This is a genomic window from Pantoea sp. BJ2, assembly GCF_040255075.1.
Taxonomy (GTDB): domain Bacteria; phylum Pseudomonadota; class Gammaproteobacteria; order Enterobacterales; family Enterobacteriaceae; genus Pantoea; species Pantoea leporis.
The window spans coordinates 57,672-173,014 of the sequence record NZ_CP158294.1 but is presented as its reverse complement, the minus strand read 5'-3'; the positions used below and the strand labels follow the sequence as shown (position 1 = coordinate 173,014).

Below are 115,343 nucleotides of genomic sequence, written 5' to 3'. Positions count from 1 at the left end.
TGGGCTGTGAAATGCAGGGCCATAAGTGCTGCGGGTGCTAAGTGAGGAACTGTCCACTCCGAGCTTACCTTTATGCGCAGATCACTTCTGTTTACAAGACGCGGCAATTTTGCCAGCGAGCGTTCAAGCGGTATGGTGACAGGCGTGCGCCATTTGTTTCCGAGTGGATCAAAAATAAAAGTAGGGACCAGCTCCGAGAGTGAAGGGTTTGTTAATTCAGAATGATGAATACGAATATTATTTACGGCACTCAACGCGGTCACGAAGGCATGAGATGACGTCCTGCTTTCTACAATTGAGGTGCCATGCTTAACGGTCCAGAGTGAGCGGAATAACTCGCTTAACTGTGTTTTGTCGATCAGAAGACTGTGCAGGGGACCTGTGAAAGCATGGGTTACAGGATAAAGCAGGGTACGAAAAGCGCGCAGGTCGGTTCCGAACTGACGTTCAAGATTTGCCAGAGCATGCAGCAGAGGGAGCGATGTCAGTTTTGCCGGCCAGATTAGGCAGAGTATCACAGATGGCGCATTGGCTGCTGACAGCAGGGTATCAACCAGTTCTGTTGCCCAGGGCTGAAGACTGACGCGCGCAGTGCTGTCACGCGCCTGAAGTGTTAAACCCGCGTTGCCAGCGCTGAAGTCCGTTACCGAATGCCCCTGGAAATAGTGAAAAGAAAAATGCCTGAGTCATCTCATCCAAAAGGCGGCTGAAATTGACCAAATCATCAGATTGCTAAACGCGCTCAGTTGTTCTATACAATTCTGTCATGATAAGAACAGCTTTTTTGAAAGAGCTTCATCTTTTGAGATTATGGTTCCCTGCTGGCCACGGATTGTGTAAAGCGACAATCTGCGGGCGCCTGAAGCTGCGAAGGTAGTGACAGTCTTTTGCGAAAACCGAAGAATTAATCTGAACCCAGTCCGCAGAATTTAGCTGAGCTTTTGTTAAGAGGGAAATATTCCCAACTCCCTCGCCGCATGGCGCAAACGCAACTGTATAAATAAGGGAAACAAAGAAATAACTTACTGATAAATAATAGACTTATTTTTGCTCCAGACATCCGGGAGTTTTTGTCGTTCACCAGAACACAGCTACCCCAGACAGTGACAAATGATGGGAACCATGTGCAATCGATTATGGACGTTTGTGCCCTGATTTCTGGCATTAACTTTCTTAAAATACATAAAAACACGATCACGTGCATCTTCACCATCAGAAACTTTGAGGTGAAAACATAAAAGAGCGGTAGTGTTATAACCGAACTAACCAACACTATTGTTAAGTAAAACGAAACCCTCTCATAAGACGCCTCTCTCATATTTATCTAAAAGTTCTGAAAATCAATATGTTAAGTAGGTTAATTTGTTGTTTTTATCTGGGTTGAGCAGTTTATATAAAAAATCAATATGATTTAATGCCGTCAGTTCTGATCATAAAAGCCAAAAACTGATGAGGATGTTAACAGTCTTGAACGGTATTTTCTGAAAGAGAAATAGTTGCGGCCTCCACCCATTTGATACCCCTTCAGTCATGATTAAACTGTCCTAAACGACCAGTTGTTAACAAATGGTTAACTTTTATCGCAGCTTATCTAAAGGAGTAAAGATGTTGGATGCAACGTATTACTATGTTTGTCCGTGGGCCAACGGGGGAGGAATGCTTCATGCCAAAGGATGTCCCGTTTTGGACGAAAAGAGGGAACGGATATTCATCGGTACGCTTTATACGCATCTGCAGGCAATGGCCGTAGCAAAGCTTTATTTGAAAGATACGACACGCTGTCCATTCTGCACCAGCCAGTTAAGCGATGCGCATGACAATCGCGCAGTGCGTCATTGAGCGGAAAAACTGGATTGACCTGCTCCCCGTTGATTAATACACCGCGATGTTAGTAATGTCTTCATAAGCCACATGAGGACATCCCCATGAAGAAGCGATTTTCCGACGAACAGATCATCAGTATTCTCCGCGAGGCAGAAGCCGGGGTTTCGGCCCGGGAACTCTGTCGCAAGCATGCTATTTCAGACGCTACCTTCTACACCTGGCGCAAGAAGTTTGGCGGCATGGAAGTCCCCGAAGTGAAGCGGCTCAAGTCACTTGAAGAAGAGAACGCCCGCCTCAAGAAGCTGCTCGCTGAAGCCATGCTGGATAAGGAGGCGCTTCAGGTGGCTCTGGGCCGAAAGTTCTGACGACAGACCAGAAGCGGGAAGCCGTGGAAGTCATGTGCGAGACAGTAGGTCTGTCGCAACGCCGTGCCTGCAGGCTGGCTGGTCTGTCCCTTTCAACCTGCCGTTATTCGGCTCAGCGTCCGGCTACTGACGCGCAGCTATCTCTGCGTATCACAGAGCTGGCACTTGAACGTCGCCGGTTTGGTTACCGGCGCATCTGGCAGTTATTGCGTCGGGAGGGCCTTCACGTCAACCACAAGCGGGTTTACCGCATCTATCACCTTAACGGTCTGGGTGTAAAACGCAGGCGACGCCGTAAGGGTCTGGCGACTGAGCGGCTTCCGCTTCTCCGCCCGGATGCGCCGAACCTGACATGGTCGATGGATTTTGTCATGGATGCACTTGCCAGCGGCCGCCGGATTAAGTGCCTGACCTGCGTGGATGATTTCACGAAGGAGTGTCTGACGATCACCGCCGCTTTCGGTATTTCAGGCGTCCAGGTCGCGCGTATTTTGGACGGCATCGCGCTGTTTCGTGGCTATCCGGCAACGATAAGAACCGATCAGGGCCCGGAATTTACCTGCCGTGCGCTCGATCAGTGGGCTTTTGAGCATTGCGTGGAGCTGCGGCTTATTCAGCCCGGTAAACCGACACAGAACGGATTTATTGAGAGTTTTAACGGACGCTTTCGGGATGAATGCCTGAATGAGCACTGGTTCAGCGATATTCTCCATGCCCGGAGAATCATTAATGACTGGCGGCAGGACTATAACGAGTCCAGACCTCATTCATCGCTGAATTACCAGACGCCGTTTGAATTTGCAGCATGCTGGCGAAACGGGAAACATGAAGAAAAACCAACCGACATTACTAACTGAAGGGTGTATCTAATATTGGGGGCAGGTCATAAGTAAGCTCACGGGCTTGCGACCGGGCCGGGCGATACAGCTTAGCAGCTCCTTATGATCTGACCGACTTCGCCGGGAGGAGGCGTTAATTTATCGTGCAAGATATATGCAGGGAACTACTAACACATTAGAATGTGACGAAGCGAGAGCGGTATCTGCGTTATAACATTATAAAAAGGATTCTGGGTATTAATAATGACCGCAAGTGTTGTTTTGTGGAATACTCAAACAGGATGGCTATGGCATTGTTCCATGATATAGCACATAGTTTGCCATGCTGGAAGTACTAAGGCCATGGATGTTAGTTCCTGACATTGCAATAAATACTTTTCCATCGATCCGGTGTTGAATAGCAGGCGCTTTATTTGCAACTACCTGGCTGTTTTTTATCCTGAATGTGTGTGATCTTTCGGATAACAAATTTTGAATCGATTCCGTTAAACTTATAGCAAGTAGCATTCGCATGTTTACAGTTATTGCTGCATAAAACCTAAGTTATGTGGGGAGCCATTGCATCAACATCTTAACACCAAAAAAACATTACAGTCGACCCCCTTACACTTTTATGTACTACAAAAATGACAAATATGATGGTTTTCAGAATAATGATATAGCGTGATGAATCTATTGGATAAGATTGAAACAACTTATTGCTAACACGATAAGACATTCACCAATGACTAAAACTGATTTTTTAAAGAAGTTTCGCAGGTGTTCAAGCTATGAGATTCTGGAAAAGGTCGCTAAGCATAAGAGAGAGTGCGTCCCGGTTGACTTTCGTTCTTCTTTTGAAGGCGCCTTCGATCATCGTAAGGCTGAGATCCGAATGCAAAGGTCTTATGACAGGATCCCTCCAGAGGTCTGGAGATTTATTAATTAATAATTATCGAGAAGAATAAATTAACTGATTTATGGGTGTGTATTTTCCTGCTGAATTTCATCATCAGTCAATTACTTTGATTGAATTGATATTATACGAAGGAGGCTTGATAAAGGTGGGTTTCCCTCCGGGATTTGTATATGCTCTGTTCGGGATCTGTCGGTTGAGCTACTCAATAAATTGATTTACTGGATGAGCATTAATAAAAGTGAATTTTGAAAATTTTCAAACGTAATTCTCTTGAGTTAATTAATTTACTTGATTCGGGCTCTAAGCTATTTGAGGCATATTTTTGTTTATGATGGAGAAAAATCGTTACCCTAAAAGCGATTAATGGGTTTTAGTGTAGTAACAATCGGCCTTAACAATTAAGAACCTTTGATATGTCTACTTTTGACAAGTTGATCGATAGGCTGATAAAGTTGTTGTAAATGGTCACAGTAAATTCCAACGGTATGATTTTAGCATTCAGTACATCACATTAACATTACGGTTAATAATATGATAAGTAGAAATTTTAATTCTGTCTAAAATACCTTAATATAAACTTTTTACTATCTTTTTAAAAGTAAATAAATCATGGCTCTAAGTTTTTTGAGAAAGCCGATATTTGCGCACTGCACTGCTAATTCTTTTTGATGACACCCCAATAATGGCCGTGATAGCAAGGTAAGTTTTACCTGCTTTCCTAAGTGCAATAATGTCATCTTCGATGCCCGGAATCGAACCTATAAACTCATATTCCCTCTGAAAAGTTTTCATGCACTCACCACAACGATAACGTCGTTTAGTCTTACGACGGTTAAAACCAAACGTTCTAATAACAGAAGATGCACAATGGGGGCACAATATTTCGCTATTGAGTTTGATGATTGACCTCATTATTCGGAAGTTAAGGGGGAGCTTTACATCCGGATAATATAGTGTTCTGAAAATATATAGTCAATATTTAGGGAAAGATTTACCGTAAAAGATTCTTATTAATGAATGACAGAGGCGAGTGATGAACCAAAGCCACGTGGAAATCATCATGTGATTCCGATATGATTACATTAAAACGTAAGCGATTATTCAATTAAAGGTTTGGATAACAGCATGTTGCTTTAATCTTTTCCTTTCCCAGGAGCTTTTGTATCCTACAATTTTCCTAAAAAAATAGCTTGAGAAGCGCGAATCTGGCCATTTTGAGAGCAAGATTTTTTACGGACCTAGTAAGTATTAAAAATTGGTTACTTATGGATTGATGTCGGATTGTATATGTATCTTCTGGCAATTGAGAGCGTTACATATTAATTTATTGATCATTGAATCAAGAAAAATCATCGATAAACCTACCAGGTTAACGTGTTAAATGCTAATTCATCTGGCTTGCCCCGTCCGATTAGTCTGTTAAACAAAGTTCACACGAACAGTAAAAATGCTATAAAATTACAATTATATGATATGGTTAAAATTTCTTTCGCGAAGATTATCCTTAAGGCTGATATCACATTATTTTCAAGTCGTGAATATCAGAGTATGCAACTGAGTAACTTTAAAAATAAATTAACGAAGATTAAGACGGCGCTCTAATGGCTGGTCAAAAAGTTCTTGCATGCGATAACCGAATTATATACTGCTATGCAGGAATTAAATGTTATCGAGATTCAGCGTTATGCATCTGATGCCATTGTAATATTTTCATTGGGTGCAGTGACTATCACTGATAACATCAAAAGATCGTACGCTCCTTCTTTTTCTCTGACCGGGAATTCTCGACAACGTTTAGACAGGCAGATAACAATCCTATACTGTTCTCGTTTTTTGATGAAAATGCATACAAGTTACAAGATAGTAGACGAATATTGTTCGTGGGACTTGTAAGAACCTCAGTACCCCGTTTACTCACAACAGCAGAATCAGAAAACACCGTTAAAAATTCAGCTGAAGAGCTGCTGGACCTCGGGGCTGATATACGGATTTTTTTATTCTTCTCAAAGGTTTGAATCAGGCAAGCAACGAAGAATCTAAATTGTAATTATTCATCTCTTTTCGGATCTATACAATTAAACTTTCGTATACAGAGCAATGAAAGAAATTTTCTGTGATTAGGTGTTTGCTAAAAATCAACATATGCTCAATCGGAAAGATTAAATTAATAAAAACTAGCTAACATTTTGAGTGTAGTGAAAAATATGCGTTTGCAATGTTTGTGTATCTGAAGATATAAATTCTTAAATCCTCTTTTATTGTGCGTTCTATTGATTTTTAGACCCAACATCATGCATAGGAAAGTGACAGCATGGTAATGAAGATTCTGAATACTTGTGTATTAGAGGATCGCCTGAACGAGAAACCGTTTTAATCTCGCGGCGATCAAGTAACAACCTGCAAAGACCATGATGTCCGGAAACACAACGGTAGGGGAGCTGTACGCCTGCTCGACTAGCTGCATTCATAATGGTTTCATTAGGAACAATAGTGAATATAGATCCTGCTTCGAGAAATTTACAGTAAGGCATAAGTCAAACCTTTCCTTTTTAAACAGTTCCGAGTTCTCATTAAAGACAGTTGATCAAACGTTTTTTGAGGATGGAATGTCTCCGGGCTGCTACGAATGTTATGGTTCTTTTGGATAGTAATGCTCTACCCACTTTCTTACTCAATAAAAAACTCAGGAGAGAAATCAGCGTATTCTTACATTGAATGACTATGCTTCTGACTTGCATGAATGCCAAATTGTAATGTCAGGACTTTAATTTTTTATAACCAATGAAGATCATCGGTCATGAACTAACGATATGAATTTGCCTTGGAACATAAATGTCATTCAAACACTGTGATTCTTCAGCAGATGCTCAACGATAGATCTTCCCGTTGGTGTAAGTTCCTGCATGTTAGCAAGCGTTTTTAGGCATTCACTCAGTAATGCTTTTAAAAATAAGCAGCGAACATGTTCTGTATCAGTTGCGGTCTTCAGGCTTGTTTTCTTTTGAAGATACATAAGCAGGGTAGCGGCAAAATGTGCTGCAAAAAAACGCCTCGGCCCTCTGAATCTGAGGGATCACAAGCCAGTTTATACCGGCTATTACACGGTATAATTTGAATATCATCCCCCTCAAATAGAAGACCTAGCCAGACGTGAGACATCTCATGCATGATAATTTCTTCCAGGCCGGATTCACTGCGAAATGCCGGTTCTCCAAAAAAAAATAACCAGTGGGATCAGATTGTTTGTCAGGCTGGTAATCTTTGGAGCGCCTTCGAAGTGGGCTAACGTTTAACTGAAAATAGTTTACCCATTATGGCATTGTCTTGAGCACTTTATCTTTAGTGCGACTCAACAGTGCGGATCGCTGTGCATCCAGATTACCATAATTAGGATAGCTAACTTCTGCTCTGGAATTAATTGCACGAAAGTCCATAAATATGACCTCAGGGTTGAGGTATTCAACTTGTGGTCTACGGAAGCCAAAACGGCTTTGGCGAAAATCAGTAATCAACCTTAAAAGAGCTGCGGATCGGAAAATGTCAGAAATAAAAGGAATGCCAATTATTTCTGAAATTAACGTAAAAGTTTTATCAGGCATATTTGTCTTCTTTCAATCATGGCTGCACAATGATAAAGGTAACAATATTGTTAATTAGCCAGAAATAACATTTGATATACTTCATCAAGAAAAATAACGTAAGCTTGCATCAGCAAAATATATATTACAAAACCATCACCTGGTGTACCGCCATATAAAGCTTTTTGGCCGTTAAAATAAATTACATGTAATTCCAGTTCTACATGAATGCAAGTTGCCCGAAGATAATGTTGACCCTCTCAATGTATATAGTTGTGTTTAGAGTCTAAGTTACAGTTATAATATTTAAATCACGCAAATTTATTTATATTTGCGCTTGCATTTTGAATGTTCTACGCAAAACACATGATTTGATTTTTCAATAACCCTGTATTAAGCAAATAATAACGTAATAAATGTATGGCGTGAACTTAATATGAACAGCGCTCAGGTGTTAAATTTTATAACGTGGAAAATTAAGTTTAAATCAGTTCCATTATTGATGAAACATCGATATAATATTTTCTTTGTCTTTCTTAATGTGATTTAATTCAATGACCTGTCGATATCGATACATCCTGACATCATCACGAGAAAATAGTAATGCTTCACTAAATTCATTACCGTAGTACATAGATTTCATGTCTTGAGCTGATATTAACGTGAAGCTGTATGAGTCGAGGCAGAAAAAATATTCAATAATATTCCCCGAGGAGCGTAAGGCAGAAGGAAAAGAAGAATATCGATTAGGAAAAGGGAATAATGTGATAATGATCTTGAAGTTAGGAACATGGTCAGGTTCTAAAAGGAATTTGTGTAAATCACTTCGCAACTCTTCAGGGATCTCAGAAGGAACTATACCTGGCCACTCAAATGTGCTACGCCAAAAAATGGAAGTGGCAAAATGTAATAACTTCTTCCGTTGATGCTTATCAAGTATATCAGAAGTAAGTGTCATATTACGAACATGGCCCAATCTTTTTGCTAATTCCTTCATCAAAAAGGGGGGTTCCCAATCACCAGGATAACAAACTTTATTAACACTTAAAGCATTCTCTTCGAAATAAACAACACCATTGTGGTTAAAATCGTCTTCACAATTAGAACACAAAAGAAACCGATTAAGGTCTTTTGAAAGAGCAATTTGTGATTGTCCTGTTAAAATGGTTAACTCATGTGCTCTATCAGGTGGTGATGACATTTTATTATGTATTCTTGTCGGTAAGAAATGCCCTCGAACTAAAGGGTCTTTGCTATTACACAGCGCGCAATTATTAAATGGCATAGATTTCTCATGATTAGTGGTTAAGGTTCCATTAAATATAATCACCAAAATTGAGCTAATCAATGCAGGATTTATTAAATTATAACTAAATAACATTAGTCAGCGTCATTAACATGTTGTGTGTGTTATGGTTTGTCATTCAGTAATGAGTGCGTGTTACAAGGAATGCAATCTGGTTTTGATAATTATGAAAAAAAACTGCGATCTAGTCAGTGTTAAGGGGGGCGGTGCTTTCATCTTCTGATTTATAACAGTTATTAGGTTTAAATGACAAGACATTCATTGGTGCGAATGAGATACTTATGTGGTCTGGAGACGTGAGTTGTAGTGTTTGCATTGTAGTTATGCGCTTTAAAACCATCTAGTTGTCGATTTGTCCGTTTAGGGTAATCCTTTCCATTATCGTCTGGAAAGGATTACCCCTTTTTTTATAATCTAACTCATCTAGTGAGAACTTGATAAAATAAAATTTTGTCAAACAAAACCTAAAGCGGAATAAACATAATAGAATTGAAATCCTATTACTTGTAAAGATAGTGCGTATTATTAAATTTTTAGCCAGTCCTCGCATCATTAATAATACCCCCCTATGTATTATCTGTATCTAAAATATTAAATTCCTACATTCATTAAAGGTCAATTCATTACTAATGATTGCTGACAATTGGAAGGCCTTGATTAAAATATACATTTACTAGAAAACCGTAAATATGCTTTTACGAGTAATAACGTGTGATGTTTAGGCCTCTTTACTACGTTGTAGAATAAAAATGTTGAGTTTTTAAAAAATGTAAAGTCCAATGCATAAAATGCAAGTTTAAAAATGAAGTTATAGGTTACTATCTTCACAGGAATGGACAACTAAATTTGATTTATATATGACAGTGAAAAACACCTCAGAAAAAATGGATCTTTTGGAACTTTCATTTAGTGAAGTAACTCAGAGCGATTGGTTTGAGTCTCTGAGCTTAGAATCAATTAGATTGAAGCAATTAAGAGAAGAGATTGGAAGAGCGCTGAGAGATAAACTGCAGGAAGATCACACCCCAGATTCATTCAAGTAGAAGATTACCGGGGGTGAAAGTAAAATCCAAAATCAACCCCCTAGCAATGATTCTCAAATCATTATCTTGTTTTAGCTAATTCTTTAACTATAACGTGATTTTTATGCTCTAAGTTGATCATGCAAAAATTGTCCAGTTGCTTATCATAAGTCGCAAAAACCCAGCATCGGAAGGTTCTACATGTAATATTTTGGATGGTATAGTTCAGAAGTGAATCCCAAGCCTGTCGCCGATGAGCCATCTCAGATTGTCGTGCTGCACTGCGGATATAAGAAATAACTATAACCTTATGAGCGAATTGATTGATTTTCATTATTATCATTCCGTTATTTAGATGAATGTATAGTGCCAAGGGCATAAATTAATATACCGCACGTTTTGTATAAGGAAAGATAATCACCTGTGATAAGTGAAAAATAACGCTTGAGATAAGATTAGTTTTCTTGCCAATATTTACAGACATTGTTATGTTTTTATTTTCTTCACAATTTCTGAACCTAATGTTATTGAAAGAACATAGATGTCGCCTGCCTTATTAACGCATCAATGATGTGCTATTCCAAATAAAATTCCGGTTTTTTTTTAAAAAAGAGTGGCTTAGTTGTTTTTTTAACGCTTGTGATAATGTTCAGTTTGAATGATTTTAATGTTTTAGCATGGCCATCGGATACCTTTGGGGGCGTTAATGCGATTCAAAATGAACATCCTTGCTGCACTTACTTGTTTGTCTTATCAGGCGCACGCTGCTGTTGTAGCAACTGGTGATACTAATATTGAATCTTATGAGAATTCGGGCCCGGTTAAAGGGGCATCATTGACTGTTGTAGGTGGATCTGTCCAGGGTACACCTGAAATGCCGTCGGCCACCGTTTCAATGGATGGAGGCACACATTACACAATCAGTAGCAGAACTTCTACTATAGGTGATCTTACATTGGGTAGTGCTTCTGGCACCTATGGCATATTGAATATTTCGGGTCCGAACACGATACTCGATTTTGAATTTAACTCAGGTACCAGGACACCTGGTGGTCTCTATCTTGGTTTAAATGGGAATGGCACGTTAAATATATCAAATGGTGCACATGTTGATGCGCCCTCTTTGAAAATAACTACTAACGGGTTTAGCCTTCAAAACAGAAGCGTTTTGAACATCACAGGTAAAGATTCAGTGCTGAATGTTCGAACATCCGTTTTGGATCGGGGCGGGCAGTTTACAGTTTTAAATGGCAGTACTGTAAATGTAGATGATGGAGCCCTGTTAGCCATTGACAGAAATTTTGATTTGCAGGCTGGGGCTAAACTGCTCATCCAAAATGGAGCTACTGTTAATGATTCAATCACGTCAGCCTCTGGCTCAATGCTAAATGGAGATGTCATAGTCTCTACAGGTGGTAGTCTGAATGGGCCACATTTCACTTTTACTCGCAGTATTACTATTGGCGCTCCCGGTTCTGATCTGCCAGTTGCACCGGGTTACATAAATAATGACATAGTCCTTGTAAATGGCTCGTTATCTTTTAATCACAACGCAAAGGATTATGTTTTTAATAATGCTATTAGCGCGCCTGAGACTTCAGATCGTAATTTGGTAAATGTAGTTTCCGGTACGACGATCTTGAACGCAGTCAATAATTTCAAGGGGAGTACCCTTGTTAATGGCGGTGAATTAATTGCCGGTGTGGATGGTGCCTTTAGTCCACAGTCGACTTATAACGTAAATGATAATGCAATTTTGTCACTAAATGGTACCCGACAGACACTGTCATCGTTAAGTAATCGAGGTACAGTTATAATAGGTGGCGCCACCCCGGGTGGAGTCTTAAATTTAACGGGGGATTATGAAGGTAATAATGGCCTTCTTATATTTAGTACCAAATTAAGTGATGATAACTCAGTCACTGATAAAATGAACGTTCAGGGCAATACTTCTGGTACCTCACGCGTTAAGGTAGAAAACATTGGTGGGGCGGGAAATGAGACAATTAATGGCATTGAACTGATATCTGTAGGCGGGGTATCAGCAGGCCAATTTCTCCAGGAAGGCCGTATTGTTGCAGGTGCCTATGATTACTCTTTAGTGCGCGGAAAGGATGGAAAAAATCAAAATTGGTATTTAACCAGTGAAGCTAGTGTGATAGACCCAGGACCAGATCCGGAAAACCCGGATCCAGGCAATCCAGATCCAGGCAATCCTGACCCGGAAAATCCGGATCCGGGTAACCCAGATCCAGGCACTCCACCTGGAATAAGACCTGTAAAAGTCATTCGTCCTGAGGCAGGGGCCTATCTCTCGAATTTACGGACGGCTCGTACAATGTTCGATGCGCCACTAAATGTACGTTCAGGTGAGACTCATTATGTCGATTCTTTCACAGGTGAAAAGAAAGTTTCCAGTCTCTGGTTAATTCAGCGTGGGGGGCATAACAGGAGTTCCAGTGGTTCAGGTCAGCTTAAAACACAATCGAACAGATATACAGCATTGATTGGCGGAAACATTGCCAGTGGGCTTACTGGTAGCGATGGCAAATGGCAAGCAGGTATACTTGCAGGTTACGGTAATAGCCAGGGTAATACCGTATCTGAATTTACTGAATTTAATGCAAAACATAACGTTGAAGGTTATACAGCTGGTCTTTATGGAACATGGTTTGCTGAAGGTTCAAGTGAGAAGGGGTTCTATTCTGATGTTTTACTTCAATATGGATGGTTCAAAAATCGCGTGCAGGGAAAAAGTCTTAATGATGAAAAATACCGATCATCAGGTTTCATTTCAACCTTTGAAAATGGCTATGTTTATCCAATTATAATAAGCGACAAATCTACCTGGTTTATCCAACCCAAGACTGAAATATCCTGGAATGGAATCACTGCTGATGAACATGTGGAAAAAAACGATACAAAAGTAACAGTTGTCAATAGCAATCTTATGACATTTAAAGCTGGTATAAAAGCATACTATAAAACGCATAATTCTATTGATGATGGTAAATCGCGGGATTTCAAACCCTTTGTTGAGACAAACTGGTTGCACAATACTAAGTCAAATTCGATTAAGATGAATGATGAAAAGATAGGTGAGCCGGGGAGTAAAAATATTGGTGAGCTTAAGGTGGGCCTTGAGGGGCGTATTAATAATAATGCCACGGTATCAGGTTACTTTTCTCAACAGTTAGGTAAGGATGGATATTCTGATAGTGCAGCATCGATGGGGGTTACATGGTCATTCTAAAGTGATGACTTCGTCAATCCACCCATGGTGTTCATAATGACAAGTTAAGCTAATTTGGTGGGTTAGTTTCATAATTTCTAAATATGAGTGACCGTAATTTTTCTGTGTGCATAGAATAGTAGTACCTTTTACCATGTTAAAAACGGAGTTTGAACGCATGTGCCTTGTATGTTCTATCGTTTTCATTTTATTTATGATCGACCTAATCAATGATAGCCGAAGTAATAACCTTTAACGGTAAATAAAATGATTATTAAGCATGAAAGGCATACCCATAGTCCACTTAAAACGAATTTCACCCTTATGTCCTTTTTATAAATTTGGCTGGCGATCATTCCGAAATGCATACTATTTTAGTATAAAGTATAACCGACTTTCATTAATTATGAATTTTCCCCTGATATATGATCGATAAGAACACTATAAAAAATTTGATTAAAAGCTTCTTTAAAGTTTCTACTATGAAAATTTTATGAAGTAAGATTTATAACGTTATAAAAAGCGGCAGGATGTGAGTAATGTTACTTCCCACTTATTAATGAGTAATTTACAATAATATGATTAACAGTTTCCACTGTAATTTTCACCAATGTAAAATTTTGCCATTTCTTGTCAAAATGTTTAGTGTAGGTAGTTATAGATGACGATTTAAAGGAGTTATTCAAAATTTAATGCTAAGTCTTGTTTTCAGTACATAAATAAATCTTAACATCACCACTATTTTAATATAATTTTTTACTACGATGTTTGAGTCCTAAATTTTACAATTGGAAGGGATCACAACAGTTATTGATTTTTACTTTGGGAAGGCACCATTTTTTGATGGATGTAGAGAATATTGCCTGAATGAAACGAGGCAAAAGGTCGAAATAAATATCAACATTTCGCATGCGAAATCATCGGAAACCCTCTCTCATCGACATTTGATGCTCATGGGGATGTAAAATGTAGTCATATGCTGATTTGTTAATTAATCAGAAATAAATGGCGAAATATTTTAGTTGGGTATATATTGGTGAGGCTTACAGGTAGGTATTGAGTCTTACAATCCTGAGTTTTATTCTCTATGAGTATTGAATGAACCTCATATTTAACGACATGAACTCTGTAACATGTTCAGTACAGTTTAATTAATATAAAACGTTACTTATTACAACTGTAATATGATTAACCGATTTTGGATGACTATCTTATAATATTGCCCTAATAGTTTGAGTCCAGAGGTAGTTCTCTGATTACATTTATGGTCAGATGCCGTAGCCTAATACGTTTACTGAGGTGATCATTAATTTTTTCGCTTTTAAGCGAATTCAAAGAATGTTCACATGTGATAAAATCCCCATCTTTAGGCTGAAGGTCGATCAAATGGTTTTCGATTGCCACTTATTCATCACTCACTATCAATGTCACGACAGCTCTAAATTTGTCACTTGGGCTGGACGTTCTTCTTATCACAAGTAATGGTGTTTTAAATAATTTGCCGCTGAATCGTTTTCTTTCGTCAAAATTATTTATTTTCCTTGCAGAGGCAATCTTGGCATGTATATAGGGATATTCATGATCTGTTAATAGTGCCCTATAAGATACAATAGAACCAACTCAAACATTGAAATAGCGACTATATTTTTGTTAATTTGATTGTAAATCTACTCGGAACGTAATAATTCCTCTTTAAAGTAATTAAGAGGATTAATATAAAATTGTTTATATTGCTTTTTCTTGAATGAATAACCATTCATCAAAACATCATAAATGATGCCAATTTTGCTGTATAACCTTAGTTTTCTGAGAGCGAAACCAGCTTTTAGGTGTACATGAAAAGTTTCAAAAAAGCCACTACCAATCTGTCTGGATTTGAGGTATTACGCTTTAACCTGGCTTGGTCAACAGGGACTAAACATGGTCAGGTTATCAAGGCTGCAAATTCGTGTGCTCAGGAAATATCATTCTGCGCTAATGGCAGGATGTTGTGAAGAGTTAGCGATTTTCAGGCAACTGCTGGCTGGTGATATCCGCTGGTTATAAATGGAAAGCTGCACAGCATGCTAGCTCGCATATGTGAAAGGTTACAAGGCCTCCCTGGATCTGCACAGTCTAATTCGCGAATATGGCGCAAAGAGGCATGAAATCACACCAGCCGGGAGGTGATCTTGTACAGATGAAGACTATTGGGCAGAACACCTGATGTCTGTCGGATGGGGCCAAGATTGAACACAGTAGTCTTCGCGACGCAGGGTAGTACTACTTAGGATAACACCATTAACAGTAAGCTGCTGGAACAAATATGCGCCCTGCAGTTCGAGCACATGGGCATTGCACTTTAACAGCAGGGCCACCCTGTAATCGCTGAGCTTCGAATAACGGCTACGACTGTATACGCTGCCCCTTGGGTTGATTACCGGGCAGATAGGGGACTGAGCCGTCCGTTGTAGTCGTAGCGGCTAACGGTAGGGTATGTGCAAAGATATGAGAGCGTGTTAATAAGGATTTGGCAGACGTATGTTGCCTGCGCACTGACAGGTGTGTCATCACAGCATAAGCAGGTGACTATTACCGACTAACACGTCTGTTTTATGTTCTCAACGTGGGGCACGGAGACGGCAGCTATCAGCAATAGCTGCTGTAGCTGTCAAAAAGAGGAATTGCTTATCCTTAACGACTGGAAGCCTGAGACGTTAAAAACCCAGCAGGAATGGGATCTTTTGAATGAGACGCAAGCTCCGTATCAGAGGGGAAGCACGGTGATCATCAGCCTGTTGAAGGTGAGTAAGAGGTACAATCGGAGTAGTGAAAACGCCGGCGCGGGAAGCTGGTCATAATTGCCGTAATCACTGGCCGGAATCAACAGAATATGCATCATTAAATAACGGATAACATAGCATTTCAAACATTGGCTCTGTAAATACATTCTCCCAATCATTGGAGCAGATGCGATTTTTCGTTCCTAAAGGGAAGCCTAAACCGTGGGTGAGGGTAGTTACAACATACGTTTTTGATTGGGTTAGATCAACACTTTAAGAACGAGCTAATACCTTGCTCAACAAACAAAAAATATCTCCTATACAAGTAACATCTGATTTTTGACAGATTAGTACTAAAAATGACGAGGCAGTTACCTGATTTGTGTGACTATATTAGGTAGAAACTTCTTTACTATGGTGATGTATGACACACAAACCACTTCCCCATTTTCTAAAAAAAAGAATGAAAGAACATTATCAGGACCGATTCTTTAATGAGTGGGGAGGTGTGCACTTATTAAAGATTCAATCCCAATTATCTAAAGGCCTGCTTCTGACGAGTAATGACTACCTTTGTCTCAGGAGCGATAAGTCTCTGAAATTAAAACCCGATGATATATCCGCAGATGACATGCTGATGTCATCTGTATTTCTTAATGAGAACAGCCTTCAGTCCAAAGTAGAAAGGGAATTTTCAGCTTTTTTTAATGTTAATGATACTATTCTTTGCCAGTCTGGCTGGGCTGCGAATACGGGATTAATTCAGACGTTAGCAGATGAAACAATTCCAGTTTATATTGATGTATTAGCTCATATGTCATTTCATGCTGGAGTACGTCTGGCTAACGCCAAATCCTATGTATTTGCACATAATAATGCCAGAAGTGCGCGAAAAAAAATAATGCAATATGGGCAGGGCATTATTGTTGTCGACTCAGTTTACAGTACTAACGGAAGCCTATGCCCATTAAATGATTTTGCGGCATTAGCGAATGAATTAGACTGTATTTTAGTGGTTGACGAGTCTCACTCAGCAGGGACGCACGGTCCTGAAGGACGAGGCGTGATTAATGGATTAAAGCTCAATCAAAATATTGATTTCATCACTGTTAGCCTGGCTAAGGGGTTTGCGGGCAGAGCAGGATTGATAACCTGCACGTCTGAATTTAAAGAATACTTTCTTCACGAGTCTTACCCGTCTATATTTAGCTCCGCATTAATGAGCCACGATTTGGCATGGCTCATTAATGCAGTTCCCGCAGTGATAGATGCCGACATGAAAAGAAAACGTCTACACGAAAATGCCAGACAATTAAGAGAGAGATTAAGTCATTTAGGTTACCATGTGTCCAGCGGAACAGAACAAATTATCGCTGTTGAAGTGGGTAGCGAACCCGAAGTACAAAAACTTCAAAATAAGCTGCAGTTAAAAGGTGTACATGGTTCCGTTTTTTGTTATCCAGCCACAACAAAAAACAAAGCGTTAATCAGGCTAACTATTAACTCAAATCTTACTGACCCTGACATATCCAAAATAGCTGAAGCTTTCAAAACAAGTCTCAGCAGCGTTTGAAATGGCTAATCCGAAATGTTTAAAGTAAGCACTCTTGCCATGGTTGAAATATTAAAATTTTCTTGAGATCATAAGCTTATCAATTCTTAAACTGTTAAAACGAACACATGCACTGCATAGCCATGAAGTATTACATTGTACTAAACCTGGTATATATCTTTACGAGAATGCATAATAGGATCTGATATCCTTCTATAATATTGAGAAAGCACATTAATTTCAAAATCCATTCCAGCGACATTTCATGCTTTTATTGAGCTTGATTATATTGCCAGAGCATAAAGCTTTGCCAGCAAATTTATTTAATTAAGTTGCGAGGAGTCGTTGAGTGTGTATGTGATGGCGATAAGCAGCGCCCCTTCTAAGAATATCTGTCGTAACTTTGTAAAGGGTAGAAGGGCTCCAGGTATGAGTTAAGTCCTCAATAATCTTTATGAAAAGGGTAGTGGAATGGGTTTAAAACAAATAGTCGTTTTAGGTTAAATTGCCAGTTCGTTACTGATAACAAGTATTGCAAACTCTGCGGAGTTTCTGATTATTCCAATGTTACAAGCAAATATAAGCAAGATTCGGGAAAAGATATATAGAAAACTCTCCATAAGAAAGAGGGTTCTTTTATGCAATGCAGTATACCGTTCATTAACGGTAATTTAGGTTATATTGGCTTGCAATCGAGAGGAAAAGACACCGGGTTGGCTATATTTTCAGTATTTGGTAGTGGCGTAAAACCAATTGCTCCACACTGTATGGGATCTGCGGATGGTAGTTCTGCTGAATGTTCGTTAGCATGAGGTCGGCTCAGATGCAGGACTAGCTGAAGCGGCTTTAATAAAACCGTCCCACCAGGGGTATGAGTGCACCTAACTGTGAAGCAGAATCTTCCGGAGCTATAAGCACCTTTTGCAGTGCAGCCCCGATTGTAAGAGGAGTAAACGGACCTTACGAAATGGCATTTCCTACGAGTTGATTAATCAACATGTTGTCTTCAATGTTAAATGTCAGGTCTAACGCCGCCTGTCCGTTCTGCTGCGGAGAGGCATCCGGTCCAGGGGGAACCCGTGAAACGTAACTGGCGCGATTTAAAACCTGCCAAGGACTTTGTGTTGCAAAATTCTCTCCTCATAGCGCAATCGTATTAGGGTCATCACTGTTCTGTAACTACACAGGGTCGATGACCTGCGACAGGAGTATGCTGCCGTTTTGCGTATCGGGAGGAAGACAGAAAGAACTGAACCGATAACCTAAAACTTTGCTTGGCGCGAGAGACAATGAATAGCCGTCATTGGTATCTCCTCCAGTGTAGGAGAGAATGAAAGGTTCTCTTAGTACTTCGGCTGTCATACCTAATACTTGCCCCGAGATTTCACTTCGGCTTACGCTAACCTTTGCTCCTCCGCCAAATAAAGTGTCTAGGCCGCCATACACTCCACCTAAGAATGTGAACTCATCTTCTGCGTGAACGCCACCCATAAACCTCCACTTGCCCGCTCCGGTAAATTTACGACCAAAGGTGGGCTGTGACTGTGCTTCATTCTTTACCAGACCGACCCGGGCATCCCAAACATAGTCATTAACGAGCCCACGTTTCGCCGTCTGTGTAGTGGGGGCGAAAAACTGCTGTGACGCTGCAGGCGAAATATCGGCGTTAAACGTTTGTCCTGCGGACTCGCTGAACTGATCATAATAAGCCTGAGGTGCGGCTTGTTCACTGATGATATTTATTCTTAGCATTCCTGCTTTTTCAGGTTTGTAATAGCTTCCGCGCTCGAAGTCCGCATTTGGATAAGAAGGATTATTAGCACACCCATTTTTTCCATCAAGCGATCCGTTTTTGACATATCCCGGAATGAGTCGGAACGTCAGGACATTTCGCTGTGGCCGCTGTGAAAGATCTGGTAGAGCAATTTTCCAATCATTGCACCGGTTGAGGGCATGGTGAGAGCATAAAGGTCAGCAACCAATGATTCAACGATAGCGACCCCGTCATTAACAGGCTGATAACGCCGACCTATCTGAGGATTAATTTAGTTTAAGCCGCAGCGGCAGCCCCTGCTCACGGTAGAGCCGGTAGACACGCTTGTTATTGTCGCGCCAGCCTTCCCGTTTCAGCATGACGTGAACCCTGCGGTAGCCATAGTGCACGCGGGTTTCGGTTACCTCCCTGATGCGCAGTCGCAGCGCGCTGTCGTCTGCCGCAACGGAGCGGTAGCGGAACGAACTGCGGCTGACCTGCAGCGCAAAGCAGACCTGTCTTTCACTGGCACCGTAGCGGGTCTGTAAGTCCCTGACCCATTCGCGCAGGCCTGCCAGCGTCAGCTCTTTTTTGCCAGCACGTCCTGCAGCATGGCCTTGTCGAGGCTCAGCTCGGCAACCAGCTTCTTCAGGCGAAGGTTTTCCTCTTCGAGCTGCCGCATATGCTTCAGTTCTGAAGGAGAAATCCCGCCGTATTTTTTGCGCCAGGTAATGGGATGGACTACCTCTTCCCTCTGCGCTTAACTGAACATAATTCATCCAGCAGGAGTGTGACTATGAACATCGCATTTATGGGCATCGACCTGGCAAAAAATGTTTTCCAACTTTGCGGACTGAATCAGGCAGGCAAGCCGGTTTATACCCGGCGTGTTGAGCGAAAAATTTTACTTCAGACGCTGGTCAATATACCCGCCTGCCTGATTGGTATTGAAGCATGTACGGGAGCATTTTACTGGCAAAGGGAATTTGAAAAACTGGGTCATAAAGTGAAAATCATCAGTCCCCAGTATGTTAAGCCTTTTATTCGCGGACAAAAAAACGATGGCAATGATGCACAGGCAATCGCGGTGGCACTGATGCAACCAACAATGCAATTTGTCCCCCCGAAAAGCCCGGAACAGCAGGATATACAGGCGTTACATCGGGCCAGACAACGTATAGTTAATCACCGTACTGCAACAATCTGCCAGATACGAGGGCTTTTACTTGATCGCGGCATCTCAATTGGTACGGCGATGTCCAGAGCCCGCCGTGCTGTTCCATTAATACTTGAAGATGGTGAAAATGGATTAAGCATAAGAATGCGAAAGACAATTGCTGAACTTTATGAGCTTTTCATAGATCTTGAGAAACGGATCAATTTTTTTGATAAGGAGATCGAAACTGTGTTCAGGCAATCAGCAGAATGTCAGCGCATAGCCAAAGTTAAAGGGATCGGCCCGAAAACGGCTACAGCTGTTGTTGCTGCGATCGGTAATGGTCAGGAATTTAAAAACGGCCGTCATTTTGCGGCATGGCTTGGACTTGTCCCGCGGCAGCATTCGAGCGGAGACAGACAGGTGCTGATGAACATCACTAAGAAAGGCGATAAACATTTAAGAACACTTTTAATTCACGGAGCCCGCGCAGTTGTCCGGGTAGCAACAAATAACAATGATGGTTCTCTAAACCAATGGGTTAATCAGTTAAAAGAACGACGGGGTTTCAATAAGACTACTGTCGCGGTGGCAAACAAAAACGCCCGGATTATCTGGTCGATCCTACGGCATGAAACTGAATATCAACCCGCATTGAATTAAGGCTTACCTGATGAAAGTTGCAGCGTACTGAAAATGGTAACAGGTTGCACCTGCACAGTCGGAACCTGATTTTTATACTGGTCCCTGAGACCGTCCAAGTGTTGAGGCGACTGTGTGCGGATTTCCCATTTGGGCACAGGCATATTCCTGATGCCGGATAGATGTTAGCAACAACCTAAACCTGACCCAGTGCTTGCAAAACAGAGGTAGTCCATAGATATAAAACGTGGCGTCGGAGATGCCCAGTTTGCGGCAGACTTCCGGCACGGACGTACCCCGCTCAGCCTGCTTCAGGGCAAAGACAATCTGCTCTTCGGTGAATCGTGACTTTTCCATCGGCACAACCTCCGCTCAGGGGAGTTATCATCATGCCGGAATTCTGTTTCTGAATGGAGCAGGATTTCGGGTCAGGGTCACCTCCACTGAAATAGAGATATGCACGACTCATGGCGGCGCCAATTGATGAAGAGCTCTGTCCCTGAAGCAACCGTCCAAATTCAGCCACTGCAGGTGTGCCACTTAAGGCATCGTGGAAAGCCATTACAGGGCCACCATAAATATTTCGTATGGCTGGGCCTTCATTAGACACTGGGGCATCAGACAGTATGAATTGAGGATTGCTGGCACTTCCGTTATTTCCACTGCCAGTCAAATCGGCAGTGTATCGTTCACAGGCCAGTAAGCGGCTAAATCTGTTTCGCTGCCACTTAATGGGTGGAACATGGATTGCACAAGTTGCTGCTGGGTTCGTTTTGCTGACCAGAGACGCAGTTCCTGTAATTGTCCCGTGAGTGCACCAAAACTGTCAGCAGCTCCGCCTATGGTACAACCCTGAGCAATATCCGGAGCACGACCAAATAACGTACTGGGTAAAAGGATACCGTTAGCATAGATGCTAAGTACGGAGGTAAGCAGGAAAGTGCACCAGAGATCACTGTACGTAACTAATACGTCGAGATCACCTGAGGAGTTAATGACATTTTTCCCCAAGGTTTCATCAAACCACCATGAGGATAGTAACGCACCTTGAGTGAATGCCCGGCCCTCTGACTAAGCAGAAGAGATTTGTGCTGAATCCAGACATTCAGACATTCAGACATTCAGACCAGATTCTTACGGCTGCAAGCATGCCAGAAAAGGGGGCTTGTATTTCAAGTTCTGGTGAGTCCAGCGCTGCGTTACCAACCGTAAGAGGAGTCTGAGACTGTACCAGTGCTATTAAATAAGCTGCCGGCGAAGTGATGGAGGACGTAATCGGGCTGCCATCAACATATAGACTGACCTGTAATACAAGTTTAGTGTTGTCACTTTATGACTGCGCAGTCTGCCAGGTCGCGGCGATGTGATTAGGGTTACCATCAAAGAGATTTTATCATCAGTCACACAAAGCGGGGTACATTATTATCGAGGTTAACATTGAGACACAGAGACACAGAGACACAGAGACACAGAGACGCAAAGCCCTCAGCGTTTACAACAACTTGAAAAATCTGATCACTACTGTCTGCACCCCAGCAGGCCAGGAGAGTCTGATTTGTCGCTGAAGGATTTGCAAGCATCCCGAGATCATTACTGCTGGCTTCATTGTCAAACGTAAATGGCGAGGTCAGCTGGCCATAATCGGTATAATCTGAAACTCCTGCAGAGTTAAGAGATTAAGTAGTCCCGGATGAGAAGACTAAAGCGACGTGGTTCTAAGCAATGGTACGCAGAAATGCATCGCACTTAAATATCGGCATTCCGTCTACGGAAGTTTGAACATCCATGAAAGTACAGTCATCAATAAACGTCACCTGCTGATCGGGATTATCCTGATTACTGAGAGCCCCATTGCCAATAAGCTGAGCAGCAAGACAAATATATGATTCATCATAATAAATTGTCATGGCGCCGCTACCTTAAGTACTAGCAGTCTTTCAGGACGATTTGCTATTTTATGGTTAATTGCAGCATGATAATTGCGGGGTGCGTCACTCCTAACGGATTGAAAATAAGGAACAATTATAATCAGGGATTTTGGGGTTTTCATCATGTTCTAATCTTGCTTATAAGATAGGATTGTTGGATCATTTTCAAAGTTATTTTTTACATGATAAATATTAATCAATCTAATTCAGTACAATTTACAATACCCTATAGCTTACATGAATCAAGTCATCATGGCTCAATGGGGCAGAAGTTAATCTTCGCCCGACAGGATTCGAGTCAACCACCACCGCTTCCACTTTCAGCGCCTCCAAAACTCGATAACAATGTTGATTATAAAAATTATGGTTTGATTTTAGCAAAATCTCATATCGAAAAAGGGCTGGTATTGTCACCCTCAACTAGGGATGCCATTTATAGATATAGTTTGCATTACGAAAAAACAAACAATTCCCTCCGAAAGGGTGAAGAACTTTCCCTTCCACTTGAGCAGTCACGCTTGGATATTGACCGTTTCTTTAAAGACAACATTCACTTAAAGGAGCTAAAAATAACATATAGGGGATTAAAAGGTTTCAATCCTTATGAAAATAAAAAAGAAGGAGAAATTGTTTCTGATAAAGCATACCTCTCAACCTCTGCATCAGAAGAAATTGCTCAGGGATTTACATCCCCAAAAGTGTGCTCCACATTAGTTATCGTTAAAGGTTGGTCAGGAATTGATATTTCTAGTTTTTCTAATAAAAAACATGAGAAAGAAGTATTATATCCTAGAAATACAAAATTCAAAATAAATTATAATTCGCCCAACCGTGTGTCGATTGAAGAGGTTTCTGATATAAAAGATAAAAAATCCGATATTCGGATGGTAGCTTTATCGAAATGTACATTGTAGAGGAGCATTAGGTTATGGGGCTTTGAGGCAGCTATAGCCACTATAGTGGAAGGGATTTAAGCTTGATGTGTTGCCGACGCTGTGCCGTATAATGGTGTGGCAGATTACTGGTCAGCATACCGCCCTCTTATTATCAGCTCCCTTGACTGCGCGCGATAACATCGTAAATGCATCATATGCCGCGTCAAAATCTGGCCATTGGCACGCCACATAACTTTCCAGCAGCAGCTACTCACGTTTAGAGAGTTCACGGATGACCCGCCTCTTAAACATATCCAAAATGATAAAGCCCGGCTTGAGGCAGCCCGCGGACTTTTCCTGCAGGCTGTCAAGAATGAGCAGGCTATCTTGGTCATCAATGTCAACGGCGCCCAGTAGTAGGATGAGTTTATAAATATAATTTCTGCGTGAGTAGCGCCTGACCATCTACTGAATGACAGAGTGGAATTTCTCTGCCACGAGATCAATAAAGCTTTAAGCCAGCAAATCGTTATCATCCGGCAGAGTAAGGTGGCTTACAAAAAATTGTATTCATTCAGGCTGAAGTCTATCCGCACGGTGTGGGGAGTGACCCGCTGGTCCTGTATCGTCTGTGGCGCGCTCAACGCGCGTCTTGCCTGGCGGCTGTTGTCAAAGATAAGTTTGATGCTCATATTACGCAGCGCACGTCCCAACTGTGGTGGGCGTGCCCATGCTTTTACCCGGGACAACAGCATGTTTATTGCTGCAAAATGCGATTTATTTTACATATGAAGGTATGGATTCACTTCTAGCATCGTCAGATAATGTGATGGATAGGGAAGCGAAAATTATGGATATGGTTATCCGTTATTTCTTCATTAATAGTCGCATCAGTAAATATGGGGCCATTTGCTTTTTCGGTTATTGCTGGTTGTTTGAAGCGGGTCATAAAATCCCTGGCTCTTTTGTATTCTGGCTTATCATCATTTTTATATATTGTTGCGTCCTTTAATAGTGGTGTCTGAAATTGTTCAAGCAGCCCCATGGAGTGTTCAAAAATATCAACCTTACCATTTTCCAGATTCAGTACTACTCCATAGTTATGCTCTGTACAGGGAGAAAATGACCATTGATCCCATGAGGGCTTAATGTGATTTTTTACAAGCGAGTTTTTTACAGGATCTCCTATACTATCACCTCCCATAAACCAGACCCCACCAGAAAGAGTTGATGTTATTGTTCCTTCACTATTTTTTTTCAACTCACAAATCGCAGTATTAACAGCCTCATCAATAAGATGTGATATATTATGATCAAAATGAATAACAGCACCAGTGCGATTGTTATGATTGTATAAAGTTGCGATTACGCAAGTCTGTGCATTTAACGAATAAAGATAGTTATCATCTTTATTGCTGTTATAGGAAGATATAACCCCTTCACCTTGCAAAGCTCCCCGGAGATAACATGGTGACTCTTTCCCAGGAAATGCATCCTGTATGTAATGGATTACACCAAGAAATTCATTTTTAGGTGACTGGGTTTCTTTTTCAGAGAAAAAAGATGTTAGGTATTGTGTGACGTTAGTGATTGGCATTTTATCCTCTCAATTTAATGAATGTGTAAACTATGCTGATTCGCTTCCTCTTCTCATGTTGATGTACATTGCAAGAGGTTTTCCGTATTTCAGTATATAGCGACGCGCGGCTTTAAATATTGATGGCAGAATGAATTGGCTGATTGTTTTTAGCGGCCAGGACAAAAAAAGCGCACAGGTCACTGAATAAATGCATTTCTGAAAAAAATCTTCTTACCCGATATTCACCATGAGGGTAGCGTGCATTTTGGTAGATAGTGTAGGGATTCAATCAGGCGTCAGCGCAGCGAGCCGAGAAGCGATCTCGCCTCACCGGTGCCCAATGAAAATCGGCTCCCGAGCGGGCGGGTTACATGCAAAGCGAATACTCGTGTATGCTTTTTTTTAGGCTTAGTATCCTGGCGGCCCATCAGCGTCTGAAGCACTTTCACCGGTAACTGGCGCTGCATGAGGTAAATCGCAAAAGACTTCATGAACCTTTCTGTGTCATGGGCAAGCGAAGGAAGTGACACTGTCACGTACTGTTGCCGCCTTGTTTATCCAGCTGCGAGCTGTGTCGTCATAGCTGATTCAAACGTTACCATGGAAATAAAATATTATTTGACTGGAATTTCCGTTCTTAGGGCTACCGTAGTTTCAATGCGATAATGCGTGAAAATAATACGTATACCATCGATAAAATCTTACTCAGGTTGATGACTCAAAAGCAACTCGCTGTTAAATCAGCTGGAGCGCGTCGTTACAGGGCTTACTGCGTAGAGTACATATATGTACCTGATTATCTTTTCGCCAGAAATTTTGGACCTCGCAGATCACTCGCAGATCAAATGAAAAGAAGCTAATTGATATTAGGACCTATATGTGTGACAGGAAAAAATGAGCATCCAGGACCGTCACTGGACGGGCCCTAGTGTAGTGCCGGATTACTTCCGTTATGAGCGCCTCCGTTGGAGCCCTACGCGGAACTATTAAGAACGAGTAACTTCTTTAAAAATCAGAAACGATAATGCAAAAAAAAGAAAGTAAAATTCTAGGAGGCTTTTAAACTTTTATTATATTCACTTAAACGGGACGTCGACATGCCAGATATTCATTCTGCTGAAATACAGTCTGCTTATAACGAAGTCAGAGATGTCAGCAATGATGTGACTGTTTGCAGTATCAATTTGTTAAGAGGCAATGAATATACAGACCCTCTGTTTTTCAGAGGGGATAATGCGTTCAGGGAATTCAGAGCGAGCATCAAAGATGATGAGATAACCTATGCATATGCCAAAATAATTTTAAATTCTGAGCCGGAGATCAGCCGGAATGTATTTGTTCTAATTATATGGATTGGTAAGTCTGTCAGCGTACTCCGTAAAGCAAAAGTGTCTATACAGGCCGGTGACGTTAGAGCAGTTTTCAATAATTATCATTTAGTGCTAACACCTAACTCTCTGGAGGAGATAACCACAGAGGCCATTCAAAAATTTACTTTAAAAAAATGATAGTAAATATTCATAAACCCTGACAGCCAGAACTTATGCTGCCACTTGCCGCGCCATCAGCCTAAGTGCTTAAACCCTGGTTCATAGAGATTCACCAAGTATAACATCCGCTGGATATTCACTCGAAAGCAAACAAATGTTTCAGCCCGAATGAAAGAGCCCAAGCTGTTCGCACGCTTTGTAACCTGCGCGGAACATTAATGTCATTAAGCAAATAGTGCATCTTATCATACTGAACTTGAGCAATTTTTCGTCACGTCTCGACTCTCGCCATGTAAATATCAAATCTAGTCTATAGCTTGCATCAAGCGCCTGGTGAACGTTGGAATCATGCCGGGATCTTCCGTAATACGCTGGTAACAGTCTGCCATGAACCCAGCGGCTAATACGTTAGCTGCTTCAGGCGTGCTCAGAGTCCAACATAGATTATCCAGTTACGGACTCTCTTAACGGAAACCGGGTTGCAGTGCCGTTCAAGAAGCTTCTTTGTGGCCAGAGTCGGACCAAAATCCTCATAGTGTGGCCTGATCAGTTGCAAACCAGCGCAGCGTAAATCTTCGGAAATGCGGTTTTGCCGGGACGCCCGCAGCGGGCTGAAACAACCGACGCCGCACCGTATTCACGGTAACGCCGTAAAACACTTTGCATCTGACAAACTATAAGTTCAAGAAGGCTGGCAGCTTCACGCTGCAGCAAAATTTGGTCGTTAACGCGTTAAATGATGCCGAGCCGGTATAAATCTTTATCTGTCATAGTTACCAATATAAAGTCTGCATCCTAAACTGAGCTTGTAGAGATTTAAGGCTAGTTCAGAGACGACATCTGTGAGTAGTTGCGTACGATATTAGCGTTTTGGAGTAACATTGGAGTAATAATCCATGACTTTCCCTGTTGATAATATCACCCCGATTTCCCATTTATTAATGTCACTTTCTGCCGTTTTCAGATGAAGACGAAAGGGCAGAGAGCTCATTTTTTCAGACTGGATCTGAAAAGTGACGGATCAGCCAGCACCGGATTGATTGCCCTAAATTGTTCCTGAATCTGCGCCCGTCTTTTAGGCATATGACGGCTGCGTTTCCTTTTTCCTGCAGCTTCCAGTTCATCCTGCTTTTCCTGCGCCAACTTCAGAACTGCGCCGAGCCTTTTATTGTCAACGATGCGCCCCTGACTGACGCACTCCAGCTTGTCGAACATCTGATATTCCAGAATTCTGCTGCCGTAGCGGAAAGCGAGCGTGCCGTCCGGGTAATCAAATGCAAGGATTTGCTCGCCGGCAATGCGTGAGTTTTCTTACGTAGGCTTAGCCAGATATAAAATCTTATCGTACTGGAAATACAGTGATTTTGAGAGCGTGCGTAGCGTCTGTCAAACGAAGATATCATCCAACTCCGGGCCGCTTTCCGAGACGATGCGGTACAGATTTTTGGGTATTTGGCCGGTCTGGCATAGCGGCGGTTGAATTCGCTGATGAATGTCTCAAGCCAGACATTAGTGTTATCAATGCCGAAGATGTCCTCCAGCCGCATTTCTTTAACCAACTGATCCTGCAGAGTCAGATTGGCGCGTTCAACGCGTCCTATGTAAATCTTCTAAATGCTAATCTTGAGCCCGCAGAATATGGCCTTTCGTAAGCGTCAAATGAGCCATGAGCAGCGCTATCATAAAGCCGAATCTTTCATCGAGACCTTATGTAGCTGGTGGGATAGCTAGGAACCTGACGCAATTGTCGGTGATCGGCTGAACGGGATTTATGCCAATGCAAGAAAAATCCATTTCACCCACAATAGTAACGAATGGTTTAACGTACAGGATCCACTGAACCTTCCACGCTCACCACAAGGCCTATTCAGACGGGTGGAGCCGGGGCATTTACCGAACTTGCTGCACAACATGCTGACGCAATCTTTGCCTCTGAAAAGCCGAGCCTGGCGGCTGCTCAGGCATATTATGCGCATATCAAGGACCGTGTAGTTGCGCATGGGCGCGCAACTGAGTCTTGAAAGTGCTACCCGGTCTGAAACCGGTGCTTGGTGCATCACAAAAAGAAGCAGATGGGTTGCTGGCAGTTGCATCATCCGCTGGCAACCCTGACTCATCTATCCAATACCATGGATTATGACTGGTCTCAGCATGCGCTTGATGAAGCCGTGCCAGATATCCTCGATCATCTAAGGCGGCGCGAACGTTTCGCCCCGATGCTCGAACATGCGCGTCAGCAGGGCATGACGCTGCGGCAGTTCACCAAATGTATAGGAGGAACAGCCATTACTTTCTCATCCGTGATTCACAACATCCCCATCTACTGAGAAGCGAAATTCCCAAGAGATAGCGGAGAGGCGAATACAGGAAAAGGAGACATACCGTTATGCAGCAAATCCCATTTACGTGAGCCATGGCGATCAGCTTACTCAAGAAACGAAACGTGAAGTTCTTTCACAAAATGTAAAGGGAACTACGTGGTGCCACTGGGGTAAAAGGTCACATTAAATCACGTTGTCACAGCGGCATCTCGACACCACTTAAAGGCGACGTTTACCTAGTGTTTAAAAGGGTTTTACCACTTTTGTGGTTGCATAATACAGTCGTATTGCGTAGATTTGCTATACAGTTGACGGATGCGTCAACCCATTATCTAGACCTACGAAGCATACTCGTAGCCTCTAAATCCCCAGATTGGGGGTCGCCGAAATTGCTGCATAGCACTCGGCTAAGGTGGAAACATGCATGACGCACTGAACTCAAAACGTTCAATTCAGACAATCCGTGATCATACGAGCGTTATCGCGACACATACTATGAAGCAACACATGCTTGAGGTGCGTACTCTCGATAATGAAGGGATCACTGCGCCTGAAGATCTTCACTTCATCGTAACTTTCAAGGACGATGTTGAGAATGCTGACGCAACTGTAAAACCGTTAGCAGAAGCAATTCTTTTGGATGGTCGCGTTCGCTTCCTTGTTAAACCTGCTAAGCAGTACCCTGAGCTAGCCAAAGATATGGAGATGTTCGCAGAGGTCATTGAACATTCTATTCGTCGTTTCTTTGACATCAATGGTAGAATTCATAGCAATGATAAAGCTACTGATTCTACTGAGAAATGGCTCCTACACTAATATTAAGATATTCAAAAGATCTAAGCGAGTGGCCTCATCCGGGAGACACTCGCTTTATTCGTTGTGGCTATCTTCTAGCGTCTCGTTTCCTCTTCAAAATCTCTGAGCATGAAATCCTTCCGCCTTTCGAAGACGAGATCCGTCGCTATATCGTTATCGAAAAAGTTGGCTCAAGAGTAAGCGAAGCCAGATTAAGTACAGAAATTCTCGATCTCGAAGATGATGGTAAAAATGAGCAGGAAATCATTCAAACCCTACTTAAGTCCACTCTGATTGACTACTCAAAAAATACTGTTGCGGCCAGAATAGGGCTTAGAGATTATAGCTTTGTCGATACTGGCAGCCGTATTGAGTGCTATCAAGTTGCTGGTGCCTTCACCATGCCTAGCGCACACAGGAAAGGGATAATAAGCAGAACCTATCTCTTCTTACTCAATTGGTACGATCATCTTGTCTGTGATGATATGCAAACAATACCTGGCGCAAAGATTTGGGCAGGTCCATTGATTCGCGGTGGTGAGGTTCGGATCTATAACGAGAACGGTGAAGTATTTGAAGATGTTCTTGGGGAGAAGGGAATAGGGCGGCATACAGGGTTTCTACCTTGGAACCGAGGGCGAGTTAGTGATGTGTCAGGGTGGCGTCCCAATGAGCTTCAAACTACCATCCAGAAGTTTATCGTGCTGATCATCTCCAGAGGCACAAGTTTAAAGATTGGATTCGTGCCTTAACTTCAAACTCAAACATCTAAACCCACTCCGGCAGTTTTTTCAATGATTTCATAACATTGCCTACAAATGGGTCTTTAAAACCGTTGTTGTCCCGCATTGGGCTAATAGGCATTTAAGAAAACAACTTGTTTTTACATAATTTTGATGATCTACATCGGCATCTTCGACTACTGCGGCGCACCTACTGTGACCATGGAACGGTTGCTGCCTACCTTAAAACAATATCAATCATTTCCAATTCGAGTTTGTGCTCCAGCTCATACAACCCTTCAGTGCCCGCCGGATATCATTGCGGTTCACCGACCGCCGTAATATCCGGCGCAATGGATCCTGCTTGAAGCAATATGGCATGCTCACATATAGCGTCACATCGTTTGAATCGCTGCGCGCATTGTGCAAGAACAATGCCCTAAGCCTTTCGCCTTAAAAGCCGCTGTTTAACCTATGATCGGACAGGGGGATGTTTAGACAGGTCGACTGAGACGTTTAAGCGTGACTGTAAATAAAGCGTGGCCAAGCCTTACTATTTATGGACTCACACTCTATTTGCGTGCATTATTATTCTCCTGTTCGAGCATAAAATCACTCACAATGTGTAAATCCTAGCGGATTGGTAATCCAAGCACTGTCCTGGATAGTGTGCTGGGTAGCGATGGAATAAATCTTCCGGCGAAGCATATTCGCCCCCTTACGCTGAGGGATGGAAGTAAAGAGGTACACCGATGGCAACTAACTTAAATATGGCGGACGCATCACTGCGCGCTGAGTCACGGCTCACCGAACGCAGCCAGACCACGATCCCGGCAGCAATACGCGATGCCCTGCATCTGAAGCCAGGTGAGTATATCCACTATACACTCCTGGCTGGCGGAAAAGTCATCATGTCCCGGCAAGAAGAAGAGCAGGACGATGCTGTAATCTCACAGTTTCTCACTTTTCTCGAAAACGACATGATAAAAAATCCGCAGAATATTCATCAGGTGCCGAAAGCGTTCTGGGCAGGTATTAAAGCGCTGACTGCCGGAGTTGAAGTCGATTTAGATGCGCCGCTTACAGACGACTAAAGTGTAAGTGAGGTTGCATGGATGTTTTAGAGATTAACGGCTGGAAAATATGCTTTCACAACTGCTTTCTAGAGCAAATTGGTCAGCTTGCGCAAACTGTGACCGAGCTAAAGGCACCCAAACCGGATGAGTATCAGCGGAAGAAAGAAACAAAGCTCCTGAAAGCTATCGAGCAAGTCATTGAAGAGCGTATCGCTGCCGATCCTCTTCACGCGCAGTTCCGTCAGGGGAGTACGCTTGGCAATGAGTATAAACACTGGTTCCGTGCAAAATTTTTGCAGCAATTTCGCCTGTTTTATCGTTGCAGTGCTGAACACAAAACCATTGTGATTGGCTGGGTGAATGGCTTTGACACGCTACGTGCCTATGGTTCTAAAACGGGTGCTTATAAGGTGTTTACCGGGATGCTGAACGCGGGCCATGCTCCGGATGATTGGGATAAACTTCTCCGTCAGGCAAAATCTGCAACTGAAGGATCGTCAATTACTGGCTTTCTCGTAGACAATGTATTCACGCGTGGCCGTCATATAATCAAACGCAGACTCAGAGTCACAAAAGCGAAGGTGCATCAGGCGGCCAGTGACATCGTCAATGTACACGAGCAGGCAGCACTTCGGCGCGCGATCCTCAAACCAGGCATGATGTGAGCCGTCCAGCTGAATAAGTTCGCCGAGGCAGTCGCGACGGTGTCGCGGCTGATAGATGTGAACCTGACGCCGTGAATGTTGCCGCCAGAGTCCGTCAGAGATCATCCAGTTACGAACTGTCTCAACGGAAACCGGGATGCCGTGTCGTTCAAGAAGCTTCTCTGTGGCCAGCGTCGGACCAAAATCCGCATAGTGTTGCCGGATCAGCTGCAAAGCAGCGCAGCGTAAATCTTCGGGAATGCGGTTATTGCCGGGACGACCGCGGCGGGCAGAAACAACCGACGTCGCGCCGTGTTCACGATAACGCTGTAAAACACGTTGCACCTGACGAACGGTAAGTTCAAGAAGGCGAGCAGCTTCACGCTGCAACAGAGTGTGGTCGTGAACGCGCTGAATGATGCCGAGCCGGTAAAGATCTTTATCTGTCATAGTCACCAACATAAAGTCTGCATCCTGAGCTGAGCCTGTGGAGATTTAAGGCTAGTTCAGAGACGACATCTGTGAGTTGTTGCGTACGACATTAGCGTTTTGGAGTAACAACTAATGTCTATCCCTGTTGATAATGTCACCCTGATTTCCCGGTTTTAAATGTCACTTTCTGCTGACTTCTGATGAAGAGAAAAGGGCAGTGAACTCACTTTTTCAGGCTGGATTTGAAAAGTGACGGGTCAGCCAGAACCGGATTGATTGCCCTGAGTTGTTCCTGAACCTGCGCCCGTCTTTTAGGCATATGACGGCTGCGTTTTCTTTTTCCTGCTGCTTCCAGTTCATCCTGCTTTTCCTGCGCCAGCTTCAGCACTGCGCCGAGCCTTTTATTGTCAACGATGCGCCCCTGACTGATACACTCCAGCTTATCGAACATCTGATATTCCAGGATTCTGCTGCCGTGGCGGAATGCGAGCGTACCGTCCGGGTAATCAAAAGCAAGGATTTTCTCCCCGGCAATGCGCGAGTTTTCCTCCGTAGGTTCAACAAGATATAAAATTTTATCGTACTGAAAAGTCAGTGATTTTGAGAGCGTACGCAGCGTCTGCCAGGCGAAGATATCGTCCAGCTCCGGACCGCTCTCCGAGACGGTCCGGTGCAGGTTTTTCGGATATGTTGCCGGCCTGCCGAAGCGGCGGTTGAAGTCACTGATGAATGTCTCAAGCCAGGCATTCGCGTTATCAATGCCGGAAATGTTCTCGAGCCGCATCTCCTTAACAAGCCGATCCTGAAGCGTAAGATTGGCGCGTTCGACGCGGCCTTTAGCCTGCGAGCTGTTGGCACAGATAAGGTCGATGTTCAGGTCGTGCAAAGCGCGTCCGAACTGTGTCATCCCGGTACGGCGTGTTTCTGCCTGGCTGACGCGAAATACTGCGTGCTTATCACTGTAAAACGCCACCGGCTTGCCGTGCTTGTCGATGTAATCGCGCGTGGCCATCATGTAATCAAAGGCCGATTCACTCTGGCAGAAGCGCAGGTGCATCAGACGACCGGTCGCGTCATCGATGTAAACCAGCAGACAGCATTTTGGTGCGCGGCCTTCGAACCAGTCATGGTGAGAGCCGTCGATCTGGATAAGTTCGCCAAGACAATCCCGCCGTTGGCGTGGCTGATAAATCCGGGGCTGACGGCGAGCGTGCGGGATCCAGAGTCCGTCAGCAGTCATCCAGCATCGCAGCGTCTCAACGGAGACAGCGATCCCGTGACGCTCCTGGAGCTTTTCTGCGGCAAGTGTGGGCCCGAAACCGACGTAATTTTCACGTAGCAGCGTCAGTATCTGGCATCGCAGCGCATCATCAATCCGGTGAGTGCCGGGTTTACCACGGCGCGCGTTCGTAAGCCCGGCAGCGCCGGACTCGCGATAGCGGTTCATCAACCGCTGAACCTGACGTTCAGTGAGCTGCAACTGTGAAGCAGCATCGCGACGGCGCAGACGTTTTTCGATAACAGCCTGAATGACGGGAAGGCGGTGAAGTTCTTTGTTCGACATGGTCACCAGCATCAGCAGAGATCTCCCAGAAAAGGTGGCAAAAGCGCCATATCTGGGTGACATTATGAACTAGCTAAAAAGTGACATTATCAAATAGCACTCACAACTAAAGTGCGCATAACGTGAATTATGTTAAATTGCATATGTGAAGGCGCCCCACAGACTAAGCTGACCTCTCTCCTTCACATAAAAATTTCACCTTCATCATCGAATGCGCGCCGCCCCTGATCTGGTTCTAAGTTCGTTGGGAACGGCGGCACCATCTAAAGTTCAAGGCTCCGGCCACATCATTTCTTTTTACTCTTAGCTTTCTCTTTGCTAAACACCTTTTCCGCCGGCAGCGGTTCGCTGGCAACGAATTCTGCTATGAATAGTAGGTAATTATCTGATTATCAGGTGTCTAAGTTTGGTTAACCTTCTTGCAATTTTATAAATCAGATCATTAAAAATTAAGAAGATTTAGTTATCAAAGGTTTTTGAAGTGATATTCGATGAACAAGGATATTACTTTATTATGAAAATCGTTAATATCTGTTAATCTAATCTCTTTACTTTTACTTTGATTGTTATCGACTTCATTCTCAAATGAATCGCAAATCGTTTCCATTCTTGTAACGAAATCTTCGTTTTTGGGGAAAGAATTCATCAGAGATGATGCATCCCTCAACTGGTTTAGTGCAGGAATTAAATCTCTTCCATAGGCTATGGCAAAATCAGGCAAGTTCAAATCTAAGCTTTGTTTGAATGTATTTATTACTGAGAAAGTGATTTCATTTAATTTTGGGAATATAACTTCCCTCAACCAAAAACCTTCATTAACAGATGATTTTCTTTGTCGCCAAAATTGATAGCCAGGGATGCCAATGGATGCCAATAAAGCTAACATTGAGATTATTATTGACACCCATTCGGGGCCACCATCAGGAACTTTGACTATGTTATAAATAGAATTTACATCATTAACTTTATCGGTAGTTTTTTTGTTGCAATCATTATAAGCCAGTACGGAAACTTCAGACCTTTTAGAAAGAAGAAATACTGGGTCGAAACGATCTGTTGAGTTAGAGCAGTTCGAAATATCAATATTCTCTTTTTGATTAATTCTACTAATTAACGGATTAAGCTCGTAGGAGTAAACATTATTTGTGGATGAAAACATAAAGATAACGCCCAGTAAATGGTGCGTTATCTTATTAAATTTAATAGGTGAACATACTGCTTTAAAAGAAAGGCTCATTCTTATGCAGACCCCTTCTTACTGCCCGGTCTAATTCGGTCAGCATGCCTTCGTGGTAATCTTTGCCGTCCATGCTGGTAATAGCGTAAAAATCTTTAGGTGAACGAAATTTGGGCAAAACTTTTTCAAGCATACCTAAAAAATATGAGCTAGAAACAACAACTCCCTCAGGGATTGATAGGTTTAGCCTATCGTTACTCTCATGGCTAAAGCTCGATATGTTAAAATATTTGTACGCTTCTTGACCATTAGCTCTACCAGCGAAAAGTCTTTTGCTCTGATCTTTAGCTATTCTATTGAAATCAATATTAATTTTTGACATTTTCATCTTCACCTCTCACCTCAAATACTGACTGTCTTTTGAAGAGGGAAACGGATATTTATCATCACGCCTGGGAATCTAGCCCCGCTCATCGTTCTAAGATAGGCTCTATCGGGTTCTTTTTCAAGGCCTTCCATGTTAAACGGGTATGTATAAAACTCACTATCCCCATCATTTACTAATCGTTTATTTAATGGATATCTACCATCGAATGATAGATGACATTTCCCTGATATTAGTGACATTTTGGGTGGTTTCTTACCACGTCCTCGCATCCTTTCAATCTCATCAATCATATCTTGGAAGAACTTAAGAAGCTCAATTGTACCCGTTCCGCAACTGTCAGTTTCCAGAATATTCTTGCAGCTCACTCTACCCTGTAAGGCTGCGACTGTAACCAGACCTTCTTCAAACATGCCTGGTTTAGATAGGTGCCTTGCAACATAAGGTTTTACTTGTTTTGTAAGCGAATAGTGATCTTTAGGTAGTTCGTTAAATGTTTCAGCGATAGTCTTCCCAAAGTTGAATACAGATAATTCGCACATTGGATTCTTATCACTATTGTTGACATACCCTCTTACGTACCATCGAGATCGCTGAGTCAGCCCACAATGTCTTTCTGCATTATCTAACAATTCACCCATGCAGGATGTTAGAAAATCATTAGCCTCCTCTTTTAACTCAAGTCGGTGGTCTAAGAGACATTGGTTGATATATTTGCTGAAACTTTCAGCTGTTGAGTTCTTTTTATCTTTAGCGAAAGCGGATGGATCTTCTTTACCAATGCTTTCCTCCCTAAATATCCTTCTTTTCTGTTTTTTCTTATCGTCTCGAGTGAAATCTTGAATAGTATGAGAGTTATCATCAGACATATCTTTCACTACTCCAACCTCTCGGATAATTTCAAGGTGCTGAGAGTTTTTGGGGTAGACTCCATGAATCTGAGGTACACTTCCATTATTCTGCGAGCTAAGTAAACGAGCTTCTTTTACGGCTAAGCCTAACAAGCATTCAGCGCCTAAACAATAAGATCTCGTGTTTGAGTAATCGATTGTATATGATTTCTTTTTTCCAACAGCTAAGACCTTTGCAACTGAGCAAATAAAATTGAGAGCCACTTCAGGCTGCTCATATAGACTAAAGGTTTTAGGTATAATTATCTTTTCATCACGAATACATCTTTTGGATAATTCTTTGTTGGATGAGATTGACTTAACAAAATTCAATACAGGGTTGTCAATAGGCTCATATTCTTCTTCAAAAGATACTTCTCGACCAAGATAAGTTTTATTTTTTCTTAGTAATTCTTTTTGATGTTTTTTTAAACCGAATAGGAAAGTTTTTCGGCCATCACCCAATGGTTTTCTCACTAGAGCCTCCCTTTTGCACGCGATCCATATAGTATAAGATTTATCCTAATATGTAAAATTGTTTCAATCAAAACTTATCTTTTTCTAAGCGAGTCGCATGCCTCAATTCACCTAACAACCCTGGCACGAGTTTACATTTATAATAGATTATCTGTGTATTTTTTATGCTTTATAAGAGATCTATATGGTGGGGGTGTCTATTTTTCATTTTAATTTAATATGCTTGTTACCCCAGCCTGAACACATCGTTCATTTTCGTGAGGATAACCCTTCTATATAATCTTACTCATGGGAATGGACTCCAAATGGATCATTTACAAGACCCATCAAAATGACCCAAATCTATATAATAAGTATCTTATCAGCCCATCCCAAGCCATCACTGCCCTGTAACCAATTGAATAAGCTCAATATCCTAATTTATATTAGACTTGTAGGAACTCTGACTACCTCTCACTTATTTCTAGAATAAGCGATGATTAAAAATATAAACTTTTCTAATTAACTCTTTATCAATCTTGATCTTGATCATCAGCACTCTACTATTGCAAGATCATCACATACAATCCTAACTTCATATAATTATCTTTTTATATAAGGCTAGACAAACGGCAAAAACCCCCTGTATCGTGCGCTGAGCTTTATGGCCATTTATACGAAACGGCGAGACCTGAGCGCTGCGCTGATGACCGGGCCGGGCGCGGATGGTTAATACTCCGGCAGCGCTACGTAAAATCTGTCGGCCATCACCCCTGCTCTTCCCGCAGAATTAACGTAGCGCTGCCGTCTGATAAGCGGGCAAATATTGAGCATACATGAACGATATCACCGGTTTTACCGGCGTGGCCTTCAGCGGCAGCGCCGGTGACAATCTCAACGCGAAGCTGGCCGCGTTCGTCCGGCACCGCGAGGCCTTCTCGCTTAACACGTGGCGCCAGTTGCTGAGCGTGATGCGGATCTGCTGGCGCTGGTCGCAGGACAAACGCCGTTCATTTCTGCCGATGTCGCCGGAGGATATGCAGGATTATCTGTTCCACCTGCAGGCGATTGGCCGATCAACCTCAACCATATCAGTGCACGCTGCGCTTATATCAATGTTACACCGTAACGCCGGACTGGTGCCTCCTACTATATCGCCCGACGTGGTGCGCTCCAAAAAGAAAATTAACCGTACCGCCATCGTATCAGGCGAGCGCACCGGGCAGGCGGTGCCCTTTTGCCGGCCGGAGCCGAATCGTCTCGATGCTGCCTGGAAGCATTCTTACCGGCTTCAGCACCTGAGGGATCTTGCCTTCATGCACGTGGCATATGATACGTTGCTGCGTATGAGTGAGTTATCCCGCCTGCGGGTGCGGGACATTTCACGGGCGGCCGATGGCCGCATTATCCTTGACGTGGGCTGGACCAAAACCATCCTTCAGTCTGGTGGTATCGTTAAGGCGTTCAGCACCCGCTCTTCTGAACAGCTGATGGAATGGATTAACGCGGCTGGCCTGGCGGGCGAACCCGATGCGGTACTGTTCTGCCCTGTACACCGGTCAAACAAAATCACGTCAGTCACTGAAGTGCCTATGAGTGCCCCGTGCCTGGAAGACATCTGGCGCCGCGCAAGACAACAGGCGGGTGCTAAAACTCCCCTTAATACTAACAAGGGACGCTATTCCAGCTGAAGTGGCCACAGCGCGCGCGTCGGGGCCGCGCAGGATATGGCCAGAGAAGGAATCTCAATCGCTCAAATTATGCAGGAGGGCACCTGGACTCAGACCCAGATTGTCATGCGGTACATACGTATGGTTGAAGCACACAAAGGTGCCATGGTCGGACTGATGGAGGCGGACGATTGGCCTGATTAAAGGTGGCACCTTATTAATCATCTGCCCGGCCCGCTCCGAATGTCATTAACGTGCGTGTATTCAGATTAATGCTGCCAGAGGCCGTAACCGGGAGACGGTTTCCGGAAGCTGCTGCCGCAGCAGGCAGTCAAGATACTCATCGGGCGTGAAAGGCGGAGACAAAAGACTGGCGCGCTGGCGCCGGGCCGCGTCGATCACCACGGTGATGTTCAGGTCGGTAAGATCAGTGATGAAGCTGTCAGGGTGAATAGCACGCAGGTTCCACACCGACAGCACCTCGTCAGGAAAATCCCTGAGGTTAAACGTAACAATGCCTTCTGCCTGAGCAACAATCGCAGCGGCAACGACGTGACGGTCGTCTTCGTCAGGCAATCCCCTGATGGATTCAATCAGGGACTGATATCCAGTAACCAGTGCATCCGGTACGTGGCGATCCATTAATGCACGGACACGTTCAAGCTGAGCCCTGTTAAGCTCGGTGCGATTGAGTAACACGTTACGGATCCACTCTTCATGGATGTCTTCACTCCATCGCGCACGAAACTGCCCGCCGGCAGCAAGGTACATCATGAAGCTACGCAGAGGTGCAGGGTAGAGAACGCAGGCGTCAAATACTATGGTATAACCAGAACTCATTCGTAACCCAGCCCAAGTTCCTGATCGAGCGCGCCCAGCTCACCAAGCGCATCATGCCTCTGGTTCAACAGTTTGTTGCGGTATGCAAGCGCGTCCACATAGCGGATTTTACGACGGTTACCCGTACGATGGTAAGGCAGTTCACCATTGTCCAGTAGACGAATCAACGTTGGACGCGAAATGTTGAGCAGATCGGCCACTTCCTGCGTTGTCATCTCTGCCCCGACTGGAACAAGGCGCACGGCATTTCCTTCACCCAGCTCCGTGAGTACATCAACCAGCATGCGCAGCGCACTGACTGGAATGCTGACATTGTGGGTCTGGCCACGTTTGTCAGTGAGTGAAACCTGTTGTGACTCTGCGCGTGTTTCGAGCACGGCGGAGAGCTCCCGGCTGCACAGGCGCGCAAGTTCCGCTTCCTGCAGGGAAGGAAGCTTATTATGAAGTTGTGTCATGAATACCTCCTTTATCAATTATTCGAAATTTTCGCAAATGATGGTGTTTTATGCAACCGAATTATGGTGTGACGTGTAGCTTAACGCTGCAGGTAGGGACTTCTGGCAGAATATGTGCCAGCAGCGCGGGGTAAAGTTGTACTGTCTCGCACTCTTCACCTGCACGGGGTTTACAGATCGGGTGAACTGTCCAGGCCTATCCTTCATAATGTAAACATGTTCTTTGATGAAGCTGAGTAAAATGGCTGTTGATGAACTGGTTTTATCTCCGTCCCTGATGGAAACAATTTGCAGCCTCAGTTCAGCAATGTGATTAGCGCTGTTGCTAAAGCTCTTGTCATTTCTCAGGCAGATAACATACACAGTATCTATGTTTACGGGAGCGTGGCTCAGGGAACTGCCGTAGCTACGGTGTCTGATCTGGACATTACGGTTATCTTCAGCCGTGAAAGCATCAGGGTTGGATCCCCTGCAATGACTGAGGTCATCACGTCGCTCGAAGAGGCGCATCCGATAATCAGTAAAATTGACCTGGACACCGGCACCCTCTCCACTGTAATGGATCCTCAGCAGCTCAATCGATGGGGATACTGGCTTAAGCACCATTGTGTCTGCGTATACGGCGAGGATCTACGCGAACGTTTTGCAGCCTTCAGGCCTTCGAAGGAGATCGCCATAGCCGTTAACGGTGATTTTTTTACTGTGCTTAATGATTACGCTGCACAGATGAAACCATCTTCAGAACCCGCACAACGACAGAGGCTGCAAAGGGCTGCGGCCCGTAAAGCCATCCGGTCAACGGGTATTCTGAGGGCTGAAAAGGACCGGGACTGGCCGGCCACGCTCGAGGAACAATGCGAGTGGTTTAATGAACGGTACCCGGCACTGGCTGAGGAGATGGAATACTGGCTGGCCATGAGTTATCGCCCGCGTGGCGACATAATGGCATTCGCTGGCAGGATAACGACATTCGCCTACTGGCTGAATGCAGAATTTCATACGCGTCAGCGGTGATGCAGAGACCGGTCACGGATCAAGGTAGCTATACTTGTTCTGAATGACCAGGACACGACGGGCACTGTTTGATGAAGTTCTGACTGAAACGTCAACCTGCTAAGTTTCAGTCAGGTTATATGTGGAGCGTAAAAAGCGGCAAAGTGTAACCGGAGCTTCCCCCTTATCCTTCCTGAGGACAGGTCATTAAATGATACAGCAGAGGATATGGTGTTCTTGCCTGACGTTGCCATCCCGCACGCTCCAGCAGCGCATTCATGGCAGGAAGATCGGCGGTGATGCGTACAGCGAGAGGGTTAATCTGACGCCCATCGTCATCAAATCCGTTTTCCAGATCGCTTTTTCTCATAAACACCCCCGGCTCTTTAGGACTCAGTTTTACAGTATGGCGTCCTTCCCATTCAGATTCCGTGAGAACGCCGTAATTAATACCCGTAAGGGTAACTGCGTGCATCACGTGCTGGAGGCGGAATAAAACATTCTGCGCCAGCAAATCGCCGCTGCTCGCCCGCCAGAGATATTCCAGCTTCCCTGGAAGATCCGCCCGAAGCCCTTTCTCCCGCCCTTCTTTGAGCAACCAGCGAATGTCATTAGCCAGTTCACGCCGGAACAGACGCTTCTTCTCTGCCGCCGCCAGCCATCTGCATAAAAAGAGATTTTCCTGCGCAGCGGAACTGGCGGTTCCGGCCTGACGCGCCATGTTCAGTGCGATAAGTCCGCACCAGGCAAGGTGATCGACGTAGAGGTTTGGGGTATCCATATTTTGATTGTTTTTTGTTGATATGCAGGTTTAAGAACCGATCCTAACCTGCGTAGATTTTAATCTCATCCCTGTTTATCAGGGAGCCTCTTTGCCCTTCAGGTGGCATGAGGCTGACAGCGTAAGTGGAGGCGCGCTGGTTATAGATAACTCCTATGACCAGTAACAAAAGGTAAATGGCTTTTCGCCTGATGCATTACGCCATAGCAGCTATGCAGCGACATCTTGATGCGGGAAATAAAAAGCTGCCGCTTGTAATTCCGGTTCTGTTTTATACAGGTCGACGCAGTCTTTATCCTTATAATAGGCGGGCTAGATATTGTGTTGGAACTGCATGGAAGTGGCATGTCTCTGTAATCTGTCAAAGAGATGATTGGACTGTCAGAAGACGAAGTAGCAAAAACCGCCACAGACAGCTCATTACTTTTGCCTGGAGGTGATTAACTGCCGCTACTCCTCTGTCCACTGGCGATAAGACGGTGCAGGTATGAACTGTCATCATCAGGCTCACGCTTCCATCCTGCTCGTGACAGCAGCGTATCCACTGCTGAAAGGTCGGCAGTGATGCGCACGGAGAGAGGTGTTATCTGGCCCCCGTGTTCATTAAAACCAGCGTTAAGATCTGCCCTTCTGAGAAACAGTCCCGGCACTTTCGGACTTAATTTGGTGGCATGGCGACCTTCCCATTCGATTTCACTGAACACCCCATAGTTAATCCCTGTCAGAGTTATGGCGTGCATGAGTGCTGCAGCCTGAAAAGGCACATTTTGTGCGAGCAGGTCGCCGCTACTGGCATGCCAGAGATACTCCAGCTTGCCACGCAAACCGCCCGCAGCCCCTTTTCCCTCCCTTCTTTCAGCAACCAAAGGATATCGTTAGCCAATTCACGGCCAAACAGCCGCTTCTTTTCAGCGGTTGCCAGCCACCTGCAAAGAAAAAGATTTTCTGCGTGGTAAATGATGGGCTCATATTAAGCGCGATTAATGCTTATTCGGTAAGGTGAACACCGTAATTGTCAGAGCTGACCATCAGTATTGCAGTGGTTCTTTCCTATGTTAATCCGGTCGGCCCTGACCGATCCACTGTTTGGTTACACGAATTGAAAGGCGATAACGGGCGCAGTTATTGGTATTCAGAACGCGTAGTTCCTGCTGCAAAAGCTGCCTGAATCTTTCAGCGTCTTCAGGGGGCAGGCTTATTCTTTGTAATGCTTTCTCAAGGCTCTCACCTTCGGCCACAATAAAACGGATGGTGGTATTTAAGTTTTCTCTGTTACGAAGCCGAAACGGATCCGGTACCCCCATCGCTTCCAGGGTAACAGCATAGCGTTTTATCGAACGACGATAGAGATGCTCAAACAGGTCAATCGCCAGTGTGACGTCGCGCTTTTCATAAACACCCATCATCGCGTAGGCGTAACCTTCAGCATCTGCATCCAGAAATGAGAGAGGGGCGCTGTTATGGATCATCAGAGGTATATTGGCCGCCAGCCTGCTGGTTCTTTTATTTCCGTCCTCGAAAGGTTGCAGATAGGCAATGTTCACCCACAGGAAAAAGGCTGATTCTACGGGGTTATGAATCAGTCTCGCTTTCTCCAGAATAGAGTCGAACATATCCTGCAACATCATGGGAGCCTGCAAAGGTGTATAGGTCGAGCCGGTGATGTTGACTATCTTGCGTCGGATTGCGCCCAGACTGTCTGGATCTAAGAGGAGATCGTGCATCAGTAAAGCATGGATATTGCTGATAACCGCACCGGTCAGCCCTGATTCGGGTACTGCGTCAACCATGAACTCTATGGCTTGCTTGTGGTTCAGCAGCATGACCGCATCCAGGTCGCCCGTGGCCGCACCATTTTTGAAAAGTTCTGCCGTGTCCAGTAAGGAAAACCGGTTACCTTCCAGATGAGATGAAGACCATGACAAATCGATCAGTAACTGTTTAAGGACTTTTCGGGCATAGGTGCCGGCAGGCTGCTGTCCTATCATTTTGCCTTCCTCCATCAGATCGGATGCCAGCTCTTGTGGCAGAAGGAAAGTTTTATTAGGAATATAGTTCCCGACAAAGTCCCGATCATAACCGGAGATCTCCCTTACCGTTAGAGGTGAGTTGAGATAATCGAGAAGTGTTTTTGCAGAGTGGACTGGTTGTGTCTTGATCGCAGAAAATTCTTCTGCCGCCGGCACCTTAGGCTGGATGCCAGATTTAACATTGTCCTGTGCCGTATAGCGGGTGGCTCTCCCTGTGCCGTGCCTGATGACCTTGTCTTCGGCCATTAACACTTCGATATGGCGCTTTACAGTCGCGCGGCTAATATTGAGCAGATCCGCCAAATCACCGGAACTGACCGGAGATTCCGCATTCACAATAGTGATGAGGATGCTGTGCCGAATGTCCTGCGGGGAGATCATTTTTTCATTATCCTGCGCTTCATAAAATAACGGGCTTAAAACTCTCAAACCGACTCATCTGACCGGACGCATTCTTGAACATAGGAGATAATCATCCGACTTTAACATATTTGCGGCTCACTTCACCAAACTTACGGCTCACCTCTCCAAATTTACGGCTCACCTCATAACTTTATGGCTCAGACTGAGCTTTTTCGGCTCACGCAATCTAATTTACGGCTCACTATGCCTTATCGATTATGCAGCGACCTCTTAATGATGATCATATACATTTACCACTTAACATTAAGGTCCTTTTTACATCGAACGACATAGCCCCTGTTGTGACGCCAAAGACTCGTGGTCAGGGATGCTCACCAACGCATGGCCATTACTGCAGTTGAAGCTATATTCGGTTATGGTGTAAACCATTGGAGGGTATTTCAGGAAAGTATGTAGGGCAATATGGCCATTGATAATCACGGGCTGATAACGGTACCGGTTTTGAAGACATTTCAGGCTGCTTTCAGACCGTTAGTGAAAAAGGCACTGGAGATGCTTCGCGCAGATGAACTCATCCACAGTGTTTATGTCTATGGAAGCGTTCAGGCAGGCACTGCCAGGGAAGAGATATCCGATCTTGATATGACGGTTGTACTTAATCGACATCCCTTATCTGAGGATCAGGAAAGACTTTCCGCTATAAAGGAGGCTCTTGAGCAACAATATCCGGTGATTTCTGGCGTCGATTTTGATACCGGTGCCCTTGAAGATGTTCTGGATCCCGAAAACCAGCTCAGCTGGGGTTACTGGCTTAAGCATCATTGTGTATGTGTATACGGTGAAGACCTGCGTGATCATTTTCACGCGTTCAGGCCATCCCGGGAAATTTCGATTTCCGTTAACGGTGATTTTATGTCTGCACTTGATGGCTATATTCAGCAACTGACCCCTGACCTGAGTCTTCCCCAGCGGTTGCGTCAGCAGAGGGCAGCAGCGCGCAAAGCCATCCGTGCTACCAGCATACTGCGTGGTAGGGAAGATACAGACTGGCCGATGACGCTCGAAGAGCATGCGCTGAAGTTTAATGAACGTTACCCTGCCCTCGCGGAAGAAATGGATTACCTGCTCGGTATCAGTCACCGCCCGCGCGGTGACATCATGACTTTTGCCAGCAGAGTATATACATTCTCATACTGGCTGAATGCCGAGTTCAGCACGCGTAGCCGATAATCGCGATTGAGCCGGCAGAGGCTTCAGCAGACACCTTTCTTTCAGCAGCGGAAGACATTCCGGATGAAGAGCGCCAGCATATGAGTCAGAAAACCTAAGCGACATTGCATGAAGGTACGTTTACGGCGTTCATTCCAGGCTCACACATAAGATCCTAACACTACCAACTGCGGTAACACGCCTGCAGATTATTGGCGAATGTGCATATTAGTCTGCGGGCGGCTTCGCGCCCCATTGCGTACAATGTCGGTGCCATCAACTTTGTCCAAAGGAAAAGCGTCTTACATCACAAACTAAATAACTTCGGATGATACTCACTACGTGTATTGTCAGGCCGCAAATTGTCTCCATTGTGATTACCATTATTGAACTTCTCGCTACTTTCAATCAACGCATGTACCCCTTTCTTTCTGGCGGGTAACACCCTGGACAAGTGAAGTGAGTCCGCAGTTTCTGATGCAAGTCTGAAGTGTTCTTCTGAATTATCAGTCGTAGGATTGACTTGGAAAATGGTATTTTTGATTTCCCAGAACTTTTTAAAACTTTGTTTGTTTTAAGCCGGAAAATCATTGTTTTTGTGTGCTGCCAAAGTACTGGAATAAATGCCCTCTTCATTTTCCCATTTTGAAAAAATCACTGGACCCTAAGTAAGTATTTGATTTTTTTTCAATGGCCATAGCCTCGGGAAGAGAACTCCCTGGTTTAATGTCAACGTCATTCCAAATTCCGTCCTGAGATACTAAGATCTCTGTTTTTAATGATATCATCGCCAGAAGCCAAGTGAGGCCTTGACCCATAATGTTATGCATTAAACAGCTCAAATCTTTCAGATGAGCAAAACTCCTGATACCAAACTTCTTTTTCCATATCTATAACATGAACGTTTGTAAGGCACTGGAGAAAAATGGATATGTCCTCTTTTTAGAAATCAGCACATGCAATTGAACGTCATACATAGGGTTCATCTTTTCTACGTGCTTTAACAAATTAATCGGCTCACCCTACCTATAGTACATCGTAATTTTCAATTCCACTTATTATCAGGATCATTAACAACGTTGTTTATGTCAGATAATAATTTATCAAGCGCTACGGCAAAATCAACTACTCCACAACCTAATTGCACTTTGCTGGATGCCATTAGTAAAGAAGCACTCGATTTCAGCACTTCTTTAATGATATACCGAGGTGTTTTGGGTGAAATAGCTTGTAGTAGACAGGCGATCCCACCGGCAACTAATGGTGTTGAAAAAGAGGTACCGAAATTATTATGACCAACATTTATTTTAGGATAGTTTTGAGACCCAAATACGAATGAAGCTTTAGCTGAAACATCAGGTTTAGGAACTCCTGACGAATTGGGACCATAAGAGCTGCTCTTAAAAACATGCTCAAGGCAATCAACCCCTCCAATAGTGAACACTCCTTCATTATCTGCTGGAGTACCAATATAATGCCAATCATCTTCACCATCATTACCGGCTCCATTAACGACGATGATACCTTTATCAGAGGCAATCTGTGCTCCTCTGGCTATGAACGAAGTCTTACCATCCATTTGTTCATATGTATAGCTGTAACGGTCATCTTCAAATATATTATAAACTAATGATGAGTTGATTATGTCTACACCGAACATATCCGCTCTTTCTGCTGCAGCAATCCAATATATTTCTGCCTCTGGAACATCTGAATCATCATCGGTTAGATAAAGATAATAATCGGCATCATAAGCAGACCCCCTCAAACTTTGATTTAATGACTTACCATCATAGTACCCTCCACAGATACTTAATACCCTAGCGCCATGATTACTAGGCAGTTCTTTTGAATATACATCACGATTATCCTCAATAAAGTTAAATGTGTCTTTAATTTTATTTTCTTCCCAAAGCCTTCTAAAAATCTTACTTCCATAACGTTCGGCAGATTTAAACCAACCATCAATTATTGCAATAGATATTCCTTTACCAGTTAAGCCCATGGCATGAAGCTTATTCAGATTTAGCTGCTCAAGCTGTTGCCTGTAATCAAATTTATCATTATGGGCTGATGAAATGCATGGCATCTCTTCACTAGTACTTAAATTCACTGAATACTTGTTTTTACGAAGCATGTTAAAGCCCTTGTTTTTCTTAACAAAGCTTTCTACATGTTCAACAAAAGATACTTTATTTAACTCCTCAATTTGATGAGTCGATGCGTAGACTGCAACACCGTTTAACCACTTGGAGGAGGCTAAGACATCAAAATTCATACTTTTAATAATTGCGATATACTCTTTTGATACAGGCACATCATCATCAGATAGCGGTATGCCTAGTAAATTTCGTCTTTTGAGCGTTTTCAGACTAAGAAAATTATTGGGGTTTTTGTAGAAAACATCAAGATCGCCCGCGAATTTATCCTTGAAAAAAATAAAAACGAGCTCTGCATTATTTATTTTTTCCTCACCACTCATTTTGCGCCTCTTTTTTAAGCAGTCATGCAACAGGAATTTTTAGCGGCATTCATAATTTCAATTAAATTAAATCCGTGCGACTAGTCAATCGTTAACTGCCCCTCAAAATACTGAATGCAAAATAATGCATGTTATTTTAAATACGGATTTGACATTAATCTGTCAATCTAAATGATGCTTATACTATTTATAAAATTTTAGTTCACTATCTTCACTGTCTCGCACTAAAATTTAGAAGAAACCTTCTAAATTTTAGTGGCATTGAACCATTATATCCAGACTGTATTAGTTGCAGGCCCTGTTATGCAGCCACCCACAACTGGTGGGATGTCACGCCTTTACGCTGACGCTCCCTTTAAAATAAAGGCAAGTCAAAGTCTTCCAGCGCAGGCGGGCTAAGCGCCGTACTTACCCTCAGGCGGTGGGGGGGGTCATTCGACTTCGATCAAGATTACTGGAAAATCATACGTTTCTAATAAAAGTATGTAGCATTCCCTTAGCTCTTTCTACGTCACTTTTCTGGAAAAGTGGGGGAATATCTCGAATAATATCTTCTCAAAATTGACCCTGACCCGAAATCGTTCGCTATTCAAAAACAGAATTCCGGCATGATGATAACTCCCCTGAGCGGAGGTTGTGCCGATGAAAAAGTCACGATTCACCGAAGAGCAGATTGTCTTTGCCCTGAAGCAGGCTGAGCGTGGTACGTCCGTGCCGGAAGTCTGCCACAAGCTGGGTATCTCCGACGCCACATTTTATATCTATGGACTACCTCTGTTTTGCAAGCACTGGGTCAGGTTTAGGTTGTTGCTAACATCTATCCGGCATCAGGAATATGCCTGTGCCCAAATGGGAAATCCGCACACAGTCGCCTCAACACTTGGACGGTCTCAGGGACCAGTATAAAAATCAGGTTCCGACTGTGCAGGTGCAACCTGTTACCATTTTCAGTACGCTGCAACTTTCATCAGGTAAGCCTTAATTCAATGCGGGTTGATATTCAGTTTCATGCCGTAGGATCGACCAGATAATCCGGGCGTTTTTGTTTGCCACCGCGACAGTAGTCTTATTGAAACCCCGTCGTTCTTTTAACTGATTAACCCATTGGTTTAGAGAACCATCATTGTTATTTGTTGCTACCCGGACAACTGCGCGGGCTCCGTGAATTAAAAGTGTTCTTAAATGTTTATCGCCTTTCTTAGTGATGTTCATCAGCACCTGTCTGTCTCCGCTCGAATGCTGCCGCGGGACAAGTCCAAGCCATGCCGCAAAATGACGGCCGTTTTTAAATTCCTGACCATTACCGATCGCAGCAACAACAGCTGTAGCCGTTTTCGGGCCGATCCCTTTAACTTTGGCTATGCGCTGACATTCTGCTGATTGCCTGAACACAGTTTCGATCTCCTTATCAAAAAAATTGATCCGTTTCTCAAGATCTATGAAAAGCTCATAAAGTTCAGCAATTGTCTTTCGCATTCTTATGCTTAATCCATTTTCACCATCTTCAAGTATTAATGGAACAGCACGGCGGGCTCTGGACATCGCCGTACCAATTGAGATGCCGCGATCAAGTAAAAGCCCTCGTATCTGGCAGATTGTTGCAGTACGGTGATTAACTATACGTTGTCTGGCCCGATGTAACGCCTGTATATCCTGCTGTTCCGGGCTTTTCGGGGGGACAAATTGCATTGTTGGTTGCATCAGTGCCACCGCGATTGCCTGTGCATCATTGCCATCGTTTTTTTGTCCGCGAATAAAAGGCTTAACATACTGGGGACTGATGATTTTCACTTTATGACCCAGTTTTTCAAATTCCCTTTGCCAGTAAAATGCTCCCGTACATGCTTCAATACCAATCAGGCAGGCGGGTATATTGACCAGCGTCTGAAGTAAAATTTTTCGCTCAACACGCCGGGTATAAACCGGCTTGCCTGCCTGATTCAGTCCGCAAAGTTGGAAAACATTTTTTGCCAGGTCGATGCCCATAAATGCGATGTTCATAGTCACACTCCTGCTGGATGAATTATGTTCAGTTAAGCGCAGAGGGAAGAGGTAGTCCATCCCATTACCTGGCGCAAAAAATACGGCGGGATTTCTCCTTCAGAACTGAAGCATATGCGGCAGCTCGAAGAGGAAAACCTTCGCCTGAAGAAGCTGGTTGCCGAGCTGAGCCTCGACAAGGCCATGCTGCAGGACGTGCTGGCAAAAAAGAGCTGACGCTGGCAGGCCTGCGCGAATGGGTCAGGGACTTACAGACCCGCTACGGTGCCAGTGAAAGACAGGTCTGCTTTGCGCTGCAGGTCAGCCGCAGTTCGTTCCGCTACCGCTCCGTTGCGGCAGACGACAGCGCGCTGCGACTGCGCATCAGGGAGATAACCGAAACCCGCGTGCACTATGGCTACCGCAGGGTCCACATCATGCTGAAACGGGAAGGCTGGCGCGATAATCACAAGCGTGTTTACCGGCTCTACCGTGAGCAGGGGCTACCGCTGCGGCTTAAACTAAATCTGCCCTGAAACGTCAGCCACAGCCGCAGGGGCTGTATCCCGGTCACGTAAGGGGGATGGATTTTGTCTCCGATGCGTTGTTTGACGGTCGCCGGCTCTGCCTGCTGACGGTAATCGATCTCTATACGCGTGAGTGTCCGGGGATCTGCGTAGGCCAGAACCTGCGCTCTTCAGAAGTGGCTGAAATGCTGAATAAATGGGTGCACGAACGTGATATTCGGATTGACTTCTCACGGCCTGGCACGGCCACGGATAATACCCTGGTAGAGTCGTTCAACGGCAGGAGTGCCTGAACGAGAACGGGTTCATGTCTCTGGAGGATGCGCGATGCAAAATCGAGGCTGGCGCATACACTATAACCAGAGTCGCCCTCATTCTGCGCTGGGCTGGATGACTCGATCCGAATTCGCCGAAACTCTGCTGGTTGCAAGAATAAACAACCCACCTGAAGCCGGTTATTCCTGATTATGCCTGGATCATATTCGGGGTCAGGGTCAAAGCCGTGTTAAACATGCGTTAAACCCCTGTCTCGATTATTTTAATAAATAAACGGGCTGTACTTCTCCGAAATATGGATATAAAACCTATGCAAGGGCTTCTGCCCGTATTTCGGGTTAATCTGCCCTGCGTAGGGGGTATGATCTGGCAGCTCTAAATTCTGTCAATCTGATAAAGTTGTCCCATCACCGTTGAATGCCGTTAATTACCGATTCAGACAGTCGAAGAGGAAGAAAAATCAAAAGATGCCGTATTATCACCTAATCAAGGACTGGGTATTAAGGTATCGCCTTTATCGATGATTTTTTTGCTGCAAGATTAAGTTGCTCTTCGACAAACGCTTTAAAGGGTTTGTTTGACAGCTATAAGCCTCCTGAGTTGGTTAGGGCTACACTGCCACAACATAGCGAGCATAGCTAATATTTCGGCAATAACCAATACTGGCGAAAAAATTAATAGTTGTCATCCAGCCCCCTTAATTTAGTTACCAGAATAAAGAAGCCAGATATTAAAAATCAGAAGCTCAATTAAAAAAATCCTGCTAAAATTAACTTCAAACCTCTTCCTGGAGACATTCATGACTGTTTACGATGGTATGCGAACATTCAAAGTAGCTCTGATTGGCGATGGCGGCGTAGGCAAGACAACTTTCATCAAACGTTTTCTAAACGCAGAACTTGAAAAATCTTATCATTCAATTACCAGCTCAGAGATACACCCTGTAACATTTAATACGAATTCGGGAGAAATAAATTTTGAAGTTTGGGACACCTCTGGTCAAGAAAAATATGGACGTCTCAAGGATAGTTATTACATCAATACTCATTGCGCTATTATTATGTGGGATTTACTCAGTGAACGTTCTTCTAAAAATGTTGAATATTGGCACCGGGATTTAGTTAGGATTTGTGAAAACATTCCGATTGTTGCTGTTGGAAATAAACTATGCCTTTTAAATGATTCATCTTCGTCCCTTGGTCTGAGTTTTTTAAAAAAGAAAAATATCAAGTACTATGATGTTTGCGCAAAATCAAACTACAACGTTGAAAAACCATTTCTTTGGCTGGCACAACGCCTTTTAAGCAATCCCAACTTAGAATTCATCGAAAAATATATCTTAGCGCCCTCTGAAACAACTATTGATCCAACTTTTAAAAGTGAAAGAGAGCGTAGACTAATTGAGTGGGAAGGCCAGAGCCAAAATTTAGATGAGATCTATGACGTAGATGAATGAAGCGCCACAGTACTTCAGAAGATTGAACGATTAGTTTGTTCATCAGATTGTTGATAATACCGGTGGTTAAATTAATAGCCTTTAGAACGTTATTCAGTCGACCGATGAGTAAGGGGTAGCTGACGTTGCAACGCAATGAAAACTACCCCTTTGCTCAACAGTTGACTGACCTGCCAGCTTTTTGTGTTCAAAATTCCGAAATAAATTTGGGTTAATGTTCCTGACTATCAGCCACCAGCTGGTGCCATAGCGGACTTTCAGTATCTGATATACGTTTCCACCCGGCACGGGATAGCAGATCATCCACCGCAGAGAGTTCTGCCGTTATACGGACATCAATAGAGCTTATCTGACATCCATCAGCATTAAAGCCAGTTTGCAGATTACTTTTTCTTATAAATACACCCGGCACTTTAGAACTCAGTTCTACAGCGTACCGCCCTTCCCATTCGGACTCCGTGAGAATGCCGTAATTAATACCCGTTAGCGTAATAGCATGCATTACGTGCTGAAGGCGGAACAGATCACTCTGCGCCAGCAAATCTCCTCTGCTTGCCCGCCATAGATACTCCAGTTTTCCAGGAAGATCAGCCCTAAGCCCCTTATCTCTGCCTTCTTTAAGCAACCAGCGTATGTCGCTAGCCAGTTCACGCCTGAATAGCTTCCTCTTTTCTGCCGTCGCCAGCCATCGGCACAAAAAGAGGTTTTCCTGCGCGGGAGAATTGACCGTGCCAGCCTGACGGGCCAGGTTCAGAGCCACAAGACCGCACCAGGCAAGATGATCGACATAAAGGTTTGGGGTATTCATTTTCTAATCATTCTTCGTCATCAAGTAGATGCCGTTCCGTCCGAATAGGGTATATGAAGCTCAACAAGAAGTTGATCGTAACCTTTGCTGAGCACAATTACATCCCTATTTATAAGACAGTTTAAGCTTTTAAGATATCTTATACCGTGAACCATCGCTTTCAATCGATGCTATTTATTTAGCTATAAATCACCGGCGTGATAGCCGTGTGGCCCAGATTACGCCTGAGTGCGCTTATAGATGTCTTCATCGGACACAACGTTCCCACTTCTTTTAACCGGCAATCAGTCTGATGCCACTTTTCCACCGATAGCGGATGTTCCTTATCGATCGTTTGCAGGCGCCGCAGGTCATCCAGGCTCTGACCCTGGAAATAGATGTGTAGGAAACGCTCGCCGCTCTTAGTATTCCGCCAGCGCTCAAAGACCAGGCTGCTCCCCGGCGGAATGTTACCCCGCATATAGCCTGAAAGGGTCCTGGTAAAGTTCATCAGAGTACCATGGCGATGTTGATATCGTGGGCTACCGTATGCTTTACGACTTTGATGGCGAAAATATTGGAATTTTGATGTTTGTCAGCATCAAACCCTGCTCTTAAGTATGTTATTTCGGGAATTAGGGATAAACCGGTAAACTCTGATAGGTATACTTCCTCTGACGGAAAGCTACAAGCAGATTCCGGGAAAATCGTAACGTACGTTGAATTCTGAATGTCCGGCTTAGAACCCTAATTTGTACTCTCTTTCCGAACTCATTTTTATGGGACCGCTGTTTAATCTGTTGTTACGCGGTCAGATATGGTGCTTGCCTGATTGAGAGGGGCAAAGGGGATAAGTTCGGCTCCGGCGATGTTAATAAGAGCCCATTAGAATGTTGTAACTAATTCTCTTTGATGCGAAGTAGCCGGAGAAAGCTATTGCATGCAGGATAGGGGGGCATCGACGTCAAGCTCGTCCGCGACTTCATGCCCTACTGACTCGCCCCATTCATGCCTGGCAGATTGCGTTTACCCAAAAAACTGTTGATAGCGTTATCAACAGTTATGGTTGAAACCGGGCGAACATTTACTTCATGAATCCAGAGGTAACAGAGCAGGTTCAGCTAAAGGTTTTCAGCAGCCAGGCAAGCAGCATCATCACGTCAACGATTTGTAAAAGCCAGCAAGTAATAAAACCATATGGATTACTCCATCGTTTTTTGGGGTTCATGAACAATATCAGGTTCAGAAGCGATGTGTTCATGGCGCACCAAGTTGACATCACCGTTTCTTGTTACAGAATCGCCCCGTTCAAGTGACTGGTCGATGTCACGGTCATTAAATGCCTCCTGTTTACGCAGTTCCTCCCGTTCCTCCTCATACACAGCCTCCCTTTCTCTGACTTTTTCATCCGGAGCACTCCGTACCTCATAAGGTGAGGCGTACTCAGGCTCTTTCTCTTCCTGACCATACACGGCACGAATGGCTTTCTCGAGCGCCTCGGCTTCGCGCAGTTCCAGTTCCTCGCCAGCCGGATCTGTCGTTGATGGCGTGACTGTACTACCTGAACATTCACAGTGGTCAGCAGGGAGCACTACCTGTTTGTCCGGATTGTCCTTAATCAGTTGTAGGGCCACCATGATATTTGTGGCTTCCAGCACCTTTCCGTACTTTTCACCGCATTGAATAACTATGCGTTCACCGTCTGCGGCCCCTTCATAGTGGGCGGCGGAAAAATCCACCTCCCCGCTGGAGGGTGACACAGGAACGTGCCAGTTGCCTCGCTGCCGTCCATGCTCGTTAATGACCGGCCACAGCATTTCTGGCGTCTTTCCGGCCATAAAGCGCGCATCCGCCGTCAGGTCCCGATCGACCCGGTCTGCCAGGCGCGTGCCGGATACCGGCAGGCTTTTGTCCCACGCCTGTATCTCCCGGTCCGCCCTCACGTCCTCCGCCCGCATCAGCACGTCGTGCACCGTCTGGCGCCGCCCGCTTTTACCCTCCACCTGCGTCGCCCAGCCGGACAGGTTGTCAAAGTAGGTCTGAACGTGCTCCTTTGCCCTTGAGAGCTGTACGTAGGTGCTGTCCAGCGCCGCCATCCGCCCTCTGGCACCCTCTTCGCCGAACAGGCCGATGAGATACTTCACCGATGCGCCCTGCGAGCTGTAGGTGGTCACGGCGTAGCCGTAGTCCATGTGGCGGTCGGCATAGCGTGCTGCCGGATCGAAAGACAGATGCCGGTCGCCGGTATCGAGCAGAATTTTTCCCTCCTGCGTAATGCCTGACACCACGGCCATGTCGCTGGCGCGCACGTTGCGGTCGCGGTCCGTCGTCGTCAGGCGGATTTTCTCACCCGGGCTGATGTTCCGCGTAACCTCCTCAAACACCGCCACGTCTTCATTACGCAGTTCAGCGGGTCTGATCCAGCGGTCCGGCGCGCCGTCGAGACCACTCATGCGCACCACGCCGCTGTCCGTATCGGTTTCCTCAACCCGGTAATACTGCTCGCCCCGGCGCACTACGTTGCCCTCCTGCGCTTCCCAGAACTTTTGTCGGCCCAGATCGGCATTGCTGTTGTTCACGCGTGCCAGCAGCGGCACCGTGACACCGTCACCCAGCGCCCCCTGCGCCTGCAGCCGGTCATGTACCGCACGGTTTATGGCTTCACGATCGGCGTTAAGCTCTGTCACGATAAGCGTACTGTCGCGCGCCTCCGGGGTCCGCCCGGCAAAGTCGTCGGCAATCATGCCGGTGAGGTCGGGTTTTTCAGCCTCACCGCCTGCCCCTGCCGGCCCTTCCGCCACCGGTGCCAGCGTGCTGCCGTCCACTGCGCTGCTTTCCGGCACAAACGCATCCGGCTGGCGCGGCACGCTCTGCGGGCTGGTGTCCGTTGTGATCCGCACCGCCTCGCGCACGTTCCCGGCGATAACCGCCTCCACGGCGGGTTTCAGCGCCGGGATCTGACGCACGATTTCCTTCATTACCGCCACGTCGGCGGCGCTGCGCTCAAGGGCCAGCGCAAACGGCGCGCCGGACTCCAGCGACTTCAGCTGATCCTGATCCCCGCTCAGCACCGCGCGACCGCCGCCTTCGGCGACAGCGTTCATCAGGGAGGCCATCTGGGCGTTGCCGTTCATGGAGGATTCGTCAATAACGAATACGGTATTGCGGAAGTCGCGCGCCTGTCCGGCAGCCTGCCACTGGCTGCTTTCGCTGAGAAAGCTCGCAATCGTCTGCGCCGGGATACCCGCACCGGACAGCTCGCTGACCGCGCGGTGCGTGGGTGCCAGCCCGCGAATGTCCGGAGCGTTATCTGCGGCGGCGAGTGCAGCCGCCACGGTGCGAAACTGCGTGGTTTTACCCACGCCGGCATAGCCCTGAATGGCGGTAAAGCGATCGCGCGTGGTCAGGATGAGGTTGCCCGCCTCGCGCTGCCCGTCGGTAAGACCGGCGGCCTTCTCACTACTCAGCCCCCCGGCCAGCAGCGGCTCAACGCCGTTTTTCCCTTCAGCAACGTGGCGCAGGATGGCAACCTCGTTTTCAAAGTTCTCGCGCGAGATGTATCTGCCGGCTGCGCCCTGCTCCGCGCTGAGCTCAAAAATCTCGCCGCGCTGAACCAGACGCGACAGCTCTTCTTCTGCGCGCGCCGGCGTCATCACGCGATCGGTTGCCACAACGGATGCGAGCGCCCTGACGCCCGTGAACGTCACGTCGGTGCCGGTGGCTTTCTCGATGGCCAGCCGCATGGCGCGCTCCGGCTGCGACATCTTCCGCGACTCCAGCTCGCGCAGCGCGTCCGCAAGGTCGCTTTCGCCCGCAAGCGATCGGATGCCCTGCGTTACGCTGACCACCGGGCGGTTTTCCTCCAGCCGGCGGCCGATGGTGGCCTCGTCCAGCGGGGTGAATGCAATCACGTCCGAGCCGCTGCGGCGCAGCATGTTTACGGTCGCGTCGTTCACCTCCTTGCCCGCCAGCACCGCCACCACGCTCCCCTCCGTGCGGCGCGTGGCGCCAAAGGACTCGGCGTAGGCGTAGTCCGCATAGAGCGGTGCGTTGCGGTCAAGCTTCAGGCGCTCGCCCTTTGCATTTTCCATCGTGATGACGTCCTTAAACAGCCAGCGCCCCTCCTTCACGCCGGTGACGGTCAGCCGCTCCCCGCTGCCGGCGCGGCTGCCGAGCCTGGCCGTGGCGCGCAGCTGCTCACCGTCCCGCAGCTCCAGCTTTTTCTCGCGGTAAAGCCGGTAATGGCTGTCGATACTGCTGATGCTCACCCCCTGCGTCTGTCCTTTTTCGTCTTTCAGCGTCAGCAGGTTGTGGCGCTCGCTGACGCCGGCGATGGTAAATACCGCTTTCTGGCCCTCAGCCTCGTGATGCTCCAGCACCATGCCCTGGCGGTACACGCTGCGGTCGTTGCGGTTGCTGGCGTCCAGCCACACCGGCACCCGCACAGTGGCCTCACCCAGTACCCGCCCGAGCTGCCCCTCGTCGGTAAGGATCTCCCGGGTGCGGGCCGTGAGCTGGTCGCGCGTGCGCGCGTTGCCCGCCTGCAGCGACACCGGCCGCCCCTGCGCCTTTTCCTGCGCGTAGTAGCGCGCCGCCACGCTGAGCCGGTCTTCAACCGTGTCCTTCTGCACCATCGTCACGCGCACGTTCTCGGTCTTCGGCGAGGCGGTAAACTGCTTCACGCCTGCCGCGCTCAGCACTTCTGATGCAAAACCTGCCGTGCGCCGGGCGTGAGTATCGGTCACAAGCGTGACACCGTCGTGCTGTGCCGCCGTCTTCAGCACGTCGTGCATCCCCGAGGTGTTGAAACGTTCGGCCTCCGCAACCAGCACCAGCGGTCGCGCCGGCAGCTCAGCGCTGTTCATCTCCTCCGCCGTCATAAGCTGTACGCCGGGCTTGTCCCCGAAGGTCGCGAGCTGGCGTTTGCGCGCGGCGCCGTCGGCGGCAACCACGATCAGCGGACGTTTGCTCTCACTGGCCATTGTCATGATGCTGCGGTTGAGATCGCTTATGAACTGTGTACCCCCGCGCACGTCAATCAGCGACACGGCCCGGTCGGCGTCGGCCACCTGCGCCAGCACGCCACGCTCGCCCGCCGGCGCCCTGAGTCCACCCTGCTTTTCCGCGAGCCCGCCGGCCAGCTGCGCGAGGCGCGCCTCGTCGCGGACGTGGGCGGCGGTGGTGAACAGCGTCTGATTTTTGTCCACGGCGATAAGCTGGCCGTGACCGATGGCATTATCAATGGCCTTACGCGCCTGCCCGTAGACCCCTTCTGCAATCGGTACATGATTGAGCACGCTGGTCATGACGTCGTCGTACGTCACGCGTACGTTTTTCGACGACAGGCGCCCGATGGCCTCACGCACCGCGCCGTCGAGTACGGACGGCGTGGCCACCTGTTTCTCTTCACCGGCGCTTTCAGCTTCACGCTGCTGGCGGCGGTCTTCGAGCGCTTCCCTGAACGTCTTTACGTCAAAACCGGTATCCTTTAATACCGACTGCCAGTGCTCGCGCAGCGTTTCCGGATCTTCAAAGTGCTTGGCCTGGCGGGAATCAAGCGCAGCCATGCTCTTTTGCTTTGCCGTGGCGTTTTCGCCGACCAGATCGAGAATATCCTGGCGGCGCGAGGAAAACGGCTTAACCGGCACGCCGGTGATGTCCCACTCGCCGCGCGGGCCGGTGTCTTCAGTCTGGTAGCCCGCGGGCTCGATAAGGGAGCGGTAATGCCCGCGATACAGCGCGCCGATGCTGACCTGCTCATTCCAGACCACGTCAGTAAAGCCCTGCTTCCCGTTGATGTCGGTGGAAAGCGTTTTCCAGCCGTTCTCTGACAGCGTGGCATTGGCCACAACCGCGTGTGTGTGCATCGCCGGGTCCAGGTTACGGCTGGTATCGTGCATGAAGGTCGCGATCACCAGGTTGCCGGTTTTCTCCATTTCCGTGATGCCGTCTGTCATGGTGCGCGTTGTGGCGAGCTTCTCCACCTCATCCAGCGTGCGGCGCACCGCCTCCTTGTGCGCGTCCACCAGGAAGGTGTCGCCGGTCACGAGGGCAAGCACGGAGGCGCTCTTGGGGGCAGAAAAAGTCAGGTCATAGCCCGGACGGTGTTTGTTGACGCCGCCCTCCATGCGGCGCATGTCGGTGCCATCCGGCAGCTGGCCTTCCAGCACCGACACGAACGTATCGCGGTTAACCGGCCCCTCAAGGCCCAGATTTTCCGCGCCGGTGCCGTACCACTCCGTGGACTGCTCGCCGAGGAAGTAATAGTTGTCTTCGTTGGTGTAGTAGGCGCCGGCCTTACCGGCGCTTTTGACTGCAGAGACTGACAGCATAATTCCCCTCAGTTGCGGTCCAGGCCAAAATCCGCGCTGTTATGTTTAACCACGTCCAGAACCTGCAGCCGCTGTTCAGCCTCTTGCTGTGAGGCCGGCGCAGGCGCGGTGGTTTCGGAGGCAGGTGGCGGTGTTGATTCAGCAGCAGGTGGCGACAGCGCCACAACGCGCCCGCCGGCATCTGCTGTCGCCGCCGTATCGGCAGGCGCGGTAACGTTTTCAGCGGGGGCCGCAGCGTTTTGCGTACCTGCAGCAGCGCCGGGGTTGCCGGCACGCTGTTCGTCTTCAGGTTTTCCAGCCGCTGCAGCGGCATCACCAAACAGCCGCCCGACAATGTGACCGGCCTGGTTGTCGGCGGTTTCGCCTGCAAGCGTTGCCTCAATGTCCGGGTCGAACACATCTTCGACGTCGCGCGGAATGCGCCCTTCGGCAATTTCGCGGTAAGGTTTCCAGGGCAGCTTCATGCGCACCACCGGCCACTCACCCGGCAGGGTGATGTAGCACTCCAGGTCGTTGAGGCTCTGCACGTCGGAGTAGCTGACCAGGAACTCGTTGATCTCGTCTTTGGAGAACTGCACGCCGTCACGGATGATGTCGATGCCGTAGCTGTACTGGTCTTTAAACTTCTTGTGCCGCTTCTCGCCGATTTCCTTCTGCACCCAGTCGGCAATCGAGCCGCTGGGTGCGCGGTAAAAGACGCGCGTGTTGAGCAGGTCCCAGATGGATTTGGCTGAGTTGGTGCCGTACGTCTCTTCCAGCTGCGGGAAGTTCTGCAGGCCGGCGACGGTGCAGCCGCCAAACTTACGGCCCTCTGCGCAGAACTCCGGCAGAATGGGCAGCTTGTGCAGGGACGGCAGCTCGTCCAGAAAAATCCAGATGCGACGGTTGCGGTCGGCCTTCAGGCCGAGGATGCCGGACATGGTCATGTAGAGCCACGCACTCAGCAGCGGCTTCAGCGCGTTATGGTTCTGGCCGTCGCTGGAGATGAAAATCCACGGGTTGTCGCCGCTCGCGTCTTCGGTATGCAGCCAGTCGCGGATGTTGAAGGGGCGGCGGCCGCCCTGATCGAGTCCCTGCAAATAGCGCAGCGAGCGAACGTAGGTGGTGAGAATGGTGCGGATGGTCATCGCGGTTTTCTCGATGCTGCCGTCCACCAGGTTCGCCGCGTCCGTGCCCTCCAGGAACAGGCGCAGGTCCGCCAGACTGATGGACATCAGCTTTTTCAGCAGCTCGCCGATGCTGCGGTTCTTTTCGCGGGCCATACGCCGCGCGGTGGCCACAAACAGCGAGCGCGCCGACAGCACCCAGAACGGATCGCTGCTGCCGCTGCTGTCAGGAAGCAGCGAGGTTGCGAAGTTCTCAAAGTCGCCCACCGTCTGGCACTCTTCCCACAGGTCCCAGAACGGGCAGCGCAGGTCGAAAGGATTGAGGATTTTGTCTTTATCCTGACGGTAAAACGTGGGAATGAAGTTGTTTCCTTTGTCATACACGATGACGCGGTCGCCGCGCGCGCGAAGCTGGCGCAGCAGGTCGTTCAGCGCGGTACTTTTTCCCGACCCGACGGTGCCGTGCAGGCCAAAGTTCTGCATCTCAGAGTCTTTCAGGATGTGCAGTCCGCAGATGCTGAGCGGCGACATTACGCCGGCCTTCCTGAGCAGGCGATTCACGACGGCAGGGCTTGTGGCCAGAATACGGCCGCCGGTGAGCTCGCTCTCGCGCTGCTTCGCGCCTTTACTGCCCAGAAACCAGGTAACACCGAGGATGGATGCCACAAAGCAAAACGTTGAGATGCCCCAGCCGTAAAACGCAGCGTCTTTTACGCTCTCTCCCATCTGAATAAAGTACGGATCGTTCATCACCTGACGGGCGGTGTGTTTGAACGCCACTACTTCACCGTTCGGTCGCTCAAAGTGAAAGGTCCAGCCGCTCTTTGAATTGCCGCCGGTAAACTTCGACAGAGGCATGACAAACCATTTGACCATCCAGTAGGCGCTGCCGTGAATGAATTCCTGCAGGGTAAGCCGCAGGAGCATCCAGCTGAAAAACACCAGTGCGGAAAGCAGCACGACCCAGTAGGAGGCGATATTCATGATCTGCACAAACATGCCGATCATGTATTTCATCACCTGACCGCCCTGGGTAAAGTCGCGGGCATTGAGGCTCATTGAAAAGTCCTTTACGTGGAAACAGAGACAGGCGCGCAGGGCTGCGGGCAGGCGAAAGCCAGGCAGGTTGCTGCGCGGGGTTTACTTACAGTGCGAACGTGCCCGGATGGGCTGACGTGATGTTCCGCCTCCTCCGCCAGACGCAGGGTGCGTCAGGCCGTGCGGCGGGCGGTCTCAGCTCACTGAAACGCGAAACAGGGGCTGATTGATCTGGTATTCGACAAACCGCTTTTCAGCGTCGCTCAGCGCGCGGAAATGGGTGGAGAAGCGGCGGATGCTGTTCATCAGGTTGGTGGTATTGGTAAAAAATACCGGACAAACCGCACGAACCTCCTGCAGCACGGGCTGGATTATCGCGGTGAATGCATCGCGCTTTCCTTCTTCTGTCAGGTCGCTTTCGATAAGCTCCTCATGCTCCGTGATGGGACACACCGTCACGCCCGGGTAGGCATAAAGCACGCGCAGCGTATCCGGATACTCCCGTACCGTGCAGTCGAACGCGTCCTCCGGTGCCGGCAGTCGATCATAATCACGCCAGGGTGTAGTCAGTCGTTCAGACTCAACGGTGGCTGCTGTGTAGTATTCCGTCTGCTGACGAATAATCCCGGCCGGATCTGCGAGCCTCCATATAGCTTGCTCGCGCTCAGACGGCCTGTCGCCGGCACAAACGCTCAGACGCGGCTGACATGACGCCGGGACCCAGTTTTTAGTCAGACCCGGTGCTTTATCCCCGAAGGGGGTATTGAAAACGCCGCTCCAGAGATGAATCACATCGGTTGCCGCATCGTCGGCGCCCATAATGTGCATGTGAACCCGGTGCGTGGAAACGTCACCCTGCACGGCCCAGCGCGTAATGACGGTAATGTCCGTTACGTGCTTATCCGTATTCAGCAGAATACCGTACACGGCTTTGCGTCCTTTTTTACGGCAGACGTAATGCAGCCGTTTATTGGGCGCAGGGAACCGGACAGTTATATCTTTCTCATTTTTCAGATGCAGGCCTAACTCAGGGATTTGCACGTCTATTAAGTTAACAGAGACATCAGAGTAATCGAGAAAAAAAGATGGAGTTAAATGAATTAACATTTTCAACCTCAATAAAAAAGCAAACAACTCAGCCCGATTTAGAGCCGCGTCATCGCTTGATGGTAAAATTAATTCTTGAAATTTACTTTTATTGCAGATGCCGTACCCAGCAAGCCAGCCAGTTGATAACGCGATGCGTCTATATTAAATATAAATAATCCAAATATAGTTATTAGGAAATTACCTATAACCAGCGCACCTATACTCAATTCGCTTGATAAAGAGATCACCCCTAACACGCCTATGGCTAGGAACCATGCTATACCATAACTTATAAGCTTTCTCTTAAAGATTTTCACTAGCTTTAAGTTTTTTATCTTTTGGGAAGATATCATGCTAAACAAATAATCATAACCAAAGATAAAGCCCATCAAAAAAAACCAATTCAGAGCACCAAAAACTAATATACCAAACCAAACAAGTTTATCTTCGCTTGCAGGCGATAAAAAGTATGATAAAAATGAAAAAAAAGAATAGAGAATAAGGTGATATTTAATTCGCTTTATAGGTGAAAAGAATGAAGGGATTTCTCTGTTAGTTGAAGAAATCTCTACCGCTATCACTTCTGAATCTCTTTTGATTTCATCGTAAGTTATTTTCATGAACTAACCTCAATTGTCACCTTTATTATTTTTACTCAGGTTTTTCTCAAAATCTTTGTAGCTCTTCGAATCAGCGATATTTAGTGAAGTCTCTTTTTGATGAGCATCTGCCGCTTCCTTATGTCTTAAATACTCATCAGAGCTCACCGTATACTCACCCTTCCGGGATGCCATTGCACTGTCCGTTTCACTCTGTCCTTTATAGAGCTCCTGCTGCGCGGTGTTCGCTCTATTGTTAACCACACCCTGCTGGGCTTCAACTTCTCCGTTAACATCAGTACGAATGTTGTTCCTGGTAACACCTGCCTCAATGCTCTCATTCGCGCTGTTATATGCGCCGCCGAACTGAGCGCCTGCAGTGTTTGCCGGAGCACCCATACCTTCCCCCGTGTTTCCAGCGTTGCGCTCATAGTTGCCGTCAATGCGTCCCTGCAGCTTATCTGCGAAGAACTCCTGAACCAGCCCGTCTCGCTGTTTCTGTACGCCTTCATCAGAGGTGTTGGTAAGGATGGTTTCGGCATTGCCCGAGGAGCGCTGCATCGCCCACTGCACAAACTGCTGCGTGTAGTTATCACGCGCGCCCGCGCTGAGCGTTTCAGTTTCAGAGGCCATCTTCTGCATTTCATGCGTGTGCGACTGGCTGGCCGTGTACTGCGCGTATTTGCTGTCAGACGTGGTGATACCGGAGGAAATCTGATTCATCAGGCCGGACGCGTTGTTATCAACGTGCTGGCCGTTATAGGTTGTGCTGTAGTTGCGCAGCACGTCCATGCCCTGACTGAAGTCCTGCGATTCGCGCGCTGAAATCGTCTGAGAGTTGTCATTCCCGCTCTGACCGCCTTCTGTTATTTGTGACGTTGAGCCGACACGTCCTGTTTTTTCAATTCCACCGTGTACGTCAGCTTTACCTGAAATGCCCGTGGCATAGGATCCCACTTTACCCCACAGTGATTTATTACTGTCAAAGCCGGCCTGTACGCGTGTGCCGCCGTTAACTGCCAGATCGCGCGATTTATTCTCCAGCTCTGAATACGCCTCATTCAGGCTGATGTGATTGCGGTTCGCGTAATCCATCGCTACGTTCTGCATTTTGTTCACGCGCTCTGCGTCGGTGATGCTCATACCGGTTGAGGCCGACAGCGTTTTCGAGTCGCTGTTGCCATACTGCTCATGGAACTGTTTGAGCTGCGAGCCGGTTTCCTGGACCGAGTGGTTGTAGCCCTGCGCCGCCATTTCGGTCTGCGCCATGCTGTCGCGCACCGATCGCTGCGCCGCGCTCGCCAGGTTGCGGTCAAGGTGCAGATCGACCGGCAGACGGCTGGTTGCGCCGGAGGCGTCATACACCGTCTGCCCGTCCTGCGTCATGGTCCGCATGGCACCGTTGCCCAGCTGCATGGTGGTCATGCCCTCGCGATATGAGCGGTTCAGGTCCGTTTTGTGCCCGTTGATATTATCCATTTGCACGTTACCCACACTCATGTTGCCCGACGCCACCGCGCCGGAGTCCGCCGCCGACGCGCTGCTGAGCGCGCTGCCGAGGCTTGAGCTGAGGCTCGCGAAGCTCTGGCCGAGACCGGTGAACAGGCGAAACGCCAGGAAAGGAATGGACAGCATCAGCCAGCCGGCGATGCCTGCCGTGGTGGTGCTGGTTTCCATCAGCCGGTTCATGTTGGAGAGCGTCGGCCCCGTGGTGTGAAAGCTGTTCTGGGTGCTGTAGTTCACCGCAAAGTTAAAGATGGCGAACATCACCGGCCACAGCATCAGGCTGCCCATAAAGTTCAGGTAGCTTTTGATAACCGCCCAGGCGATTTCACGTACGTACAGCGCCAGCACCATGACCGGGAAGATGCAGATGCAGAACAGCAGCAGCACCGTGTGCAGCTGCGGCAGCACCTCGGTCGCAATGGTATAGCTCACCGCGTGCGACAGGCGCAGCTTCATCAGTGACTGCTCAGACGCGATGTCCACCATCGAGGCGGTGTCGTTCATGCCCTTCACGTAGCTGTTAAGCCCGCGACGCAGGCCCGCCACGGCGATGTTCTGCATCATGATCGCCTGCGCCGACTTGCTGCTGCCGAGGAAGTATTCATAGGACCCGGCCAGCTGCTCGGCGTACACCGTCTGCGGCGCGTTATTGCCCGGCAACATGCGAACGGCGTGCGCCATAAACGTACTGCCGGTGTTGTTACTCTCCGCCGTCAGCAGGGTTTTCAGGCGCGGCGCCGCGTCCCGGCAGACCATAAACGTGGTGCCGGTCGCGTCCCGCCAGTAGATGGCGCGCAGCGGGCTCGGATTGCCGAAGATCTGCGCCTGCACGTCCCCGGACTCCATCACGTCCTGCATGCTGTACTTGTGGTTCAGCATGATGTCCGGCACCACGCAGTTCTTCGCGTACTCACCCATGTTGTAGGCCAGCACCGGGTTGCGGCTGTCAATGCTGAAGCTGTCCTGCATCAGCTTGCTCGCGAACAGCATGCCGGTTTTGGTGTAGGACCGCTCGTCGGGAAAGTGAAAGATGTCCTCATAGGTTGTCGTCAGCGTGTAACCGACGCCGGTGGCCAGATACAGCGGCAGGGCCAGCCCCGCCGGCACGTTATCCACCCGCCCGATGGTGTCGGGCGCGGTCAGGTCGTTAACCACCACCGTGACCTTTGGCGTCAGCAGCAGCGCGGTGACCATCACGAACGTCATTCCCCAGCCGAACATCGCGCTCAGGCTGTGCGTGCGCAGGTAGGTCATCACGCAGAAGGCGATGCCCAGCATCTCCGCCACCCAGATCGTACTCTTCCAGCCGCCGTTTTCCATCACGGTCGCAACCGCGTTAAGGCCCATCGTGATCATGCCGCCGGAGCTGACCACCCAGATATCAAGTGCCATGCTTACCCCCCGAACTGATAGTTAGACAGCACGCTGTCGGAGACGGACGAAGAGAGCTGCTGGCGCGTTTCGGACAGGCTGCGGTCGTACTCAGCCAGCCCGTTCTGCTGCACCTGAATGCGCGCGACGCGCTGGCTCAGCTCGTTGCGCACCTGCCGCAGGTTCTCACGAAAGTGCTTGTTCTCTTCTTCGGTATCGAGCGTGCCCGCCGCCCCACTCGCGGCCACGTCGATCAGGCCGTTGATGTAGGACATCACCATGTCGGCCGCGATGTACTCCGCGAGGCTGCTGACCACGCTCTGATCCATGCCCACCGACGCGGAGTCGATGGTGTAGCGCAGGATGCGCACGCGGGTGCTGCTGATCAGCGCCTTTTCATTTTCATTCAGCGCCGTATCGCTGCGGCTCTTGTCGAAAATGTCGTTAAGCATGTCGCGCACCCGGCCGGTCATGCCCTCATCTTCACTCAGGGTCAGGTTTGCAATGGTGGGCGACAGGCAGGTGCTGTTGTCGTTACAGCGGTAAATTTTCTCGGTGCCGCCGTTTAAGAGCGTGTTGAACATCGACTCGCTGCCCCCGCGCGGCTGCAGGAACGTCGGATTGCCGTTCGCGTCATAAATCACCGTACCGACCATCGACATGATGAATTCCTTCAGCGCGCGATCGTTGCTGAAAAACTGGTTGAGCTTCGTGAACGTATCCCACGTCAGGTTGCGGTTGCGCGGGATGCGCTTCTTCTCCTCCTCGGTTGCCTTACTGAACACGCTGTTCGTCTCCCCGCCTACGCCACAGCCCTGACGGGACGCCGCCCAGTCGGAGAACACGTCGTGCTTGGTGCCGAGGTCCTGGCAAATCTGCGAGCTGGCCGCCTGGGTTTTAGGCCACAGGCCGCCGACGATGGACTGCGCGGCCTGACAGGTCGAGATGTTCATGTTGTTGGTGTCCGCCGCGAGCTTCTGCAGGTAGTCCTTCACCGCCTTGCACTGCGGGCAGATGGTTTCAAGCCCGAGGTCAAAGGCGTAGCCGGCGGCGTTGCTCAGGATCTGCTTGCCCATGATTTTGATGCTGTCGCTGTTGATGAAGCTGAACGAACCCAGATAGGCGTCGATGCCGCCGCAGCCCGATTTAATGTCCGGCAGCGTCACCGAAATCAGCTGGATATTGCGCACCGGCGTGCGAATAAACAGGTTGCCGCCGGTCAGGTAGCCCGCCGACTGCCCCTGCCACGCGGCCGCCTGCGTGTAGTTACCGCCGCCGCCCATGTCGTTAAAGAACTTGTTGATGTCGTTCTGCACGTCCGCGCTCGCGGCAGATGAAAATAACAGACCTGTTGCGATACCGGCACTTAACGCAAATTTACTCATCACAGCACCCCCAGGCGCACGGCCAGCGCAAAGGATTCATCCAGGCGCTGCTTCAGCGCCTCCTCACTCATTTCCCCCTGCGACAGCGGGATAGTCACCAGCGACTGCGTGTTAATAATGAAGTCGGTGGGCGTTGCCTGCGGCAGCTCCGCGAAGAAGTCTTTCAGGATGCCGTCGTTAACCGGCATGACCTTCGGAAAAACCGCGTCGCCCTTTCCGTCAAAGCTGTATACAAAGATGCCGATGCCCGTCTGTTCAGAGACTGACTTCAGGGTCGGGTTAAAGCGGTGGCAGTACGGGCAGTCGGAGCGGACAAAGTGCACGATCTGCCAGTGGCCGACGTCCACGCGACGCCCGTCGCTCAGGTGATACCAGACCGGTTTAGCTGCCGGTGCCTGCAGCTGTGCAGCGGGCGTATCAGCGGTCGGCGCGCTTTTTTCCGGCGTGCTTTCCGGCTGTGCCGGCGCATCCGCGCCCACCTTTGCCTGCTCCAGGCGGGCTATGTCGTCAATCGTGCTGGCCGTGGCCAGCACCGGCGCGAGCATCAGCAGTACAGCAAAGAGTCTTGAAATCATGGTTAATCCTCGGGCTGGAAGTCGGTAACGATGTTGAGCATGCGTCTGGCCAGGTCGTCCTGGGTGATAAAGCCGTAGGCCAGTGGCTGGTATTTCTTCGTGCGCGGCTCAACCAGGTAGATGGCCGGAAAGTGTTCGATTTTCATCTTCTGCGCCTGACCGGCGTTCTTCCGGGTGTCCGGCAGGTCGGGGCTTGCCCGCCCGTCCACGGTGACGGGGATAACGGTGAGGCCGTACTGCTCGCTGAACTCTTTCACCACGCCGCCGAGCCGGTTATCCAGAGGCTCGTTGCCGCGATAAAAGAAGAAAACGCCGTAACGCTGGTTCACGTACCGGATAGCCGCCTGCTGCTTCTGGCGCTGTTCGGTGTACTGGATATTGGCGGTGCCATTGTAGAACGGGTGCTTCAGGCTGTAGTCGAGCTCGGGATTCTCCAGCAGCACCTTCTCCCAGCGTGAAGCGAACATGCTCGCCTGATTCACCATCCAGTCCTGCACGATTTTGTAGCGCCGGATGTTCTCAGAGGAGGGGTGCAGCATCGCCTCGTTCATCAGGTTGTCGCGAAACGCCTGCAGGCGCTTCATCTTCTGCGTGGGCGTCTCCTGCGGCGGCGCGGCGGGTTGCGCCGGCTGCTCCTCTTCTTCCTTTTTGACCGGCTCGTTGTACCAGTACCAGCCGACCGCCGGATCGTAGTTGTAGCCGTCGGGCTTTTTTTCCTCTGCCGCGTGCAGCGGTAATACCGCCAGCAGCAGCGCGAGGCCGATGAGTTTTCTCACGGTTGATCTCCTGACTTAAGGCTGTTCTGGATGTCGGACTGAATGCGCTGCGTCAGCGCGTCTTCGTCGGGCAGCTTCACGTTAGTGTTGAGGTCGTCATAGAAGTCGCTGAAGTCGATACGATCGAATTTGATGCCCTGCAGCTCGCTGATTTTTATTCCCCGGCAGTCGGGGCTACTGGCGGAACTGAAGCTGATATGCAGCTGATCGCGGCGGCCCTGCTCCTGCACGATGCGCGCGAGCTTGCTGTCAAATACGCAGTAGCCTTCTTTCTTCTGCAGGCACACGCCGAGCACCTTGCGCGAACAGTAAGAGCCGACCTTCACGACCAGCTTTTTCTCCTTGCCGGTGCCGATTTCCTTTTCCTCGGTGTTGCACTGCGCAAGCCCTGCATCCTGCCCCCAGCCGCCGCTCTTGCAGCAGTTGCTGAAGCCCGCCGCGCTCTGCCTGCAGGACATCCCCTTACCGGTAAAAGCGGTGACAGAGTTGGGGTCGATGCCGTTGACGTCCTCTCCGTAGGCGGCAAGCGCGGCCAGCTGCGAGACGGCCTGCTCAAAGTTCTGGTTTTCACCCGCCTGCATCGCGCTGCAGCTGCCGTCCGAGCAGTAGAACTCCGAGCCGCAGATATAGCCGGTGCTTTTCACGGTGTGTGCGCACTGCCAGGTCAGCTTGCTGTAGACGCAGAAGTTGCCGATTTTCTGCGTGCAGGTGCGGGTGCCTTCGCTGCAGTTCGGGTTGTCGATGTATGCCTGGCAGGTGTTGGTGTCGTCTTCATAGAGATTCCACTGCGTGGTGTAGCCCCAGCAGTCGCTGTAGAGGCTGTAGGCCTGCCCGCCAACGGTAACTGACCGGGTGCCGCCCGGGTCGCTGCAGACCTCGCTCATTTTCACCGCGTCCCCCATGTCGGCAGGGCAGCTGCTGGTCCACTCGATGTCGGCTTTAACGGTGTCGCGTACCGCCTGCATAGGAAACGTCATGCGAAAAACGTTTGTACCGCTGGCAATATTGCGCATGATCCCGTCTCGTGCACTTTCGTAGTGACCGTCCGTGTCGTAATGCAGCTGCAGGGTTATCACCTGCCCTTTGGTGACCTGCTGAGGTGAGATACTCATCGTGCCGCTGTTATTAATTTTCAGTTTGAACTGCTGGCCGAATGCCCGGATGGAATAGCCCAGGCGATCGCCGTGCCAGCCTGGTGCTTTGGGGTAAAGCAGCTCCCATGTGCCACTGCTGATGGTGCCGTCTTCCGGAACAATAAAGTTGTAAATCATCCAGTAGTCGGCACCTTTCTGGCCGGTAACATTGCGCGCATCCAGCACGAGCTGCGTGTTGACTGTTTCACGCCCCCCGGTGGTCACGATGGTGGCTTTACGCGTGCAGGACTGCGTCAGGCTGTTTGCCAGCTCGCAGGCGTGCGTGGTCCAGGTGGTTTTGTTCAGCTCCTGCGCCACGCACTGGCTGCCGTTCACACCCGTAATGGCGTTGGCGTTTTCGCGGATTTCATCGCTGTACTTCATCATGTCCGAGTCGTAGCTGAGCTTGTCCGCCGGGTTGTTCACGTAGGACTCGCGCGCCGCCTGGCCAAGGTCCGATTCGGTAAGTTCTTTCTGCCCCTGCACATCAATATTGCTCGATGTCTGCGTCGGGTCGCTGTAGAGGTCGCGCTGCGGCGCGTCTGAGCTGTAGTTGTCGAAATAGCTGTTCGGGTCTGCACTGGTTGTGCCGTCAGCGGATTTGCCGGCGTTGATGCCTTCCTGGTTGGAAGCGTCCATTGACGCCGCCAGGGCACTGGCTGACAGACAGGTCAGCAGCAGCCCCTGCAGCAGGGATCGGGTTGCTAATTTCATCAGGGTGTCCGGTAAGGTGAGAAGAGTGGCCCGCCGCAGCGGGCAGTTTCTGGTCAGGGCCTGTTATGGCAGTCGCCGCGCTGGTTAATCATGTCCAGCGCCTGATTCAGCGCGAGGTTGCCGTACACGATGTCAAAGTGGTCGCCACACTTCTTCACCAGCGCCGGAACCTGCTTCACGCCGTAGCGCTCAAAGCGCACCGGGTCTATCTGCACCCCGCGCACTTTGTAGGTGGTGATCAGGTTCAGCATGTACTTTGCGGTCTGATCCATGTTGTCGTTGATAAGCCCCCGGAAGTAGACGGGGATGTTTTTCGCCTCCGCCGACTTCATCAGCAGCGCCAGCTCCTTGTCGGGCAGGGAGGACGACAGAAAGTAGGCCGTTTCGTTTTCTGTGCTGCTTACCTGAGTGCCGTCACCCGCCAGTGCAGACAGGCTTACGCTCAGGCAGGTGCTGCAAAGCAGCGCCGCATTCAGTCGTTTCATGTTTTCCTCGCTTACATCACGCAGTTACGCTTTTTCCAGATGAGGTAGCCGTAGTTCTTCTTGCTGGTCGACATCTCCTTGCCCGTCTGCCACAGCATGACGTTGCGCCCCAGCGGGTGGCAGGACGCCACGTCCGGTATGGTGTTCACTATCTGATAGCGGTAGCGGCTTTTCGGCAGGATCACCGACGGGTACTCGTAGCAGACCGCCACGTCATACGGCACGGTATCGAGGATGAGCCCCTCGCGGTGCAGCTTGAAGTCCATGCGCTCCGAGAGCAGCACCGAACTGTTGAGCCCGCTCGATTCGTTCACGATGTTGCCCGTAAACGGATACATCGAGCCGTGTGAGCCGGCGCACCAGAACAGCGCGTCAATCGGACGACTCACGCCGGAGGCCACGGCGTCGGCCGCGCAGGCCATCTGCGCAATCGGGTTAGCGAACAGCATGACTTCGGGGTTCAGGAACAGCGCAAGGTTGTCGTTCTGCCAGGTCGGGTCCAGCTCCGACAGATAGCCGATGTCGTACTCGCCGCCCTGCAGGCACATCTCAGAAGTGATGATGCTGAGCCAGGAAATCAGCGGGTATTTGTACCAGTGAACGTGATAGAAGGTGCCGGGATGCTCGTTCGCCGTTTTGGTGCCGACGCCGGTGCCGGTGTTGGGGATGTTGATGTTAAAGCCCCCCATGTTCACCATGCAGCCCGGTGAGCGCGTGACGTCCGTCATCGCAAACGGCTCCCAGTAGCCCACCGCAACGCCCATGCGCTCAAAGATAGGCGGCGGCACGGGACAGAACTGAATGGGCGAGGCGGGATTGTCGGTATCGGGAAGCGTACCTGCCGACACCTGCACGCTGCCCACGCTCATCGGGAATATGCACTCCCAGCAGACGTCGGTGATGGGGTTCACCCATCGCCCTTCGCAGGTCAGGGACGTATTGCCGTTGCTGCCACCGGAGTCGGCGGCCCATGCGGGCTGACAGACCCAGACCGCGAGCACCAGTAAAGCCGTGCGCCAGACCATGTCAGCCCCCTTTTTTCACGCCGCCGCGCGCTTTTTCCACCGCCGCCTGCAGCGCCTGGAGGTCGGTCGCTCCCGGGATGACGCTGACGTTCTCAGCGGTGGCGCCCGTCACCGGCATAACGAAGAAGGCCGGCGTACCCTGAATCCCCAGGCGTTTAGCAAGCGCGTTATTGGCTTCAAGCGGCGCCCCCATCGCCTCCACGTCCGCTTTCGGCGAGGAGGTGATCCCCGCTTTAACCGCCGCGTCGCGGATGTCGGCATCAAGCAGCTTGCCCTCGTTGTGGCCGGTGGCGTACAGCGCGGCGTGATAGCGGTGGTACGCCTCTGCACCACCTGCCTTATAAATGGACAATCCGACTTTTGCCGCCTGTACCGACGCGGGCCAGCGGCTGCCGAAAATGGGCCACTCTTTATAGATGAAGCGCACGTCCGGATTCCGGCTGATGAACTGCTCAACGGTCGGGGCAACCTTCGCGCAGTAGATGCACTGGTAGTCAAAGAACTGAATGACCGCGACGTCGCCCTTCGGGTGCAGCACCGGCGACGTCGGATCGTTCAGCAGCGCGTCCTGATCCTCAAGCGCAGCGGTAGCGGCCGACGCCATCTGTTTGTTCTGTGCCTGCGCCTGCAGCTTCTGGCTCATTTCAATCAGAATTTCCGGGTGTGCGCGCAGATAGTCCGCCGCGACTTCACCGATCTGCTGCTTCTGTGAGTCACTGAATGCACCCGCAGCGCCTGCAGTTTTGGCGGCGGTCGTATCTGCGGTGGCATAGCCGGTCAGGCTCAGCGTCAGGGCGGCGGTAAGGAATAACGTTTTCATGTCTGGCTCCGTTAGCGGTCGGGAAGACCGAATTCAGTAATAAGGAAGAGTTTCTGACCCGGCGCCTGCTTCACTTCCGCAGGCACCTGCGTAATGCCGAATTTTTTTGTGATGCTGCCGGTCTGGTCGAAGTAGACCCGACTGCCGAGAGCGTTTGCGCCGTCGCGCACGTTGCCGTTAACCAGAATGACGCGGGAGGTCGTCGTGCGCGGCACCTGCTGCTTTACCCAGGCAATCTGGCGTTCGTCGTCGGCATCGATGAAGTAAAGCGTTTCGTCAAACACCGGAATGACGTCAAAGGGGTTCACCTTCTGCCCTTTGTGCGCGAACACCACGCCATTCTGGTCGGCGATGTCGCGCTGCACGGTGAAAGAGGGATCAAACAGGCGGCTGCGGGTTTCGCGCGCGGTAGAGAGTCCTTCCACCGGCGGCGGCCGCATTGCCTGCTCTTCGGCTTTCTCCCGCATCTCCTGCTCTATCTGTTCCTGCGATTTGCCGGCGAAGTGTTGCTCCAGATTCTTCTTCAGCACGGCGATCAGGTTGTGCTCGCGGATGTCCCAGGTATCGCCAAAGGTGCCGATTTCTGCGGCGGCGGCCTGCAGGCCGAGGGTGGCGAACAGCGCGCCGGCGGCAAGGCGCGCCAGCGGAGTAACGTATTTCATCGGGAGGCTCCCGTTGGGGTGATCGGACAGGGTTACTGCGGAGGGTTACCGGCTTTCATCAGCTCGGCGAGGCGCGCCTGAATCTCCGGCGTGGCGTCCGGCAGGCCGGTGACGACGGCAGGGCTCACCAGAATGGCCGCACCGTGTTCGCTGGCATATTCCGCTGTAGCGGTGGTGACGCTGCGGTCAAAGCGCGTAAGCAGCGCCTTGCGCTGGTCGTCGGTCAGGTCAAGCTTCGCGGTCTGGCGGATAAGCGCGTTGGTCGTGCCCTTCATGTCAAAGGTGACCAGCGCCGGCGGCTTCAGCCAGAGATACCATGCGCCCGCGCAAAGGCCGACGCTGAGCAGCATGGACGTGGCAATGCAGGTCACTGTTTGTTTTAAGTCCATTCCAGACTCCTTTGCAGGGAAAATTAATAGGCCAGGGCAAAAAACACCAAGGCGAAAATGCCCACCATGACCGTGCTTAAAATGATGTAGTTTTTCAAAGTTGCATCTCCCGCAGCATGTGAATGATGTCGCGCTTATGCGCGTCGTTGTGGGCCATCTCAAACAGGATGTCCTTGATGTCTGCGCCCTCGCCCAGACGCCGCTCGCGATAGGTAAAATCCTCACCTTTAGAGGAAAACAGCCCGTCGCTCAGCGGATCGAGAATGAGGCGGTGGAAGCTGGAGAACTCGCCCACGCTCAGCAGGAACGAGCTGTAGCGCGCCTTTTTCGCCGGTGGAAACTTCCTTATCATCTCCCACTCCAGCTCGTTAAACGCGTGCGGCTCCTCCTTCTGGAAGGTGGTGAACGACTTGGCGTCCTGCATACAGGTGAACTTGAACGAGCTGTTGTCATAGGCCGCAAGCGCCGCCGTGGACAGGTTTTTATCGCGAATTGCCTGCGTAACCGTGCCGTACGAGCCGTTGTGGCGGCGGGCGGTGCGGTAGCCCTCCTCAATGAAGTCCTTGATTTTGGTGCTGGACCCGCCGAGCAGCTTCCAGCCTTCATCGATGATGTTCATCTTCCGCAGGCTTCGGGGCGTGGTGTACATCATGTTCTCGTTCCAGATCATGATGGTGAACAGAATGGCCGACAGCAGGTCCTGCTGCTTGCGCAGGTCACCGAGTTCGGTGACCACGAACTGCAGGCCGGGCTTCAGGGTCGGTTCGGAGGAGTTAAAGAACTTTCCGTAGATGCCGCCTGTGCTGTACTTGCCGAGCAGCGTGGTGATTTCGTCAATGCGCCCGCCGATAAGGGAAGAGTGCTCGCGGGTGACCGCGCCCTGCTGTTTTTTCAGGTACTCGATAACGTGGTCAATGCGCATGTCCTGCTGATACGTCGGCCACGATTCGGTGATGGCTTCAAGGATCAGGGATTCGTGCACCTCGTCCAGCAGGCCATTGGGGCTCGCCAGAATGCACAGCTGATCGCGAATACGTTCGGCCGCGAGCGTAATGTCCGTGACGTTCGCAAACGGGTTAAAGCGCAGCGACTCACCGTTGATGTAGGTGCCGCCGAGGCTGCTGCAGGCCGCCTTGTAGGAGTCACCGATGTCCTGTACCGCCACCGTGCCGCCTTTATCCAGCACCGATCGCGCGATGGAGTTCGCCAGCACCGACTTGCCCGCGCCCGAGGTGCCGGACATGAACCAGTTAAAGTTGGTGTTCGGCAGGCTTTCATCGAACACGTCGATAAAGGCAACCTGGTTGCGGTAGCTCGGGATAAGAATGCCCGAGGCGCACAGCTTGTTGTCGCCGATGACCGGCATCAGGTTCACCGCGTGAAACGACTCCGAGCGCTGAATGCCGCCCGTCTTGCGGCAGTCGGCGCGCAGCTTTTTATTCACCATCGCAAAGGGCAGCGTGGCCATCAGGTTGCGCAGCTGCATAAAGTCGGCGCGCACGAAGCGCAGGCCCTGCGCGGCAAAGGCGTTGCGCGTCTTTTCGGTGTAGCGCGACGTCAGGTCATCGTCGTCCGGGCAGAACAGCGTAATGCCGTAGAAGTAGCTCGTGAGCGACGTCTGGTTCGACAGCAGGCGCGTGCGGGCGTCTTTCCACTCGGCGTGCTGGCGCGTGGTGGACGGAATGTACTTGGCGTAACTGGTGTTCACGCGGGAGTCCAGCGCCAGAAAGCGGCTGTTGGCCTCACCCTGGCTTTTCATCTGCTCTTCGGTGGTCAGCACCATTGTGCAGATAAACGGGCAGGGAATGCCGTTGGTCGGCGACATCAGGTCCTGAATAATGTTGCCGTTCTGCCACAGGAAGTGATCCTGCGGGTTATTGTCGAGGTTCAGATTCACCATGCGCGCAACAAACGGCTTGTTCTTGGCGTCGCTGCCCTCAACGCGGATATGTGAGGGCTTCACCCGCCACGAGGTGGTGCGGTCCACAAACTGCGTGCTGAGGTCAGCCGCCGGATCGTACTCGCTGGCGTAGCGCTCCAGACGCGCCGGATCGTGGTTAAAGAATTCGCGCAGCACGCTGCTGAACTCCGTCACGCCGATGGCGTGAGACCAGATGTCGGCGGCGTTAAGGGCGTTCAGCAGGTTACGGCGCACGTCCCGCACGCGCACCATGTCGGTTTCGGAGAGATTTTTAACCGGCATGCCCCAGATAAAGAACAGCCGGTAATCGCGCAGGGTCAGCGGGTGGTCAAGCCCGTTGCTGTAGGTATAGCGCGCCCCGTTCAGAAAGAAGCGCGCGGTGACGTCGTTGCATTCGTCCGCGCGGTGCCCCTTCCAGGCAAAGTTTTTCAGCCCCTGCTCTACCTGCTCTTTCACCGCCCGGGTGGAAACCAGCATCACCTGCAGCGGGATATCGCGGGGCGCCACGTCGCGCAGCAGGTACTCCAGGCTTTCGGCCAGCTTCTCGTTGGCGCCAGTCAGCGGCTGTGATTCCACCACGAAGCCCACCGACTCCTTGTTCACCCAGATCTGGCTTTCACTGTCGTAGTCCCGGTAAGGCAGCAGGTCGCGGATATGCGGGTAGTCCATGTCCTGCAGCTTCTGGCGCGTCTCGTTCGTGGTATCGCGCTCCCCGAGAATACCCGCCACCGTATCCACCACGTTCAGCGGGTCAAAGCGGAAGTCTTTGAAAAATTTCATGCGGACCTCACATCAGAATGCCGCTCCAGTCGCCGTGACTGGAGACGCTGTAAATGACCTCGCCCATGTGGACGTTGTTGTCAGGGGAGACGTAGGGCGCTATCCAGATGCGCGCTACGCCGTCGGGACGGCGGAACGCGGCAGCGGGTTCGGGGAAGCAGTGCGCCGCGCTGCAGTACGCGGTCTGGTTTGCCGTCGTGCGCAGCACGCCGTTTTCACGGGTGAACGGGCGGACCTCGCCGGATGACGCCACGCGCACCGCAAAGCCGTCGTTCAGGCCGCTGCGCCGCGCCTGCGCGTCGGTCTGCGGGTCCAGGCGAATGGTGCCGGTATCAATCAGGCGATAGTCGTCCAGACGGAGGCCCGCGCCGGTGAAGCCGCCTGCGTCCGGTGCGGCTGACGGGGCGTTACTGCTGCTGCCGGCGGACATATCGTCGGCCTGCGACATCCAGACGCCGGAGTCTTTCGCCGGCTTGTCGAACTCAAAGTCGCCGTTCATGCCCGCGCAGCCGCTCAGAACCAGCGCCAGCGCGCAGACGGATAAAGCATGTGATTTAATCATGGGGCTCTCCGTTGAGATCAGATATTTCGGTAAAGTCGATATAGAGGTCGCCGTTTTTGCTGCTGGTCCCGAGCCGGGACAGCATGCTCAGTGCAAAGGCGTCGCCCGGGGCAACTTCCAGCAGGCGGCGCAGCGTCTCCCCGAACAGCGCGACGTAACCGTCGTCGGGAATGCGCCCGGGCTTGCAGTAGAGCTTTTTTACGCTGAAGCCCAGCGCCTGAAGCCCCGGAATGCGCGCGTCGGCATCGCGCCCGAAGCAGCTCACCGTCCGGTCGGTAAACACCATCCAGCCACAGTGCTCGGCGTGACGAAGCCGGATGTTTCCGACCATCATTGCGCCACGCCCTGCGGGGTCATGCTCCTCGCCTGACCGCCGTTTGTCGGGGTCACAAAGTCATTCACGTTAAGGCGGGTCGCGTCGCCAAGCTTGCCCACCAGATCCGGCGGCAGGCCGCTGTTGCCCTGCTCGCGCGTCTGCGTGTCCTGCTGCTGCGTGCCGTTTCGCTTCTCTTCCTTCGCGAGCTTCAGAGCCTCTTCATCTTCGATAAACTTCGCGCGGAACCCTTCGATAAACACCACCTCCACGCGGTTCGCCGCGCCAATCGGAATGATCGGGTGATACTGTTCGGCCCGCTCGATGTAGTAGTCGGCCAGCTTGTCAGCCGCCTTGCCCACGCCGCCGCCCACGGCGCCGCGCGCCACGTCACCTGCGCTGAGCGTGCTGGTTGCGCCGATGCCGGTCACCGTCTGCCCGACCTGCGACGCGCTCTGACCGAGGCCGCCCAGCGCCCCGGCGGTGTACGCCAGCCCGAGGATTTTGCCGTTGCGCATTACCGGCACGCCCTTGATGCCGTTTTTGCCGTAGAAAGCGACGTGTCCCTTCACTGCCTGATCAACGTGCTTGCCGTCGATGATGCAGGAGAGACGCTGGAGCTGAACGATGGCGCGCTCGCTGGAGATGTCGCCGTAGGCCGCAGCCGTCACAAAGCAGTTATCAAGCTGCACCATTTTTTTGTTGCCCGGCATGTGCGCCCTGCCCTTGAGCTTGAACTGCATCGGCACAAGGTTGTTCTCGCCGCGCACTGAGGCGTTGGCATCAGCCCCCTCGATGACGATGGCGTCAGAGAAGGTGCCGGTGGGGACCCAGAACGAGGTGTCTTTTGCTTTTGGCTCAAACTGCGAGTAGTCAAACGTCTGGTTGTCGATTTGCCCCGCCTGCACCGGTGCGGGCGCAAAGGCATATTCCGTGCGCGGCGGCGTCTGACCGGCAGGAGGCGCTTTTTGCTGGTTCTGCTGATTTTTCAGCTGCTCCATCAGGTCGCCAACGTTCTGCTGCAGGGACTTGTTGTTGTTCATCACGTCCGACATCTGGTCTTTCAGTGACTTAAAGTCTTTCTGCATCGCGGTAAGCTGCTCCCGCGCTTCCTTCTCGCGGTTCTGCGCGCTGACCAGTAGCGAACCCTGCCCCGAGCCGTCAAACGTTCTCACCACGCCCCCGCCGGTAAGATCCGGCTCGGCCGCAGCCTTATCGGGCTTGCCTGCTTTATTCATTGCATGACCGGACGCGCTCTTGTTGGCCAGATACAGGCCGCCAATAATCACGGCGGCGGCGGCCAGAATGATGGCAAACAGCCGGCGCTGCTTGCTGCGGACCAGGCTGTTAAGGTTCATCCGGGCCTCCTTTCGTGCGGAACACCGTCACGACGGAAACCTTCGCCCCCGGCTCCAGCACGTCGAGCTGTGGATGAAACGCCACCGCCATCACGCCCGGGCTCCAGAAATAGCGCTCGCTCAGGCGGATACGCTGCGGGGAGAGACTCGTAATGTCGGTGCGCACGATCCGCACGCGGTCGCCCTGCCAGGCGGTCACCGGGCGCAGCGCAAACGCACTTTTCACCGACTCGCTCACCGGCACGTCGGTGTTTTTACTCAGCACGTAGCCCGCAGGCTTGCGGTTGGTGATGAAGCGTCCGACCAGGCCACTGATAAGCGCGCTGTAGGTGTCCTGCTTCTGCTCGTAATTCCGCGCCTCCTCCGTGCCCTTCACCTCGAGGTTGTCCACCATCAGGCTCAGCCCCGCGCGCTTGCCGGGCGTCGCCTGCACGGAGAAGGCGAAGCCGGACGCGGTCTGCACGAACAGGGTGAACGGCTTGTCGGTCACGGTAGAAAACACAACCGCGCCTTCCGGCGTCGGGGATTTGGCGCTCAGCACCCCCTGCGCCGCCTGCACGCTGAGGATGCGATCGTTGTTCACGCGCAGGTAGTTCGGGTTGGTGTTGCTGACTGCCGCGTTGACGCGGGCACCGGGGTTAAGCGTCAGCTGTTCGGCGCGGGCGCCGAAGGCGGTCAGCAGCGCCACGGCGCTGATTAGCAGGGATTTACGCATCGGGAACCTCCAGGAAAGCGCTCCAGCAGAGTCGGTTGTTACGGGTGTCGGTGCGCAGGCGGTAGTGTTTCTTCACCGGCTTTGCGTCGTGCAGGCCATAGCTCAGCTGCAGATCGCCTGACACATCGACGATGCCCCTGTCCGTCCAGACGCTGACGTCATTCGGGTAAAACACCGAGCCGCCGCTGTTTCCCTTCACGCGCGAGGCTTCGTCAGCCAGCACGCCTTTCAGGGATTTCTCCGCGCCGTCGCAGGCGCCGGCCAGCAGCATTTCGTGGCTCGCGTCGGCGTTGCTGTCAGAAATGTTGAGTCGCAGGTTCATCCACGCCAGGGCCATCAGGCGCAGGTAGCGGGCATCACCGCGCTCGCCGGTAAAGCTGAACGGCGTGTCCGCGCCGTAGGGAATAACAATGGTCTGTCGGTTGTTGACAAGCTGATTCATCAGCGCCCGGTTATCGCCGTAGATGCGCCAGCAGAGCGCCAGCGCAAGGATAGAGATAACGAGCAGCACCAGAATAGCCACGGCCATATTGCGGTTTCCCGCCGAACGCAGCTTTAATTCCATGTTGTCTCCGGAGGGGGGAGGTCAGGCGACCCAGTGCCGTTTGTAGCTGTCAGGCAGGATGCTGATAAAGAAGCGCATCACTGAGGTGGGCAGGCACCAGTACGCCAGATTGAGAAGATACTGAGAACCCCGGCCTTTCTTGAGGTGACGAATTCCAACCACGGCGGCTAAGAGCGTGGGGCCAAAAATCCACATGTTGAGAAAAATTGCCAGCAGTGCCAGTGGCACGTACAGACAGAATTCATCAGGTGGCAGCCCCACGAACCGCTTTTGCTCGGAAAACGTAGCCGCAAAGGTATACCGGTCACGTTTATCCATAAGCGCGCGTTAAGCCGGGATGATGCCGAAGGCGACGTTGATGAACACCATGACAGCAGCGATGCCGCCGAACATGGCCAGATTTTTGGTTTTTACGTAGGTAAATACGGCAGCGATGATTTCCAGAATATAGAGAATCCACACAACTGTACTTCCTGAACCAAACGTATCATTAATCGTCTGTTTTCCGTTTGCGAACAGGTCATCCGCGTGGGCTGGCATAGCAGCAGCGGCTACGATCGCCATTCCGATGAACAGTGCTGGCTTGTTTACTTTATTCCACGCTACCGCCCCTGCCTTGCGGCAGTAATTTAAACACGAAGAGAGAGTGCCCTTCATAGGATTTTTCCTCAGTTAGGGATATAATGAGCAGTCGGTTGAACTATCGTTTGTTGCTGCCTGTATGGCTTTAAGTCACATTTCTGACTTGCTGGTTATTCCTCCTTTACAAATTTTTAGGCTTGCTATAGATGCTTACGGTTTCTTAACCGGCTGACATTTTTTACGCTTCCGGATCGTACACTTCAATTTAAGTTATTGATCTTACTGATCAATTTCATTTATCGTTATGGTGAGCATTTTCGCTTGTGCCGATAACTGACTGAATGGAAATGAAAAATCATGGCTGATACCGTCGATTTGGTAGTTCTCGTCGCCGATCCGGCGGGCTTTGCAGCTGAGATTTTTAGGGCAAATCATGAGGAGATCTTATCTGAACTGCTTAAGGATGCCCTTCTTCATTACAGGCGGGACCCGGGCTGGTTTGAGGTAACCTTCAGGGGAAACCGGTTTTTTACCTGCCAGCTCGTGACCATTCCGCTGCTCGCCTTTATTAAAAAACGCGTCCCGGCGAGGCAGCTGCAGGCGGCGGCAGAAAAGACACTCGCGCAGATAAGACAGTATTCAGATATGAATGACCCGGCGGCCTGGATAATGGTGAACGCGGATTATTTCACTCCCCTTCCCCGTCCCGGGGTGAATCTCTGGCACGCCCGTAAAGTAAAGAATGCCCTTGAAAAGGCGATATTTACCGAAACCGGAGAAATAACAGAGCAGGTAACGAAGTCTGCGCCGGCGGGAATAAATGCTGCGCCTCAGATAAAAAAAGAAAGCGCCCCTGAAAAAACGACCGGGAGAAAAAATGGACCCGATGCTGATAAAGTCATGGAGCGCGTTATGCTTGGCTGGCGCGTAAAAGACATCTGTAAAGAACAGAGCTGTTCTGAAGCCTACGTCTACAATCTCATTAAAAAGCGCAAAGGAAGCTCTGCGATGGATTACCGCTGGAAACAGTGGGAGCTCATTTCCGGCATGTATCATGCAGAACCAAAAATGACGCTGGAAGAGATTGAAAAAGCCTGCGGGGTATCCCGAGCGGTTATTTATCACGCAATTAAAAAAATAGCCGAACGCGACGGAATAGAAATTAAACCCCGCGAGCACGAAAGAAAGCTGACGCCCGGTGACGTTGAGGCAATAAAATTTAAGTTAAGTCAGGGAGTGCTCAGAAAAGATATTCTGACGGCGTACAGCATTACGAACGACACGCTCATTAAGTATGTGGGCACGCATGAAGATTACAGGGTTATACCAGAGGAATTAAAGGAATATGCGGTCAGACTGCGCGTGCAGGGTAAAACGCTGCAGGAGACCGCCGATATACTTGGCGTGACGGTCGCAACCGTAAAACGCGCATGGAGCAAAAAGAAATATTCGTCTGAAATCAAAGAAAAGCGCGTAAAATATGATAACCGCAACGTGCTGTCTAAACGTGACCGCGATCAGGCGGTGAATGCCGTGATACACGACGGGCATACAAGAAAGCAAATATATACTCAGTATGGAATAAATGCACTGACGCTGCGTCGTTATATCCGTGATGCACTGAAGAGAGAGGCAGAAGTATTGAGGGAAGATAACACTGAAAAGGATGGGCAAGAGAAGCTATAACCAAAAAGCCTGATTTACTTATGCAGATATCAGGCTTTTATCAATTATTTAAAATACTCCTGTAATTTACCCGCAACGCGTTCATTGACAGCTTTCACCCATTCGGGATTAAGAACCATTTCGTTTTTAATAATTCTGGCAGGATCAACGATCTCCTTCTGAATACCAAATATAGCGTCAGTGATAAAACCGCTCACCAGCACGTTCTTGGCGATGAACTCCAGTTTCTGATCAAGCGTCTTTTCTGAAGCATCTTTGTTTATTCTATTTTCATAAACACGAAGACCAAGCTTAAACATTTCCATAACGAACGCTGACCGGTTCGCCGTATCGCGAGACTCACCGTCTTCAAGCTTTTTATCAACGTGGGCATCAATCTTTTCCAGCAGTGAAAAAGGAATGGTAAGATTAACCCGGTTACGTTTACCTGAATTGTCTTCACTCATATTTTTTTGCCTCACTGAGTTTTATTACTACCAAAAAACAGCACATCGGACCAGCTGGCTTTTCTGATTTACAGCAGAGTTTTTTAGGTAACCATCAGGTGACAACGCCCCAAAAATCAAGTAACTATGTGGAAACCATCAAGCCTAAATCAATTGTAACTTACTGATTAAAATTGGACTAACCATTTAGTTACTTATTTATACCCTTTTAGGTTCCATAAAGTTACCAGATGGTAAATGCAACACAGCATAAATTTTCTACGATTTTCAGCTAAATCACTGATAATAAATACATAAACATGCAAAAATAAATTTGCGAGTGGTGTGTAAAATCCCAACTCTTATGATATTATTTAACCTTACTCCCTCCCCGAACTTTTCAAATCAGGAGCCGCAATGCGTTTATTTACTCACGCTGCAGCCCTGCTGGCGACAGGTATTTTCTCCGCCAGCGTAAATGCGGACTGTTTTATTAAAGCTGGTGAATGGTATTCCATCGATCCGGATTACCTGCGAGCAATCGCCTGGCAGGAATCACGCTATAATCCGGGAGCCGTAAATACCAATCTTTCAAGGGATGGGAAACCCGGCAGCAGCGATTACGGCATCATGCAGATTAACACTGTCACGATGCGCAGATTACAGAAGGAATACCCCGGACTCAGCAAAGAAAAACTACTCTCCGATCCGTGCCTGAATATTTACATCGGGGCGATGCTGCTGCGGCGTAACTTTAATCAGTACGGCACAACGTGGCTGGCAGTGGGTATGTATAACGCAGGAATGAAGAATATTCCGGTGACGATCAAAAATCGCTATAACTATGCCATGCTCATCGACGGGCATTATAAAAGCATTAAGGCCGGTAAAACCCCCCGCGTCCCTGTCGGCTGAGTTAGCAGTATTTCATAATCATTATGGCGAAACGTTATTTTTGGTCTGCGCGACCTTATAATTTCAGAAAACACCGAACGACATGCGCAGAATTGCCCGTAACGGTCCAATGCCGGAAAAGGGCAAACCGGGAGCCGCAATATAATTTCACCATTCTTTATGCTAAAGGCGCATTACCAGATTTATCTCGCTGAAACAGTGATATCTTCGTTAGAGAGTTTACGGTTAAAAAAAGGAGTCTTTCGGCCCCTTCCAACTTACGCAGCAGTGACCGCGAGTATCTTATTTATTTCGCCCTGGATGCCATACCCGTGACCAAAATAATCTGGCCGAATTCGATACAGGTCACCAGAATTGAACCGGGCTACAGAAACATCTTCATTAGCTAGCAAGTGATCATACTTAATTTTAAGTATCCCGATAGCCTGTTGTTTCATCGCGTCCGAATAATCCCGATCGGTGAAGACATAGCCCACGCCTCCGTAAACCTGATTGAATGCTGATGAACATGAAACAGACATATCCTGCATACCGTCAAAATAACTGTCACGGTATTTACTGGTAATCTCTTTTACCTGCTCTTCCGTCGGACCATCCGTCCAGTTTACACTGACACTGTCATAACTGCGTTTACGCACGGAGAATTTAACGCCCGGGAATTTAGCCTTCAGTTCTTTTCGAATATTTCCCGTCACCTGCACCGCGCCCTTTTTATCCTGCGACAATGCGGCGTATTCCGAAGCTGATTTCATTCGCAGGCATTCATCCCTGAATTGCTGTTCTTCGCGTTCTTTCTCACGGTGTTTACGGCGTTCTTCGTCCTCGGCTTGCTGAAGGATGTGCGCCACTTCTTCCTTGCGTTTTATTTCTTCGCATATGCGCCACTGACTGTCGTGTAAAATGCACTCAGGCAGAGCCCGAGATATATGACCGCTTTCAAAAGCAATATCAAACGTGGCATTTCCTCCATAGGACACGACGCCTGAAAGCGAACGCACAGACCACGATTTCTGCTCCCCGTGAATGGCACATACCACACCCCGACCAAGATTATAAAGATTTGTGCTGACAACCTGACCGATAACCACTGCCTGCGCATTGTGCATTTTCATTTTTAGTTTTCCTTAAATCATTTGAGACGAAAAAGCAGCCCGCCTTGACAGGCCGCGCAACGTTTTCAGAAGGGGATATTGTTCAGGGTGGTATCACCGGCACCGGCAGTTACCTGATTTTCAGTAGCCGGGTACAGGGGGGGTTCCAGTGTGATGATCCCGCGTGCGACGTCGCTTGCCTTGTAGAGGTCGAGTCCTGCCGCCATCGCCGCGTCAAAGTTATCGAGACACTCCCGCACTTCCTCCCTCAGCACCTCTGCGGCCCGGCGAATATACTCCCGGCGCACTTCCTGCCATGAATCCGTGCGGTAAAAAATCTGGCCACGGCTGGCAATCAGGTAACGCCCGGCGGCCTTTTCGCCCAAGTCGTACAGCGCCGTCATGCCTTTGCCTGAACTCGCCAGTCGCGGCAACGCGGTATTTCCGGCAGCTATCAGCGCTATGACATCCGTTTCATCGAGCAGCAGCACGTCCGCGCCATAGCTGCCGTTTCGCGCCGGGTAGTGCTTCCCCTCTGACGGCGTGACTTTTTCGCCGTTTTCGCCTGTGACGTGCCAGCGCGTGCGCAGATCGTTTGCACTGACGCAGATTTTTGGGCCGTTAACCCATGTTTTGGAAGCTTCTGAAGCGGCGACGTTGACGTTTTGTGTGTGCATGCTGGTTCTCCTGTCAGGTGGTTAATTCATGTTTCGGTTAGTTCCTCGCGGCAAAGGGCTGAGAAGCAACGGCAGGCAGCAGATACAAGGGCGCCGCAGGCGTGCACTTCACCCTTGTATCTGATGAATGACGGTGCTTTGATTCGCCCGCCGCGTGGGACGTACCGCAACATGACCACCGCGCCGGCGATGAGCATGCACACACCCGACCGCAATGCGGGCGGCCTCAGCGGCCACGTCTTTTTGTGGCCAGTGAACGCGCCGGCGCCAGCCGGCTGCTGGGGTTGGCCTGGCGGTTGCCATCAGACCCTCGCCGGCAGGCACGAACCCCGGAGGGATTCGGCGGAGCTTACCGGCTCAGCCGGTCAGCGCAGTGGGGCTGACGACCCGGCAACGCCGGGGAGCCGGAGGGGGCCATCAGGCTGTTTATACTTTTGACCTTCATGGAAATGAGACCGCAGAAGCAGCTGCAACACAGCAGCAGAAGAGAGAGCCGCAGGAAGCAGGGAGAGAAGACCGCGAGACAGCGTCCCGGAGAGAGAAAGCGCAGGCGAAGGGAGATGGCCGGTGCGTCAGCACCGGTTACTTCCTGCCCTCCGGGCCGCCCGTTTTTCAGGCGGTGCCTGCAACCGGCTCAGACGTCACTGATATGCAGGCCTTTAAAAGCCCCTTTTGGGGCTTCAGGTTCAAAGCTGTTTTCAGGCGACCGGCGCTTTCCACTCCAGCTTATCTGCCGTCGTCATTAACACCGCTCTTTCCTGATCGTCTTTGATAAAAATTTTGCCTGGAATAAAGCTGGCTGTTTGATCTTCACTCTCGGTATCGCTGTCCTGATAAATTTTTTCCGGCTCATGAGAGTCCCACTTATCCTCAAGCCAGGCCTTTGCTGCAATTTCTATTGCTTCAGCCACCGTCCGCGCCCGCCCCAAACATATAGTGTGCACTTCCTGCTGAGTTTCATATTCGTGTTCATCAAACGGATAGCGCATTTCACCGTATGCAAACACGCCATAAGGCTTTTCCTTTTCGATTTCGACAGCAATACAACGCTTACGCGCAGCTTCTGCATCGCTTTTATAAATGCTGAGCTCTGCCAGGGCTGCCGGGTGAATTCTGCGCCACTCGTGATCACCCAGCTCCAACGCCAGCGCTTCGACAGAAAGCACCATGTCATACACAACAGGAGAATTAATTGCGCCTGCCTCAATGAGGTTTTTAACAATATTTGCGGCATCGCATGGACTGAAAAACCGTTCTTCCGTCCAGTAGTCCCCATCTATCTGCTCTAACGAGCGGTGCATCAGCAGATCCCCTTCAATTTTAGCCAGTTCAGTCAGCAAACTGTCTTTGCGTTCAAGCCAGCGTGCCCGGGGTGTTTTTAACCATGTTTTGGGAGATTCTGGCGTGGCGGTGTTGAGGTTATGTGTGTTCATGGCAGTTCTCCTGTGCGTGTGAGGTTTCATGTTTCGGTCGATCCAGTCGCGGCAAAGGGCTGAGAAGCACCGGCAGGCGGCAGTTACCAGGGCGCCAAAGGCGTGCATTTCACCCTGGTAACTGACGAATGACTGTGCTTCGATTTGCCCTCCGCGCCTGGAATGACCGGAACAGCCTCACCTGACGGGAAAGCGGGCATGAACACACCCCGGACGGCGGCTTTATGCCGGTCCGGTCCTCAGCGGCCACGTCTTTTTGTGGCCAGTGAACGCGCCGGCGCAGCCGGCTGCAGGGGTTGACCTTGCCGTTGCCATCAGACCCCAGCCGGCAGGCCCGAAACGGCGCTTTTGCCGGTTCGGCGGAGCTTACCGGCTCTGCCGGTTAGCGCAGTGGGGCTGACGACCCGGCAACGCCGGGGAGCCGGAGGGGGCCAGAGGGCTGTTTATGCTTTTGACCTTCAGGAAGAGGAAGCCGGTGAAGCAGCTGCAGAACAACAGCAGAAGAGAGAACAGCAGGAAGCAGAGAGAGAAGACCGTGAGACAGCGTCCCGCAGAGAGAAAGCGCAGGCGAAGGGTGATGACTGGTGCGTCAGCACCGGTTTTCCCCGGCCCGCAGGGCCGCCCGCTTTTCCGGCGATGGCCGATGCAGGCACAAATCCCCTTATCTGATTGCAGGCATAAAAAAGCCCCTTTCGGGGCTAATATCGTTTGCAGTAATACGCTGTCAGTGTCCGAGCGCCTTCATGGCAAGCACCGTTACCGTTGCCACCGCACCAATCATGCCGCTGGCAATCGCCACCGGATACCAGAACGTTTCGCGCGTCAGCTTGCCCGCCTCTGCGTTGAGCTTCTGCGTTTCTGCCATCAGCTTGGCAATTTCTGCGTTAATTTTGTTGGTGTTCAGCTCGTTCATATCCGTTGCCGACATGTATTTTCCCCTTTCGGGCAGGATCGCAGCCTTTCTGCATCCTGCTGTCATTATATCCCGCAGGCCTCACGTACACCATGCCAGCGGATGAATTTTAATCAGAACAGCGGCCTGCTCAGTCAGCTCTGCTGCCAGCGGTTAGTTATCATGCCCGGCATCAGTCGATAGCCCACGTCGTACTCCAGCACCGCGACCGGCCACCTGTCCCGCATATAGATGCGCAGCCCTTCCGGCTCGTCGGTCGGCTCGTTAATGACGCTGCACATGCCCAGTTCTTCCCACGGTACGGCACTAAATCCGGCAAACGTGCCTGCTTTGCATATCCAGCCGTAGAGATCCATAAACTGCGCGGGCGTCAGATTGTCAGGCTCCGGCGCGGAGGCGGTCACCGCAGGGACGTTTACAACCGCATTTGCGTGTGCGAGGATGCGTATATCAGACATAAAGTTTTCTCCTTCGTGTTTTGATGCTGGCCGAAACGTGTTGCTGCACGTTCCGACCGTTAAGAGAGCAGGCTCAGGCCTGCTTTTTTAATGCGCGCTATTTCCCGCCATTGCCAGCACGGCACCCAGCACCAGATCCGCGTGTTTCTTCGACGCACAGTCGCGACACTCAAAATAGCGCCCGCGAATGTGCGCAAAAATGTGCGTCACCCTGCCTGAATACATTTCGCTGCACTTGAACGTTTCGCCTGCGGGCGTTGATTTCCAGTCCAGCGGCGGCAGCACGGTCAGCTGATCGATCCAGCGCGCTTCGGTGATTTCTTCCCACGGCCTGAAAAGGCGCGTACAGAACAGGGCATCGGCCTCGGATTCAGTCATCAGCGCTATATCGCCGTACTGCATCTGCAATTCTTCCAGCGTTTCAAAGTTGAACAGCGCCACGACGCTCCCGTCTTTAAGCGTAATCGCCTGGCTGAACACCGCTCCCGTATCGATGCGCACAAATACCAGGCTGTCAGCCGGTTTGCCCTGGCCGTTAACCCATGTTTTGGAAGATTCTGAAGCGGCGACGTTGACGTTTTGTGTGTGCATGCTGGTTCTCCTGTCAGGTGGTTAATTCATGTTTCGGTTAGTTCCTCGCGGCAAAGGGCTGAGAAGCAACGGCAGGCAGCAGATACAGGGGCGCCGCAGGCGTTCACTTCACCCTTGTATCTGATGAATGACGGTGCTTTGATTCGCCCGCCGCGTGGGACGTACCGCAACATGACCACCGCGCTAGCGATGAGCATGCACACACCCGACCGCAACGCGGGCGGCCTCAGCGGCCACGTCCTTTTGTGGCCAGTGAACGCGCCGGCGCAGCCGGCTGCAGGGGTTGACCTTACCGTTGCCATCAGACCCCAGCCGACAGGCCCGAAACGGCGCTTTTGCCGGTTCGGCGGAGCTTACCGGCGCAGCCGGTTAGCGCAGTAGGGCTGACGACCCGGCCACGCCGGGGAGCCGGAGGGGGCCTGCAGGCTGTTTATGCTTTTGACCTTCAGGAAGAGGAAGCCGGAGAAGCAGCTGCAGCACAGCAGAAGGATTAACAGCAGTAGGATTAACAGCAGCAGGAAGCAGAGAAAGAAGACCGAGAAACAGCGTTCCGGAGAGAGAAAGCGCAGGCGAAGGGAGAGAGCCGGTGAGCCTGTAATTTAAATTGTGTAATTGCCTGTTTTTGATATGTTCCCGACATCACGGAGACAGGTAATTATTATGGATGAACAAAAACTCAAAGCCCTTGCTGCCGAACTGGCAAAGGGCCTCAAAACGGAAGCTGACCTCAATCAGTTTTCACGCATGCTTACGAAGCTTACCGTCGAAGCCGCGCTCGGTGCAGAGCTCACTGAGCACCTCGGGCACGAAAAAAACCAGCCCAAAAAAGGCAGTAACGCCCGCAACGGCTACTCCGCTAAAACGCTGCTCAGCGATGATGGCAAAGTCGAAATCAACACGCCACGCGATCGCGAAGGCACCTTTGAGCCGCTACTTATCCGTAAAAACCAGACGCGCATTACCCAGATGGACCGGCAAATCCTCTCGCTCTACGCCAAAGGCATGACCACGCGGGAAATCGTTGCGACATTCAAAGAGATGTACGACGCTGACGTGTCGCCCACACTGATATCGAAGGTGACGGATGCGGTTCAGGAGCAGGTCACCGAGTGGCAGAACCGCCCGCTCGACTCGCTGTATCCTATTGTTTACCTTGACTGTATCGTAGTGAAAGTCCGTCAGGACGGCAGCGTCATAAACAAATCCGTTTTCCTGGCGCTCGGCATCAATGCCGAAGGCCACAAGGAACTGCTGGGCATGTGGATAGCGGAAAACGAGGGGGCGAAGTTCTGGCTGAGCGTGCTGACAGAGCTTAAAAATCGTGGTCTGGAAGACATTCTCATCGCCTGCGTTGATGGCCTGAAAGGCTTCCCGGACGCGATAAACAGCGTGTACCCCCAGACGCGCGTGCAGCTGTGCGTGGTGCATATGATCCGCAACAGCCTGAAATACGTCACGTGGAAAGACTACAAAGCCGTCACGCGTGATCTGAAGGCGATTTACCGCGCCCCAACGGAAGAAGGCGGCCTTGCGGCGCTGGATGCGTTCGCTAAATCCTGGGATGAACGTTATCCGCAAATCAGTAAAAGCTGGCGGGCTCACTGGGTGAACCTGAGCACGTTGTTCGCTTATCCGGAAGATATCCGCCGTGCGATTTACACGACGAACGCCATCGAATCGTTGAACAGCGTGATCAGACAGGCGATCAAAAAACGGAAGGTGTTCCCGACGGATGAGTCAGTGCGAAAGGTGATCTGGCTGGCAACGGAAGCGGCGGCGGCGAAATGGACAATGCCGATCATCAACTGGCGGCTGGCGATGAGCCGCTTTATTATCGAATACGGTGACCGCCTGAGCGGCCACCTTTAAGGGTGGGCAGTTACACAGAATTATTTACAGGGTCGCCCGCAGGGCCGCCCGCTTTTAGTACGCGACCTTAAACAGCTGCAGGGCCGCTGCCAGCCCCGCGCTTACTGCTTTTACCCTTCTTCCAGCTCGGCCTGATAATGCATCTCCGCCGTACTGACCAGCGACGCAAACGTCACCTCCCCGCGCGTTATGCCCTCCTGTTCACACAGGTGCATCAGGTTAGCGACAAGATCCTGCACGGACGTGTAAGCTTCGTCTCCTCTCCCGTCTAATCCGGTACGTCTTGCAAGAATCCATAATGCCTCAGCGGCAACCGTTGCCCGGTCGGTGTTACCCCATATACGCGCCGGTCGCTGTGTGCCTGCGGCAAGTACAGCAATTTCTTCGATAACGTCCATTCGCACCGGCTCGCTCGTCACGTTTAGTTCCTGATTTACTGTCTGGTTACCCGGTGTTAAAGTTTGCGCTGTAGACACATTGATCTCCTGTTCTGTGGTCAGTGTTTCTCTGATGCCCCGGCTTCGTCGTAGATATCAGGGGCAGAATCTGGCAGGGCTGACGCCCTGCCTTTTTTCTGTCTATTACTCCGGCTTGTACGCCACCAGACGCACCACGCAAACGCCCGTACCCGTAAACATACCTTTCATCGGTTCCGACCAGCTGCAGTCCCAGCCCGGCAGCACGCCTTTTTTATCTGTTCCCGCTGGCAGTATGGCCCCCAGACGCCCGCCCGCTTTTACCAGCGCAGCGGCTGCGTTCAGATGCGCCACGGCACGGCCTTCGCTGTAGGGTGGATTCATTACCACAACGTCAAAGCGCTGACGGGTCTCCTGCGCCCACTGCAGAAAGTCGCCTTCAATTACGGTGTGCCCCTTCGCCTCAAGTACGCGACAGTGCAGCGGGGAGATTTCCACGCAGGTGGTCTGCGCTTTTGGCATCAGGTCGGCAAGCCCGCCCATTCCCGCACTCGGCTCCAGGCAGATTTCACCCTCGCGGATGTCCACCTCGTCAAGCAGCTGCGTCGCAAGCGCCTCCGTCGTCGGGTAAAACTGGTGCGTTTTCTGATCCGGCAGCGCGCCGCTCAGCTGAATATCCTGAATTGCCGTCGTCGGGTCATAGTCGAATTCAAACCAGGTAAACGCATTTCTGGCCATCTTCACGCCGCCAATACTGCTCAGCACGTTTTCAGCCTCCGCGCGCACGTCCTTATCAAAGTCCATCAGGTTCTTAAAGCGACGGTTATTCGGGTTTGACGTTACCGGCTGGCGCGGCTCTTCCCAACGGTTACGCTGCTGCGGCTCTGTGCGCTCGATCTCCAGCTCGCTGAGTTCGCTCAGCACGCTGAACGGCAGCAGGTTCGACGTCAGGTTAAAAGTCTTCGACTTTGTGCGCGGCTTCTGACGATGCTCCGCCGGGATCGCCGCCGGATAAAGAAACGCCAGAATGTCATTGAGACGCCACGCCATATCGGGATGGATTTCAAGATGGGCCGTACCTTTCAGAAAGGCTTTCACGCGCAGCGCACCGCCATCGAGGGTAAGCCACTCCCCGGCACGCGAACGGGCAATCTTCAGAATCTTGTCTGTGGTGCGATAGCTGGTAGCATCGCGTCCCATAAATTTCGCGATCACCTGGCGCAGGTCATCGATGTAGCCCGTGCGATCGTAATTATTGCCGCCCCAGTCATCGTACACGCGCGCCATGATCATGCGCTTGCCAAAGCCCTCCGGGCGGTTGGTAACGTGTTCCCCGGACAGGTTGCGGAAAATGCCGTCGATGCGCTCAGCAAAAAACTTCTCGCGCGAGAACAGCAGCTCAGACAGCGTGGCGCGCACCGTTTTTTCCTCAAAATCCGGCGCTTTCATTTCGCGGATCTGCTCATTCCACTCGTTACGGCGGTCGTTGGGCATGTACTGGTAAACGTCCGTCAGGTCTAACGCCTCCTGCCAGAATGCCGAATTCAGGGACGCAACTGCGCCCGGCACGCTGAACATTTCGGACACGGACCGCCCGTAATATCCCCGGCGGCGGCTCAGATTGCCGCTGATAAAATGCGCCACCGCAGGGGCGTTTTCACCGCTGGTCACCATGCTGGCAATGCCTTCAATTTTTGTGCGGGTGTGCTGATAGCGTCCCAGCAGCGAATCAATCAGATCCGACTCTACCGGCGCAAAAAAGCTATCGCCCAGCAGCTCCCCCGCACCGCCAGGTACGCCCTGGCCGTTAAAAAGAGATGATTCTTCAGATTCAGGAGCCGTGGTGTTGACGTTCTGATGTGACATGTTGTTTCCCCCGTTCAGTTTCATGTGATGTTTCTCCGAGTTCCTTCGCCGTGAGGGCAGAACGGGCGACCGGGCATCAGGCTGAACGCAGGGGGAAACGGCAAAGCCGCAGCCCGCAGGGACCGGGTGCCGCCGTTTAGCTTGCGACCCTTGCGTGAAGACGCCCGGGTGCCAGGTTTCTGCACGGCGAAGGGGCTCGGGAAACGAAACAGAGCGCGGGAGATGAACAGGGCACGGCCCCGGAACGGCACGCCACGGTGCCGGTCCGGTCCTCAGCGGCCACGTCCCTTTGTGGCCAGTGAACGAGCGGGCGCACGCCCACTGCAGGGGTTGACCTTGCCGTTGCCATCAGATCCCAGCCGGCAGGCCCGAACCCCGGAGGGATTTGGCGAAGGTTACCGGCTCTGCCGGTTAGCGGAGTGGGGCTGACGACCCGGCAACGCCGGGGAGCCGGAGGGGGCCACCAATACGTTCTGCAACGTCAGCTATGTGCCAGGAGCGGAACTTGCTTACATCATGCTATGTTAGTTTGCTGGGAGCAGGTCAAGATGTTCACCGCGCCTATGCTTCAGCAACACCTTCCAGAATTTTCAAGGAATAGAGAAATGGCTCGTAAGTATGTTTATGGTGATAAACCCATCCGTACAACAACCGCTGAGATAGTTGAAAACGAGTTTGCTGGAAAGGCTACGGCTGCTCAGGTCGATGCAATTTTAAAGAAAAGATTTCCACATTACAAAGACAATACTTATTTGAATCTGATAGTTAACGCAGTTAACTGCAATCGTGGTCACTGGAGTTTTAACAGGACTGCCAGACGAACAGATGATGCCACCCATCGCCACCATGAATATGAACGACTTTTCAAGCGCGGAAACGTTTTCGAGGTCTATGATTCCGCACTTCATGGTGTGTTTGAAATTTATGAAGCTTCAGACGGAAAATGGCTAACACGCCCGGTTAAAAGTGAGTTTGAAAAGGCCATAGAAACAGCGTCTCAACTTACCTCAGAACAACGTAGAGAGAAGCTGGCCACATCCAACACCACGCCAGAAAGGGTCATTATAAAGAGCTATATCTTCAAGCGTAATCCCCTCGTTGTAGCAGAGGTATTAGCCTTAGCTGGAGGTAAGTGCCAAAGCTGCCTACGTGACGCACCATTCAAGCGGGAAGATGGTAGACCGTATCTTGAAGTGCATCATGTGGTGTGGCTTGCTAACGGTGGAGAGGACTCTGTTAAAAATGCTATTGCACTCTGTCCTAACTGTCACCGCGAAGCACACTACGGCGCGCTTGTGTTGAAGCCGGCTAACATTAAGTAATCTTATTATAGCCCTCAACGTCTGCTTCTCGCTCATAGCGGACTGTAAGCAAGCTGCTGATGCTATCCTTGCCGTTGTCATCAGACCCTAGCCGTCAGGCCTGAATCCTTGAGGGGTTAGCGCAGTAGGGCTGACGACCCGACACCGTCGGGGAGCCGAAGGTGGCCATCAGGCTGTTCATGACTTTGATCTTCAGAGTCAGAAAACTAGAGAAGCAGCTGCAGCACAGTCCAGGGATCAGCAGCAGCAGGAAGCGGAGAGAGAAGACCGTTTAACAGCGTTCCGAAAAAGAAAGCGCAGGCGAAGAGATAATAACCGCCGTGGCGGCGCAGCCGTTGTCTGCCGCCGTTGACGTTTGCGGACCCAGCTGGCGGCACTATAATCCGGCCCCGCTAGCGCGAAGCCGGTAAGACAGGCGATCAGGCATCAATGCGGACAATCATTGTTGAAACGTCCGTATATGCGAACGTCCTACGCGGCAGCACCTCCTGATGCGTCGCAATATCCTTGAATTCCCGCTGCTGACGCGGACCGTTTGCGCAGACCGCCACCAGGTTACCGCCCGGCGCCAGCATTTTCAGCGCGTGCCGGATGTGCTTCAGATCGTCGCAGTGGCGGAATGGCGGATTCATGATAATCCGGTCATATACAGCCTGCGGGGAGCAGCTCAGAAAGTCCGCGCAGGTCACGGCCACTTCAGGAAACGTCGCGCTGAGATGTTCAGCCAGCGCCGCGTTCATCTCCACGCACTGGCATATTACTCCCGGCACGGCTGCAAGCACCGCGCGGACAATGGCGCCAGTCCCGGCGCTTGGCTCAAGCACTCTGCTACCCGGCCGAATATCGGCCAGGGTGACAAGCTTTAGGCACACCAGGTCGGACGAAACAAACAGCTGTGTATCTGCATGCACCCGGGCCACGGGCTGCAGGCCGCTGAGTTTCTGCTGCATCTGCGCAATTCGCGCGTTGAGTTTTGTACGCATGTTTTCCTCTCCCGTGCCGGCGTTACCGGCACGATTTGTATAGTCATATGTATATACACAAATTCCCCGACCGCACCGGGGTTTCTGATTTGTCAGCGCGGCACCTCTACCGTTTTCATGTCGGTGATGTAAACCGGCGACAGGGTGTAGCCCGTGGACATCACGCGGCGGATGCGGTAGGCCTTGTGATCGTCACCGGCCGCAATCCCTTTCACCTGCTTAAAATCAGCGTGTTTCTTGCTCCACTGTTCCTTAGTCATGTGCTCAAAGCCCTCCCCCGGATAGTTCACAATCGGCGGGCGCTTCGCGGCCGCCTTCGCCGTTTTTGCTTCCTCTGCGCTGGGCGCTTTGTATTCCGTAATGCGATCGGGCGTGATGGTGATGACGGCACCGTTTCCCCGTGACATGAATGAATACTCAGGCGTAACCAGCGAGCTGATTTTTCCGCCGCTGCGGTTTACGCGGATGATGGTCAGCCACTCCCCGCGACTTTTAACCTGGCCGCCCGGCACCATTTCGGTATCTGAGGCCAGCACGCCGCCGTGTTCGTCCAGCATGGCGCGCTCGTAGGCGATGCGGTTGCGGTAGTGCGCGGTCCAGCGGCTTAAGCGCGCCATGGTGCGTTCATGGCACGGAATGCAGATGTCCCGGGCCTGTTCGGCGGTAATAATGTCGTCTTCGAGGGCTGACCAGATGCTGCGGCTGCCTTCATACTGGCTTTTCTCCGGCGAACGCGGGTACTTCTCCAGGGTAAAGCAGCAGTGAAGGTGATCGACGCCTGCAATAACAAGGGCCATTGCCCGGTCAAGGTTGGCAGACGACCAGAGCGTAATAAATTTCTGCACGTCCTGAAGCCGCCGCTCAGCCTTACGCAGTTCAGCCTCAATCTTTTTGATCCGGCGCCAGCGCACGTCCGGGCGCTCCTTGTAAGCTGCATGACGCAGTGACGCCTCTGCCCGGCGCTCCCAGTATTCCGAGGTTTCAAACAGGTTGACCACGCGGCGCATGCCGTTTTCAATCTTTTTCGCGTGCTTACGGGCGCGGCGCTCGCTGTGGTGTCCGACCAGAATCGGCAGCCCGAAGGGAATGGCCGAAGCCAGGCTGTCTACGGCGGCCAGCGCCTGCTCTGACTCGGCAGCGCGCTTTTCGCTGTACTTTTCGAAGCGCTCCGCGCGCTCCTCCAGGCGGTCAAAGAGCGACTGATCTTCATCCTCAATTTCACCGGCCAGCTTGATCAGCAGGTCTTCGCGATCGGGCGTCCACATCGGCGCAACAAAAAGCCCCTGACGCGGCGCATACTTAAAGCCCGCATCCTTCACACGCTTATACGTTTCCTCATCAAGACGGTGCAGCGAATACAGGCGCAGCTTGTTGTCATCCGGCGAATACGTTGCGCGGTAGTTTTCGCAGTTAAAAAGAGATGATTCTTTAGATTCTGAAGCCGTGGTGTTGACGTTCTGCTGTGACATGTTGTGTCTCCCGTGTGGTTTAAGTGATGTTTCTCTGAGTCCCTCGCCGTGAGGGCAGAACGGGCGACCGGGCATCAGGCTGAACGCAGGGGGAAACGGCAAAGCCGCAGCCCGCAGGGACCGGGTGCAGCCGTTTAGCGAGCGCCCCTTGCGTGAAGACGCCCGGGTGCCAGGTTATTGCACGGCGAAGGTTTTCGGGAAACGAAACAAAAAGCAGGAGATGAACAGGACACGTCCCCGGAACGGCACACCACGGTGCCGTGTCGGGCCGGTCCGCAGCGGCCACGGCTTTTTGTGGCCAGTGAACGCGCCGGCGCCAGCCGGTTGCAGGGGTAGACCTTGCCGTTGCCATCAGACCCCAGCCGGCAAGCCCGAACCCCTCAGGGTTTCGGCGGAGCTAACCGGCAATGCCAGGGAGCCGGAGGGGGCTGTGCGATAGGAAGTCGTTTAAAATAGTGTTTTAAATTGATAAAACAAGCCATTTCATGATCTGTAGCCTACCGGAACAGGTTTTGCTGGCAACGGCGAGGTATGAAGCTTTCGGGACAACAAGATCGGGCGTCAGCGCGGAGAGGGTCCTGTGAGGGAGACTCTACTTCTGCAAGAATCATGCGGCTGGATTGTAAGGCTGGTCAGAAGGATCAACGCATGTGAACTGTTGATAAACGTCGTTTAGGCAACAGGCCAAAGATGCTGAAAGACCCGAATCAGATGGATAACAGATCGCGTTGCTCCAAGGGCCCCGGAGCACATGGACACAGAAATCCCCGGTGAATAGGTTAAACACGACCTGACCTTTTGTATGTTAAACGGAACCTGGTAAACCCGTATCGCTGCCTGATGGCAGGTGAACTGTGAGGAACACTGTTGGTGATGCGTGCAGAGAAGGACGGAAAAAGCGAATGCCTGATGGTAATCATCAGGATACAGAGCGGATTATACTTCGGCGCGAAAGCGGGCAAATTTCCGTCTGGTCTTTAACTGCATGAGATATTGTAAAACTTTCGATAGGGATATCAGCGAGATTAATACACACGACAGCGTGTCCATTATACCCCCGCCCGGCAGGCAAGCACGCCATTGACTGGCGAGCCAGCCATACCTGGGAGCGAAAGTTACAGCTACATATTGCATAGACAACCCGGTAGCAACAATGGCGGCGTTACAGGGAGTTGCAGCGCAACCTCATAGGTTCGTTTCTCTGGCAAAGCAGTTGCAGTCAGGCATGTGACTTACAACATCGGGTGAAGGACGCCCGGCGTGGATGGCAAAACATGGAGCACCCCGATGAAAAATGGAAAGGGATGCGGGTGTTGAACCTTGCCGTTGCCGTCTTAATGGGCATGGATATGCTCGATGATAGGCGTATCGACAATTATCGGTTTGCCAGTAAGCTTCGGACGGCAACATCCAAAGTCGGTTATGCGTTCCTTTTTCACAGGCCTGCGACCCTGGCAGAACCAGAGTTCAAACTGGCCTTCAGTGAGCCCACCGGTAGCGGCCTGATGAACTCGCGGGCGCTGAAGCGGATAATAAATTCAGAGATGATTGCGCAACATACGTTAAGGCAGATGGCTATGCTGAAGTTGGCATGTGACGGTCGGGCGTAGGGCGTAAAAGAACCCAGGCTCCTCACCGACGAAACAGATATGCGGGCAGTGCAGTAGATAAAAGTAAAATTATTTACGTGGAATTTTTTTTGCATCCATAAGAATGCCAGCGTAAACAACACTATCCTGTCAGTTAATTGTCCCTGTCTCTACCGGGTACATTTACCCCTATTGATAGTTATTTATAAAATAGTGGGACGTTTTCAGCCCATGAATATGTTCCAAAATGCAAATTGCTCCTGACCGCAGCGGAGCACCCCCAAGTAACACTTTCGGAATGGGCTTCTTATCATTACCCGGAATGACTGTTGTTTGAAATGCCACAACGTGCAGTCTGGTGCTTATCTGCCACGGGGCGTATTACTGGTTGCCACAGTACCGCTTCCTGCATTATTAATGATTACGCCAGCCACTTACACCAGAAAAACGCTGTGATGTTGACGCAGATACAAAAACGGAGAGGACACCCTCTCCGGTGATGCTGTTAGCGATATCGCTCAGGCCAGATTTCTGCAGGATGCTTATTCAGAAAATCCGCGATGATCCGCTCTGCTCTGGGCCAGGGACGATAAAATACATTGGATAAACTAGAAGAGGATAAGCCGGCCTCCCGGGACAGCGCTGAGAGACTGCTGCCGGCTTTCCGGATGGCACAGAGAATATCGGCCCTGTGCCAGTTACAAGGGGGAGGTGTCGCCGCTACCGGTACGTGTATGACATTATCGGTACCGGTCACAAACACCTGTTCAGTACGCTGCTCGTCGTGCATGGAATGCTCCCTGGGTGGCGAATCGAACAGGGTTTGCACTACCAGTACGAGAACTGGCGAGGCCGAAGCCTCCCCCATCCGACCCGCCATAGAAGACGAGCACAGATCGGCAAGGATATTAAAATATCCCGCCTTCTCGTATTAGGGGTGCAAATCCCTGCCATCCTGTTGATGGCGCGCAGATTTTATAATAAAGACCGGCGATCCGCAACGTAACGGTTACGCATTACCGTTACCGTTACTGAACATTCTGCGGCATGATGATTCCCCCCAGGATAACTGCGTCAGCAGCTCGCCGACCCGATTGGCCGGCCAGGGGATGATCACCGACAATTCGTGATGAAGCCAGAGCTAAGGATTGATGCCGCTCAGGCGACAGTTCCCGATTACCCCATAAACCGGGCACGGCGGACGCCTGACAAAGCTGTTTTTCTGAGGGCACACCCTGACGAATTCAAAGTCCCTGACCCGTTAGCTGCGTCATTATCGGCGGAGGTTTAGTAGCGGGATGAATAAAGAGCAGTACACCCACCAACATGATATTAACACCAAAACTTTTGGCAATGTCCGCCGCGCGCTGGCTCATAAGACAAAAGCCAGAGCGATACCCTGTCTATCGGTGCTGCCCGTGGATATAGCGCCCCCCGCCTCTATCCGCCGGTTAGTTATTGCCACATTTTGGGTGGCAATAACGGAAGAAACATATAACACAGGAGCGTACCCGGAGCGAGTTTGTCATATTCAAATTCTGACAGGTACCGGGACTGCAATACGTGGCTGGATCTCAATCAGACGGGCATCAGACTGAAGGATGCCTGTAAAGATTTCCGGGGTTTTCGGGGCTTCCAGTGAGACGACAAACGCATAGCGAATACTGGCGGCTTTCGATCCGTCTACCTGGTCTCCGCCTGCATGTGCCATATAATGGATCTCAAAACTGGGTGCGATTAAGCAATTACCCCTTTTATTGATTTCAGCGCTTAATACGGACTCCCATTTGCCCGCATCAGCGCGCAGCTCGGCTTCGGTTGCGACAGACTTTTGCTTAAAGAATGACTGCGTTTTTTCTGGATCAGGTCGGAACGTGATTTCCACACCTGCACGCGTATACATGGATGTATCCTGAGGATCTACGGGGCTTGAAAAACAGCAGGTGGCTCTGATTTTAACGTTGCCGGTAATGCCCTTCTCGGGTATCGGAAGTGGAACCCGGAGGTATTTACCCGGCGTCAGCTCTCCCTGATACAGAATACGTGCCGTCCCTGCGGGCGATTCAATTATTTGACCGAGATCGTCTGGCACTTTTCCCCAACCGACTTCGCCTTTCTCATGGTCTGAAGGGTCAGCAGCATTTATCAGTAGAGCCTTAATGGCAAGTGGGGATATGTCATGGCCCAGAATGGCACGTATGCCTACAGCGTAGCGTAACAGGTACGGGGCAGAGAAACTGGTGCCGCAGGTCGGAACTAGCCTGGTCGGATCACGATCGCTTGGAACGTGAAAATACTGGCGTGGGGTTCCGCCAAACGCCACCATGTCCGGTTTGACAAGCCCCGGCGATCGGCCCGGCCCAACTGCACTGTATGACGCGCGTTTCCAACCGTCCTCGATCTGATTCGTCGCTCCAACCGCCAGGGCATTAACGCAGTCTGATGGGACCTGTATGCGATTGAGGCTCAGCGAGCTATCACTTTCACCGTTATTGCCCGCGGCGATGGTCAGGAAGGTATCACCATCGGCCAGATAGGTATCAATCAGCGAGGTCCAGGGATGAATCTCATCATCATCTACAGGCAGCGCCGGACCGAGGCTGAGGTTTAGAAACTCGTACTGCCGCGAGAGTAGAATATCTTCGAGGTGGCTCAGGGTGCGATAAAGCTCGTATGGATCCTCGCCATCGGTGCTGTTATCGAGAATTCGGTGGTGATCGACGTAGGAGTATGGCCGGCTCGCTGTTTCCCCAGGCCAGAGCGGACCAAAGAGAAATGCTGAAGTTACGCCCAGGCCGTGTGCGGGGCCATCCGGGTGATCTTTGGCTGAGGTGTCCGCCTGTAAATAATTACCAATCCAACGTTCAAGAGCATGTCTTTCAGGCAAGCCGCCATCAAGAATAGCAACGCGCACGTCAGAGGCGTAGGGCTGAACGTCTGGCAGGTCAAGATCCGCCCCTACCGGTACACCACGAGAGAGTGGCCGAAATGAACGCAGTGACGGGAGAGGTCTTACAACTCGCAGGAAAGCGAACGCGGCGAGATGAGTGAGGTTATACTTATCGCCCGCAATGGGTATGAACCAGAGGCTGCCTACCTCAATCGCCATGCTTTCTTGAACGGTAAAACCCAGATCCTGTGCATAACTGACAAAGGCTCGTTTGATAAATTCATTGTTTCCGAGCGACATCAGCTGCAGTCCTGCCTCCCAGAACCCCTCGAAAGCATCCGCATTCTCCTTAATTTTTTCTGTTATGTCGGGTTCGCTGACGCTCCAGATACGAAACAAGTCCGTTGCGCCGCGTGTTTGTTCTGTGAAGTGCTCCAGCTCCTCACTGAATTCGGTAAGACGATTACGCTTACCTGCAACGAATATTCTGGTGGTTGGTGATTTCACCGGCTGCCCGACTCGGGTCCAGCGATCGGGCAGGACGTCCACCCCTTTACTGCCAATCGAGCGCACTGCCATTTCTTTGAACAGCGTACGGGGAAAATGGCCCTTCGAAATATAAGAGGGATGAAGGGTGATCGCCGCCACCGCAAAGTCTTTAGGACAGGCTTCGTCGTCCAGCTGGTTTAGCTGATGAGCCGTCTGTTTAAACTGCGGTTTAAGCCTGTCCATGACTTCCGGAAAGGTATAGAGGGGCGCCGAATTTGGATTCATTTTAGGCGGTGGCGTTAACGAGGAAAGCAGCTCCGCCTTTCCGATAATATAGTTACGTTTTTCAGCCATTGGTTTACTCCTTTATAGCCAATCGTTTACGTATTGTTTCCCTGCTCACATTTGCGACGCTGGCGGCTTTGAGCTGTGTAAGCCCAAACTCACGTACCAGCCTGACCGCAAAGTTGATCATTTCTGTTTTGGTTTTGGTTCCGGTATCAAAATCAAGCTGTGCGATCAGGTCAGTTTCAAAGCTTTCCGGACGAAGTAAGTGCAACCTGCGTAACTGAGAAACTTTTCGCTTGATATTACTGTATGACTGACCCCGCATGCTTTCCTTTAGAAGGTCATACCAGGGAGCAAACGTGGGAAAGTCCTGAGCGGCGAACAGCCGGATCGCCTCAGCTACCTGCGACTCATCAGGAAGCTCAAAGATCACCTCAAGATCGAATCGCCGCCACAAAGCAGGATCCACTAACTCTGGGTGGTTTGTGGCGGCGACCAGCAGGCCGCTGCCCGGCCAGTCCTCCAGCTCCTGAAGCATTATCGTTACAAGACGCTTAAGCTCACCCACATCAGACTCATCGGTGCGCTTTTTGGCGATCGCATCAATTTCATCCAATAGCAATATAGAAGGATGGGATTTGGCATAATCAATCACGCTGCGCAGGTTACTCCCGGTACGCCCCAGAAAACTGCTCATAACTGTTGTCAGGTCGAGAGTGTAGAGGGGGAGCCCAAGCTGCTGAGAGAGCCACTGTGCAGTCATTGTCTTACCTACACCGGGAGGACCACTGAAAATCAATGACTTTGTTGGCGTCAGGCCATGGCGAGCAAGAAGATCGCTTTTCATTCTCTCCAGCAATACCTGTTCAAGCTGAGCCTTTACCTGACTCTGAAGCAGAGGAGAATCGCCCGAGTGTTCCTCTGCTGGCAATTTAATCATCGTCTGAGGAAGCACATCGTCATACTTTCCCGCTGGAAACTCGAACGAAGCGCCCTCTTTTCTCATGACATCATGGGACCGGGCCGGACTGAGCTTAAGCAGCCCCTCAATCCTGGCGGCCAGCTGAGGATCACTTTTCCGGAGGGAGCGAATATGCTTTGCCAGATAGAGGCGTAAGTCTTTATCGTTACCTTCTAAAGACAGCCTAATAATACTGACTAAATCCAGTTCCATTTTCACACCTTGGTCAATTATGTTCGTAACTCATTGAAATTTAATTTTAAAAAAAATAATTTTCAGTGGCTGTTTTATTTATTTTTTGTCATTATAGACATTGTAATTATGGAAGTCAGTAGACGCTGTGTTTTTTTACAGTATTAAACTCAGGCAGCTGCCTGAGTAAAAGCCGCTGCTCAGAAAACCGAAACGTCTCAAGCACGTGAGGACGTTCGTGCGCGATGACCGCAACACAGGTTGTTGCTGAACCCTTGCGGTGTGGTTCGCCATGCTCGCCAGACCGCAAGGGTTTACACCCTCAGACGTATATTGCGAAGTTCAGCGGAGTGCTGCAGGCGGATACTTATGCCGGGTTCAGCGAGCTGTACCGCTAAGGCTATTAGAGGAGGTGGTGTGCCGGGCGCACGCGCGGCATATCATCCACAACGTGCAGCTGCGCACGCTATCGAAGGCGACGGAAAAAGCGCTCCATCGCATCGGCGAGTGTACGACATCGAAACCGGCAATTGAGGTATAAGCGCGGGTGCGGTAGGCTATCCGCCAGAAAAAACGGTACTGTTGCTCAACGCGCAAGGAGGCTGGCTAAGGAAAAACAGCAAGCGCTTTCGCGACATTCAGAACTGGCGAAGGCGCTCATGTTTGCTATCAATAAGTGGGTCGCGCTAAAAAATAACACCGTGGCTCTACAGTGCGATGGCGCGAAGTTTTGATGGGTGACTTCGCTAACATCCCTGAGCAGATTTTTAAATAGCGTAGCCGCCAGGGACATTTCTGCTTTTTTTTCAGTTGGCATTCTTGCGACCGGGGTGCTCACTGAGGTCTGCACCTGACACCATCTCGTAGATAAGCTTCCTGAGCATGCGTATAAACGGATTATGATCGGCTTACGTTCGCGGCTTGCCAGTTCGGCAGCAAGGCATTTGATTTTTTTATATATATTATAAGTACCTGTCTCTGTGATGTCGGGAACATTTCAAAAACAGGCAATCACACAATTTTAAATTACATGCTCATTTATTTTACTTCCCACTCCAGAAAACAAACCCATTACCTTTATGCACATAAATCTCATCCATTACCCAGCTCTTTTCAGTTCCACGGTGAAAAGCTAATCTGTATTTTCCTCTCCCTTTGCCCTGCTCCTCTGAAGTCAAATCTGCAAAGCAATGCCCATTCCAATAGTGAAACGTGTCAACACCATTGCACAAATCCTGTATGATTTCATTGATTTTTTTATGCATCGCTGAGTCAGGTTCTAACCAAGACATTTGTAATTGAAAATTAGTAGAATTTTTTATCACCACGGACATAGATTTATCGACATTTTTAATGTTTGCAGGGCTGTTGGTTTCATCATCTACTTTTGCAATTTTTTCTTTTTTATTCTTTTTAACTTCAACAACAGGCCCCTCTTTGAAAGGAACATGATTGCTCATCTCTGCTGCTTTCTCATTAAGGGTTAAGACTTCTTCACTGGTAATCACAATGGATTGTTTTTTATTTCCAGAGAACGCATCACTTAATTGTACAAATCCAACTTTAGAACGTAAAAGTTCATTAAAAACCGTACCTATTTTATTAGAGTCCATTAAGGACTTGATAAGTTCACGATATGTGTTAAGCACTTGCGATTTAAAACTCTCTTCAACCACGACTTCTTTTCCCGTAGTAGAACTCTCAATGCGAAGCGCATCAAGCTTTTTACCGTAAATATTTGCCACCATTAATTCAGCCTTTTTTATTATCTTTGTATATTTCTCCCTGTAATCAATGAAGTTTTGATTCCCACTCTTTTGCGCGTTCATTAATATGATAAATGTAGCCCCTGTAAGAGCATCTTTAATTAACTCAAATTGAGGGTAAATCTCTAGCCCATCATTATCTTTTTTGCTAATAGATATTGCCAAATTTATTATTTTAATATTGTTGCTCAATACAGCCAATATTACATCTTTTGATATCTGCCCCTTAACTTCAGGGCGAGACAAGAAACCTAAAATAAGTTTATTGAATCCGATTCTGAAGTCATGGAATAATTTAGCATTAGAAATTATTTTACTTAAAACAATCTTGTCATTCCCACTGATTTTTTTTTGACTATTCGCGCCTAACCGTTCATGAAGCCATTGCTCATCACGCTTTTCTTTTTTTAATGAAAGCGTGAATATAAAATTAAAAACATTCGGTTCTAATTTTAACATTTCGCTTGTGGCAAGGCATGCAATTAAAGACTTTTCATTAATTTCCTGAAATGTTTTCCTCCGTTCTACAGTCGATGCTTCTTTCGACCCAACAGTTGGTGGTGTTTGTGAGACCAGACATGCCTTAGTTAATTCTGTTATAGGGCTATCTTTTTGTTTAACATCATTGGCACTATGGCTGAAATTAGTATGCGAAGTTGATGGCGTCGAAACATTCATATGAGGTTACCTTATAAATAATAAACTCTCATTTTATAATATTTAATCAGTTTAGCATAACAAAAAACAGCCTCAAATTTTGATAGACTGATTTTTGCATAAATGTAATTATGTAAGGATCAGCTATTGCGTTTAGGTGAAGTAATATTTGACGCTGAGTCAACGTCGCTCATCTATTTTGAGCATAATTGTTTATTAACTGTTTATATCTACATGGGCAATAAACCCTGTGATTCGATTGATTTTATGAAAACGGGCTAACCAAATATGACTATATACGTTTGGACATAACACCAGAAATGACAAAGGATTATAAATTACACATAAAGATTTCATAATTGAACGTAAAAACCACGTTAACAATAACTACATTTAAGGGTCTAAGGATGCAGGAGTAGGATGCGTATTATTATCCTGTTTGAAAACAAATTATTACGCAACTTACCAGCAACGCTCTTCACCCTAAACACTACAGCATAACAAACGATAAAAATTTCGGAGAAATTTGGAAATGGAATTCCGCCCCCCATTTTTAGATTCACACTAAAAACAAAAAAAACAAACATAGCCTCAGGACATAATTTCAAAGCAACACCATTATTTTATCATTTCTAATGATTTACCATATGACTCTATAAGCATTATTGTCTTACGGCAAGAAACAAATTCGTTGCACCATCTGATACTGACGCCTTTGTTAATGCGCAGTATCACCCTGTTTCTGTGTTTCACCAAAAATAAAGGGGCGACCATATTTATTCCTGATGCTTGGCTGCTTGGCTGCTTGGCTGCTTGGCTGCTTGGCTGCTTGGCTGCTTGGCTGCTTGGCTGCTTGGCTGCTTGGCTGCTTCAATCAGCACACATCAGGAAAAACATTATAAATACACTGCTCAATTAGAATGATCGCCTTAAATCGTTCCAGTCTAATTAGCTCAATATTGAGAAGCCCCGTCCATCCGTTATGGCACAGGCTATTATAGCGATGGGAAGGGTCAACCGTGCGTTTACCTGAGTGAATATTGATGATGCGTGTTACCGCCAAATGTTCCCCACATAGCAGAACAGTGCCCAGGGACGACATGTGATATTTAAAGTAATTAGCTATAAACAGCAAGGTGAAACCTCAAGAGCATGAAGATTAACTGGCACGCAAAGCTGGTAACCATTGCTGTGCTTATGAAGAACACTCTTAACCTACAGGAGGTGCCCTCACATCTACTGGGAGAGAGGATGCCTCATTCGGTGAGGCATACATTTCTGGGCTTTCACCGTTGATGCACGGCTATATCAATCTGCCTGAAACTTGATGTATCTCCATCTCAGGCCATTATTAGCGGTGGATGAGTTTCTTTATTTGACGTGTTCCCCATCTATAGGACACAAGTTAGTCGAACACATCAGATTTGACCAGATGGCCTTCTGATTACACTTTCCTGCAAACGGTATTTACGGACGATTACACAAAACAATATTGCCCGAGTTTTATAAGGTGACGTTCTGTAAGAATTTATATGGCGTTCATGAGATTGTTAACGTTCAATCTGACAGATACCTTAAATAACAGGCAACTGTCATATCGGGTCTTAATGGTGTTATAATGAACATATAAGAACCAGTCAATGCAATGTCACAATTTGTGTTCAGGCTTGTGGGTTAAAATGCACTACGGTATTTGCTCCTCTTACAGGCTCTCCGAATGTCATAGGTGAACCTGCTTTATTGATAAACCGCTGAAGACTTGTGTCATAAAACGCTTTATTCATATTTCTGTTTATGGTTTCTAATGTCATACCTGCCATATTCTGGCTAATCATCTGACCTACTGTGTCACTACCCAATGTGACATACGCCTTGTTCTTATATCCAATCACAGGCAGGCCGGTCTTGGTCGAAATCTGCTGTGCGAGCGAGTTAGATGCTCCATTAGCTGAATAGCAAACCCTTAGCTCAATTGCACTAAACTGCGATAAGCTCTTCACTTCAGTTGTTAATTTGGCAATAAAGTCAGCTGCGTTGTAGACCTCTGAATCGGAAAGAACGACACCAATGCCCTGTGGGGTGTTATATTTTCTTGCATTCGGACTGCTGCTGACCAAATCTCCATGAGCCAGAACCACAAGGTTTTTCCGCAGGCCATCGAGACTTTTTTCTTCCAGGAGATATAAGCCGTGCTCAACCGCTCTGAAATTATTTTGCGCACCGGCCATTGCCTGTACATTCAATAAAGGAAGATTCCCTCTATTTTTTAAGGTGATTTTTGCGCCATAAAGTTTGATTTGCGCCCGCAGGCTTCTAAGTCTCTCAAGCCCTTTGCTCCCGAGCCGCGTTGCACCTTTCGCCAGTCCGTGTCCGGCCCACGCGAACCCCAGTCCCATAGACGCCCACCCCAGCTTCTCGGCCAGCGCAGGGTTGCTCTCGCTCAACACATAGGAGGTCATCGATAGTCCGAGTGACGCCGCTTCCGCCGTTCTAAGAAGCGCGGACGTAACCGCCCCCACCCCCGTCATTGGCATCAGGAGCCCGCCAACCGCTGAAAGAATATCTCCCGTAAACTCCATTTTCGCCGCGAGCTCAGGTTCACCCTGCCGCATCGCCATTCCCACACCCTTCGCGCCAATACCAATCAATCCCACAATGCCCGGCAGAATTGCCGCCAGTGCGCCCCCACTCATTACCATGGCGACCACGAAGGCCAGGGCTCCCGCGCCCAGCAGCACCCATTCCCACCAAGCAGCAGCCTTCGGTGACGGTAGCGTGGTCTCCGATATCCACTGGTCCAGCGTCGCCAGTTGTTCACGCACCGCAAACCGGTTCAGCATTACGTGACCCGACGGGTCATGCCAGTTCACCGGGTCACGGTAAGCGCAGTAAGCTCTGTCGTTCAGCCCTCCCGCCCCAAAGGGGCTCAGGCCGTCCGGCTGACAGAACGTCCGCTCGCAAGGATCGTAGGCGCGGTAACCTCCACCCATGTGGTATAGCCCTGCCGCATCCGCGTTCATCCTGTTCCAGCCCAACCCTGATGCCATTGAATCCAGACTGTGCTTTGCCGACTCCCCCCACGGCGTAAACGCCGCGCTGCGATAGTGCCAGTCCCCTCTTTCATCCACCCACCACTCATCGCCGCCACATGTTCCCGGCGCCGCCAGCGTGAAGTACAGCATCTCTGCCGAGACCGTCTCTCCCTCCTTCCCGCTCAGCACCTGACACACCGTCACCAGACCGGCTTCTGTATCGTCAATGCGGCGTGATACCGGCTGGCCCTGCGAATCCAGGCACATCTCTGCGTCACCTGTCAGAATGCGCGTTGTCATGCTCGCCGCGTCCCAGGTTGCCGTCAGTGCACCGTTTGCATCGTAGTCGTAGCGGGTGAGCAGGATCCCCCCCTCACCAGCCGAGGCAAGTTGCCCCTCTGCAGTGTACGTAAAATAACGGGGTCCTGAAGCCATCAGATTGCCCGCCATATCGTAGCTGAGCGCGTGTGAAGTGGTGGCACCACTGGACGTCACTCGCTCTTGCGTGCGCCTTGATGGCTGGTCCGCGTCGCCATATGCATACGTGCGGGTCTCTGTCTGTTCGTCAGCGAAGCGGGTGGAGCAGCCGGTCATATTGCCCAGAGTATCGTACGTGTAAGCCTGCAGCCGGATGGCTCGTCCGTCGCGGTCACAAACTTCGTCAGTGCCGGGGATCTGAACAGAAACCGCCCAGTTAATTAGCTCGTCGCGCAGGCCGCTCTCCTGCGTTTCATAGGTAAAGGTTTCAGTACGCGTAAGTACATCGCCCCGATAAAGCGCAGCGGTCCGAAGCTGACCCTGTGACGTCCACGCCTGCTCCCAGCGCACCATTTCTTTAACGCCAGTAGTATCACCCAGGCTATAGCGGCGCTCCGTCTCGTTGCCAGCGAAATCATAACGGTAGTCGGCTACCAGGCAATGACCCGTGCGAAGGTCTCTCACTGCAGCCTGAGCGCACTGCCCCTCAGGCGTCCATTGATACCGGTATTCAAGTTCTCCCCTCCGTACTCGCTGCGGCATGCCCTGCGGCGTGGGCCGTCCGGCAGATGGAACACCGGACGTGCTACGGCCTGACGTGACCCGTCCGCGCAGGGAGGCCATGCCCTGGGCCCTGGCTGTTATGCCCGCGACTATCCTGTCAAGGCGGTACTCGCCCAGCAGTGCTGGCGTCAGGCTTTCGTTAACCACCTCGAGCTGCTGGTCCTTTCCGGCCAGCCGAACATTACGCAGCACCAGCGTTGCAGGGTTAATGCGAAACGTAGCGAGCGCCGATTTTTCCTTATCTTTTTCCCTGTATACAGTCAGAGTATGGTCTTTCTCATCCTCCAGAGCGTAAAGGGTGGTACCATCTGCTCTAATCCGCCCTTTTTCCGTATACCACTCCGTAGCGCCTTTTCCGCGCGTCAGCGAGGCGACACCGTCGCCGCTGGGTAGCGTGCGACTACCCAGCGGGAGTGGTTTGCCCTTTGCGCCCTGCTTCAGAGTGATGCCAGTCGGCACATCACAGAGCCCTTCGTACGCCCAGGTCACCACGCGCCCATCTGGCGCAGTGACCGTGGTACGCCTTCCGAGGTCATCATAGGTCAGGGCCCAGTCACGCTCTTTCCATTTTCGGGTCTCTTCACCCTTACTGATCATCACGGTCTCCACCGACTCGGTCAGCTTCACGAGACGCCCGCGGCTGTCTGTTTCCTGGCGGGTCCTCGCCTGCAGCATCCCCGGCTTTGACTGTCCTGAATTTTCGGGCTCGCCCGCACGCGACTCGCTTTCGAACCGCACCCGCCCGTCCGGCAGGTTGGTTTGCGTGGTCACTGTGCTCCCGGTTACGGTACCGTCCATACGCCCCTGCAGCCGCGTTACGGTCAGCGCCCCGGTCAGCTTATCCACGCTCTGTGTGACCCGACTATTTTCTGCCTGCCAGAACCAGCTTTCCGCTTTGTGGGGTGGTCGCACCGCATCAATAATTCGCTCACAAAGGCCACCCGGCAGGTAGTCAAACACATGTGACCCGGCTACGGTGCCGTCGGCACCGTAAGCTACTCGCTCAATACACACCCGGTTACTGTCCGCGTGGTCATCTCCTGGCACCCGTTGCAGCCAGCGGCTCAGCGGACGCTGGTGCCCATCGTAGCGGACGTACAGCCAGCGCCCGTCCTCAGATTGTTCTCGCTCCCAGATACCATAAGGCATCGCCTCTCGCACCGGCGCGACCAATGCTGGTGCGAGAGGCGTCAACGTAGCCATGTTGCCGCTCAGAAATGCATCCTCATTCCACTCGTACGCCGTGCGCAAAACCTCGCGGCCATCAAAGTCATACGTAAACACGACAAAGCTGACCGGATAGCCGTCGCCATCCATTTGCGCTTCGCGCAGCAAGATGCCACTGAAAGATGACGTCACCTGCTGCTTTAAGATGGCTTTGCTGCCCGAGGGCAACGTCGCAGTGAGCGTGGTCAGCCAGCCAGCATCGGAATCCAGCGGGCTCAGGACTTCCTCAGTGGCCTGCATCAAACGGTGCCCGTCGTACCAGCAAATCTTTTCCCGCCGGGTATAAACCGAGCCAGCACGGCGCACCACAGATTCCCGGGTTAAGGTGATTAGGGGTTTTCTGCCCGCCGCAGTTACCATCCTCCGCCCTGCTTCTTTGTAAAAGTTCACGCCCTCAATTGTCAGCAGTACTTTGTCTTCAGTGTTGCCTTTCGCCCCTCCGTAGCCGAAAAGCGTCAGCTCGCCCTCAGTGAAGGTGCCGTCAGCCAGCCTAAGGTACTGTAACCGGGCCTGAAGCCGCGGTGCCTCCGTTTTTGCCAGCGTCGGGCAAACGTCAAACCCCGCGTCTTTCAGCGCGCTGTCGTCAGGCAGCGTCAGCCCCCCAGTAAGCGTCAGCGTATCCGGGATTGCCACGGTGCGCTCCCCAGCCGGTTCACCTGGCAGATACCATTGGGTCAGCGTCACCATGCCGTCGGGTGCCTTGACGCTGATGAGGTTCCCCTGGGCGTCATAGGCGAAGTCCGTCTGCTCCGCAGAGATCTCATCTGTCAGGTCATACATGGTGGTGCCTGTCATTTTTCACCTCTGGTTTGCAGTGCGGGCGAGTTTGGCATTACGGTAACGCGCGTGGCCAGGCTTTGCAGACGCGGGGCCGCTTTAGCGTTCACTGTGTGCGTATAATAGCTCCTCGTAGTACTTCCCGTGCCGTCCGCGCGGGTTTCGGAAACGCTGACAGGCCTAGGGCCTGCGGCGGAGTACTCCCATTCACGTACCGTGACCGTGCCGTCAGAGGCAGTATGAATGGAGGTTCTCGTTCCGCCCGGCCCTGGTATCAGGCTGACGTCTCCGCGCCAGCGCCAGAACTCCTTCATCGCAGCCCCCTCACCGCCTGGCAGAAACATTCGGGCCATCACTGCCGGCACAACCCACGTCCCGTCATCCGCCACCAGCCCGCTGCGCCAGGTAATGAACTCGCGCTCGCCGTCCTCTCCGATCACACAATCAAGCAACCGGTCAAACAACGGGTCGTTACAATAGCCGAAGCGGACCTGCTTCCCTTCACGCCCTCCCACGGGGCGGCGGGTCACCGTCCTCAGAAGGCAGTCCTCGATCTCCAGACGCACCTCATACGCTTCAGAGGTATCCGGCCAGACTGTAAACACAGAGGCGTATCTCCCTTTAGCGACCGGGCTGCTGTGGGTTGCGGTCAGTAACACCCGTTCACCATCACTCACTGAAAGCAGTCGTACATGGCCCTTCATGCCGTCCCAACTGAGTGTCAGTGTGGCACCATCCTCGCGACCAATGCTGACCGGCACAAGGACCACTGCGCGGGTTTTGTAAAGTTCTATTTCGCGCTCGTTAGCGGCTATCTGCGAGCCGTAGTGTTTTGCGCGACGCAGGGCCTCCTCTTTTTTGTGTGATGGCGACCAGCTTCCGTCGGACCAGGTAACGTCCCCCGCCTCCTTAGCAATGTTATCCTGCATCGCCTTTAATGTTCTGAGATTGGCATTTAGAGCAGTCAGCCTCTTCTCAACGGACAATTTGAAGTCCTCTCCCGCCTCCTCGGCTCCGCCGGGCTGGCCAAGTGTGACCACTTCACCGTCGGGGAGCCGCACGGTGAGCGTGCTGAGCACGCTGAATTTAATGTTATCTTTTAACAGCTCGCCGCTCAGCATCATGTCCCCAAGCGTCAGGCTTTCTCCTCTGCCCAGCGCGGCCATATTATCTTCAGTTAGCGTAAAGGTCCGGCCACTAAGGTGCCTGAAACGACGCAGGCGGTTGTCGAAGGAAGTGCGGCGAAAGGCCCAGCCGTCTCCGAGAGCACTCTCATTGGCACGGGTGGCGGCGTAATGCAGGGAGAGATCAAGCCGCACGCGGGGGTCAGTTCGCGACTGCAGCACCACCAGCGGATAGTGGGCGTGGTAGAGACCGGTAAGAGGATCTACACCGCTTTCAGTTTCACCAGAGGTGTCAAAAACCTCGGAGCCGAGGGTAAAAGCGGCATCCTCACAGAGCGTGCTGGAGACCTTACTGAGAGGGGTACGCAGGCGGTTATACCCGTCTGACTGAACAGGCAGCGCGTGAGAAACGCGCTGGCGCGACACCACTGTAATGCCAAAGGGCAGCGCGGTCTCGCCGTCTGGCGCAAAAACGCCGAGCCCGGCAAGAGGAGGAAGGCAATAGATATTGACATTGCCCCCCAGTTGCCAGAAGCGCTCAGCATCGCTTAATAAGCGTACATTGACGCCAGCATATTTGTCTGGGGCATCAGCGTTTATTAAATTCCAAAGCGGCAGATACTGCGGGTTATCATCACCATACCTGATATAACACCCTGCAGTCGTTTGACGAAGTGAGGTGTTTATTTTAGGTATGTTCTCAATGAGTGCAGAGGAGCTGATAGTTTGCTTGTATCTGAAAAGGCCTAAGGGATTCAAACGATCGTAGTAGTCATCGTTAACGGTATATCTTTCATCCACATAACCGAATAATCCAGATAATTCGTCCCTATTGGTCAATAATGCCTGAAAAACCTCAGCATCCGGACGTTTTTGATCCCACGAAATGGCATAGCGTTTTCCTGTAATGCTCAGAAAAGGAATTAACGTCTCTAACGGTTCTGATTCCAGAACATCCCCAATCCCTGTGAAGAAATATCCCCGTTCTGAGTTCTGAACCTTCATTTTACAACAGACAGCATAGTGGATTGGACTTTGCGGATCAGGAAGATCAATGAGTGGTGTGTTTATGCCATCATCCTGTTCCTGAGGGACATTTTCAACCCTGCTAAATTCGTCAGCGACGAACGCCGGGAGGTATAGCCTGCTGCCCAGGTTGATTGCGTGCTGCCCTGCACGCTTACGGTAGTGCGCCGGGTCATCCAGTTTTTGCTCATCACGTTTAAGCGCTCCATGCGGGTCCGCAAGGGGCACAGCGTTATCTTCCGCATCAAGCGGTTCAAACGGATCAAGCGTAATGTCCAGTCCGGCAAGCTGAGGTACGAGAACTCGGCTGCCCGCGGCTGCTGGCACTGGCGTCAGGCCATTTTCCCCGCGCCCGCCGGCCCGCACGAAGTCACTGCGGCGGTTAATACTGGTGCAGAATTCCTCCTGCCAGCTTTCACCGGCAAGCGTAATATCGAGCGTTTCGCACACCCGCTGCGTTGTGCGATCCCGAACCTGCAGCCAGAGGGTCTGACCGGCGTTCATGTTCACATCCGGCAGCACCAGGACCGGCTGAAGGTTACCCGTGAAAGGGGCCGTGCAGACGATGCGCGACCTCCCGCCCCAGCACCAGAGGCGCACCACACCCGCCTGAGGCCCCTCATGGAACACGTCATCACTGTCAAGATAGCCTGCCCGAAGCCAGGGCTTTACCGTATCATTATCGTTAATCTGAGCGGCTAAAGCCGAAAGCCAGTTGTCCTTCTGGCGGTTATTTACACCTGCTATGAATGTCAAACCACAAAGCACAGAGCCATCTTGCTCGCTGATAACAGCGACCGACACACGCTCTCCCTCATTGAGATCGCGCTCTGCGCTGAACCAGTAAGGACTGTTCCAGATACATTCCCAGGCACCAATGACTGCTGGCTCAAACCGGCTCATATCTGGCAGCAGATAAGTATCGCCTGCCGCCTCCTTATTACGCAGAGTGCTGCTGGCTGTGTCTGGGCTCATAACATTCTCCTGGCTCCGTTGTTGATTTTTTTATCGAGGCAAAAAGCAGGGGTACACCGCATCGGCGAAAAACGCGCCAATACGGTCATAAATGCACCATTTTTATGCTAGCGCAAAGTCACGATGATGAAGCAGCAGCAACGCTGGATTTCAGAATAATCGCAGAGTAATTTTCATCAAAAGCAGGCGGTTAGAACGCTCTAAGACCTGAAAGAATTTATGCATTTTTGAAGCGTAAGTATCCAGTCTTAGACTTAGGCATGACCCGGGAGATATCAGTGG

81 protein-coding genes and 12 pseudogenes (1 of these 93 only partly in view) are annotated in these 115,343 nt (G+C 50.1%); 28 read left to right on the top strand and 65 right to left on the bottom strand.

Translation table 11 applies throughout. From position 1 onward, the window contains the following. Positions 1-518, bottom strand: partial view of a hypothetical protein gene (locus tag AAF463_RS24110; RefSeq protein ID WP_350262752.1) — the 5' end (the start) only. The gene continues 796 nt to the left of window position 1, outside the view; 518 of the gene's 1,314 nt are visible here — the first part of the coding sequence; the start codon lies at positions 516-518; its stop codon lies off the left edge, out of view. A gap of 1,087 nt (positions 519-1,605) precedes the next feature. Here AAF463_RS24110 and AAF463_RS24105 point away from each other — a divergent pair. From AAF463_RS24105 to AAF463_RS24095, 3 genes are all read left to right on the top strand, one after another. Beyond that, positions 1,606-1,839 carry a hypothetical protein gene (locus AAF463_RS24105; RefSeq protein WP_350262751.1) on the top strand — a complete coding sequence of 78 codons (234 nt, stop codon included), beginning with the start codon at positions 1,606-1,608 and terminating at the stop codon, positions 1,837-1,839. Positions 1,840-1,925: 86 nt separating this feature from the next. Then, a protein-coding gene (locus AAF463_RS24100) for an IS3 family transposase (protein ID WP_350262750.1) occupies positions 1,926-3,046 on the top strand; the annotation gives its coding sequence in 2 pieces (ribosomal slippage) (positions 1,926-2,184 and positions 2,184-3,046; 1,122 coding nt in all). Between the two features lie 706 nt (positions 3,047-3,752). Continuing rightward, positions 3,753-3,956 (top strand): Hha/YmoA family nucleoid-associated regulatory protein, encoded by a 204-nt coding sequence (locus AAF463_RS24095; protein WP_350262749.1) that lies wholly within the window; start codon positions 3,753-3,755, stop codon positions 3,954-3,956. A gap of 585 nt (positions 3,957-4,541) precedes the next feature. Here AAF463_RS24095 and AAF463_RS24090 read toward each other — a convergent pair. From AAF463_RS24090 to AAF463_RS24070, 5 genes are all read right to left on the bottom strand, one after another. Continuing rightward, complete coding sequence (locus tag AAF463_RS24090; RefSeq protein WP_350262748.1) at positions 4,542-4,718, bottom strand: hypothetical protein; 177 nt, start codon at positions 4,716-4,718, stop codon at positions 4,542-4,544. A gap of 1,475 nt (positions 4,719-6,193) precedes the next feature. Further along, on the bottom strand, positions 6,194-6,457 hold the full coding sequence (locus AAF463_RS24085; protein WP_350262747.1) for a 2Fe-2S iron-sulfur cluster binding domain-containing protein: 264 nt from the start codon (positions 6,455-6,457) through the stop codon (positions 6,194-6,196). A 780-nt stretch (positions 6,458-7,237) separates the two neighbouring features. Next, positions 7,238-7,525 (bottom strand): hypothetical protein, encoded by a 288-nt coding sequence (locus AAF463_RS24080; RefSeq protein WP_350262746.1) that lies wholly within the window; start codon positions 7,523-7,525, stop codon positions 7,238-7,240. Between the two features lie 475 nt (positions 7,526-8,000). Beyond that, the gene (locus AAF463_RS24075; protein ID WP_350262745.1) at positions 8,001-8,789 is read right to left on the bottom strand and encodes a hypothetical protein; all 789 of its coding nucleotides are present in this window, start codon (positions 8,787-8,789) and stop codon (positions 8,001-8,003) included. Between the two features lie 1,125 nt (positions 8,790-9,914). Beyond that, entirely contained in the window at positions 9,915-10,166 is a 252-nt protein-coding gene (locus AAF463_RS24070; protein WP_350262744.1) for a hypothetical protein, read from the bottom strand. 384 nt (positions 10,167-10,550) lie between these two features. Between AAF463_RS24070 and AAF463_RS24065 the strand changes: the two genes are divergently transcribed. Then, positions 10,551-13,085 carry an autotransporter outer membrane beta-barrel domain-containing protein gene (locus AAF463_RS24065; RefSeq protein WP_350262743.1) on the top strand — a complete coding sequence of 845 codons (2,535 nt, stop codon included), beginning with the start codon at positions 10,551-10,553 and terminating at the stop codon, positions 13,083-13,085. Positions 13,086-16,250: 3,165 nt separating this feature from the next. Continuing rightward, positions 16,251-17,399 carry an alpha-hydroxyketone-type quorum-sensing autoinducer synthase gene (gene cqsA, locus AAF463_RS24060; RefSeq protein ID WP_350262742.1) on the top strand — a complete coding sequence of 383 codons (1,149 nt, stop codon included), beginning with the start codon at positions 16,251-16,253 and terminating at the stop codon, positions 17,397-17,399. 1,158 nt (positions 17,400-18,557) lie between these two features. Here cqsA and AAF463_RS24055 read toward each other — a convergent pair. Both AAF463_RS24055 and AAF463_RS24050 read right to left on the bottom strand, forming a co-directional pair. Then, entirely contained in the window at positions 18,558-19,130 is a 573-nt protein-coding gene (locus AAF463_RS24055; RefSeq protein ID WP_350262741.1) for a hypothetical protein, read from the bottom strand. A gap of 297 nt (positions 19,131-19,427) precedes the next feature. Beyond that, a pseudogene (locus AAF463_RS24050) lies at positions 19,428-19,858 on the bottom strand (IS3 family transposase); the annotation flags it as partial. A gap of 69 nt (positions 19,859-19,927) precedes the next feature. Here AAF463_RS24050 and AAF463_RS24045 point away from each other — a divergent pair. Then, entirely contained in the window at positions 19,928-20,950 is a 1,023-nt protein-coding gene (locus tag AAF463_RS24045; protein WP_350261167.1) for an IS110 family transposase, read from the top strand. 219 nt (positions 20,951-21,169) lie between these two features. Here AAF463_RS24045 and AAF463_RS24040 read toward each other — a convergent pair. Next, positions 21,170-21,286 (bottom strand): annotated as a pseudogene (locus AAF463_RS24040) (transposase); the annotation flags it as partial. A gap of 1,358 nt (positions 21,287-22,644) precedes the next feature. Then, complete coding sequence (locus AAF463_RS24035) at positions 22,645-22,836, bottom strand: hypothetical protein (protein WP_350262740.1); 192 nt, start codon at positions 22,834-22,836, stop codon at positions 22,645-22,647. Between the two features lie 203 nt (positions 22,837-23,039). Here AAF463_RS24035 and AAF463_RS24030 point away from each other — a divergent pair, with 203 nt between their 5' ends. Continuing rightward, positions 23,040-23,771 carry an ADP-ribosyltransferase gene (locus AAF463_RS24030; protein ID WP_350262739.1) on the top strand — a complete coding sequence of 244 codons (732 nt, stop codon included), beginning with the start codon at positions 23,040-23,042 and terminating at the stop codon, positions 23,769-23,771. Between the two features lie 778 nt (positions 23,772-24,549). Here AAF463_RS24030 and AAF463_RS24025 read toward each other — a convergent pair. Further along, complete coding sequence (locus AAF463_RS24025; protein ID WP_350262738.1) at positions 24,550-25,329, bottom strand: hypothetical protein; 780 nt, start codon at positions 25,327-25,329, stop codon at positions 24,550-24,552. A gap of 1,079 nt (positions 25,330-26,408) precedes the next feature. On the opposite strand from AAF463_RS24025, the gene AAF463_RS24020 reads away from it, so the two are divergent. Beyond that, the gene (locus AAF463_RS24020) at positions 26,409-26,819 is read left to right on the top strand and encodes a hypothetical protein (protein WP_350262737.1); all 411 of its coding nucleotides are present in this window, start codon (positions 26,409-26,411) and stop codon (positions 26,817-26,819) included. A gap of 969 nt (positions 26,820-27,788) precedes the next feature. On the opposite strand, the pseudogene AAF463_RS24015 reads toward AAF463_RS24020, so the two are convergent. Next, a pseudogene (locus AAF463_RS24015) lies at positions 27,789-28,399 on the bottom strand (ISNCY family transposase); the annotation flags it as partial. Positions 28,400-28,852: 453 nt separating this feature from the next. Here AAF463_RS24015 and AAF463_RS24010 point away from each other — a divergent pair. The 5 genes and pseudogenes from AAF463_RS24010 to AAF463_RS23990 all read left to right on the top strand — a co-directional run. After that, entirely contained in the window at positions 28,853-29,128 is a 276-nt protein-coding gene (locus tag AAF463_RS24010) for a hypothetical protein (protein ID WP_350262736.1), read from the top strand. A gap of 414 nt (positions 29,129-29,542) precedes the next feature. Further along, on the top strand, positions 29,543-29,938 hold the full coding sequence (locus tag AAF463_RS24005; protein WP_350262735.1) for a hypothetical protein: 396 nt from the start codon (positions 29,543-29,545) through the stop codon (positions 29,936-29,938). Then, on the top strand, positions 29,923-30,669 hold the full coding sequence (locus tag AAF463_RS24000; protein WP_350262734.1) for a hypothetical protein: 747 nt from the start codon (positions 29,923-29,925) through the stop codon (positions 30,667-30,669). The genes AAF463_RS24005 and AAF463_RS24000 overlap by 16 nt, the downstream gene beginning before the upstream one ends. Positions 30,670-31,391: 722 nt before the next feature. Continuing rightward, positions 31,392-31,733, top strand: a complete 342-nt coding sequence (locus AAF463_RS23995; RefSeq protein WP_350262733.1) for a type II toxin-antitoxin system PrlF family antitoxin — start codon at positions 31,392-31,394, stop codon at positions 31,731-31,733. A 17-nt stretch (positions 31,734-31,750) separates the two neighbouring features. Beyond that, positions 31,751-32,206: pseudogene (locus AAF463_RS23990) on the top strand (type II toxin-antitoxin system YhaV family toxin); the annotation flags it as partial. A 30-nt stretch (positions 32,207-32,236) separates the two neighbouring features. On the opposite strand, the pseudogene AAF463_RS23985 reads toward AAF463_RS23990, so the two are convergent. From AAF463_RS23985 to AAF463_RS23965, 5 genes and pseudogenes are all read right to left on the bottom strand, one after another. Next, positions 32,237-32,809 (bottom strand): annotated as a pseudogene (locus AAF463_RS23985) (helix-turn-helix domain-containing protein); the annotation flags it as partial. 205 nt (positions 32,810-33,014) lie between these two features. Further along, positions 33,015-34,355 (bottom strand): ISNCY family transposase, encoded by a 1,341-nt coding sequence (locus tag AAF463_RS23980; protein WP_350262732.1) that lies wholly within the window; start codon positions 34,353-34,355, stop codon positions 33,015-33,017. Between the two features lie 466 nt (positions 34,356-34,821). Then, a complete protein-coding gene (locus AAF463_RS23975; protein WP_350262731.1) occupies positions 34,822-35,592 on the bottom strand; it encodes a hypothetical protein in 771 nt (256 codons plus the stop codon). Continuing rightward, a complete protein-coding gene (locus AAF463_RS23970; RefSeq protein WP_350262730.1) occupies positions 35,576-35,914 on the bottom strand; it encodes a hypothetical protein in 339 nt (112 codons plus the stop codon). Before AAF463_RS23970 ends, AAF463_RS23975 begins: the two co-directional genes overlap by 17 nt. A gap of 20 nt (positions 35,915-35,934) precedes the next feature. After that, a complete protein-coding gene (locus tag AAF463_RS23965; protein ID WP_350262729.1) occupies positions 35,935-37,284 on the bottom strand; it encodes a hypothetical protein in 1,350 nt (449 codons plus the stop codon). Positions 37,285-38,099: 815 nt separating this feature from the next. Here AAF463_RS23965 and AAF463_RS23960 point away from each other — a divergent pair. Beyond that, a pseudogene (locus AAF463_RS23960) lies at positions 38,100-39,137 on the top strand (tyrosine-type recombinase/integrase). A gap of 60 nt (positions 39,138-39,197) precedes the next feature. Here the strand turns inward: AAF463_RS23960 and AAF463_RS23955 are convergent. Both AAF463_RS23955 and AAF463_RS23950 read right to left on the bottom strand, forming a co-directional pair. After that, positions 39,198-39,773 carry a PIN domain-containing protein gene (locus AAF463_RS23955; RefSeq protein ID WP_350262728.1) on the bottom strand — a complete coding sequence of 192 codons (576 nt, stop codon included), beginning with the start codon at positions 39,771-39,773 and terminating at the stop codon, positions 39,198-39,200. Then, on the bottom strand, positions 39,770-40,228 hold the full coding sequence (locus AAF463_RS23950; protein WP_350262727.1) for a helix-turn-helix domain-containing protein: 459 nt from the start codon (positions 40,226-40,228) through the stop codon (positions 39,770-39,772). The genes AAF463_RS23955 and AAF463_RS23950 overlap by 4 nt, the downstream gene beginning before the upstream one ends. A 288-nt stretch (positions 40,229-40,516) precedes the next feature. Between AAF463_RS23950 and AAF463_RS23945 the strand changes: the two genes are divergently transcribed. After that, the gene (locus tag AAF463_RS23945; RefSeq protein WP_350262726.1) at positions 40,517-41,242 is read left to right on the top strand and encodes a nucleotidyltransferase domain-containing protein; all 726 of its coding nucleotides are present in this window, start codon (positions 40,517-40,519) and stop codon (positions 41,240-41,242) included. 163 nt (positions 41,243-41,405) lie between these two features. On the opposite strand, the gene AAF463_RS23940 is transcribed toward AAF463_RS23945, so the two are convergent. Next, a complete protein-coding gene (locus AAF463_RS23940) occupies positions 41,406-42,002 on the bottom strand; it encodes a DUF2913 family protein (RefSeq protein WP_350262725.1) in 597 nt (198 codons plus the stop codon). Between the two features lie 158 nt (positions 42,003-42,160). Here AAF463_RS23940 and AAF463_RS23935 point away from each other — a divergent pair. Next, positions 42,161-42,307 (top strand): annotated as a pseudogene (locus AAF463_RS23935) (Rpn family recombination-promoting nuclease/putative transposase); the annotation flags it as partial. A 135-nt stretch (positions 42,308-42,442) separates the two neighbouring features. Here AAF463_RS23935 and AAF463_RS23930 read toward each other — a convergent pair. Continuing rightward, entirely contained in the window at positions 42,443-42,868 is a 426-nt protein-coding gene (locus tag AAF463_RS23930) for a hypothetical protein (protein ID WP_350262724.1), read from the bottom strand. Positions 42,869-43,057: 189 nt separating this feature from the next. Further along, entirely contained in the window at positions 43,058-44,461 is a 1,404-nt protein-coding gene (locus tag AAF463_RS23925) for a Fic family protein (protein WP_350262723.1), read from the bottom strand. A gap of 396 nt (positions 44,462-44,857) precedes the next feature. Between AAF463_RS23925 and AAF463_RS23920 the strand changes: the two genes are divergently transcribed. Beyond that, positions 44,858-45,625 (top strand): nucleotidyltransferase domain-containing protein, encoded by a 768-nt coding sequence (locus AAF463_RS23920; RefSeq protein WP_350262722.1) that lies wholly within the window; start codon positions 44,858-44,860, stop codon positions 45,623-45,625. Positions 45,626-46,649: 1,024 nt separating this feature from the next. Here the strand turns inward: AAF463_RS23920 and AAF463_RS23915 are convergent. Then, positions 46,650-48,086: a S8 family serine peptidase gene (locus AAF463_RS23915; protein ID WP_350262721.1), complete on the bottom strand. Its 1,437-nt coding sequence runs from the start codon at positions 48,084-48,086 to the stop codon at positions 46,650-46,652. Between the two features lie 642 nt (positions 48,087-48,728). On the opposite strand from AAF463_RS23915, the pseudogene AAF463_RS23910 reads away from it, so the two are divergent. Continuing rightward, positions 48,729-48,845, top strand: a pseudogene (locus tag AAF463_RS23910) (transposase); the annotation flags it as partial. Between the two features lie 219 nt (positions 48,846-49,064). On the opposite strand, the gene AAF463_RS23905 reads toward AAF463_RS23910, so the two are convergent. Next, positions 49,065-50,087 carry an IS110 family transposase gene (locus AAF463_RS23905; RefSeq protein ID WP_350261167.1) on the bottom strand — a complete coding sequence of 341 codons (1,023 nt, stop codon included), beginning with the start codon at positions 50,085-50,087 and terminating at the stop codon, positions 49,065-49,067. A gap of 69 nt (positions 50,088-50,156) precedes the next feature. Here AAF463_RS23905 and AAF463_RS23900 point away from each other — a divergent pair. After that, a pseudogene (locus tag AAF463_RS23900) lies at positions 50,157-51,058 on the top strand (integrase core domain-containing protein); the annotation flags it as partial. Between the two features lie 610 nt (positions 51,059-51,668). Beyond that, positions 51,669-52,325: a GTP-binding protein gene (locus tag AAF463_RS23895; RefSeq protein ID WP_350262720.1), complete on the top strand. Its 657-nt coding sequence runs from the start codon at positions 51,669-51,671 to the stop codon at positions 52,323-52,325. A 211-nt stretch (positions 52,326-52,536) separates the two neighbouring features. On the opposite strand, the gene AAF463_RS23890 is transcribed toward AAF463_RS23895, so the two are convergent. From AAF463_RS23890 to AAF463_RS23775, 24 genes and pseudogenes are all read right to left on the bottom strand, one after another. Beyond that, positions 52,537-53,133, bottom strand: a complete 597-nt coding sequence (locus AAF463_RS23890) for a DUF2913 family protein (RefSeq protein ID WP_350262719.1) — start codon at positions 53,131-53,133, stop codon at positions 52,537-52,539. Positions 53,134-53,311: 178 nt separating this feature from the next. After that, positions 53,312-53,658 (bottom strand): annotated as a pseudogene (locus AAF463_RS23885) (histidine-type phosphatase); the annotation flags it as partial. 656 nt (positions 53,659-54,314) lie between these two features. Continuing rightward, on the bottom strand, positions 54,315-59,444 hold the full coding sequence (gene traI / locus AAF463_RS23880) for a conjugative transfer relaxase/helicase TraI (protein WP_350262718.1): 5,130 nt from the start codon (positions 59,442-59,444) through the stop codon (positions 54,315-54,317). 8 nt (positions 59,445-59,452) lie between these two features. Then, positions 59,453-61,609 (bottom strand): type IV conjugative transfer system coupling protein TraD, encoded by a 2,157-nt coding sequence (gene traD, locus AAF463_RS23875; protein WP_350262717.1) that lies wholly within the window; start codon positions 61,607-61,609, stop codon positions 59,453-59,455. A 174-nt stretch (positions 61,610-61,783) separates the two neighbouring features. Further along, entirely contained in the window at positions 61,784-62,695 is a 912-nt protein-coding gene (locus tag AAF463_RS23870; RefSeq protein WP_350262715.1) for a DUF6012 family protein, read from the bottom strand. A gap of 68 nt (positions 62,696-62,763) precedes the next feature. Beyond that, positions 62,764-63,297, bottom strand: coding sequence for a hypothetical protein (locus tag AAF463_RS23865; protein WP_350262714.1), 534 nt, complete (start codon positions 63,295-63,297; stop codon positions 62,764-62,766). 9 nt (positions 63,298-63,306) lie between these two features. Next, positions 63,307-66,174, bottom strand: coding sequence for a conjugal transfer mating-pair stabilization protein TraG (gene traG / locus AAF463_RS23860; RefSeq protein WP_350262713.1), 2,868 nt, complete (start codon positions 66,172-66,174; stop codon positions 63,307-63,309). A gap of 2 nt (positions 66,175-66,176) precedes the next feature. Then, positions 66,177-67,538, bottom strand: a complete 1,362-nt coding sequence (locus AAF463_RS23855) for a conjugal transfer protein TraH (protein WP_350262712.1) — start codon at positions 67,536-67,538, stop codon at positions 66,177-66,179. Then, positions 67,538-68,113, bottom strand: coding sequence for a type-F conjugative transfer system pilin assembly thiol-disulfide isomerase TrbB (gene trbB / locus AAF463_RS23850; protein ID WP_350262711.1), 576 nt, complete (start codon positions 68,111-68,113; stop codon positions 67,538-67,540). Before trbB ends, AAF463_RS23855 begins: the two co-directional genes overlap by 1 nt. 2 nt (positions 68,114-68,115) lie before the next feature. Continuing rightward, a complete protein-coding gene (gene traF / locus AAF463_RS23845) occupies positions 68,116-68,889 on the bottom strand; it encodes a type-F conjugative transfer system pilin assembly protein TraF (protein WP_350262709.1) in 774 nt (257 codons plus the stop codon). Further along, on the bottom strand, positions 68,886-70,736 hold the full coding sequence (locus AAF463_RS23840) for a conjugal transfer protein TraN (RefSeq protein WP_350262708.1): 1,851 nt from the start codon (positions 70,734-70,736) through the stop codon (positions 68,886-68,888). The genes traF and AAF463_RS23840 overlap by 4 nt, the downstream gene beginning before the upstream one ends. A gap of 53 nt (positions 70,737-70,789) precedes the next feature. Beyond that, positions 70,790-71,221 (bottom strand): type-F conjugative transfer system pilin assembly protein TrbC, encoded by a 432-nt coding sequence (gene trbC / locus AAF463_RS23835; RefSeq protein WP_350262707.1) that lies wholly within the window; start codon positions 71,219-71,221, stop codon positions 70,790-70,792. 11 nt (positions 71,222-71,232) lie between these two features. After that, complete coding sequence (gene traU / locus AAF463_RS23830; RefSeq protein ID WP_350262706.1) at positions 71,233-72,246, bottom strand: conjugal transfer pilus assembly protein TraU; 1,014 nt, start codon at positions 72,244-72,246, stop codon at positions 71,233-71,235. A gap of 1 nt (position 72,247) precedes the next feature. After that, positions 72,248-73,066, bottom strand: coding sequence for a DsbA family protein (locus tag AAF463_RS23825; protein WP_350262705.1), 819 nt, complete (start codon positions 73,064-73,066; stop codon positions 72,248-72,250). An 11-nt stretch (positions 73,067-73,077) separates the two neighbouring features. After that, positions 73,078-73,728, bottom strand: coding sequence for a type-F conjugative transfer system protein TraW (gene traW / locus AAF463_RS23820; RefSeq protein WP_350262704.1), 651 nt, complete (start codon positions 73,726-73,728; stop codon positions 73,078-73,080). Positions 73,729-73,760: 32 nt separating this feature from the next. After that, positions 73,761-74,117: a TrbI F-type domain-containing protein gene (locus tag AAF463_RS23815; protein WP_350262703.1), complete on the bottom strand. Its 357-nt coding sequence runs from the start codon at positions 74,115-74,117 to the stop codon at positions 73,761-73,763. A 94-nt stretch (positions 74,118-74,211) separates the two neighbouring features. Beyond that, positions 74,212-76,818, bottom strand: a complete 2,607-nt coding sequence (gene traC, locus AAF463_RS23810; protein WP_350262702.1) for a type IV secretion system protein TraC — start codon at positions 76,816-76,818, stop codon at positions 74,212-74,214. Between the two features lie 7 nt (positions 76,819-76,825). Next, positions 76,826-77,380: a type IV conjugative transfer system lipoprotein TraV gene (gene traV, locus AAF463_RS23805; protein WP_350262701.1), complete on the bottom strand. Its 555-nt coding sequence runs from the start codon at positions 77,378-77,380 to the stop codon at positions 76,826-76,828. Then, entirely contained in the window at positions 77,373-77,714 is a 342-nt protein-coding gene (locus tag AAF463_RS23800) for a hypothetical protein (RefSeq protein ID WP_350262700.1), read from the bottom strand. Before AAF463_RS23800 ends, traV begins: the two co-directional genes overlap by 8 nt. Continuing rightward, positions 77,711-79,051 (bottom strand): TrbI/VirB10 family protein, encoded by a 1,341-nt coding sequence (locus tag AAF463_RS23795; protein WP_350262699.1) that lies wholly within the window; start codon positions 79,049-79,051, stop codon positions 77,711-77,713. Before AAF463_RS23795 ends, AAF463_RS23800 begins: the two co-directional genes overlap by 4 nt. Then, positions 79,041-79,766: a type-F conjugative transfer system secretin TraK gene (locus tag AAF463_RS23790; RefSeq protein WP_350262698.1), complete on the bottom strand. Its 726-nt coding sequence runs from the start codon at positions 79,764-79,766 to the stop codon at positions 79,041-79,043. Before AAF463_RS23790 ends, AAF463_RS23795 begins: the two co-directional genes overlap by 11 nt. Then, positions 79,759-80,331, bottom strand: coding sequence for a TraE/TraK family type IV conjugative transfer system protein (locus tag AAF463_RS23785; protein ID WP_350262697.1), 573 nt, complete (start codon positions 80,329-80,331; stop codon positions 79,759-79,761). Before AAF463_RS23785 ends, AAF463_RS23790 begins: the two co-directional genes overlap by 8 nt. Before the next feature lie 21 nt (positions 80,332-80,352). Next, positions 80,353-80,649, bottom strand: coding sequence for a type IV conjugative transfer system protein TraL (gene traL, locus AAF463_RS23780; RefSeq protein WP_039390254.1), 297 nt, complete (start codon positions 80,647-80,649; stop codon positions 80,353-80,355). Positions 80,650-80,658: 9 nt separating this feature from the next. Beyond that, the gene (locus AAF463_RS23775; RefSeq protein ID WP_350262696.1) at positions 80,659-80,988 is read right to left on the bottom strand and encodes a type IV conjugative transfer system pilin TraA; all 330 of its coding nucleotides are present in this window, start codon (positions 80,986-80,988) and stop codon (positions 80,659-80,661) included. 282 nt (positions 80,989-81,270) lie between these two features. On the opposite strand from AAF463_RS23775, the gene AAF463_RS23770 reads away from it, so the two are divergent. Next, the gene (locus AAF463_RS23770) at positions 81,271-82,599 is read left to right on the top strand and encodes a hypothetical protein (RefSeq protein ID WP_350262695.1); all 1,329 of its coding nucleotides are present in this window, start codon (positions 81,271-81,273) and stop codon (positions 82,597-82,599) included. Positions 82,600-82,643: 44 nt separating this feature from the next. Here AAF463_RS23770 and AAF463_RS23765 read toward each other — a convergent pair whose 3' ends face one another. Continuing rightward, complete coding sequence (locus AAF463_RS23765; RefSeq protein WP_350262694.1) at positions 82,644-83,045, bottom strand: relaxosome protein TraM; 402 nt, start codon at positions 83,043-83,045, stop codon at positions 82,644-82,646. A gap of 396 nt (positions 83,046-83,441) precedes the next feature. Between AAF463_RS23765 and AAF463_RS23760 the strand changes: the two genes are divergently transcribed. Then, positions 83,442-83,939, top strand: coding sequence for a lytic transglycosylase domain-containing protein (locus AAF463_RS23760; protein ID WP_350262693.1), 498 nt, complete (start codon positions 83,442-83,444; stop codon positions 83,937-83,939). Positions 83,940-84,196: 257 nt separating this feature from the next. On the opposite strand, the gene AAF463_RS23755 is transcribed toward AAF463_RS23760, so the two are convergent. The 6 genes from AAF463_RS23755 to AAF463_RS23730 form a co-directional block, all read right to left on the bottom strand. Beyond that, the gene (locus tag AAF463_RS23755; RefSeq protein ID WP_350262692.1) at positions 84,197-85,051 is read right to left on the bottom strand and encodes an LPD29 domain-containing protein; all 855 of its coding nucleotides are present in this window, start codon (positions 85,049-85,051) and stop codon (positions 84,197-84,199) included. Between the two features lie 65 nt (positions 85,052-85,116). Further along, positions 85,117-85,707 carry a hypothetical protein gene (locus AAF463_RS23750; RefSeq protein ID WP_350262691.1) on the bottom strand — a complete coding sequence of 197 codons (591 nt, stop codon included), beginning with the start codon at positions 85,705-85,707 and terminating at the stop codon, positions 85,117-85,119. Positions 85,708-86,405: 698 nt separating this feature from the next. Next, positions 86,406-87,140, bottom strand: coding sequence for a hypothetical protein (locus tag AAF463_RS23745; RefSeq protein ID WP_350262690.1), 735 nt, complete (start codon positions 87,138-87,140; stop codon positions 86,406-86,408). A gap of 724 nt (positions 87,141-87,864) precedes the next feature. Continuing rightward, positions 87,865-88,068: a hypothetical protein gene (locus AAF463_RS23740; protein WP_233988962.1), complete on the bottom strand. Its 204-nt coding sequence runs from the start codon at positions 88,066-88,068 to the stop codon at positions 87,865-87,867. Positions 88,069-88,187: 119 nt separating this feature from the next. Next, on the bottom strand, positions 88,188-88,511 hold the full coding sequence (locus AAF463_RS23735; RefSeq protein WP_350262689.1) for a hypothetical protein: 324 nt from the start codon (positions 88,509-88,511) through the stop codon (positions 88,188-88,190). 87 nt (positions 88,512-88,598) lie between these two features. Beyond that, positions 88,599-89,102 carry a hypothetical protein gene (locus AAF463_RS23730; RefSeq protein WP_350262688.1) on the bottom strand — a complete coding sequence of 168 codons (504 nt, stop codon included), beginning with the start codon at positions 89,100-89,102 and terminating at the stop codon, positions 88,599-88,601. Positions 89,103-89,762: 660 nt separating this feature from the next. Between AAF463_RS23730 and AAF463_RS23725 the strand changes: the two genes are divergently transcribed. Continuing rightward, the gene (locus AAF463_RS23725) at positions 89,763-90,971 is read left to right on the top strand and encodes an IS256 family transposase (protein WP_350262687.1); all 1,209 of its coding nucleotides are present in this window, start codon (positions 89,763-89,765) and stop codon (positions 90,969-90,971) included. 110 nt (positions 90,972-91,081) lie between these two features. Here AAF463_RS23725 and AAF463_RS23720 read toward each other — a convergent pair whose 3' ends face one another. Both AAF463_RS23720 and AAF463_RS23715 read right to left on the bottom strand, forming a co-directional pair. After that, entirely contained in the window at positions 91,082-91,447 is a 366-nt protein-coding gene (locus AAF463_RS23720) for a hypothetical protein (protein WP_350262686.1), read from the bottom strand. Between the two features lie 105 nt (positions 91,448-91,552). Further along, positions 91,553-93,253, bottom strand: coding sequence for a DUF4942 domain-containing protein (locus AAF463_RS23715; RefSeq protein WP_350262685.1), 1,701 nt, complete (start codon positions 93,251-93,253; stop codon positions 91,553-91,555). Positions 93,254-93,858: 605 nt separating this feature from the next. Here AAF463_RS23715 and AAF463_RS23710 point away from each other — a divergent pair. Next, positions 93,859-94,575, top strand: coding sequence for an HNH endonuclease (locus tag AAF463_RS23710; protein ID WP_350262684.1), 717 nt, complete (start codon positions 93,859-93,861; stop codon positions 94,573-94,575). A 419-nt stretch (positions 94,576-94,994) separates the two neighbouring features. Here AAF463_RS23710 and AAF463_RS23705 read toward each other — a convergent pair whose 3' ends face one another. Both AAF463_RS23705 and AAF463_RS23700 read right to left on the bottom strand, forming a co-directional pair. Further along, positions 94,995-95,558 (bottom strand): methyltransferase, encoded by a 564-nt coding sequence (locus tag AAF463_RS23705; RefSeq protein WP_350262683.1) that lies wholly within the window; start codon positions 95,556-95,558, stop codon positions 94,995-94,997. A gap of 92 nt (positions 95,559-95,650) precedes the next feature. After that, a complete protein-coding gene (locus AAF463_RS23700; RefSeq protein ID WP_350262682.1) occupies positions 95,651-97,027 on the bottom strand; it encodes a DUF3560 domain-containing protein in 1,377 nt (458 codons plus the stop codon). A gap of 1,024 nt (positions 97,028-98,051) precedes the next feature. On the opposite strand from AAF463_RS23700, the pseudogene AAF463_RS23695 reads away from it, so the two are divergent. Both AAF463_RS23695 and AAF463_RS23690 read left to right on the top strand, forming a co-directional pair. Beyond that, positions 98,052-98,272 (top strand): annotated as a pseudogene (locus tag AAF463_RS23695) (reverse transcriptase N-terminal domain-containing protein); the annotation flags it as partial. A gap of 29 nt (positions 98,273-98,301) precedes the next feature. Continuing rightward, positions 98,302-98,637, top strand: a complete 336-nt coding sequence (locus AAF463_RS23690) for a hypothetical protein (RefSeq protein ID WP_350262681.1) — start codon at positions 98,302-98,304, stop codon at positions 98,635-98,637. Between the two features lie 484 nt (positions 98,638-99,121). Here the strand turns inward: AAF463_RS23690 and AAF463_RS23685 are convergent, their stop codons facing one another. The 3 genes from AAF463_RS23685 to AAF463_RS23675 form a co-directional block, all read right to left on the bottom strand. Next, on the bottom strand, positions 99,122-99,352 hold the full coding sequence (locus tag AAF463_RS23685; protein WP_350262783.1) for a helix-turn-helix transcriptional regulator: 231 nt from the start codon (positions 99,350-99,352) through the stop codon (positions 99,122-99,124). A gap of 795 nt (positions 99,353-100,147) precedes the next feature. Further along, complete coding sequence (locus AAF463_RS23680; RefSeq protein ID WP_350262680.1) at positions 100,148-102,349, bottom strand: S8 family peptidase; 2,202 nt, start codon at positions 102,347-102,349, stop codon at positions 100,148-100,150. 4 nt (positions 102,350-102,353) lie between these two features. After that, entirely contained in the window at positions 102,354-103,457 is a 1,104-nt protein-coding gene (locus AAF463_RS23675; RefSeq protein ID WP_350262679.1) for an ATP-binding protein, read from the bottom strand. 224 nt (positions 103,458-103,681) lie between these two features. On the opposite strand from AAF463_RS23675, the gene AAF463_RS23670 reads away from it, so the two are divergent. Then, the gene (locus tag AAF463_RS23670; protein WP_350262678.1) at positions 103,682-103,834 is read left to right on the top strand and encodes a transposase; all 153 of its coding nucleotides are present in this window, start codon (positions 103,682-103,684) and stop codon (positions 103,832-103,834) included. A 645-nt stretch (positions 103,835-104,479) separates the two neighbouring features. On the opposite strand, the gene AAF463_RS23665 is transcribed toward AAF463_RS23670, so the two are convergent. Further along, positions 104,480-105,880, bottom strand: coding sequence for a hypothetical protein (locus AAF463_RS23665; protein WP_350262677.1), 1,401 nt, complete (start codon positions 105,878-105,880; stop codon positions 104,480-104,482). Between the two features lie 1,438 nt (positions 105,881-107,318). On the opposite strand from AAF463_RS23665, the pseudogene AAF463_RS23660 reads away from it, so the two are divergent. Next, positions 107,319-107,426: pseudogene (locus AAF463_RS23660) on the top strand (IS481 family transposase); the annotation flags it as partial. 94 nt (positions 107,427-107,520) lie between these two features. On the opposite strand, the gene AAF463_RS23655 reads toward AAF463_RS23660, so the two are convergent. Together AAF463_RS23655 and AAF463_RS23650 are read right to left on the bottom strand one after the other, a co-directional pair. Next, entirely contained in the window at positions 107,521-111,954 is a 4,434-nt protein-coding gene (locus AAF463_RS23655) for an RHS repeat-associated core domain-containing protein (protein ID WP_350262676.1), read from the bottom strand. Beyond that, on the bottom strand, positions 111,951-115,061 hold the full coding sequence (locus tag AAF463_RS23650; protein WP_350262675.1) for a hypothetical protein: 3,111 nt from the start codon (positions 115,059-115,061) through the stop codon (positions 111,951-111,953). The genes AAF463_RS23655 and AAF463_RS23650 overlap by 4 nt, the downstream gene beginning before the upstream one ends. Positions 115,062-115,343: the final 282 nt, after the last annotated feature.

Excerpts from the sequence above, each read along its gene's own strand:
- AAF463_RS24105 (WP_350262751.1), top strand. The coding sequence starts at position 1,606 with ATGTTGGATGCAACGTATTACTATGTTTGTCCGTGGGCCAACGGGGGA.
- AAF463_RS24095 (WP_350262749.1), top strand. The coding sequence starts at position 3,753 with ATGACTAAAACTGATTTTTTAAAGAAGTTTCGCAGGTGTTCAAGCTAT.
- AAF463_RS24090 (WP_350262748.1), bottom strand. The coding sequence starts at position 4,718 with ATGAAAACTTTTCAGAGGGAATATGAGTTTATAGGTTCGATTCCGGGC.
- AAF463_RS24085 (WP_350262747.1), bottom strand. The coding sequence starts at position 6,457 with ATGCCTTACTGTAAATTTCTCGAAGCAGGATCTATATTCACTATTGTT.
- AAF463_RS24080 (WP_350262746.1), bottom strand. The coding sequence starts at position 7,525 with ATGCCTGATAAAACTTTTACGTTAATTTCAGAAATAATTGGCATTCCT.
- AAF463_RS24075 (WP_350262745.1), bottom strand. The coding sequence starts at position 8,789 with ATGCCATTTAATAATTGCGCGCTGTGTAATAGCAAAGACCCTTTAGTT.
- AAF463_RS24070 (WP_350262744.1), bottom strand. The coding sequence starts at position 10,166 with ATGAAAATCAATCAATTCGCTCATAAGGTTATAGTTATTTCTTATATC.
- AAF463_RS24065 (WP_350262743.1), top strand. The coding sequence starts at position 10,551 with ATGAACATCCTTGCTGCACTTACTTGTTTGTCTTATCAGGCGCACGCT.
- cqsA (WP_350262742.1), top strand. The coding sequence starts at position 16,251 with ATGACACACAAACCACTTCCCCATTTTCTAAAAAAAAGAATGAAAGAA.
- AAF463_RS24055 (WP_350262741.1), bottom strand. The coding sequence starts at position 19,130 with ATGCTAAGAATAAATATCATCAGTGAACAAGCCGCACCTCAGGCTTAT.
- AAF463_RS24045 (WP_350261167.1), top strand. The coding sequence starts at position 19,928 with ATGAACATCGCATTTATGGGCATCGACCTGGCAAAAAATGTTTTCCAA.
- AAF463_RS24035 (WP_350262740.1), bottom strand. The coding sequence starts at position 22,836 with ATGACAATTTATTATGATGAATCATATATTTGTCTTGCTGCTCAGCTT.
- AAF463_RS24030 (WP_350262739.1), top strand. The coding sequence starts at position 23,040 with ATGATAAATATTAATCAATCTAATTCAGTACAATTTACAATACCCTAT.
- AAF463_RS24025 (WP_350262738.1), bottom strand. The coding sequence starts at position 25,329 with ATGCCAATCACTAACGTCACACAATACCTAACATCTTTTTTCTCTGAA.
- AAF463_RS24020 (WP_350262737.1), top strand. The coding sequence starts at position 26,409 with ATGCCAGATATTCATTCTGCTGAAATACAGTCTGCTTATAACGAAGTC.
- AAF463_RS24005 (WP_350262735.1), top strand. The coding sequence starts at position 29,543 with ATGCATGACGCACTGAACTCAAAACGTTCAATTCAGACAATCCGTGAT.
- AAF463_RS24000 (WP_350262734.1), top strand. The coding sequence starts at position 29,923 with ATGGCTCCTACACTAATATTAAGATATTCAAAAGATCTAAGCGAGTGG.
- AAF463_RS23995 (WP_350262733.1), top strand. The coding sequence starts at position 31,392 with ATGGCAACTAACTTAAATATGGCGGACGCATCACTGCGCGCTGAGTCA.
- AAF463_RS23980 (WP_350262732.1), bottom strand. The coding sequence starts at position 34,355 with ATGTCGAACAAAGAACTTCACCGCCTTCCCGTCATTCAGGCTGTTATC.
- AAF463_RS23975 (WP_350262731.1), bottom strand. The coding sequence starts at position 35,592 with ATGAGCCTTTCTTTTAAAGCAGTATGTTCACCTATTAAATTTAATAAG.
- AAF463_RS23970 (WP_350262730.1), bottom strand. The coding sequence starts at position 35,914 with ATGTCAAAAATTAATATTGATTTCAATAGAATAGCTAAAGATCAGAGC.
- AAF463_RS23955 (WP_350262728.1), bottom strand. The coding sequence starts at position 39,773 with ATGAGTTCTGGTTATACCATAGTATTTGACGCCTGCGTTCTCTACCCT.
- AAF463_RS23950 (WP_350262727.1), bottom strand. The coding sequence starts at position 40,228 with ATGACACAACTTCATAATAAGCTTCCTTCCCTGCAGGAAGCGGAACTT.
- AAF463_RS23940 (WP_350262725.1), bottom strand. The coding sequence starts at position 42,002 with ATGGATACCCCAAACCTCTACGTCGATCACCTTGCCTGGTGCGGACTT.
- AAF463_RS23920 (WP_350262722.1), top strand. The coding sequence starts at position 44,858 with ATGGCCATTGATAATCACGGGCTGATAACGGTACCGGTTTTGAAGACA.
- AAF463_RS23915 (WP_350262721.1), bottom strand. The coding sequence starts at position 48,086 with ATGAGTGGTGAGGAAAAAATAAATAATGCAGAGCTCGTTTTTATTTTT.
- AAF463_RS23905 (WP_350261167.1), bottom strand. The coding sequence starts at position 50,087 with ATGAACATCGCATTTATGGGCATCGACCTGGCAAAAAATGTTTTCCAA.
- AAF463_RS23895 (WP_350262720.1), top strand. The coding sequence starts at position 51,669 with ATGACTGTTTACGATGGTATGCGAACATTCAAAGTAGCTCTGATTGGC.
- AAF463_RS23890 (WP_350262719.1), bottom strand. The coding sequence starts at position 53,133 with ATGAATACCCCAAACCTTTATGTCGATCATCTTGCCTGGTGCGGTCTT.
- traI (WP_350262718.1), bottom strand. The coding sequence starts at position 59,444 with ATGCTGTCAGTCTCTGCAGTCAAAAGCGCCGGTAAGGCCGGCGCCTAC.
- traD (WP_350262717.1), bottom strand. The coding sequence starts at position 61,609 with ATGAGCCTCAATGCCCGCGACTTTACCCAGGGCGGTCAGGTGATGAAA.
- AAF463_RS23870 (WP_350262715.1), bottom strand. The coding sequence starts at position 62,695 with ATGTTAATTCATTTAACTCCATCTTTTTTTCTCGATTACTCTGATGTC.
- AAF463_RS23865 (WP_350262714.1), bottom strand. The coding sequence starts at position 63,297 with ATGAAAATAACTTACGATGAAATCAAAAGAGATTCAGAAGTGATAGCG.
- traG (WP_350262713.1), bottom strand. The coding sequence starts at position 66,174 with ATGGCACTTGATATCTGGGTGGTCAGCTCCGGCGGCATGATCACGATG.
- AAF463_RS23855 (WP_350262712.1), bottom strand. The coding sequence starts at position 67,538 with ATGAGTAAATTTGCGTTAAGTGCCGGTATCGCAACAGGTCTGTTATTT.
- trbB (WP_350262711.1), bottom strand. The coding sequence starts at position 68,113 with ATGATTTCAAGACTCTTTGCTGTACTGCTGATGCTCGCGCCGGTGCTG.
- AAF463_RS23840 (WP_350262708.1), bottom strand. The coding sequence starts at position 70,736 with ATGAAATTAGCAACCCGATCCCTGCTGCAGGGGCTGCTGCTGACCTGT.
- trbC (WP_350262707.1), bottom strand. The coding sequence starts at position 71,221 with ATGAAACGACTGAATGCGGCGCTGCTTTGCAGCACCTGCCTGAGCGTA.
- traU (WP_350262706.1), bottom strand. The coding sequence starts at position 72,246 with ATGGTCTGGCGCACGGCTTTACTGGTGCTCGCGGTCTGGGTCTGTCAG.
- AAF463_RS23825 (WP_350262705.1), bottom strand. The coding sequence starts at position 73,066 with ATGAAAACGTTATTCCTTACCGCCGCCCTGACGCTGAGCCTGACCGGC.
- traW (WP_350262704.1), bottom strand. The coding sequence starts at position 73,728 with ATGAAATACGTTACTCCGCTGGCGCGCCTTGCCGCCGGCGCGCTGTTC.
- AAF463_RS23815 (WP_350262703.1), bottom strand. The coding sequence starts at position 74,117 with ATGGACTTAAAACAAACAGTGACCTGCATTGCCACGTCCATGCTGCTC.
- traC (WP_350262702.1), bottom strand. The coding sequence starts at position 76,818 with ATGAAATTTTTCAAAGACTTCCGCTTTGACCCGCTGAACGTGGTGGAT.
- traV (WP_350262701.1), bottom strand. The coding sequence starts at position 77,380 with ATGATTAAATCACATGCTTTATCCGTCTGCGCGCTGGCGCTGGTTCTG.
- AAF463_RS23800 (WP_350262700.1), bottom strand. The coding sequence starts at position 77,714 with ATGATGGTCGGAAACATCCGGCTTCGTCACGCCGAGCACTGTGGCTGG.
- AAF463_RS23795 (WP_350262699.1), bottom strand. The coding sequence starts at position 79,051 with ATGAACCTTAACAGCCTGGTCCGCAGCAAGCAGCGCCGGCTGTTTGCC.
- AAF463_RS23790 (WP_350262698.1), bottom strand. The coding sequence starts at position 79,766 with ATGCGTAAATCCCTGCTAATCAGCGCCGTGGCGCTGCTGACCGCCTTC.
- AAF463_RS23785 (WP_350262697.1), bottom strand. The coding sequence starts at position 80,331 with ATGGAATTAAAGCTGCGTTCGGCGGGAAACCGCAATATGGCCGTGGCT.
- traL (WP_039390254.1), bottom strand. The coding sequence starts at position 80,649 with ATGGATAAACGTGACCGGTATACCTTTGCGGCTACGTTTTCCGAGCAA.
- AAF463_RS23775 (WP_350262696.1), bottom strand. The coding sequence starts at position 80,988 with ATGAAGGGCACTCTCTCTTCGTGTTTAAATTACTGCCGCAAGGCAGGG.
- AAF463_RS23770 (WP_350262695.1), top strand. The coding sequence starts at position 81,271 with ATGGCTGATACCGTCGATTTGGTAGTTCTCGTCGCCGATCCGGCGGGC.
- AAF463_RS23765 (WP_350262694.1), bottom strand. The coding sequence starts at position 83,045 with ATGAGTGAAGACAATTCAGGTAAACGTAACCGGGTTAATCTTACCATT.
- AAF463_RS23760 (WP_350262693.1), top strand. The coding sequence starts at position 83,442 with ATGCGTTTATTTACTCACGCTGCAGCCCTGCTGGCGACAGGTATTTTC.
- AAF463_RS23755 (WP_350262692.1), bottom strand. The coding sequence starts at position 85,051 with ATGAAAATGCACAATGCGCAGGCAGTGGTTATCGGTCAGGTTGTCAGC.
- AAF463_RS23750 (WP_350262691.1), bottom strand. The coding sequence starts at position 85,707 with ATGCACACACAAAACGTCAACGTCGCCGCTTCAGAAGCTTCCAAAACA.
- AAF463_RS23745 (WP_350262690.1), bottom strand. The coding sequence starts at position 87,140 with ATGAACACACATAACCTCAACACCGCCACGCCAGAATCTCCCAAAACA.
- AAF463_RS23740 (WP_233988962.1), bottom strand. The coding sequence starts at position 88,068 with ATGTCGGCAACGGATATGAACGAGCTGAACACCAACAAAATTAACGCA.
- AAF463_RS23735 (WP_350262689.1), bottom strand. The coding sequence starts at position 88,511 with ATGTCTGATATACGCATCCTCGCACACGCAAATGCGGTTGTAAACGTC.
- AAF463_RS23730 (WP_350262688.1), bottom strand. The coding sequence starts at position 89,102 with ATGCACACACAAAACGTCAACGTCGCCGCTTCAGAATCTTCCAAAACA.
- AAF463_RS23725 (WP_350262687.1), top strand. The coding sequence starts at position 89,763 with ATGGATGAACAAAAACTCAAAGCCCTTGCTGCCGAACTGGCAAAGGGC.
- AAF463_RS23715 (WP_350262685.1), bottom strand. The coding sequence starts at position 93,253 with ATGTCACATCAGAACGTCAACACCACGGCTCCTGAATCTGAAGAATCA.
- AAF463_RS23710 (WP_350262684.1), top strand. The coding sequence starts at position 93,859 with ATGGCTCGTAAGTATGTTTATGGTGATAAACCCATCCGTACAACAACC.
- AAF463_RS23705 (WP_350262683.1), bottom strand. The coding sequence starts at position 95,558 with ATGCGTACAAAACTCAACGCGCGAATTGCGCAGATGCAGCAGAAACTC.
- AAF463_RS23700 (WP_350262682.1), bottom strand. The coding sequence starts at position 97,027 with ATGTCACAGCAGAACGTCAACACCACGGCTTCAGAATCTAAAGAATCA.
- AAF463_RS23690 (WP_350262681.1), top strand. The coding sequence starts at position 98,302 with ATGGAGCACCCCGATGAAAAATGGAAAGGGATGCGGGTGTTGAACCTT.
- AAF463_RS23680 (WP_350262680.1), bottom strand. The coding sequence starts at position 102,349 with ATGGCTGAAAAACGTAACTATATTATCGGAAAGGCGGAGCTGCTTTCC.
- AAF463_RS23675 (WP_350262679.1), bottom strand. The coding sequence starts at position 103,457 with ATGGAACTGGATTTAGTCAGTATTATTAGGCTGTCTTTAGAAGGTAAC.
- AAF463_RS23670 (WP_350262678.1), top strand. The coding sequence starts at position 103,682 with ATGACCGCAACACAGGTTGTTGCTGAACCCTTGCGGTGTGGTTCGCCA.
- AAF463_RS23665 (WP_350262677.1), bottom strand. The coding sequence starts at position 105,880 with ATGAATGTTTCGACGCCATCAACTTCGCATACTAATTTCAGCCATAGT.
- AAF463_RS23655 (WP_350262676.1), bottom strand. The coding sequence starts at position 111,954 with ATGACAGGCACCACCATGTATGACCTGACAGATGAGATCTCTGCGGAG.
- AAF463_RS23650 (WP_350262675.1), bottom strand. The coding sequence starts at position 115,061 with ATGAGCCCAGACACAGCCAGCAGCACTCTGCGTAATAAGGAGGCGGCA.